The sequence below is a fragment of the Cellulosilyticum sp. WCF-2 genome (assembly GCF_003990395.1).
GTDB lineage: Bacteria > Bacillota > Clostridia > Lachnospirales > Cellulosilyticaceae > Cellulosilyticum > Cellulosilyticum lentocellum.
The window spans coordinates 1-115,343 of the sequence record NZ_CP034675.1 but is presented as its reverse complement, the minus strand read 5'-3'; the positions used below and the strand labels follow the sequence as shown (position 1 = coordinate 115,343).

Sequence of the window (115,343 nt, the reverse complement as noted above, 5' to 3'; positions counted from 1 at the left end):
TTTTGGTATTACACCAGTAGAAGCACAAGCATCAGGTACACCGGTCATTGCCTATGGTAGAGGTGGAGTAATGGATACTGTAAGGGATGGTGAGACGGGGATTTTATTCAGAGAACAAACAAGTGAAAGTTTGATAGCAGCTATTAAGCTATTTGAGGCTGTAGGTGTAAGATATGATTCGGCGCAGATTAAATTACATAGTGAGGCTTTTGCTGTAAGTAAGTTTAAAGAAAATCTATTACTTTATATTGAGCAGTGCATAGAAGAACAAACAAAAAGAAAATTACATCAACAACAATATGAGGCGCTTGAGAAGATAGCAAGGTGATGGGATTATCATTAAAACTACTATCAATGGAAAAATGAAATAATTAAGAATGCCATGAAAAGGTCCTCATCCAGTAATGTAACCATTACTGGATGAGGACCTTTTCAGCTTACTAAAGCAGTTATATATTTACTTAATTATGCAAGAGGCTAAATTTGTTATTATATTACTAAAAAATGAATGACATAAATACTTAAAAATCAAGTGATATATTTTATTATAAAATCAAGTAAAACAAAAACTTATGTAAATATATTGCAATTAACAACAAAAATATGTATAATTACTAAAAAAGATAAACAACTTAAAGCACTATATGAAGTTTGAGTTTATCTTTGTTGCAAGAAGCGTTTCAAAGATGGTTTGTTTAAGCTAATGACGAACGTATTTCTATGCAAATGATTTACATAATATTCAAGTTGGGGATACACTTGAACAAGAAAGTAGACATATTAAGAAGGAGAGGATTAAATATGAAAAAGAAATTGGCTTTAGTAATAGCCCCACTACTTGCAGTAACTATGCTAGTAGGTTGCGGCGGAAATTCATCTAGTCAAGCTGGTGATAAGCCAGCAGCTTCGGCTGAAGCAGGAACTGCTGCTGATGCTAATATTGCAGATACTTTAGTTTTTGCACAAGGAGCAGAACCACGTGGACTTGATCCTGCATTTGTTGATGATGGAGAATCATCAAAGGTTATCGTTAACGTATATGAAGGACTTTTAGCTTATGCTAAGGATTCAACAGAGCTTGAACCTTGCCTTGCAGAAAGCTGGGAAGTATCAGAAGATGGTTTAAGTTATACTTTTAAATTAAGACAAGGTGTTAAATTTCACGATGGTACAGACTTTAATGCAGATGCAGTTAAAGTAAACATTGATAGACAATTACCACCACAACGTCAAGAAGACATGCCATATGCAAGCTTCGTATATGCAGATGTTAAAGATGTAGTTGTAGTAGATGAGTACACAGTTCAAATTAACTTAACAAAGAAAAATACAGCATTCCTTGCTAACCTTGCAATGAGCCTTGCAGCTCCTATTGCAAGCCCTACAGCTCTTGAAGCTAATGGTGGTAACCTCAATGAGTCACCAGTAGGTACTGGCCCATACAAATTTGTAGAATGGAATCCTTCAGAAGATATCATTTTAACAAGAAACGATGAATACTGGAGAGAACCAGCTAAAACAAAAAATATTGTATTCAAATTCATTCCAGATAACTCAGCTCGTATCGTAGCTCTTAAGAGTGGTGAAGTAGATATGATTGATGGTATCGACTCTACAGGTGTTGATCAAATCAAAGCTGATGGTAATGAACTTTACAATGTTTCAGGTATGAACATTAACTACATGGCTTATAATACAACAAGAGCACCTTTTGATAATGTAGCTGTTAGAACAGCGCTTTCAAAAGCAGTTAATGTACCAGAGCTTGTTACAGCACTTTATGGTGATTATGCAGAATTAGCTACAACTATTCTTCCAACATTTATGCCAGGTTATAGTGCAGACGTTAAACAAGTAGAATACGATCCAGAAGCAGCTAAAGCAGAACTTGCAGCAGCAGGCTTCAATCAACCTATTAAAATGATCGTTTACAATAATCCAAGGCCATATAATGCAAGAAATAAAGCATTAGCAGAATCTATCCAATCTTACTGGAGCAAAGTTGGTGTTGAAGTAACAATTGAAGATTATGACTGGACTACATACAAAGATAAAGTTGTAGCAGGTGACTACGATGTATGTTTCTATGGTTGGATTGGTGATAATGGTGACCCAGATAACTTCCTCAACCTTTTATGTGACCAAAGTCCAGCGATGAACGTAGCAAAATTAAATGATGAAAAATTAAATGCTATGATTGCAGAAGGGACATCTACAGAAAAAGGTGACGCAAGAAATGCTATCTACACAGAAGCAGAAAAATATATTGCAGGCCTTGCAGTATGGCTTCCAATCAGCCATGCAAATAGTTTATCTGCATACTCACCAGCAGTACAGAACTATTCTTACCACCCAACAGGTAACATTTTCTTCAGAGAAATGTACAAAAACAAATAAGATTCTTAATTAAGAATAAATCCATAAGTACCATTCATTATCCTTATGAATGGTACTTATGCTATCCTCAACTTCTAAATGATATAAATTGTAGGTCTAGATTTAATATTGAAAGGAGTCAATACATGTTAAAGTATATTGCTAAACGCATCCTGCTATTAATTCCTGTACTTCTCGGCGTGTCCATCATCATCTTTGCGATGATGCGTGTATTCTCGCCAGATCCAGCTGGTATCGTACTTGGGCAACATGCCACAGAAGAAAAAATGGAAGAATGGCGTGAAGCCAACGGACTTAATGAGCCTATCGTTACTCAGTACATAGATTATATGAAAGGCATTTTTAAGGGGGATTTTGGTAACTCTTATTATACTAAAAAGCCAGTAGCTAAAGAGATTTTCTCACGTTTCCCAGCTACTATTGAGCTTGCCTTATGTGCCATCATTATTGCTTCACTATTAGGTATCACCTTAGGAGTTATATCAGCAGTCAAGAAAAATTCCATCATTGATAACCTAAGTATGATTTTATCTTTGGTGGGGGTATCTATGCCGATCTTCTGGCTAGGTATATTACTTATTATTCTTTTCTCAGGAATTTTAGGTTGGCTACCAGCACAAGGTAGAATCGAAACACTATTAAGACCGGAGAACGTAACAGGTCTTTATTTAATAGATAGTCTTATAGCAGGTAATATGGAATCTTTCGTTTCTTCCTTAAAGCATTTAGTCTTACCATCAGCAGCACTTGCCATGTATTCTATGGCGATTATTGCACGTATGACAAGAAGCACAATGCTAGAAACTTTATCACAAGACTATATTCGTACAGCTAGAGCAAAGGGTATTGCAGAAGGCAAAGTTATTCGTAAACATGCCCTTTCAAATGCCATGATTCCTATAGTAACCGTTATTGGTATCCAACTGGGGTATTTAATGGGTGGAGCTGTGCTGACTGAAACAGTATTTGCATGGCCAGGTATAGGCAAATATACCGTAGAAGCGATTATGAAATCAGATTTCCCTATTGTACAAGGTGTCGTTTTATTAGTAGCCTTCATCTTTGTTATGATGAACTTAATCGTTGATATTATCTATGCATTCCTAGATCCACGTATTAAATATTCTTAGAGAGGAGGAATAATAGTGGCAGCAGAGCAAATTGCAAATCAAAATAATGAAATAGCTAACGTTAAAATAGAAAAGCCAGAATCAGAATTTAAACAAATGTGGTATGCCCTTACAAGAAATAAAGCAGCTGTGGTGGGTATGGTTATCATTGGCTTCTTAATCTTCCTAGCCGTTTTTGGTAAGTTCCTTATGCCTTATGATCCGAATTATGGGGACATGTCCATTAATAAATTAACACCTTCCGCGGCCCACTGGTTTGGTACTGATGAACAAGGAAGAGACATTTTCTCTCGTGTTATTGATGGGACAAGAGTTTCTTTATCTGTAGGGGTGGCAGCCGTAAGCTTTGCCCTTGTTATAGGAACCTTATTTGGAGCTATTGCAGGTTATAAGGGTGGTAAAATCGATACGATTATCATGAGATTTATGGATATTATGATGTCCATTCCAGATATTCTCCTTGCCATTACGTTTATGGCTGCTTTAGGTAGAGGTATTGATAAAGCTGTTATTGCTATCGGACTCGTATCTATACCAGAATATGCACGTATCGTCAGAGGTAGCATTATGTCTATCAAGGATAGTGAATATGTTCAAGCAGCGAAAGTTATTGGTAATAAAGATGGTGCTATTATCTTTAGGCATATTCTTCCTAATGTTCTTTCACCTATTATTGTTCGTGCAACTTTAGGTATTTCTAGTGCCGTTTTAAATACAGCAGCACTTGGCTTCTTAGGACTTGGTGTACAACCTCCTTATGCAGAATGGGGAGATATGTTAGGACGTGCCCGTGTGTTTATCTTTGAAGCACCTTATATGCTTATTTTCCCTGGACTTGCCATTACTATTACGGTACTTGCATTTAATCTATTAGGGGACGGGCTAAGAGATGCCTTTGACCCTAAGGCACGTCATTAAGGAGAGAGGTGAAAATATGTTATTAGAAGTAAATAACCTAAGTACTGTATTCAAAATGAAAAGAGGCACCGTAAAAGCAGTTAACGATATTAGCTTTAACTGTAATGATGGTGAGATACTTGCAATCGTAGGAGAAAGTGGTTCAGGAAAAAGTGTTACCTCTCTATCTATTATGCAGCTTTTAGCTGAAAATGCAGAAATAGCAGAAGGTGAGATTCTTTATAAAGGAGAAAATCTCCTTAAAAAGTCGCCCGCAGAAATGAGAGCCATAAGAGGTAATCAAATCTCAATGATTTTCCAAGAACCTATGACTTCGCTAAATCCTGTTCTCCGCATTGGTGAGCAGCTTACAGAAAGTATTCGTTTACATATGAAGCTTGATAAAAAAGCAGCCCTGGCAAGAGCTGTAGAAATGCTTGAACTAGTAGGGATTCCTTCCCCAGAGCAAAGGGTAAAAGACTACCCTCACCAAATGTCTGGAGGTATGAGACAACGTGTCATGATAGCTATGGCGCTTGCTTGTAATCCTGAGCTCCTTATAGCAGATGAACCTACTACTGCGCTTGATGTAACTATTCAAGCACAAATCCTAGACCTTATCTATAAGCTTCGTCAGAAATTAGGCATGGCAGTGCTTCTTATCACTCATGACCTTGGCGTTGTAGCAGAAGCTGCTGACAGAGTTATCGTTATGTACTGTGGTAAAGTCGTTGAAGAAGCTAAAGTAGATGCCCTTTTTGAAAAGCCACTTCATCCTTATACAGAAGGACTTCTAGCGTCTATTCCTAGAGCAGATGAAGATAGAGAAAGACTTTACATGATAGAAGGTATGGTACCTAATCCAATGAATATGCCAAGTGGCTGTAGCTTTAGTGATCGTTGCAGCAAATGCATGGAGATTTGTAAAACAAAAGAACCAGAAATGATAGTAGATGGTGAACGTAAAGTGCGCTGTCACTTATATACCAAAGAGCAGGAGGTGGCAAAATAATGGAGAAGGAAAAAGAAGTTTTATTAGAGATTAATCACTTAACCAAAGAATTTGTCATTGAAAAAAGCTTTTTTGGAAAACCTACTAAAGTACTTAAAGCAGTTCAAGATATTTCCTTTAAAATTTATAAACAAGAAGCCTTTGGGTTAGTAGGTGAAAGTGGTTGTGGTAAAACAACCATTGGTAAAATGTTAGCTAATGTTTATGCCCCAACAAGTGGAGAAATCCTATACAACGGTGTGGATCTTGCTAAATTAAATGCGAAACAAAGAAGAGCTTATTGTAAAGATATTCAGTTGGTATTCCAGGACCCTTATGCTTCACTTAATCCTAGAATGACTATTGGTGATATCATCGCAGAACCTATTAGAATCAATAAATTAATGCCTAAAGAAGATATTGAAAAGCGAGTTCTTTACCTCCTTAACTGTGTAGGACTAGCAAGCCATCAAAGAAATCGTTACCCTCATGAATTTTCAGGTGGACAACGTCAAAGAGTGGGCATCGCTAGAGCATTAGCAGTAGAACCTAAGCTTATTGTTTGTGATGAACCAGTTTCAGCGCTAGACGTATCTATCCAAGCTCAAGTACTTAATTTACTTGCAGACTTAAAGGAAGAGTTTGGCCTCACCTATCTCTTTATCGCCCATGGGTTAAATGTAGTTAAACACATTAGTGACCGAGTAGGCGTTATGTACTTAGGTAAAATCCAGGAGTTAGCAGATAAACATGAACTTTATGATTCACCTATTCATCCCTATACAAAGGCATTACTTTCTTCAACCCCTGTTATTGACCCTAAGCTGAAGAAAAGCAAAGAACGCATTATCTTAAAAGGGGATGTACCAAGTCCTATAGCACCACCACCAGGTTGTCTTTTTAACACACGCTGCTATTTAGAGAAAACAGAAGCTTGTACTAAAGAATGTCCAAGTTTAGTGGATGCTACAGGAGAAGGTCACTTAGTAGCTTGTCATCTTTATAAAGAGCAACTTGAGAAGTTAAAGAAAACTGTGTAAATTATAAGAGTGTAGGATGTTTAGAAAAAATCTAAATAGCCTACACTTTTTATATGGCTAGTTTTAATTGTATTAAAATAACATACAATGTACAATATAAGAAAATAGGATATAGGAGGTGGAGAAGATGAAACGAAAAGCAGTTTTACTTTACAATCCCAAAGCAGGTCATAGGGCTATTATTACACATCTAGACTATATTGCTAAGAAAATGCAGCAGTTTGATTATGAGCTAAGCTTATATAGAAGTATGGCTCCAGGAGATATTAAAAGCTATATCAAAGAAAATATAACAGTAGATAATACCCAGCTTATACTTATTTCTGGTGGCGATGGTACAGTTAATGATTGTATTACAGGCATGCTAGAAAAAGGACTAGATATTCCGCTTCTCATCTTGCCTCTAGGCACTTCGAATGATTTTGCAAACTCAGCAGGAATTCCTATGGGGATTAAGGAGTGCTTGGCTTTAGTAGAAGAAGGAGAACTTTCTTATATAGATGTAGGGAAGACTAATGAAAAGTATTTCATTAATGTGTGTAACATGGGACTTTTTAGTGGCGTATCTCATACGGTAGACTTGGAAATGAAAAAGAAGTTTGGAAGGCTAGCTTACTATGTTAAGGGCTTTGAAGAAATACAAAACTATCAAGCTATGGATATGACCATCACGACTGATAAAGAAATTCTAAAAGGCAAATATATTTTAGTACTTGTTTTTAATGGCAAAGGAGCTGGAGGACTTTTGAAGTTGGCTCAGGAAGCTGAGATTACAGATGGGGTATTTAATATGGTTTGCATCAAAGACATTGGTTTCTTTGATGTACCAGGTCTCTTCCTTAAAGTATTACAAGGAGAGCATTTAAAGGATTCAAAGGTAGATTACATTACTACTGACAAGGTAACCATTGAATGTCATAATCAAGAACAAAAGCATTTTGTAACAGATGTGGATGGGGAGGAAGGGCCTAGTTTCCCAATGAAGATAGAGGTAATTTCTAATAAGCTAAGAATATTTTTGCCTAAAAAAGAAGAGGAGGCATAATGAGTTTAGCCATTGATCTAAACGATTATAAAAGATAAATACTAAATGGGAAAGTACATTATATGTCCTCTTCTGCTAAACGGAGCTCGTCATTAAGTTAGAAGATCTATTTTAAAGAAAGATTTTGAGTATTAAAGTGATGAATGACTAAGTTATAAGCATATAAAAAAGGGATGAAGTGAACCAAGGTCTAGAACGCTTGGTTTGCTTCATCCCTTTTGTTTGCTAAAAGGTAATTAACCTATGAGAATAGGTGGTTTTCAAAGACTAGAATGTAAATAATATTTGAATATCAAGCCTTTAACTGATTGTTTAATAAGAAAAAATATAAAAAAGTTTCAAACATTAACTTGATTTTTAAAAAGTCATAGGGTATAACAATAGTACAACCTTTGCAAATGGTAAAAAAATACAAAAATACAAGTAAACAACCAAAAGTAAAAGAACAGTACATAACAGAGAAATTGACTGTAAATAAATGAGGGATACAGAAATGGAGGAAAAGATATGTTAATGGAAATGCTATTTAGTATGGTATTCTTTCTGCTACCGGTAATAGGTATGTTTGGAGCTGTTATAGCTAGGGGACTACAACCAGGGGAGAAAGCAGAGGAAAGGACCATGACTCATATAGGAGGAAGAAGGGAGAGACCTCTATTGGTCTCTACCTTAGCTGATAACCCAGTAATGAGATATCAGCTTGTAGAAAATAAAGTACATATGCCCTTAAAATTCATTGGTCACAAACGGATATTCCACCAGAGGGCAGGTCCTTAAGTTACTTTTTCTTTCCACATGAATTCAAATTGTTTTTTGTAATCTACATAAGCATAGCCAAGGAGCTTGGCAGCATTTTGCTTTTTGAGAATGTAGGATTTGGGGGACAAGGTGGTTAGTATTTGATTATTGATTAAAGTGAGTTGGTTATCTTCTATGGCTACTATGAAACTACTGTTGACATAGCCAAAGCAGCCATCCTGCTTACCTACACCTTTTCGGAGTTTAACAGGTAAAAAGATCAGATTATTATCAATCACCACAGGAGTATTTAATTTACTTCCTATAACCTGGTGAGTCCAGTGACGAATAGCCTTAGGGTCAAGGTGAAGCGTATAAAGCATACGATAGATATAGGTTTTGATGGAACAAGAAGCATATTCTTTAGAACCATCTTTAAATAGAATGCAAGTAGAGTTTTGTCCATAGGTATCATAAAAAGGAATAAGAGCTGCAATATCTGAATAGAACATGGAAAATCATCTCCTTAGTAATCGGACATATGTTCGCTTTGTGTATGATAAATTATATAACTATAGTGAGAGGTTTTCAAGTATCTATTAGTGAAATGTAGAAAAAATAGGGAGTTTTTCAAACTATTACATAACTAATGAAAACTGTTCAATTCGTTTTGAATAAAGTTCATGTTACCTTTGTGTTGCGCAAATAAACAGCTGCAGCAGAAAAGGTGAATAATGACAGAGGAACAAAGTAGGTTATCTTATGTATGGTGGGAAAAGATGAATCCCCTTGTAAAAAAGTTCGTAAGAGAAACGGTGCTGTATGGTTTTGACGAGGACGATTTAAAGCAGGAATGTTATATGCAACTACAAAAAGCGTTAGAAAGATATGATGAGCGTTTAGGGGTTCCCTTTGAAAGCTATTATAAAATTACTTTATATGGATGGCGGTCCAACCAGAATAAGAAAAGTAAACGTAGACTTTTAGAAGGAAATGAGATACTGCTAGAAGCAGTGGATGAGCGGGTGGATGTAGAAAAAGAAGTAGAAAAGGAGCTTCTATGGGAAGTGGCTCTAGGGGAGCTAAAGAAGCTAAGCGAGGTGGAGCAATACATCATTAAAGCTTATTATTTGGAAGGTAAGAAGCTGATAGATATTGCGAAAGCTTTAGGCGTTAATTATAAGACGATTGAATTTAGGAAAGGAGCAGCTTTAAAAAAGTTAAGAGAGCGATTAAGCTAAATAGAAACGAGTAAAATCATAAGACCACTTCAAGAGCCTGGGTCACTTTTGAAGTGGTCTTTTCACGTATTTGTATTCTATTTGTAATGTAGGTTTGTATTGTTTTTTAAGCATTTTTGGCATAGAATATAACTAAAGTAGGAAAACTATGTAAAACTTTAAACAATATGAGGAGGTAGGGAATTAATGAAGTTTAGAAAGTTTAATAAGAGTTTATTAGCACTGGGCTTAGCCACTTTATATACAGTTAGTACCTTTGCAGCAGTAGCAACTGATGTGCCTGCAAATCACTGGGCATACACAGCAATTACAGATTTAGAAAACAAGGGGATTGTTACTTATAATAGTAAAGGACAATTTTTCCCTAATAACCAAATGACATACTTTGAGGTAGCAGATATCTTGGCAAAGGCTACAGGCTATGTCAATGTAGAGATTGCTACAAACATTGATGAAACCTTTAAAAATCAAATCATCAATAATTATAACAATCAAAAGTCAACACTTGCGTCCTATGCGACTAAATATAGTACATGGGATAAGCTCTATGATCAACAGGTAGCGTACATACTAGGTAGAGGTTTTATTAGCAAAACTGACTTAGACAAATTTATTACAAAAGCTAATAATAAAGAAACTAAAGCCATCATGACTAAACAAGACTTAGCAGTATACATCGTACGTATACTAGGTAAAGAAAAAACAGCTCAAGCTGATTATGTCGCTGGTGCTTTTAAGGATGAAAGCTTAATAAGTGCTACGAATAGACCTTATATGGCTTATTTAAAGAGTATAGGTATGATTACACCTGATGCAAAGGGTAATTCTAATCCTAATACGCCAGTTACCAAAGCATTATGTGCTAAGATGGTAAGTGATGCCTTAAAAATAAAAGAAGCGGGCACAGACAATAATTCTAATAGTGGCACTAATGGTGGTCAAACTAATACCACAGCTGGTGAAACTGTTACCTTCAAAAAGATGATGTCTAAGAACACCTCTGAACAATACATAGCAGTACAAAAAGAAGGAGACAGTAAAACAATTTATTATACTGTAAAAAATACTTTAAAAGCTAAAGATGAAGCAGGTAATGAGATTAGTTTATCTTCTCTTACAGCAGAACAAAAGATAACAGTAACCTATGAACTAACTAATAATATAGAGTATGTTACAAGTATAAAAGTAGTAGGAAATGGTAATAGTAATTCAAATAGCAATTCTAATAGTGGTTCAGATACCACCGTTAATGCAAGTACAGTAACAGGGACATTGTTAGAAAAGGTTAGTAATGGTATTGTCCGTATAAGTCTTTCAGATGGACAAACAAGAACGTATATTTTAGATAGCAACTGCACCATCACTTTAAATGGTGTAACAGCTGATAGTAGTGCCCTTAATGCAGGGGATACGGTTGTTGTTAGCGTAGCAAATGCAACGATTACTAAAGTACAAGCTACTAAAGGAACAGGCAGCATTGTAAGTACTTTAAGCAGTGGTGAAATCACAGCTAAACAAGTTGTTTTAGATGGCTATAATGTAACCCTTAAACAAGGAACTAGCGAAGCTACTATATTTATACCAGAAAAAGCAACAATTAAACGTAATAATAAAATTAAAAACCTAGAAGATCTAAGAATAGGTGATCAAATTAGCTTAACAAAAACAGGAACTACCATTAGTGCAGTTACAGCAACAGGGGAGCAAAGCAATGTAACAGGTATGATTAAAGAGATTCATCTGGCACAACCAGGCAGGGTAGTAGTTAACACCGGTAAGGAAACTGTAACCTATACCTTAGGTACAGAAACAGAGATTTATGATATTAATTCACGTAAATACATTAATTTACGCGATCTTCATTTAGGTCAAGAGATTGAACTCTTACTTGAAAGTAAAGAAGTGGTTTCTCTTGATGTAGTTAAGAGTACAAGTGCCGTGAACTATAAAGGTATCATTAAGAATGTTTCAAGAGGCAGTGATTACATTGATGTGCTTGTAGATTATGACCCTATATCAGGACAAACTCAGATTTATAAACGTATAGAAGTACCTAATTCGCTTTCTATTATCAATAATAACAAAGAAGTAAATCGTAACACTTTAGATATAGGTATGGAAGTTGTAATTACTTATAAATATTTAGACGATTCTTCACCAGAAAAAATTCTAATTATCGGATAGAGCAAGGTGCAATAATGAGAGGGGACATGAAGAAAAATGTCCCCTTTTATGATAAGGTAGGAAGGTATGCTTTTTAAACTGGACTTAAATGAAAGGAGTAAAAGTGTGGCAAGAAGTAGTGGAAAAAAAGTAATTAAGCTTAATAATGCTAGGAGAAGACGGAGCCTTAATTTAAAACCGGATAGAAAAATTATGGTGATTGCGATTGTTATAGCAACTATTTTGGGTATATGGCTTGCATTTAGACCAAATGCTTATGAGATTAGTATTAATGGAGAAGTCATAGGTGCCATTAAGGATATTAAGGTGATAGAAGCAGCGAAAGAAACTGTTATCGCACAGCTTAGGACAGAGTATCAAAGTGATGTTAAATTTGAAGATGACTTAGAATTAAGAAGATATCGCGCCAAAAAAAGAGACTATATTGATCCTACTTATTTAATATCCAGCATGAGAAGTAATATGCAGATTTTAGTAGGGTTTAAAGAAATTTATGTGGAAGGTGAACCTATAGGTATAGTAACTTCAGAAGCAGAGCTTGAAACACTTAAGACGGAGCTTAAAAAGAAGTATTATGGAGACAAAGCTGTTAAAGTAGAATTTGGCAAGAAGGTTGAATTAAAAGATATATTTGCCAAAGAAGCTGATTTAATTTCTATGGAAAAACTAGTACAAAAGTGTACGGTAACAACACCTAAAAGTATTAGCTATGAAGTACAAAGTGGTGATACACTTTCAGGAATTGCTAATAAGTACAATACAACCATTGATAGTATTATTTCAGCCAATCCAGAATTCACAGATAAAGTTGTATTAAGAATTGGGCAGGCTATTAAAGTGAATATAAATGAGCCATTATTGCCATTAAAGATAGTGAAAGAGGAAGTACCTGCCGAAGAAAATAAAGAAGCTTAAATATAAAAAGAGATCAAGTAGGGGGAGATTCAATGCAGCGTATTGGTATTATTGAAGATGAAAAAGCTATTTCGGACATTATTAAGTATAACCTAGAAAAGGACGGCTACGAGGTATATACAGCCTATGATGGTGAAGAAGGTCTAGATCTTATCAAAACAAAGGATTTAGACCTAGTCCTACTAGATATTATGCTGCCTAAGAAAGATGGCCTAGAAATTTGTAAGGAAATTAGACAAACCAAAGAAGTGCCTATTATCATTATTTCTGCAAAAGCAGATGAAATCGATAAAGTTTTAGCTTTAGAATTGGGTGCTGATGATTATGTCACAAAACCTTTTGGTATGAGAGAGGTTATGGCAAGAGTAAAAGCAAGACTTAGAAGAAAAATGACAGAGGGAAATAAAGCAGAAGCTAACGAGGATAACTTAGTAGAAGATAATTTGTGTATGGATCTTAAAAAGTATGAAGTAAGTAAAAATAATGAAGCTATTGATTTAACTCTTAGAGAATTTGAGCTTTTAAAATTCCTATGGCAAGCCAAAGGACAGGTGTTTTCTAGAGAAGAGTTATTAGAAAAGGTTTGGGGCTATGAGTATTATGGTGATGTAAGAACAGTAGATGTAACCATTAGAAGACTAAGAGAGAAAATAGAAGACGATGCCTCCAAAGCAGCTTATGTATTAACCAAAAGAGGTGTAGGCTATTATTTTAGAGGCTAAGTTATGAGAACAAGCATACAGCTTAAAATCGTATTGATTTATTTGTGCACTATTATCATCATTATGCTCATAAGCGGTACATACATTGTGTATAGTACAGAAGAAAGAAGTTATGAAAGCGTACAAAGCACCATCGAAAACATGGCTGAAAACATTGAAGAGAGAGGCAATTGGAATCTAGATGATTTGAGCAATCAGGTAGATGATCAATATGAAATTTATTGCTTAGATTCAGAAGGAAGAGTGGAAAGTACTACAGGTGGTAAATTAAGTATAGGTGAACGTGTAAAAGAGGAAGTAGTTGTTAGGGCTAAAAGAACCAAAAAGTCGGCTACAGCTGAAATTAGCCATTTTTCTGTTTTTACTGGCGGTGAATATACAGATCATGCAAGGGTTATCTTGAATAAACAGGGAGATATCGAACGTATTATTTATATTAAAGCCAATATAGTAGATGTACACAATAATATCTTTAGCATCATGAAAACGATTACCATAGGATTGGTGCTAGCTATGTTTATTACGGGTTTCTGTGGTATTGTATTTTCTAATATGATTACCTCACCTATAAAAGCACTTACTAATAACTCAAAGAAATTGGCTGCTGGTAATTCTATTAATAGAATACCTGTAGAAGCAGCAGATGAAATTGGAGAATTGACTCAGAGCTTTAACTACATGGCAAGTCAATTAAGTACTACTATGGAGGTCATTACTAGTGAAAAGAATAAACTAGAAAAAATCTTTGAACATATGGCTGATGGTGTTATGGCCTTTAATAGGCAAGGGGTTTTAATCCATGTTAATTCTGTATGTTATGAAATGATAGGTGCTACCAGTATGGCCCCTAATTTCGAAGAAGTTTTTGAAAATATAGGTCTTGAGGTTAACTTTGAAGAACTACTAGCAGGTAAGCCTTATGAAGGCGCAGATCAAACGTTAACTATAGGTGATAGATATTTAAAAATGCATTTTGATGTTTATCTAAATGCTAAAAAAGAAGCAGATGGCCTAGTAGTGGTTATCCAAGATGTTACGAAACAGCAAAAGTTAGATCAAATGCGTAAAGAATTCGTAGCAAATGTATCTCATGAACTTCGTACACCACTTACCACCGTAAAGAGTTATACAGAAACCTTATTAGATGGCGCTATTGATGAAAAAGAGACGGCTATGCATTTCCTTGGTGTTATGGAAAAGGAAGCAGATCGTATGACGGCCCTAGTGCAAGATTTATTGGAGCTTTCTCGTATTGATAACAAGCAAATTCAGCTAGAATTTATTAGACTTAACTTAAAGCCTCTTTTAGAGGAGGTGTTAGAAGCACAGTATATACATATTATTAAGCATGGTCACCAGCTGCAAGTAGGTTATGATAAAAAAGAAGAATATTTTATAGAGGGTGATCTTTCTCGTATAAGACAAATTCTACATAATATTTTATCTAATGCTATTAAATATAGCCCAGAGCCAGGTACCTTAGGTGTCTACATGAAGAAGGAAAATGCATATGTTATAGTAGAAATCACAGATACAGGAATGGGTATACCAGAAGAAGATTTAGAGCGCATTTTTGAACGTTTTTACAGGGTAGATAAAGCACGTTCTAGAAAGATGGGTGGTACTGGACTTGGTTTATCTATTGCCAAAGAACTCATGCTTCTTCATGGCGGTGACATAAAGATTGAAAGCCAGTTAGGACAAGGGACAAAGGTGATTTTAAGCTTTCCAGAAGCTGTTAAAAAAATGTTATAAGATGTAATCATATTGTAATATTGAAAACAGAAAATCTATATTATAATATAAGTAGATTAATAAATGACTATATGACAAATGGAAAGTTAATAATAGATGACTTTTAGGTTCGGAGAAAGGGGGATTGTAGTCATGAAAAGAAGAAAAGGTTTGGTTTTCTTATTTGTATTTGTAATGATGAGCTTATATGCTAGTGCCATTTATGCTAATGATACAAAAGAAGCAGTTAAAGGTGTTAATGTGAACGTGGTAACAGAGGAAAAAGATGATAAGTCCATCGATTATTTAGTAAGTGAGGATGGCTACGTTAAAATCGCCCGTAACAACTCAAGCTTAAAAGTAGCTAATACCACCTTTGAAGGTAAGCAGCTTTTAATAGGTAATGTGAATAAAGGAACAGAAATCACAATTGCTATTTATAATAAAACAGCTAATAAAGAAGAGTATAGTGAAGAAGCTAGTAACACCTATACTATAAAGGTTGATACCTCAGAAGGTTTTGAACAACTTATAGAACTTTTAGAAGGTGACAATAAGATTAAAATTACTTATGCAAATAAAGCAGATAAAAAAGAGGATGTAATGGTTTTTTATATCAAACGCGAAAGTGCAGAAAACAAAAAAGCAATTGAAAGTTTCGTGGTTAAAGCAAACTTATAATCAAAGCAAGATAAGGGTGAGCATATGAGAAATAATTTCATTAGATTTGGTATCCTAGGCACCCTCATTATATTATGCATATGGCAGACTACAATATTATGGCTTGGCGATACGTCAAGCCATAATTTTTTAGGTGAAACCTCCAGTGATGTAGTGACTCAGCCAAAGGAGATATGGGTTAACAAAAGCGGTCTGGCTTATAAAATTGATGGGGATAATGACCAAGGCAGATTAGGACTTTTAACAGAACTAGTTAGTGAGATGAAAAAAGGGCAATATAAAATTGCTTTAGAAGAACAATATACTTATGCCCAACTATTAGCAAGGCAGGGATTCGTATATGAATATGGACTAAGTTTAAGCATAGATGAAATTTTAGGTTTTACAGTCAATAAAGAAAATAGTAAAAAGGAAATGGATAAGATTTCTGAAATTTTTATAGATATTAGCGAGAGCGATAGTTATCGTAACTATATTTATCTTATCAATGAAAAGCAGAAGGTTACTGCAAAAATTACTTTAGAAGGCAGATTAGAGTTACATAATAAAACAATTAAACACTATAATGATGAAAATAAGATTGAAGGGATTAAAACCTATCAAGCGAGCTTATTAAATACTAATTACAGCTTATTTAATAATTATAGTAATGCGTTTTTAAAAAATGTATTTTATCCATTAGATAATCAAAATCTGCCAATTCCTTATAAAGAGCTGTATATAAAGCCGATTATTACAGGAAAAACAGAAGCCGAGCAGATTAATCAATTAGAAAGCTATATTAATGTTTTTTTTAAGAATCCATCATATAAGGATTACAGTATTACACCAGAGGGGATTATTTTTAGCGATTCTTTTAATTTGAATATTAGATATTCTAATGAGGGTGTTCTAGAGTTTAAAAAGTTAATAACAGGAGATACAATTAAGCTATCGGCAGTAGAAAAAATGAATAAGATTAATAATTTTATTGCTGAGTCAGAAGCTATTCCAGAGCAACTTAAAAAAGGACTTTATTTAAAAGAAATCGTTGAAGATGAGAAATCAGAAGAAACTATTTATCGCTTTGGTTATCGTTATGAAGACTTCGAAGTGTTACTTACAGACCATATAAAAACCGAGCTCAAGACCAATGAATTTTTAGAGTTAGCTATAAAAAGTAATCAAATTGTAAGAGGCAGTTGGCTTATGCTAGAATTAGAAATGATCAATAAGGATGTAGCAAGCTATAAGGAATTAACAAGAGAAGTTAAAGGTGCTATCAATGATACATTGCAGCTTTGTAATATAAGCGATTTAGAAGCAGAACCGTTAGATTATATAGAGTGTGCTTATATTATTCAAAGTGTAGAATCAAAGATAGATTTTGATTGGGCAACCTTATTTGAAGATGAGTGGTACTTTCCGTAGAAAAAATTGACAATGCGAAGTTACTTCACATTGTCAATTTTTTTTGTTATATTTATTTTATGGGAAATATAAAATCCTATATTTCCGGATATGGGGGATGGAAATGAATGGAAGAAAAATATTAGAGAGGCTTATTTTATTATTTATAGGCATTAATTTGATATTGTTTATTTTTATTAGCATTAGACGAGGGACACAATATCAGCTTTCACAAACCAGGATAAATAACATCGTAGGGTTATTAACAGAAAGTGGTATCACATTAGAAGCCGAATTACCTAAAGAATTTGCTCCTAAGATGTCAGCTACTTTAAGTTATACAGGCGATAATGTAGCAGTAAGAAGTAATTTAGTCAAAGTTTTTTGGGGGAATGATTTGTCTAAAGTAAGCCGTTCTACAGAGAATAGTAAGGAACACTTTGCGTCCAAAGTTTATTATTTTAATAAAGAAGATGAGCGTTTAGCATTTGATAAAGAAGAAATAACATATACGAATACGGGTGTCAATTTATTAGGTATTAAACCTAGTATTACAGAAGCAAAAGCAAAAGCAGAAGCATTTATCAAAAGGCTTGGGGTAGGCAAGCTTTATAAAAATGCTTACTTTGAAATAAAAGAAGAGGAGAATAGTGTAATCATAACCTATTATCCTATCTTTGAGTATATTCCTATATTTGATTTGCCTATTGAAATAAAGGTGTATGCAAATGGCATAGGAAGTGCAACAATTTACTTAGGAGAAGTGAATGCAGCAAATGGTAGAAAACAGAGAATTACGCCTATAGACTTAGTTCTTTTCGGTATTGAGGAATACATTCCCTTAGAAGGGAATATTGTTATAAAGGATATTACCTTAGGGTATAAAAGACTTGAGAAAAAGGGAAGCAATTTGTGGGGAGAAGAAATTGTACCAATGTATAAAATTGAGGTGGATGGTTTAGAAAAACCGTTATTTGTTAATGCTTATACCAATGAAATTGTCAAATAATGAAATTAAACTTTTTATTTACTAGTTTTAATGTTATAATCTAAGATGGCATAGAGTGCAATGCTTTGTTAAATAATAATTAAGAGGTGTTAAGGTTGAGCGAGTTGTATATAAGAGGTGGAAAGCGTCTGGTAGGCGATGTAGTAATTAATGGAGCAAAAAATGCAGCAGTTGCCATTTTACCTGCAGCTCTTTTAGTAGATGGAATTAGTGAAATTGAAAATTTACCATATATAGATGATGTTATTAAATTAAAAAGTGCTATGGAAGACTTAGGTGCTATAGCTCACTTAAAGGATGAACATACCTTAGAAGTAGATGGTTCTACCTTATATAGTTATAAGGCAACCAATGAAGCTGTTGGAAATATTAGAGCGTCCTATTATTTAATAGGGGCACTTTTAGGACGCTTCAAAAAGGCAGAGGTAGCCATGCCAGGAGGGTGTAACTTTGGTGTGAGGCCTATTGATCAGCATATTAAAGGCTTTGAAGCATTAGGAGCAACAGTAACCATTGAAGATGGTATTATTAAGGCTTATGCCGAAAAATTAGTTGGAACTAAAATTTACTTAGACGTAGTCAGTGTAGGGGCTACGATTAATGTCATGCTTGCAGCAACCTTAGCAGAAGGAACAACGATTATTGAAAATGCGGCAAAAGAGCCACATGTAGTAGACGTTGCTAACTTCCTTAATATAGCAGGTGCAAGCATTAAAGGTGCGGGGACAGATGTGATTCGTATCAAGGGGGTAGAGAGACTTACAGGTGGTAAGTATGCTGCTATTCCAGATCAAATTGAAGCTGGAACATACATGATTGCCGGTGCTATTACAGGTGGTGATGTATATGTTAGAAATATTATTCCAGAACACATGTATTCAGTGAGCTTAAAAATGATGGAAATGGGTATTAAGATTGAAGAAGGTGATGATTACATTAGAGTAACAGCGCCAGAGGTTCTTAAAGGCACTAATGTGAAGACACTACCACATCCAGGTTTCCCAACAGACCTTCAACCACAAATGGCAGTACTTTTAAGCATAGCTAATGGTAAAAGTACAATTATTGAAGGCGTATGGGACAATCGTTTCCAGTATATTGATGAGCTGAAGAAAACAGGGGCCCAAATCACAGTAGATGGACGTACAGCTACAGTTGAAGGCGTAAGTGAATTAACAGGGGCAGAAGTAGCTGCCACAGACCTTAGAGCAGGAGCAGCCTTGGTTTTAGCTGGGCTTCGTGCTAAGGGAGAAACACATATTAAAAATGTTAAATACATCGATAGAGGTTACGAAGCCATAGAGAAAAAGCTTAAGGTATTAGGCGCAGATATCGAACGTAGATAATATAAAGTATAAAAATATAATAAAAAATAAAAGGCGATACTAGAAAATTTTCTAAGTATTGCCTTTTATTTTTATTCTGAATAAATATCAATATTTATCCTATAAGTTGATGCTATAATACCTTACAAAATGGTGCTATGGGGAGATTATTACTATCAAATATCCTAGCCTCACAAGCGCTTTCAAGACAGTAGTGAACCTTTAGAGGCTTGGGAGTAGCTGTGCAATCTAAGAGGATTTTTCTATCCTCAACCTCTGCTAAGACGAGATGATTCTTTCCTAGGTCATCTACTACATTGATGTAAGTTGGCTCATTAGGTTTAGCAAGAGGTAAGCCGTCACCCTGGAAGAAAAGATGAATATAGGAGCCTATAAGCTTTGCATCTTGTAATCTAGGACTTTCAGCGGCACTATTTTCGTTGTAGAGATACTTTTGTACTAAATTTCCTAAACGAGTAGCTACAGGCCTTTTATCTTTAGGATGAATATCCTCCATTTCGCCAATATCAGTAGTTACCACCATGTAAGTATGAGGGACGGTTCTTGTTATTTGTTCCTGAGCTAAACGCTGTTTACCCCATAAATAAGGGTCATGAGGATCGGCTTGTGTATTAAAGTTAGGAAGCTGTACATAGAAGAAAGGTAAAATAGGATTTTCGAAGACCTCTCTCCAATTTTTAGTAAGGATTTTAAAAAGTTTAGCATAAAGATGAGAAATGAGTTCATCACTTTCTCCTTGGTACCATAGTACTGCCTTAAAATGAAAAGGAACAATGCGCTCTAGCATAGCATGATAAAGAACAGAAGGCGTATTGGTATCAAAGGGACCAAAAGGTTCTGTAGGCCAAATAGTAGTTTGTTTACTAATATAGTGACAGATATTAACGAGATACTCACCGAAGGCTTTCATGTAGGCAAGAGGGTCTACTTCCTTGAGTCTTTGTTCGAAGTCTTTATAGTAAGCAAGTAGCTCATCGTCTTCCTTAAAATAGTCCTCTCTAATCCAAGTGCAAATAGGGCGTCCACCAAAAGAACAATTGACTATACCAATAGGAATCTTGTAAGCGTTATATAAGTGACTCGCAAAATGGTAGCCTATAGAAGAAAAGTTATGAATATGTGGCCAGGTGCAAGGCTGCCACTTAAGATCAGAAGTTTTAATTTCCCAACCTATAGTATCATCAGGACTTATGTAAGCGGTGCTACCCTCATATGGCTTAACGACCATATCACAAATACGTATCTCAGGTAAGTTAATAGAATACAAATCTAAATCCCCATTATTTGTTTCTCTAAGTGGCATAGCCATATTAGACTGACCACTACAGAGGTAGACATCACCTACTAAAATATCAGCTATAATAATAGTCTCATCGCCACAAGTTACCTTCATCTCTAAACTGGGACCTAAACACAAAGGCTCTAAAGTAATACACCATTTATTATGACTAATCATTGTAGAATGTAACTGCTGGCTAATGGTGAGTATAACTCTACTCTTATTAGGCCCACTTCCCCATACCTTAATGGCAGCATCCCTTTGTAAAACCATATGACTATTAAAAATCTCTGCTAACTGAAAAACCTCACCCACGGCTTATCCTCCTTGTGATACGTAGTCTTTAGAAATATATTTTTATTATTAATGTGTATTTTCTTTTACTAAGCCCTATTTTATATCATAACCTCTCCTAATTGTTATTGACAAAAATGCTAAGGATAACTGGACAAAATTGTGGATTGTAATCTAAAAAAGTTCAAAAATGGGGATAAATATTCACCAATTTATCTGATAGGCATAAGGCAAGCCTTATGTTAGGATAAGTTTGATAGCAAAGGTGTAAAAAGAAAAGATAGATGACAATGGGAGGGAAAGTTATGATTAATGATGAGAAGGTAAAGAAAATTTTATTTGGTGGCGACTATAATCCAGAACAATGGCCAGAGGAAATACTAGAAGAAGATATGAAGCTTTTTAAAAAAGCTGGGGTAGATGTTGTAACGCTCAATGTATTTAACTGGGCTATGCTTCAGCCAAGTGAAGAAGAATATGATTTCTCAAGGTTAGATAAGGAAATGGACTACTTAAAAGCAAACAATATAAAGGTTTGTCTAGCCACTTCTACAGCAGCTCACCCAGCTTGGATGGCTAAAAAGTATCCGGAGATTCTTCGCACAGAGTTTAGTGGCATGAGGAGGAAGTTTGGTGGACGCCATAATTCTTGCCCTAATAGCTTAGTTTATAAAAAATATGCAGTGCGTTTAGCGGCTAAGCTAGCAGAACGTTATAAAGACTATGATAACATTGTAGCTTGGCATATTTCAAATGAGTTTGGTGGGAAATGCTATTGTGATACTTGTGAAAAAGCCTTTAGAGTATGGTTACAAAATAGATATAAGACTTTAGAAGCTTTAAATAAAGCATGGAATACAAGCTTCTGGGGACATACCTTTTATGCTTGGGATGAAATCGTTGTTCCTAATCTTCAAAGTGAGCACTTTGAATGGGAAAGAAGTATGTTCCAGGGTATTTCCCTAGATTATGCACGTTTTAGTTCAGATAGTATGCTAGAGTGCTACAAAGAAGAGTATGAAGCTATTAAACGTATAACACCAGAGATTCAAATTACGACTAATCTCATGGGCTTTTATAAAGAATTAGATTATCATAAATGGGCTAAATATATGGATTTTGTTTCTTGGGATAACTATCCTTCTACTGATGATCCTTATTATAAGATGGGGATGGATCATGATTTAATGAGAGGACTTAAAGATGGGTTACCTTTTGCTTTAATGGAGCAAACACCTAGTGTGACGAATTGGCAGCCTTATAATAACTTAAAAAGGCCTGGAGTAATGCGCCTCTGGAGCTATCAAGCTGTAGCACATGGTTCTGATACGATTATGTACTTCCAGATGAGAAGATCTATTGGGGCTTGTGAGAAATATCATGGTGCATTAATTGATCACGTGGGCACAGGGGAAACCAGAGTATTTAAAGAATGTGCAGCTCTAGGAGCAGAGCTTGAAAAGTTAGGTGATGAAATTATTGGCTCCGTAGTAAAGTCTAAGGTAGCTATTTTATTTGACTGGGATAACTGGTGGGCGCTAGAATATTCAGCAGGTCCAAGTAAAGAGCTGCGTTATATCAAAGAAGTCTCTAAGTATTATACAGCCCTAGCTAAACAAAATATCAATATAGATATTATCGGTGTAGATGCAGGCCTGTCCCCATACCAATTAGTTATAGCGCCAGTACTTTATATGATAAAAGGTGATTACCATAAGAAACTAGAAGAGTTCGTAAGAGCAGGTGGTCAGTTTATAACGACCTTCTTTAGTGGCATTGTTGATGAACATGATTTAGTGACTATAGGTGGCTATCCAGGAAAATTAAGAGAACTTATGGGCATATGGGTAGAGGAGATTGATGCCTTACCACCAGGAGAAGCAAATAAACTTGTTATGACAGATGGACGTACATATAGTGCTGAGCTGTTATGTGATTTGATCCACTTAGAAACAGCGGAAGTAGTAGCGGTCTATGGTGAAGATTTCTATGCAGGAACACCTGCTATTACCATCAATCATTTTGGGCAAGGTAAAGCTTGGTATGTTGGCAGTAGCTCTAGCCAAGAATTTTTCTTTGATTTCCTTAAAGAACGTCTAGAAGAAATAGAAATTAACCCTATTATGACTTTACCCGAAGGGATGGAAGTTACAAGACGTTATAAAGAAGGAGTAGAATACACCTTTATTCTTAATCATAATCAAGAAGCTAAAGAAATAACATTTGACCAAGCATATGTAGATTTACTAAAGGACAGTATTTACAAAAAAGGAGAAGTCTTAAATCTTAGTGCAAAAGATGTTTTGTTATTAAAAGCAAGTTTCTAATAGAAATAAGACAGAGGATAAACTGTATCGTATGGATAGAGTGTAGTGTTTATGGCAATGAGAAGGATAACTACTCATAAGATAGTTATCCTTCTCATTTTCTGTGTTCTTCTACTATTCTCTTTCTTAAACTTGGCTAAATAGTTACAAATTTCAGTTTATTAATATATAATAAACATAAACAAAATAACATGTTTAGGGGAGAAAACTGTGGAAGAAAAGAACTATCGTTATGATGCGTTTATTAGTTATAGACATGGTGAGCTAGACGACTTTGTAGCAGCTAAACTTCATAAAAAATTAGAAACTTACAGTTTACCAAGACATATAGCCAAACAAATTGGTAGGAAAAAGCTTAATCGTGTGTTTAGAGATAGGGAAGAATTAATGAGTTCCTCTAGCTTAAGTCAGGAGCTAGAGGAGGCATTATGTGATTCTAAGTACCTTATTTTAATAGGCTCTTCTAGAACATCACAGTCGCCATGGGTGATGAAAGAAATTACTACTTTTAAAGCTTTAAATGGGCCAGAACGTATATTACTACTGATTATTGAAGGAAAAGTAGAAGAAGTCATTCCGGATATTTTAAGAGTACATATAAGGACTTACGAGGAGAACGGGGAATTAGTTACAGTAGAAGAAAAGGTAGAACCGTTAGCGACAGACATTAGAGGAGCAAATAAAAAAGAAGTAGAAAGAAAGCTAGAGGAGGAAATACTTAGGCTGATTGCTCCGATTGCAGGATGCCGCTATGATGACTTAAAACAGCGTCATAAGGAAAGACGAAAGAAGAAGCTAATGGGATTAGCCTTAGGTTGTGCGCTGCTTTTAGGAGGCTTTGGGGCCTTCAATGCTTGGCGTGTATGGCAAATTGGTGTACAGATGAGAGAAAAGCTGGCGACTCAGTCTAGAGCTTTGGCGGATCAATCCCTTAGATTATTAGAAAAAGGCGATAGAATGAAGGCCATTTTAGTGGGTAAAGAAGCTTTGCCCAAGAGTTTAGCTACGCCAGAAAAGCCTATTATGGATGAAGCTCTTTATGCACTGAGTGAGGCGCTCTATGTCTACAAATATGATTTTAAATTAGTGCCAGAGAAGACTTTAGATTATTCAAGACCCTTATATTTTTCTAAACTTTCACCAAAGGGAAAATGGGCAGCTACATTAAGTGAGGAAGGCTATATAGAAATTTGGGACCTAGAAACAGGGGAGTTAAAAAGTGTTGTTAAAAAGGGAAACAGCTATCTTAGGATGGATAGTTTTGAATTTATAGATGATAAGCATTATATCCTTTCAGATGAAGAAGGCTTAAAGTTGACAGAAGTTGCTACGAATCAGCTCAGCTGGCAAATAGCAGGGGAATCCTACAATAAATTTTATTTGAGTCCTGATAAAAAGCAGATTTTAGTAGTAGGAGATACAGTTAGGCTTTATGATGCAGAAAAGCAGCAAGCAATAGGAGAGCTAGTAGGACTAGATATTGATAGTTATAGGGAGATGCAGGTGACTTGGAATCAAGATATGAGTGTGCTAGCTATAGGACAAGATGGTAAGGTACATATTTGGGATTTAATCAATAAAAGGTGGCTAACGACCTTTGAAAGCAAATATAAGATTTTATCTGGTTTAGTATTCATAGATGAGAGGTCATTAGCTGTTTCAAGTAATGATGAATATAAAGATGAGATGGAATATTTCTATGGCAATGGTCGAGGTAATCTAAGTTATATGCATATTGGAGTTAATGGAGCAGAAGAAGTATGGCAGCTAGATTCAAGTGAATCTATGATAGAAATGCTTAGAGTTAACCCAGAAAATCCACAACAATTAGTGATGACAAAAGGAAATGTACTAGAAACTGTAGATGTTACTGTAGGCAAAGTCCAATATAGTCTAGCCCAGTCCTCCACGATTATGAATTACTGTTTACTAGGTAATCATTTGGCACTTTGTGGGATGAGGGACGGTTCTGTAAGGGCGCTTATGCTAGATGTAGGTGGCTTATATGAAAGTGCTAGTTTTAATCATTCGGCTGGCATTACCGATTTAAACTATGCAGGTGGCAGAATCGTGATTACGACAGGTGAAGACAAGAAGGGTTATATTTATAAAGATATGTCTGGTTCACCTAAGGCTACCCTAGAAGGTTTTGAAGGGAGTATGGAGCAAGGGGCATATAGTAAAGATGGTAAGTGGGCATATACTATTTCAAATCAAGGTGACATGGCCTATATATGGCATATGGATAAGCAAGCACTAGTTACCAGTATTCCAATGGAAGAGTATGCAGGAAAGGCTGGCTTTCTAGAGGACAATCAAAGCATTTATATTTTTAGTGCTAGAAAAGGCATCGAGGTTTGGGGATTAGATGGTACTTTTAAAGAAGCTTTTAGTAATGAACTAGCTGAAGAAATATACTATAAAGCACCTTACTTTTACTTGGTTAGTGATACTGAGGTGCAGATTGTTAAAGAAGATAATCTAGAGCTTTATAAAACAATTGAAACAGTAGATGCAGTAAGCCTTAGTATAATAGATGAGGGACGGTTCTTAACTTTGGACAAAGCAGGACAGTTGAGCCTAGTAGATATACAAACTACCAAGGGACAGGTCTTAAAGGAAGAAGGTGTGCTAAACTGTATTGCCAATAAGGACACAATAGCTGTTTGCTTAGAGGATAATAGTGTAGAGCTAATTGATTTAAAAACAGGGAAGATAACAGATGTATTAAAAAACGATGGACTTGCCTTAAGCTATTTTGTTTTTGATGAAGAAAGTAAAACACTTTGGTTAGGGTATGAAGATACTACGGTATGGTATTATTCGTTAGAGACAAAGATGCGTGAGCAGTTAAAAGAAAATTCACCCTCTCCTATGACAGGTATTCATTTTTACAAGGAAGAAAATAGAATGGCAATTACTACTGAACAAAATGAACTACTAGTTTATAACTTACAAAATCAAAAAAGACTAGGGTATTTAAAAGCGATTATAGCTGTTAATGATAAGTGTGATGAATTTATAAGAGGAGATTATGAGAAGCTTTATGTAGTTCCTTTTTATACAGCAGAAATGTTAGTAGAAGAAGCTCAGAAGCAGTTAGTAGGTAGGACACTTACAGAACAAGAAAAGGAACAATATTTTATTCAAGAGTAAAAATAAGAGTAACTCATGCATAATTAACTGTATTAGGAAATGAGATAGATGGCTACCTACTAGGCGTTCATAGCGTATTTACATAGGCTCTAAATTTAAGGCCTAATGGAAATACTTAGAAGTCACTCCTTTAGGTAGTCATCTATTTTAATAGGTAATGAGATATTAAATCCTACCATAGGTTTTTAAGAAAATATCGCCTCTAATAATATAAATATCATGAGGATCATCACTACGTACGGCAATATAATCTCCTATGGCACCATACATATATTTGCTTTTATCCCAAGCGGTAAAGACTTTAGTGACTCTTGTAAGAGGCTTAGCATAGATTTGTACCTTTCCTCTAGCTAGGCAGGATTGTACGTGGTCTTTAAGGAGTAAGGTTTCTCCAGTTAATTTATTTTTAATAGAAGGGAAATACTGAGCGTCATCTAAAACAAAGCCACTAGATAACCTCTCATAGCTACGTTCAAATTTGTCTTTTTGAATAGGGTATACTTCGCCATCAATACCAATCATAATATATACATTTTCAGAGGCAGTAATGTCGATATCACCTTCTAAAGTTCTCACAATAGCTGGTGTATGAGGAGGTAAAAGCTTCATCGTTTCTACATAGCCAATAGGAATAGGAAGCTTTTGATAAAGTGGCATATCAAAGGTATCCATTACATAAGTACCAGCATCGACAATATCATAGCTCTTATGATAGCTGTCTAGTCGGTTTAAGAAATAAGCTTCTGAGGATAGACCAGGATAACTTTTCTCAAAAAGCTTTTGATTAATAAAGCCACCAGCTTTTTCAAGGTGTCCTCCGCCAGAACCAATTTCTTCAGTTAAATAAGCTGCCAGTTCACTAGCTTTAATTTCTTTCACGCAGCTTCTAACAGAAAGCTTAATGCCATTAGTAAGTTCACTATAGACCACACAGGTATTAACCGTATCTACTTGGAGCATCATATCACTAATAAGTCCTAAAATATTAGGGTCACAAGGACGTGCTTTGATAAGAGAGAAACGATAGACTTCATTATAGGTATAACGAATGAGTGCTAGGCCTGCAATCTCAATTTCGGCTAAAGAAAGGTTGGAATTTTTGAGGCGTTTAATAATGCTCTCATCAATATGTAAATGATCTCTCATATCTTTATCTAGTGGATGATAGAGTTCGGCGAATTGGCTAGTGTCTGTAAATAAACCATAGTATAGGGCAGTAGCAATAAGAGGAAATTCATTAACCTCAAAGCCGGCATCCAAAAACATTTGCCATACTAAAGTAGAGCAGCTGCCTAAAAAACTGCAGATTTCACTTTTTTCAACATTGGTTATCTCGATTTGATGATGGTCAATAATAGCAACATCATCAGCTTCTATGAGGGTTACATTGCCAGCGCCATATTGACAATCTATAGTGATGAGAAGCCCATTTACTTTGGTCATTTTGGTATATTCTATGGGAATATTTAAAAGGTCTATCATAGCCACAAGATTTGTTTTTTGGATTTGAAGATGCCCACTGTAGATGAGTCTAGTGTCACACCCCTTAAGCCTAAGATAGGTATATAAAGCATAGCCTGCACCTAAAGCATCTGCATCGGGATTATCATGGCATTGGATAGTAATGGGAGCAGTAGTTATTAAATCGGATAGTTTCATAAGCCCTCCTTATATATAGATTTATAACTATTATATAAATTTAGAATAAAATATACAATTATAATTGTAAAAGCTTTTAAATAAAGAAAGTATTTTAGAAGGAAATGTGTTGTATAATGGAAGAAGAATGAAAAGGGAAAGGGCCTAAAAAATGCGTATTAGTGAAGGACTAGTGAAAATCTCCGTTAGAGAGCTAGTAGAATTTGTACTCAGAGAAGGAAGTATCACCTCAGGGGTAACTAGTAGCAATAGGGCTGTTTTAGGAACCTTGGCTCATAAGAAGATTCAAGAAAGTATGGAGGCTAATTATGAGGCAGAGGTCAAAATGGTTCATGAGTGCGAAAAGGATGGCATCATCTTTGTGGTAGAGGGTAGAGCAGATGGGATTATTAGAGACCTAGTAGGGGTTACTATTGATGAAATCAAAACTACAACTAAAGACCTAAGCTTAATTGATGAGAATTACAATCCTCTTCACTGGGCTCAGGCTAAATGTTATGCTTATTTTTATGCTAAAGAAAATGCTCAGAAGGAAATGCAGGTACGCCTTACCTATTATCATATAGAAACAAAAGAAATCAAACATTTGCAAAGAGGCTTCTACTTTGAAGAATTAGAAGCTTTCTTTAATCAGGTTATTACGAAATACTCAAAATGGATTCGCTTTTACATGGAGTGGACTAAAAAGAGGGACGGTTCTTTAAAGGAACTAGCCTTTCCTTTTGAAAGCTACCGCAGGGGGCAAAGAGAGTTAGCTGTTAGTGTTTATAAAAGTATTCAGCAAACCAATAACCTTTATGTCAGTGCACCAACAGGCATAGGCAAGACCATGTCTACACTTTTTCCGGCTTTAAAGGCTATGGGAGAAGGACATGGCAGTAAGATTTTTTATCTTACTGCAAAAACCATTACTAGGACCATTGCAGAAGAAGCAGCTGTGCGCTTATACGAAAAAGGGGCTAAGATTAAAACGATTACTTTAACTGCTAAAGACAAGATTTGTTTTTGTGACAAAAGGCAGTGCCATCCTGATTATTGTGAATGGGCCAATGGCCATTATGACAGGGTAGATGACGCGGTTTATGAGATTATTAATGAGAAAGATTTAATTTCTAGAAGCATGGTAGAGGATTACGCTAGAAAACATCGGGTATGTCCCTTTGAATTAGCCCTTGATTTATCTATATGGGCAGATATTGTGATTTGTGATTATAACTATGTATTTGACCCTAGTGTAGGACTAAAGCGATTTGCAGATAACAGAGATTTTGTGCTTTTAGTAGACGAGGCACATAACCTAGTTGATCGTGCGAGAGAAATGTATTCTGCTAGTCTTTCGAAAAGACAGGTCTTAAGTGTGAAGAAAAACTTAGGGAAAGGCTACCCTACTATTTCTAAAGAACTTACAAAGCTTAATGAGTGGTTTTTAGATTTAAGAAGGGAATATATAGATGAATTAGGGGTTTATATTAGTAAGGAGGCCCCTAAAACACTTTATCAGATTAATAGAAGGCTCATAGCTGCATGTGATAAAAAGCTGCAGCAGGGGGGAGAAAATAATTTACCAGCTGATTTAATAGATTTGTATTTTGAGGCTTATAGTTTTAATCGTATCTATGAACTTTTTGATGAACATTATGTCGTTTATGGAGAAAGTAGTGGACAAGAAGTGAGATTAAAGCTGTTTTGTATAGATCCAAGTACTGCTATTAGTAGCATTACAAGTACTTGCAAAAGTGCTATCTTCTTCTCGGCTACCCTCTTGCCTATTGATTATTATAAATACATGCTAGGAGGTAAGGAGGATAAGGCCATAGCTTTTGATTCCCCTTTTATAGAAGAAAATGCTTTAAGGCTAATGACTACGGATGTATCCACTAGATATAGACATAGGGAAGGAAGTTACACAAAGATTTGCAACGCCATTTGTCAGTTAGTAGAACAAAAAATAGGACATTACATGGTGTTCTTTCCATCTTATAAATATATGTTAGAGGTATTTGAGCATCTAAGGGTCATGACTAGTCAAAAAAAAGAGGATTCTGACTTACAATCTGACTTACAAAATGAGAGTTACTTTTCAGTATATGATGATTTAGGAAGGTTAAAATATGAAGTCTATAAGCAAACCAGTGAAATGAGTGAAGAACAAAGAGAAGGCTTCTTAGAAAGGTTTGTCCCCAATCCAAATACCACCACCATCAACTTCTGCGTATTAGGAGGCATCTTTTCTGAGGGGATAGACTTAACAGGAGATAGGCTTATTGGGGTAGTGGTAGTAGGTGTAGGCTTACCACAGCTTGGCCTAGAAAGAGACCTTATTAAAAATCACTTTGATGAAGAAGAAAAAGACGGCTACCACTATGCCTATACTTACCCAGGCATTAACAAAGTACTACAAGCAGTAGGACGTCTTATTCGAACAGAAGAAGATAAAGGAAGTATCTTGCTAATAGATGACCGTTTCAATACCCCTCTTTACGAAAGTCTTCTAACACCAGAGTTTTACCAGGCTAAAAAAGTAAAAACACCAGAAATAGCATCCTATGTCAAACGCTTCTGGGAGCAAATAGAATGATCTCGGTTTTCTTTTATACCAACTTTACTTTGTAGCTCTCAAGCCATATATTAAGTTGAACAAGATAAGCAATAAGTTGTGGCCCTGTCATAAGCTGACCAAACCAAGGCCTTGTATAAGCTTCACCCTTGGTATCTACTAATTTCTGCGCAAACTCTTTATTAATAATAGTAAAGAGTGGCGCATTTTTATTTTGCAAAACTTCGCTAAGCATATCACTTACAAGCTGCGTATAAATAGGATTGTGTGTTTTAGGATAAGGACTCTTTTTGCGATAAATAATATCTTCAGGTAAAATGCCTTTAAGTGCCTTACGAAGGAGTCCTTTTTCTCTGCCTTGATAGAATAAATAGTCATCTGGCAAATTAAAAGCGTATTCGACTAAACGGTAATCGGCAAAAGGTACACGTACTTCTAAGCTATTAGCCATACTCATACGGTCTTTACGGTTTAAGAGGTTAACCATGAACCATTTCATATTTAAATAGAAAATTTCTCTGGTACGTTGTCTGTCAAGAGATTCATAACCTAATTGAGGGACAAGTTTTAGACTATCTAAATAATTTTCTTGGACCATTTCTTCAAGAGGAAGAGAGGCGTATTCAGGAGAAAGGAGCTGTTTGCGGCTTCGAACAAAATTGGACCAAGGGAAGGTCTCTAGGTTCCTAAGTTCAGGCCTAGTATACCAAGGATATCCACCGAAAACTTCGTCGGCACATTCACCAGATAAGGCAACTATAAAATCTTCTCGAATTTCTTTGCAGAATAAGAAGAGAGAAGAGTCGATATCTGCCATACCAGGTAAATCACGAGCTAAAACAGCAGACCTTAAAGCATAAGCTAGCTCATCGTGTTTGATCGTATAAGTACGATGGTTACTTTGGATAAACTCAGCCATTTGAAGTGCCCAATATTGATCAGAAGTAGGTTGATAGATAGAGGCTCTAAAGTATTTATCATTATCTTCGTAGTCAAGAGAATAGGTGGTAAGTACTTTATTACGCTTTTTATAAGAACGAGCAGCAATAGCAGAAATAGCAGAGGAATCTAAGCCACCTGACAGAAAAGTACATAAAGGTACATCACCGACTAATTGGCGTTCAATAGCATCGATAAGTAAATGTTGTAAATGTTCGGTAGCTTCCTCCAACGTTTCATGATTTTCAGTAGCCCTTAGCTGCCAGTATTCTTTAATGACGATATCTTTCTTATTAATAATAGCTAGGTGAGCAGGGGGAAGTTCACTTATTTCTTTAAACACAGCACTACCTGGTCTGACAGCAGGCCCTAAACCGAATATTTCTGTAAGTCCTTCTCTGTCCACGGTAGGAGAAATAGCGGGATGAGCTAAAACTGTTTTAATTTCTGAACCCAAAATAAGAGTGGTACCTTGAATGCTATAAAAGAAAGGTTTAACGCCTAGTTGATCACGTACTAATAAAACCTGCTCAAGTTTTTCATCATAAACTGCAAAAGCAAATATACCATTAAGCTTTTCGACGCAATTAACCCCCCAACACATGTAAGCTGTTAAAAGCACTTCAGTATCTGAGTAAGAATCAAATTGGTACCCATTATTAAGGAGTTCTTTTCTAATATCTTCTGTATTGTAAAGTTCGCCATTGTAAATAAGGGTGTACTGAAAGCCACCTTGTTCTTTAGTCATAGGTTGAAGACCACCTTTGGGATCTACAACAATGAGTCTTCTGTGCCCAAAGAGAACATGAGGATAAGATTTATAGCCATGTTGATCAGGGCCGCGCATTTTTAAGGTATCAGTCATGCTTTCTAGATGAACCTGTTCATTAGTAAGAATTTTTTTGAAATCTACAATGCCAGCAAAACCACACATAAGGGCTCACTCCTTTTTGAGTAATATAAACAGAGCTTTTTGAAATTAAGTTATCTCATAAACGCAGAAAAGAGGAAGCGAATAAATGCTTCCTCTTTAGTATATTTAGGATTTCTTAGCTTTATGAAACCATCTAGCGGCTTAAAGGGCTTTAACGCCTGTTTCGCCTGTACGAATTTTAACAACGTTTTGAACAGGATAAACGAAAATTTTACCATCACCAATTTTGCCTGTTCTAAGAATCTTAGTAGCTGTTTCAACAACTAAATCAACAGGTACTTCAGAGACACAAATCTCAACTTTTACCTTTGGAAGTAAATCCATAGTGCGAGAGCTCCCTCTGTAAAGTTCTGTTTTACCTTTTTGATTACCACAACCAAGTACTTGATAAACTGTCATACCAGTAATACCAATTTCATTAAGGGCATCTTTAAGCTCCTCGAATTTACTTTGTCTTGTGATAATATCAATTTTTGTAATTGCATCCATCATAGTTCCTCCTTTAAATAATTTAATTTCTGCATTGCTCTTTCCTATAGTTTATCGTCAGAAAAACTTAAGCTTTAACCTCAAAATCTGCATAAGAGCTAGAAAGGCCATGTTCGCAGATATCAAGGCCTTCAATTTCTTCTTCTGGTGAAACACGAAGACCGATTGTTTTCTTAATGATAGCAAATAAAATAGAGATGCAAAGAATAGTCCAAGCTGCTACGGAAACCACACCGATAATTTGTGAAAGAAGAAGGCTGGCACCACCACCGTAGAATAAACCACCTTCTACAGCAAATAAACCAACACAGAGTGTACCAACAACACCGCAACCACAGTGAACACCAACAGCACCTACAGGATCATCAATTTTTAATTTGTGATCAAGAAGTTCAATGACTATAACGACTACAATACCACAAATTAAACCAATAGCCATGGCACCCCATGCAGACACCATATCACAACCAGCTGTAATACCTACAAGTCCAGCAAGAGCACCATTAAGTGTCATAGAAACATCTGGTTTTTTGTATTTTACCCAAGTAACAATCATTGTTGTTGTAGCAGCAACAGCAGCGGCAATATTAGTAGTTACAAATACGCGGCCATTAAGTAGTACATTAGTACCATCTGCAGAAGAAGCAGGGTTAAAGCCAAACCAACCAAACCAAAGGATGAATACTCCAAGGGCACCAAGTGTTAAACTGTGTCCAGGAATAGGATTACTCTTGCCATCCTTACCATACTTACCAATACGAGGTCCAAGTACTTTAGCACCAACTAAAGCACACCAGCCACCAACAGAGTGAACTACTGTAGAACCAGCATAATCATGGAAAGGTGTAGAAAGATTAGCAAGCCATCCTCCCCCCCAAACCCAGTGACCAACAACTGGATAGATGAAAGCTGAGATACAGAAGCTATAAATAAGGTAAGCAGAGAATTTAGTTCTTTCTGCCATAGCCCCCGAAACGATAGTAGCTGCAGTGGCACAAAATACAGTTTGGAATATAATCCAAACGAAATCAGAATTTCCACTCCAACCATCAAGGAGATAAGGTGTTCCAATGAAACCACCGATGCTGTCACCAAACATTAAGGAAAATCCAAGAATCCAGTAGATAATAGAACCAACAGCGAAGTCCATTAAGTTTTTCATAATAATGTTTCCAGCATTTTTTGCTCTAGTAAAACCTGTTTCTACCATTGCAAAACCTGCTTGCATAAAAAATACTAAACATGTGCCAAGTAAAAGCCAAATGGCATTTACCCAAGAAGTAACATCTTCCATAATAAAACCCTCCCTAATAAAAATTGTGAAACAAACAAAAGGGGTCTATATATATGCAAAAGCATATATATAGACCCCTTTGTCTATGTCACGATATTTAATATGATTCATATAATAACCATGTGTATAGATTTTGTCAAGATATTTTGAAAAATATATTTTTTTAATCTGATTTAAAATTAACAAAATAAAACTCTTATATTAAATATTAATTAAATAATGACTTATATAGTGACATAATTTCTTTGAAATGATAAAATAATTAGTAGAATAATATAAGTTAATTTATAAAACTAAGTGGTAGATTCTAGAGTTGGAGGAATAGAGCATGGGAGAGTTAGCTAGAGAAAAAATTATTATTCCATTGTCAAAATGTCTTCCAGGGATGGTTTTGCTTCAACCTATTGTAGATGAAAAGACAGGGGCTATACTTTTACCTAGAGGTGGAAAACTAACCAAGGAAAGTATTAAGAAGGTCCATCATTTTCAACATACGCAAGTATGGGTAGATATCAATACTGAGGAAAAAATCTGGCAGACGGATGAAACTATTGTAGAATATTATAAAGATTATGCTACTACCTTAAAACGTATTATTGAAGGAGAGAATAAGGTAGGCGAAGCACTTAATATTGAAGATCTAAAGAATTTAGCACAGTATATGATTAAAAATTTTAAAGATGACTTCAACCTGTTAGCATGTGTTAATCTTGTTACGCAGCTACAAGAAGATTGCTATACTCATAGTATTAATGTGGCATTTCTTTCTCTTATGATGGGGAGATGGAGAGCGTATAGTGAACAAAGATTAGAGCAACTTGTTTTAGCGGGCTTATTACATGATGTAGGGAAGATAGATTTAACCATCGCATTAAAAGAAAATGATATGGATGGAAGCCTAATGGAACGTCTAGCTTATAAGAGGCATCCAATCTTTGGATATGAAAAATTAGCACAGTTTAACGAGTTAGATAATGAAGTACTCAAAGCAGTACTAACACATCATGAACGATGTGATGGCTCTGGATTTCCACTAAGTTTAAGGGAAGATAAGATTAGCGATATAGCTAAGATTATAGGTCTAGCAGATACTTATGATGAGTTAAGACAAAAAGAACATATTTTTAATGTGATTAAAGAATTAAGAAGCACACAGCTTAGAGCTTTTGAGGTGGATTTACTCCTTGAATTTTGTAATAATATCATGAATTACTATATAGGTAATCATGTTTTATTAAGTAGTGGAGAAATAGCAGAGATATATGCTATTCAACCGCAATCGGTATATAGACCTATTGTAAAGGTTAATGACAAATTAATTGACCTTTATGTACAAAGCCAAATAGATATAGTAAAGGTTTTTTAAAGATAGATAAAGGGAGTGTCGCGAAACTATAAAATAGTTTCGTGGCACTCTTTTTTATGTATATAACTGGAATTTTATATCTATGTACATGAATATTTCTTATTTTAGCGCATCTTAATAAACCTACAATTATTACTTCTAAAATTTAGGCTGTTTTTAATGGATATAGATGCTTTTCACATCGTTCATTTTGAATTTTCGAGTGAAGTTTTCTGATGTTATAGGCAAAACATAAGAGCATAAACTCAGTTTTGACGTTATTTTTACCACGTCTTAAAAATCTAGTGAAATTATGATCCCACTTGAGTACACCAAAGGCCCCTTCAACTTGAATAGAACGATTCATTCTTAGTGCAATACCCACATCTGATTTTATATTTTCATATGAAATAGCTCGTTTTTCCACAAACTTTTTAGATACTTGTAACCGTCTATTTCCTTTTGCTTTTGTGCATTTTTCTTTACATCTACAACCAGTGCAGTCTTTACACTCATAAGTTGTTATTTCTGATACATAGCCATTCGTCGAAGTTTTGTGAATAACACCTTGTGCTTTTAACTGTTTGTTTGCAGCACAAATATAATAATCTCCATCTTCAATGTATCTCATGTTTTCTCGTTTACTTATATCATTCTTAAAGCTTTTCTTTTTCCACTTTTCATACATCAAAGGTTTGATATAAGGCTCTTGATGATTTGCTTCAAGATAAAGATAGTTTTCTTCGCTTTCATAACCTGCATCTGCAATAATATTTTTGTAGCGAACATCTAAATGACTGTGGAGATTTTCTAGAAAAGTAATTAATGTTGCAACATCACTACGATCAGCATAAATATCCAGGCCGATAATATACTCACTTTCAACACCAATCTGAACGTTATAACCAGGTTTGAGTTGTGCATTTCTCATATGGTCATCTTTCATATGCATAAAAGTCGCATCTGTATCTGTTTTTGAATAGCTATTTCTGCCTTTAAACAGTGCGTTGCAGCTATCATACTTTTCTTGTCTCTCTAAAAATGATTGAGCTTGTTCGGTAAGTTTTTGTAAAAGGGTTTTTCTTTTGCCTATGCCGTGAACAAAGTTAATGCCTTCATCAGATTGTTTTGTTTTTAGAAATGATAATGCTTTAGATAAGGATGTCGCTACATTTTTAGGATCAAATGCTATATCTACCAAGTAATTAGCATTTATTTGATTAAAAAGGTCTACTATTTTAACATGCATTTTATCTTCGTTTTTGCGAATGACTTTTTTCCATACAAAAGTATATTTATTAGCATTAGCTTCAATCTTTGTGCCATCTATAAAAAGATGTTCAAAATTTATCTCATGAATATCGTGTAAAAGGAGAGTCATTTGATAAAAAAGATCTTCCAAACAATCACTTAAGTAATCTTTGATAAATCTAGCGATGTTAGAATGATCTAATGCAGGATAGCCTTGTAAAAGCCACTTAAAGTTAATATCTCTTTTACATGCTTTTTCAATTTCACGTGTGGAATAAATGCCTTCCATAAAGGCATAAACGATTACTTTAAAGAGAATTCTAGGTTCGACACCGGGTTTTCTCCCTTTGTGAGAGTAAGCCTGATATAGTTTTGTATAATTTAATTCCTCCAGTATGTGGCTAAGGAGTCGAACAGAATCATCTGGTGCAATCGCAGTTTCAAAATCTATAGGGAGGGGGAGTTGATAAGCTCCTCTAAGTTCAGTATACTGTTTGTGTTGTTTTACAATGTTACACATAAACTTAGTATAACAACAGAGGCAGGGGATTATCCCCTGCCTTATAATTTTATATAAAAGTAGGGACTGCCGTGCAACTAATCTAATTGATTAATTGCGCGACAGCCCCTTTATTTTTGTTTTAAGAACACTTCATTTTCGGAAGGAATAAGAAGTTCAGCAACTATCTGCTTTCTTTCTTCAGAAGCGCTATCTAGACTATAGGATATTGTTAAATGAGAAGAAAGAGAAGACAAGCTTCTAGAAGATATAAACTTGTACTCGAAAAAAGCAGATTCTTCTGGAGCAAGGTTGCCTAATTCTAAGCAGTTTTCAGTAGGAGAAAAGTTTAAGGAGCCACGTTGTCTAATAATAGCTTGTTCTAGAATAGAAAAATCATTGCCTTGGATCAGTATCTTAAGATTATTAATATATCCAGATGAAGTGTTAGTAATTTCAAGCTCATTATTAATAAGTGTTTCAGTAGATACTTCTATAGTTTTATTGATTTCTGAGACCTTAATTGGATTTAACATGATGATCACCTCCTACTTCATACTATGCAGGAAAGTAACTATTAAGTTATTAAGATGACAACAAAGCAATAAAAAAGCAGAGACATGATGTCTCTGCAAGCAATTAAGTTAGAGTGGGTAATTATCTGCCCCAACAACTGCAGCTATGACGATTTTTTCTGGCAATGATTTCAAGCTTTTCTCTACTATCAAAGAAGTTGTTGCAACCACAGTTACAATCATCATTATTTGAGCAACGGTGACGACGATGACGACGATGACGGCGACCACAATCATCATCACTAGAACAACGACGACAATCACGACGACAACCACAGCCGCAGTCATCATTATCTGAGCAACGGTGACGACGACAACTGCAGTTACAGTCATCATCATCTGAGCAACGATGACGACGATGATTGCAGCCACAGTCATCATTAGAATGACGGCAGTCACAGTCATCATCATCTAAGCAACGGCTACAGTCGCAGTCATCATCATCTAAGCAACGGTCACAGCCACAGTCATGTTTATCATCATCAAAGCAATGACTATCATCACAATCGTCTTTTTCATCGTCATCTAAATCGTATTTATCGATATAGTTAAAAAGAATACATGCAGCATCTAAAATAGCTTTATTTGCATCAGAGAGTTGCTTTTGACAGCTAGATTTATGACAGCTGTGTTCACAGTTTGAGCTTTCATTATTACATCCACATGACATATTAAAATCCCTCCACTTAATTCGTTATATTTGAGTAGCGCCCTCAATGTCATAATATGCAGCAAAACAGAAATTGACATTATTTTTCCTGTACATACTTATGACATAAATGAAAAAAAATGGAATATATATATTAAAAGGATAAGACAAGCAAGGGGGAGGGCAATGAAAAATATTGTTTTGATCATGCAAATTGCTATGATCTTTATTGGAAGTATAGTGGGGGCGGGAGTATGCTCAGGGAGAGAATTAAATCAATTTTTTGCTACTTATGGTATAGGAGGGTTTGCAGGCCTTATTTTATGCGGTCTCTTATATATTGTTTTTGGTAAGTTAATTATTTTAATTACGGATAAGTTTAAGGTGAATTCATATAATGAATTTGTGGATTTAGTGTGTCCAAAGCCTGTAGCTAAATTTACTAATATAGTGCTAACTTTATTTTTGTTAAGTAGTACCTCTATTATCTTGGCAGGTAGTGGTTCCATTATGAATCAATATTTCCACGTTCCTAAATGGCTAGGGGTCATTATTATGATTGGGTGTAGTAGTATTTTTCTGCTTAGAAATACAGAAGGTTTATTTGAAGTGAACAGTCTTGTGGTACCCACTTTAATCGTAGTGATGACTGCCATTTTTTTTGCATACATAAAAGACAACCCTATGACTTCTACCTATTCCTATTTGCGATTAATGCCTAGGCAAAAAACAAATCTTCTTGTATCAACCTTAGTTTATGTAAGTTTTAACATCCTAACGATTATAGGTGTTATTGTACCGTTAACAAATGAACTAAAGAAACCTAAACAAATTATAAAAGGCATCATATTAGGAAGTATAGTACTTACGATTATTGGCATTTATATTACCTTTTTAATGCTAGTTAACCCGTTTCATCCTCAATTATATGAAGTGCCTCTGCTTGGACTAGCAATGGAAATGAATAAACTATTGCAACTAGGTATGTTAGGTATTATGTGGTTAGAAATGTTTTCTTCACAAGTGTCCAATGTATACAGCTTGTCGTATTTTTTAAAGAATAAATACAAAGTACCCTACAATAAAGGCATTTTCTTAGTAGTATTAATAGCAACCCCCTTTTCCATGATAGGGTTTGCTAAATTAGTGGAATTTCTCTATCCTATGTATGGTGTGTTAAGTCTCGTATTTTTATTTTACTGTACCTTATTTTTTATAAAAAACAAATAACTTAGGTTGGGGAGCTTTGAAGAAATAAAAATCGGGAAAAGGTAATTGGCTATTACCTTTTCCCGATTTTTATATTAGCGATTGGCACTTATAAGCTGGTCTTCTTCAAAATAGCATTCGTATTGTGTACCAGAAGCTTCTTGATAAATACCATTACCGTGCTTATAACCATTTTTAAAGTCACCTATATATTTTTCACCATTTGCATAGGTGATTGTCCCCTTACCCGTCATTTGACCTTCTAGGAAATCACCATAATAAGAAGAATCATTGTTCCAAATGAAATGGCCTTTGCCGTGAGGAAGTCCATTCACAACTTCACCTTCATAAATACCTGTAGAGATAACAAGCTTACCATGTCCATTTTCAATAGTATCTATGAATTCACCTATGTATTGATCCCCGTTTGGATAAGTAACACGATTAGGAGAAGCTGGAGCACCTGCACCCTGTAAGTGATTTTTAAGAAAGTTACCCTCATAAATAGTACCATCTGGTTTAGTAAGCTTACCTTTTCCTTCCATGGCACCATCTACAAAGCGCCCCTCATAAACTGAGCCATCAGAAAACTGTTTAGTACCTATACCTGTACGCTCACCTTTATGTAACTCACCTTCGTAAATACTACCATCCTCTAAATAGCATTTGCCTTGACCATGAGGCAGGCCATTAGCAAAATGCCCTTCATAGCAAAGTCTACCAGTTTCGTCATAATATTTACCCAAACCGTGAAAGTTAGAGCCTTTAACACTACCCTCATACATGACCTTACCATTTTTATGATACATTATTTCATTTTCATAAACATCTGAAGAACTCTTCAATAGAGATTTAATTTTATTTAACATCTGCATTTCTCCTTAAAATCTCATTTGTACGAAACAAACCCTATAGTTATCATTATTATAACATTATTATAGCAAAAACAATATAATAGAAAGGTAAAAAGTAACAGAAAAATTATAGAAGAGTGCATAAAATGTAAAACTTAAAACTTAACAGCCGAAAAATCTAAGTGTAAGAAGATAGGCAGCTACGATACCTACTAAAGAAGCAATAAGTGCGCCAGCCAAAGTATAACGACTTTTCTTCACTTTAATGGTCATAAAGTAAACAGACATGGTATAAAAAATAGTTTCTGTACAGCCAAACATAATAGAAACTAATCTACCAATAAAGGAGTCCGGTCCGTAGGTTTTAAAGATGTCAATAATAAGCCCTGTAGCAGCAGAAGAAGAAAAGGTACGCATTAAAGCTATAGGAATAAGCTCAGGAGGAAAGTTCGACCAGCCAATAAGAGGAGTAAAGAGCTTAGCTAAGCCAGTTAAAGCACCAGAAGCACGTAACATGCCAACGGCTATCATAAGTCCTACTAAGGTAGGGAGAATATCTATAACAACTTTTAAACCATCAGTAGCACCTTCAATAAAAGCCTCATATGCATTAACCTCTTTTAAAAGACCATAAATGATAATACCGACCATTATACAAGGAATCATCCAGTCGGATATACCTAATAAGATTACCATAGATTAATCCTCCTTTTTATACATGAGTTTACCAAAAATGATTGCAACTAAGGTAGAAACAGCTGTAGCAATTATACAAGGAACTAAAATTTCTGTAGGATTATGAGAACCATAAGCAGTGCGATAAGAAATCATACTAATAGGGATAAGCTGGATTGAAGAAATATTGATAATTAAAAACATACACATAGCATGAGTAGCTTGGCCTTCTTCTTTATTAAGCTTTTGAAGTTCTATCATGGCTTTTAATCCGGGAGGAGTAGCAGCCCAACCTAGGCCTAGAAAGTTTGCAATAAGATTAGTAGCAATATACTTCCTGGCAGGGTGATTTTTAGGAACTGAAGGAAATAAAAAATTAAGTATAGGAGACATCTTCCTAGCAAGTGAATCGATTAGGCCTGATTTTTCAGCAATACGCATAATACCCATCCACATAGCTACAATGCCTAAGGTCTCTATACAAATAGTAACGGCTTCTCCAGAGGCTAAGAGGGCTGAGTTGGTAATAGTTTTCATACCACCTGTAAAGCCAGAGATAAGTACAGCAAATATAATCATAAAGCTCCAAATATAATTAAGCATAAGCTTCCTCCTTAAATATAAATACTGAAGCACTGAAGTGGCTTGTCTTTCTATATATATGCGTTAATAAAAAGAACATGTACATATTTTTATAATGATGATTACAAAACATTTGCTGTCGTTTTTTAGTATAGTAGTTACTGGTAAAATTGGAAAAGGAGAAAACTGTAAAAAATAATAATATATATGTAAATGTAAAATATTTGTTGTATTTTTGAAGGGCGTTTTAGTGATGATTCTACAGCAAATATCAATAAAATATGCACACTATTAAGTTTCGACAAATATTATATTGTATAATATAGATTTTTTATTTTAAAAAGTCTAAAAAAATACAAAAGTTAATTGACTTTAATTGTTAATTATGGTACTTTATAATCAGGACATGGAAAAATATGAGAAAAAAGTGTAAAGGGAGAGGATATTAGTGAAATCAACAGGTGTAGTAAGAAAAGTCGATGAATTAGGAAGAGTAGTATTACCTATCGAATTAAGAAGAAATTTAGACATTAATGAAAAAGATGCTTTAGAGATTTTTGTTGATGAAGACAGAATTATTCTTAAGAAATATGAACCAGCTGATATCTTTAATGGTAGCATGGATGACCTTATTGATTACAAAGGTAAAAAAGTTGCTAAAAAGACAATCTTAGAATTAGCAAGATTAGCAGGATTAACAATTACAGAATAAGAGTATAAAAAAAGCCAGAAGATGAAAGAATATTTTCTGGCTTTTTTTATGCGCTTTTTATGCTTTTTTTACAATTCGATGTAAAATTGATAAATTTTATATTACTTTAACTTGAGTATAGTATAATAAAAGAAATAGATTGGCTAGAATAGCACAAGGGTAAGGAGGCAAGAAAAGTAGATGGAATTAAAACTATTTGGATTTATTGAGAGTGTATTAGAACAGTTAGAAGAAATGAGACCTATGTTAGAGGAGGTAGGCAATGAAATAGAAGGGTTTTTCGAGAATTTATTGCTCACTACCAATAAGGGTTATCTCAATATAAATACAAGAGTAAAATCACAAAAAAGCTTAAAAGAGAAAATCATTCGTAATCAATATTATCAAAAGTATGATACAAAAGAAGCGCTTTTTGAACATGTACCTGATATTATTGGTATTCGATTAGAATGTAGGTTTATTCAAGATGAAACAGATTTATACAAATTTATCAAGCGTTCCTTTGGTGAAAAAAGTGAAATTTATGAAGACTTTTTCTATAGCAATACTAATGAAAAAATTTTACTTAGCTTAACATGCAAACAACCACAAGAACAAAAAAATGGAATGAAGATTTATAGAATAGATGGTAAATATGTAGATGATGGACAGGTTGTAAATTTTGAACTGCAAATCAAATCCTTGGTTAATATTTTCTGGGGAGAGATTGAACATAAAGTCATATATAAAAATTATAATTACGTTATTGCAGATAAGTTTTATAAGGACATTATGAAATCTATTAAGAATAGTTTGACCACTATTGATCAGCAGCTTTTATTAATATCTAATCAATTTGACCAAGGTGACGAGAAAAGTTATGAAAGACAAGAACAACAGTTAGAAGCTATACTATCTAAACTTATTTATGATATTTTCGCAAAACACATGAAGGAAACTCTAGGTGTATTAGTAGATTTTAAGAGTTCATGTGAAGCTATTGTACGTTATGTGTTTAGAGATGCATTAGAGAGTTCAATGAATGACTATGGTCAACATTTAATAAGTGGATTTGAAAAAGTGAGAGGAATTGAAGAAAAGCACATTGACTTTACACAGAAAATCTTCTTTGAAGGTAACATTAGATATGAAGACCAGCATACAAAGCTTATAGGTGAGCATATTAAAGAACGCATTAATGAGGAGTTCCAATGGAATTTATTTTTCCGTATTTTATTTGCAATCGAACCTGAAAATAACAGGGGCGACTTTGAAACCTTCATGCATTATTATACTAAAAAAATATATGATAAGCTTGCTACCAATAAACTCAGTACTAATTTTACAATAGAGGAAACAAAGGAAATTATAGAAACCTTATTGGCACAATTCTCTAACTGTTTTATTAAAATTAATTCTGTAGAATTACTTTATGACAATATGGCAGACCAGGCGGTTAAACATATTAATAGCGTAGTAGATGCACTTTATAAAAATGTATGGACTTATGAACAGTGGGAAAAGGAAAAAGATATATACAGTGATTTGTTAGAAGTAAAATTATTGATGATGTTTAATATAGATGTAGACTATAATAAAGCCTTATCTTTACTTGATCGCATTCGTGCAACAAAATCCAATATAGAAATACCAAAGGGTATGGTCAAGTATGTATATAGGTTGTAGGGAGGGAAAAGAAATGTTTAATGTACAAATAGTAGATGATGAACCTATTATACGTATGGGTATTGAAAAAATGTTAAATTGGAATGCGTTAGGATTTGAAATTGTCTGTATGGCCCAGAACGGCAAACAAGCTTTAGAGCAATTAGAGGTAGAGAAGATAGATGTTATTATTACTGATATTGAGATGCCTATCATGAATGGATTGGATTTTATTAAAGAAGTAAGACAGCAAGAAGCAAGTACAGGAGTAGCAAGCAGAGAAGTAGTTGTACTGACTGCATATGAAGACTTTGAGTATGCAAGAACAGCTATTAAGTATGGTATTGCTGAATATGTATTAAAGCCTGTAGATATAGAAGAAATGACTCAAATATTAAGTCGCCTTAAAGAACGCCTAGAAGAAAGAAAATCTATATAATGAGGAAAATACACATATAAGTTAGGAGAAGGGCCTTGAATAGGAGAGGAAAAGGAATAAGGGGAGTTCTGATTACAACTTATTTATTGACAATGGGAATAGCTTTAATTATAGGTTTTAGTATTTTTAATAAAATTAACGAACAGATACAGGGGAAAAAAGATTACGTTAACAAGGTAGAAGATACTAGAACCTTCATGAGTTTATTAGACTTGTTTTTAGATAAGAATGTATATATTTCTCAAAAAGTGGCTGTTGATAAAGAAATACAAAATGCATTAGCAAATAAACAAAAAATAGATGAGGTAGCTATTTCAAAAGTACTTAATGATTGTCTAACAAGTAATGAGGCTATTCAATCTATTCATATTGTAGATACTTATGGAACTGTTGTTTCAGAGTATTCTGTACTGCCTTATAAAAAACATACTGTACATTTCTTATCTCAGTTTAATATTCCTAAGATTAATGAAAGGCACGGCGGAGAATATATTGGAATTGGTAGGAACTATATAAGTGGAGAAGTAGAAAATACACTTTATATAGGAAGAAGTATCCGTTCGAAAGAAACCTTAGAACAATTAGGGTATCTTATCATTTTTTTAGATCCGAGCAGTATAAGAGAAGCAACCAAGGATTATATAGAACGTATGAACTTTGAAGCAATATTAGTTGACCAGGAATCTAAGGAGAGTTTTTGCTTTTTACCTACGGGGATATTAGAAGAAAGATACAAGGCCTATTTAGAAGGAAGTTTAAACCAGGTACAGCAAGATAAATGGACGGATCGTTATGATCATGCAGAGTTAGATTATAGTAGAGTAGAGATGAAATTAATTGGTACGTTACAAACAGCTTCCAAAGATGATAATTGGCTAAATATCATGATTGGCGTTACACTCATTAACTTTATTTTCTTATGTATTATGATTGTTATCTTAGGGAAAAAAGTTGTATATCCATTAGAAAATATTGCACTAAAAGCAAAAAGGGTTACTGAAGAAGGTGATCTTAGTATACGTTTCGAAACAGATGAAGCTTATATGGAAGCAGGGCTAATTGGAAAAGCGTTAAACGAAATGCTCAGTAAAGTGGCAGCACTTATATCAGAAGTGAAAGAGAAAGAAAGGATGCAGCGTATATTAGAGCTATCAGTTATTAACCATCAAGTTAATCCGCACTTTTTGTATAACACCTTAAATAGTGTAGCAGTATTAGTTGCTGTGGAAGATAAGGATAATGCCCAAAAACTCATCAAAAGCTTGTCTAAATATTATCGTGCTTGTTTAAACCAAGAGGACCTAAACACAGTAGAGCAAGAACTCACTATTCTCAAAGAATATATTAATATTATGCTTATTAAGAATCCCGCACTACTAGAGGTTACCTACAGTATAGATGAGGATCTAAAAGAAGAAAAACTACCACGTATGATATTACAAACCTTGATAGAGAATTCTATTAAGTATGGTATTAAAACTATGGATGAACCACTAGAAATAAGTGTAAAAATAGAGAAAGACCAAAGTCAGCCAAGGATGATTGTCATAGTCAGAGACAATGGGAAAGGAATGGAAGAAAAGATTAGAACAAGTATTTTAAAAGAAGAAAAGTTACATAATAAATCAGGTTTTGGGCTTCGTTCTATTATCAAACGTCTCAGCTTAATGTATCAACTAACTGATGTAAAGGATATTTTAGAAATTCATACAAGTCTTAATGAATACACTGAGATAGTCATTTATATACCCTTTACCAGTACATTAAGCAACAAGAAAGTACAACAATGCAAGCTATTTAAGGAGTCCTAGGGATGTGATATACTCGTGTGATAAATAAAAATATAAAGCACTTAAAAGGAGTAAGGCCCTTGGAAAATAATAAATGGTCAAATAAAATAATTATTTTGACATTATGCAGCTTATGCCTTGTTTTTATTGTGCTCCTTGTAGGAAAAAATCAATATATTTACCGTGAGGTTGAAGCTGTTAATAAAAAAGTTGAGATAGAGAGTAAAGAACAAACCTTTGAAATATGGACAATCAATGGAGGTCTAGAAAATATATTAAAGGAAGTCTTAGAAGATTGTAAGAAAGAATATCCAGATATAAAATTCGTTCTTAAATCTTTCAAAACAGAAGTGTATAATGAAGCACTCTTAAATGCAGCGGCTACGAATGCTTTACCAGATATGTTTTATACATGGGGAGACAGAGGACTGGAAGAACTAGTAAAATTAGACTTAGTTAAAGACCTAACACTTACGATTAAAGCAAATGATCTGGAAAGTAGAATGGTAGACAATGCGCTTAGAAGTTATACCTTTAAAGAGAAAAAATATGGGTTACCGGTCTTTGGATGGGATACAGTACTCTATTGTAACCAAGAATTATTCGAAAAAAGTCATTTGAATTATCCTACTAATTATGGGGACTTCTTAAAGACTGTTGAAATCTTTAAAAGTAAAGGGATTACCCCTCTAGCTATAAGTGGTAATGAAGCGTGGATGAGTTCTTTATATTACATGTCACTTACTTTGAGTGAAGGAAGTGTGGGTGTAAGTACAGAAATTGCAAAGAATAATATATTTTTTAAGAGAAGACCTTTTATAAGGGCCGCAGAGTTATTTAAAGAACTGATAGACCTAGAACCTTGGCAAGAAGGATATGAAAATATGAGTTCCGCTGAATGCGTTTATAATTTTACTAGAGGTGAAGCTGCTATGATGATAAATGGTAGTTGGGCTTCAACTACAATAGATGATGCTAGTCGATCTATTGTGAGTGGAAAGGTTAAAGTGATGCCATTTCCAATTACGAAAATAAAGTTAATAGATGAAGGCGTTGCAGGCTACTCTGATGGTTTTGTACTAAGCCGAAATAGCTCTTTAGGTGAAGCTGATGTGGAGAGTTTTTATGTGAAAGTCATGAAAGCTATTTCTGATAAAGCAGTACTAGAAAAGGGAATGGGCATTCCAGTTTATAAAACTCAAGATTTAAAAAAGACAAGTTTTAAGACTCTTAAAGCCTGTGATAATCTTTTCCCTAAAAACTATTACCATGGTGCTTATGACAAGCTTTTGTCTAGTGAAGCAGCAGAAAAATATAACGTGGCTATTCTTGATTTTTTAACAGGTAAAATAGATGAAGAGACCTTTAGCAATGAGATTACTAAAAGGTAAGCAATAAAGAATGTATTATATTTCTAAAAATTGTGTTATAATTTATAAAATAAAAGACTTTATTGGAAATAAAAACATATAGAAATAGGAGGAGAAAAGTGATTAAGTTATTTGATAATGGAGCTTACTTAATTAACGGCAAAGAGTTAATTGAAAGCCATACAGACGTAGAAAAAGAAATTAAACAAAAATATGGTATAGAAGCTATTTCTAAAGAAGAAGCAGCTAAAAATACGATAGCATATAGTATTTTAGAAGCACATAATACAAGTGGGAATATGGATCAGCTTAAAATCAAGTTTGATGCTATGGCTTCTCATGATATTACATATGTAGGAATTATTCAAACAGCAAGAGCTAGTGGCCTAACAGAGTTTCCACTGCCTTATGTGCTAACCAACTGCCATAACAGCCTTTGCGCTGTAGGTGGTACTATTAATGAAGATGACCATATGTTTGGTCTTTCAGCAGCTAAGAAATACGGTGGTATTTATGTACCAGCTCATCAAGCTGTTATTCATCAATATATGAGAGAAATGATGAGTGGCTGTGGTAGAATGCTACTTGGCTCAGATAGCCATACAAGATATGGTGCCCTTGGAACTATGGCTATTGGTGAAGGTGGCGGAGAGCTTGCAAAGCAGCTTCTTAATAAAACTTACGATATTAATAGACCAGGTGTAGTAGCTGTTTATTTAACAGGAAAACCACAGATAGGAATAGGACCACAAGACGTGGCACTTTCTATTATTGGTGAAGTGTTTAAAAATGGTTATGTTAAAAATAAAGTAATGGAATTCGTAGGAGATGGCATTAAGAACCTTAATGTAGAATACAGAAATGGTATTGATGTTATGACTACAGAAACAACCTGCTTATCTTCTATCTGGGCTACAGATGAAAAGGTTGAAGAGTACTTAGAGATGCATGGTAGAAAAGAGGCTTATAAGAAATTAGAGCCAGGTCAAGTGACCTATTATGATGGGGCCATTATAGTTGATTTATCTAAAGTAAAACCTATGATAGCCATGCCGTTCCATCCAAGTAACACTTATACTATTGAAGAACTTAATGCAAACCTTGAGGATATCCTTGCTAAAGTAGAAAAAGAAGCAGCAGCAAGCTTTGCTAGTAATAAAGTAACATTCACTTTAAGGGATAAAATTGAAAATGGTAAACTTCTAGTACAACAAGCCTTTATCGGTGGTTGTGCAGGTGGTACCTATGATAACATCTGTGACGCAGCGGACATTTTAAGAGGACATAGTATTGGTTCTGGTGAATTTGCTTTAAGCATTTATCCATCTAGCCAACCTACTTTTATGAGTTTAGTTAAAAATGGTGCAGTAGCAGACCTTATGGCAGCTGGTGCTACTATGAGAACTGCTTTCTGTGGCCCTTGCTTTGGCGCAGGAGATGTACCTTCTAACAACGGCCTTAGCATTCGTCATGCAACACGTAACTTCCCTAACCGTGAAGGTTCAAAACCTAGTGATGGTCAAATATCAGGAGTAGCATTAATGGATGCACGTAGTATTGCAGCTACTGCTCTTAATGGTGGTATACTTACAGCAGCGACAGAGATTGATTTAAACTTTACTAAGCCAAAATACTTCTTTGACAAAGCCATTTATGATACACGTTGCTATGACGGTGTTGGCAAGGCAGACAAAGATGTTGAACTTAAATTTGGACCTAACATTACAGATTGGCCAAAAATGTCACATTTAACAGATGACTTACTGATTAAGGTAGTAGCTGAAATTCATGATGAAGTAACAACGACAGATGAGCTTATTCCATCAGGAGAAACTTCAAGTTATCGCTCAAATCCACTTCGTCTTGCTGAATTTACACTTTCACGCCGTGTACCAGATTATGTGGGACATGCTAAAGAAGTTCAACAAGCTGAAGTAGCTAGACTTCAAGGTGAAGATCCAACTAAGGTATTAGATGAAGTTAAAGTAGCATTCGATCAGATTAAAGCTTTACCAGGCTATGCAAGCATTGATCCAAAAGCAACAGGTATTGGTAGCACCATTTATGCTAATAAACCAGGGGACGGTTCTGCTCGTGAGCAAGCAGCATCTTGTCAAAAAGTACTTGGTGGTTGGGCAAATATTGCTAGAGAATATGCGACCAAGAGATACCGCTCTAACCTTATTAACTGGGGTATGGTACCATTTACTTTAGATGGAGATTTACCATTTACCAATGGAGATTATATCTTTATTCCAGGAATTAGAGCTGCTGTAAAAGATAAAGTAAGTGAAATTAAAGCGTACGTATTAGGCAATCATATGAAAGAGTTTACTTTGATACTTAAAGATTTAACAGATGATGAGAGAGCAATTATTTTAGCAGGTTGCTTAATCAACTACTATAAAGCATAGACAAGGGATATAAGGACTAAAAGAAGTAGATAAAGTAGAAAGCCATTTGTGATACAAGGGGGGCTTATTCATGGAGGAACTAATAGATAGTGCGCTTGTGCCAAAGATTTTAAAGCTGAACTTACCTTTTAGACTTATATGTGATGGTACTAAAGCTTTTCCTATGATTATTAGAAATAAGAGGGGCGTAGATGGTTATGTTGTAGCCATAGAACTAGGTGATAGGGATATACGTCAATTCCACAAAACAGAGATTGAACTTAAAGGAAGAATTGATATTGAGTACTTAAAGTACAGAGGTGAAGTGGAGCTTAAACCACTACTCGATGAACCAGGCTACTATATTATGAAAAATATTAGGTTATATAAGTATAATCAACGTTTCTATAAGCGTGTACCTTATCGTCGTTTAATCAATATTATGGAGCCTATATCTGTAGAAGCTACACTGATTAACTTTTCGGCTTCTGGTGCGCTTATACATAGTAAAGAGGCTATAGAAGGAAGTGGCTTTAAGTTTTCTATTATCCTTAATAAGAAACCTATTATACTGGAAGCAAGAATCGTAGAGCAGACTTATAATGAAGCCTTAGGCCTTTTTGCCATTAGGTGCCATTTTGAAAATGTAGATGAAAAAACAAGGAAGCTTTTAGTATTAACAGTAAGAGAGATTATTTTACAAGCCAAAAGAAGATTGCAAGGAAGTTAGTTAGTTACCAAAAAGAGGATGCTATATATAGCATCCTCTTTTTGGTAACTAAGAGTAAAAAAGTAATACAGAAGGAACCGTTCGTAATGATTCATTCTGCATTACTTTTTATATTTATTCTTTTAATCAAATTTTACTGTAGTCCGGACTAATATACTTCATAGGTCTATTATCTTCTGTACTAAGACCCGTTAAGTAAGAAATATTAGGAAGATAGAGTCTAAAGTCATCAGCAGATATTTTAGAAATAGCAAAGTCATAAGCAGCTAATAAAAGTAAGGTGCTTTTCTTATTAGCATTTCTTAAAATATCATAGAAGCTAAAGGTATAAACATTACCTGTCACAGGATGAAGCCATACCTTTTTACTACGATTCATATAATCATATAAAGGATTAACACAGTTGTAATATGAAAAAGTTGCAAGGAATGGCGATAGTCCTTTTGGAGTTACAGGGGAAGCCATATTAACAAGAGCTTTCTTCGCTCCAATGCGATCATAGGTTAGTTTATAATAGGTACGAGTATCTTTATAAGCTTCTTTGAAAGTTTGCCCCCCATTATTAATGCCATATAATAAAAACAAAGTATCATCGAATAAACCTGTAATGCTGTCAGGTATGTGTAAGTCTTTTAAAATATGTTTATGCACCTTAAATTTAGAGCTTTTCATGTTGAACTTTTCTTCACATAAAATAGTGTCAATGGCAACTTCCAGTTTTTTATGAACACCTTTATACTTGCTAGTTTCGGGCATATCCTCGATATAGCGACCTCCTAGATAAAAAATATAAGGATGTGCCATGGAATCAAGAATATAATGGCAAATAAACCCACTTAAATAACTGAGACATTCATTGAACTCTTTCGAATCCACTTCGAATTTTTTCATATAACATAAGGCGGAAACTAAAAAATCACCTGTTTTTTCTGCATGCATCTTAGTAGCAATATAGGCTTTTGAGTCTTTTTGCTTTAATCGATGATAATAGATAGGATCAGGTCCTTGAAGTCCTATTAAAAATAAATCTTTATTTTCTTTTAATACTTTGTAAAGAGGGGATTGTTTAATATTATGGGCAGTATCAAGTCCAAAAATATAATGGGTAATAATATCTGGCATTACAAATACTCCTTTTTCTTCCTTTCATATAAATTAAGTATATCACCTAAATTTTACAGGCGATAGAGTGAGTTTTGAATAAAAAAAAACTCCTACTAGAAGGAGTTTTTGTTACTATTATGATTCGTTATCTTTATCATGAGTTGCCATGGTTTTTACTGTGAAATAAAGGAGGCAACCCATCATAACAAAGACAAGCAAGGCAAACTTTAGGTCTCTGTTGAAGAATGCAATAGCAGATACACCAAGAATGCCACTAATACCATAGAGGGTAACAACAGCTTGTTTTTGTGTATAGCCTCTATCTACAAGACGATGATGTAAATGCCCACGGTCTGGCGACATAATAGGTTTTCCAGCTAAAAATCTTCTAAGAATAGCAAAAGCTGTATCAAATATTGGAAGGCCAAGTACAAGCACAGCAATGAAAATAGTTGCTACTGTATAGCCCTTTAAAAGTCCCATAACAGAAGTAATACCTAAGGTAAAACCTAAGAAGGTAGAACCAGTATCCCCCATAAAAATAGAAGCAGGATTAAAGTTATAAGGCAAGAAGCCCATGCATGAACCAGCTAAGATGGCTGTGAGAAATGCTCCCGGTGGATTATCTGAATAAATAGATAATACCATTAAGCAAAGTGAAGCAATAGAAGAAACGCCTGCCGCTAAACCATCTAAACCGTCAATTAAGTTAACGGCATTGGTAATGGCTACAATCCAAATAACTGTAGCTGGGATAGCTAAGAAAGTCGTATAAAATTCCTTGTCTCCAATAAATGGAATAGTAAAGAAATCAATACGTACACCACATAAAGCAACTACTGTTGCAGCGAGGATTTGAATTAGAAATTTTGGTTTCGCAGGAAGCTCAAAAATATCATCAAAAAATCCAAGTAAGAAAATCATGGTGCATCCAATAAAGATTCCAATCGTTTGCTTTATATTAACCAGAGGTAATTTCCAAATAAGAGTTAAAAATGTAATCATAAAACCGGCAAAGATAGCAATTCCACCCATACGAGGAATAGGTACTTTATGCATATCACGTTTTCTGGGTTTTGCGATAGCTCCAACTTTAAATGCAATCTTTTTAGCTAAAGGCGTTGCAAAAAATGCAATTAAAAATGCTAAGACAAATGCAATGGCATATAAAATTGCATAATCTATGTTTCCCATAGGTTCATCTCCTTAAATATGTAGAACATATATGAGTACTAATAGTTTATACCTATCTATTAGTATATATTCATAAATTTCTAAAAGTGATATGTCAAATATTAGGCAAAAAAAGCTTACCACACGTTAAAAATAACAAACCTGACCATATCCTACTAATGTTTTATAATAAAAGCTCGCACTTGTCAACTAGGACTCGTGGAGCTTTTTGTATTTTTAAGATTTATTTTGTACCAAATAATCTATCACCAGCATCACCAAGTCCTGGCATAATATAAGCGTGGTCATTTAATTTCTCATCTAAAGAGGCTGCATAGATCTTAACATCTGGATGAGCGGCTTGAAGCGCTTTGATACCTTCTGGTGCAGCAATAAGGCAAAGGAAATTAATGCTAGTAGCACCACGGTCTTTGATGAATTGAATAGCTGCAATAGCTGAACCACCTGTAGCAAGCATTGGGTCAAGTACAAAGAAATCTCTTTCTTCTACATCTTTAGGAAGTTTGCAGTAATATTCAACTGGATGAAGTGTTTCAGGATCTCTGTAAAGACCGATATGACCTACTTTAGCAGTTGGAAGAAGGTCGAGCATACCATCTACCATACCAAGACCAGCACGTAAGATAGGTACAATACTTAAGTTTTTACCAGCAATACGTTTACAAGTTGTTTTTGTAAGTGGTGTTTCTACTTCATAGTCTTCAAGAGGTAAATTGCGTGTTGCTTCATAGCACATTAATTGTGCGATTTCACGTACAAGCTCACGAAATTCTTTTGAACCTGTGTCATGACTTCTTAAGCGACCTACTTTGTGCTGAATGAGTGGGTGATCCATAATAAATACGTTTTCCATGTTAATATTCCTCCTAAGTAATAAGTAAATTTATTTTTCTTCTATTTTAGAGATTCTCTTGATGTGTCTTTCTTCATTAGAAAATGGCGTTTTTAAGAAAGTATCAACAACTTTTATAGCTAGGCCTGGCCCTATAACGCGGCCTCCTAAAGCGACAATATTGGTATCATTATGAAGACGAGTAGCTTCAGCTGAGAAAACATCGTGGCAAAGAGCACAACGAATACCAGGAATTTTATTTGCTGCAATAGAGATACCAATTCCTGTTCCACAAATTAGAACACCTTTTTCACATTCGCCGCTAAGCACAGCTTTTGAAACAGCTTTTGCATAGTCAGGATAATCAACAGCTTCCTCACTCATACAACCAAAGTCTTTGAACTCTGTACCGTTTGCTTTAAAATATGCGATGATTTCTTGCTTAAGAGCAAAGCCACCATGGTCGCATCCAATTGCTATCATAATATTTCCTCCAGTTTTATTATAGTATAAATCCTATGTGTTGTAACTAAATAAATCACTTCTATATACTATAAGCTATTTTTGAAATTTGTAAACAAAAATTAAAGCTTTATAATATGATACCCGGCAGATTTTTCAAGTCTATTCATAATGGCATTGCCAATTCCCTTTTTAGGGAAAGCTAGGGAGTATACAATATCAATATCCGCATCATCAAATGTACGTAATGCTTCAAAAAGATGGGCAGCGATAGTTGTAAGGTTTTTAGTAGTACCAGCGCTGATAACTAAGTCAGCCTTAAAATGCTCTTTGGTTTCATCAGTAGCTAGAACGCCTACTTTTTTGCCTTGACTATGAGCAGATACAATAAGCTCATTCATTTTGCTTATTACAAGGGATTCTTCGCCATCAACAATAATAACCTCTGCATTAGGCGAATAGTGTATATATTTCATTCCAGGCGCCTTAGGAAGCTCACCTTCTTTGAGTGCATGGCTAATGGCAGGATCTATAGTAACACTGCCTAGGACTGCTTCTATCATTTCGGCAGTAATACCACCAGGTCTTAAGATGGTAGCTACTTCACCTGTTGTATCTACAACAGTAGATTCTACACCATACTTAGAAGAATCACCTACAATAATAGCATCTATTTTACCCTCTAAATCTTCTATAACACGAGAGGCATTAGTTGGGCTAGGTTTGCCAGAAGTATTAGCACTAGGTGCTGCTAGAGGCAATCCTGAGGCTTTAATCAGCTGCTGAATAATAGGATGAGAAGGAAAGCGAATAGCAACTGTATCTAGTCCACCAGTTACGACTTTAGGAACGAATGAACTTGCTTTAAAGATAAGTGTTAATGGACCAGGCCAAAAGTGCTCCATTAAGGTTCTAGCCATAGGAGGTACTTCTTCTACAAGAGGACTTAGCATTTCTAAATCAGCTATATGTACAATTAGCGGATTATCGCTAGGTCGCCCCTTAGCCTTATAAATATTTTTAACAGCATTTTCATTTAAAGCATTAGCGCAAAGTCCATAAACAGTTTCAGTAGGCGATGCCACAAGACCGCCTTGTTGAAGAATATTGGCTGCCTCTAAAAGTGCTGTTGTATCTGTAATAATACTTGTTTTCATGTAAAGGACTCCCATTACTCATTAAAGATATTAATCTGTCATATAGTATATCACAAATGAGGACAAAAGATAACAAGAAGACTAAAATTTCCCCATTACTTAATCAAGTATGAAGGATAATCATATGAAGGATACTCTAGTTAATTCAATTTAAGATAAATAAAACAATCTAAGATAAATAAAAATAAGAAAAAAATAAGTTTTATCAATTAAAAAATTATAATTAAACAAATGAGGTAATAAAACAGAACATCTTAAGCTTAGTTAATAGATAAGTTTGAATAAAAATAAGATAATTAAGAAAATAATTATGGAGGGATCAATATGAGCTTAGGATTAAGAAAAGATTTTAAACTGCGGAGAATATTAGCTAAGACACTAGCGTTATCAATGATAGGAATAGGAAGTTTAACGAGTATAACTATTCCTACGAGTGCTGCTACAGTAAGGCAAGTTGAGGCACTAGATAGAGGATTAGTGGCAGTAAAGGTAAATGAAGGCGTATTTTTATCTTGGAGATTATTAGGCACAGAAGGGTATGCTACTAGCTTTAATCTTTATAGAAATGGCGTAAAAATTGCAGGGCCCATTGTAAGTAGTACTAACTATGTAGATAGTAACGGAAAGGTTACAGACTCATATTATGTTCGAACTGTAGTTAATAGCATTGAACAAACAGAATCTGATAGTGTTGGCGTGTGGAACAATAATTATTTAGATGTGCCTATTAATAAGCCTGGTAGTATTTATTCTGCTAATGATGCTACTGTAGCAGATGTAGATGGAGATGGAGCATACGAAATTATTTTAAAGTGGGATCCTAGTGATTCACAGGATAATTCAAAATCAGGTTATACCTCTAATGTTTATATCGATTGCTATGAATTAAATGGTACACACAAATGGCGTATTGATTTAGGGAAAAATATTAGAGCAGGGGCACACTATACACAGTTTATTGCTTATGATTTTGATGGAGATGGTAAAGCTGAAATTGCAATGAAAACGGCTGATGGGACTAAGGATGGACGTGGAACTACTATAGGAGATGCTTCAAAAGACTATCGTAATAGTAGTGGCTATATATTAAGCGGACCTGAATATTTAACATTATTTGAAGGAGATACAGGTGAGATTATTAATACTGTAGATTTTACACCTCCACGTGGAACAGTGAGTAGCTGGGGAGATAATTATGGCAATCGTGTAGATCGATTTCTTGCAGGGGTTGCTTACTTGGATGGACAAAAGCCCTATTTAATCATGGCTAGAGGTTATTATACAAGAGCGGTTATTTCAGCATATGAAATAAGTAGTGGCAAGCTTAATAAAAAGTGGACTTTTGATAGTAGTACCTCAGGTAACAGTAGTTATGCAGGACAAGGTAATCATAATCTTTCTGTAGCAGATGTGGATGATGATGGGTATGATGAAATAGTTTATGGTTCAGCTATAATTGATCATAATGGAAAAGGTTTATATACAACAGGTATGGGACACGGGGATGCCTTACATGTAGGAGATTTTGATCCTACGCATAGTGGGCTAGAAATTTATCAAGTACATGAAGAGAAGGGAAGTAACATAGAAAGTGTACAATTAAGAGATGCTAAAACAGGAAAATCTCTTTGGTCAGTCAAAACAGGAACGGATGTGGGCCGAGGATTGATTGCCAATATAGGGCCTGACTATTATCCATATGTGGCATTATCTTCAGCAGGTAACTTTGATAAAAATGGTAATAAAATCAGCATTAATACAGGTAGCTTCGGAATCAACTTTGCTATATGGTGGGATGGGGACCTTTATAGAGAAGGATTAGACCGTACATATATTAATAAATGGAACTGGAATACAAAGTCAACTGATCGTTTATTAACCGGAAGTAATGTACACTCTAATAATAGTACAAAAGCAACACCGAGCTTATCCGGTGATATTTTAGGAGACTGGCGTGAGGAAGTTATATGGCCAACTTCAGATGATACTGCACTTAGAATCTATACAACAACGGCATTAACAGACACTAAGCTTTATACACTCATGCATGATACACAGTATAGAACAGCTATTGCATGGCAAAACGTAGCCTATAACCAACCACCACACCCAAGTTACTATATTGGGACAGATATGAAATCACCAAGTCAGCCAGCTATTTATGCAGTAGGTGATTATGTAGAAAAAGAAGTGAAGAGTAAGGAGCCAGTAATAGGTGCACAAATCAAAGAAGGGCAATACATGATTAAGAATGTAAAAAGCGGATTGTATTTAGATGTTGCAGGAGGAGTAGCAGCTAATGGAACAAATGTGCAACAATGGGGAGCTAATGGTGCTGCTGCTTATAACACATGGACTATAAAATCTGTAGGTAATGGCTATTATAAGTTGTATTCAGGAGTAGGGGATGGAAGCTATTTATTAGATGTAGATTATGGAAAGACTGCTGATGGAACTAATATACAGATTTATCAAGATACAGCTTCTGATGCGCAATTATTTAAGTTTGTCGCAAACAATGATGGTAGCTACGGTATTGTTACGAAGGTAAGTCAGGATTTATCTAGCTTAGATGTTTATGCTAATAGCACTAGTAATGGAGCTAATGTATGTGAGTGGACATATGCAGGAGGAGCTAATCAAAGGTGGATTTTAGAAGAGGTAGTTACAACGCCCACACCTACACCAACATCTACACCAATTCCAACACCTACACCAACACCAACTCCAGAGCCATCAAGCGAAATGGCAAAATTGGAGGCTAGCATAAATGACTGGGGAGGGGCTTTTGGGGTAGATATAAAAGTTACTAATCAGGGAACAGTTACATGTGAAAGTTGGAGACTAAAACTATTACAAGTAGATTTTAATGTGACAAGCTCTTGGAACGTAGATATGATATCACAAGGAGAAGAAATTGTTATTACACCAGCTTCATGGCAGGCTAAGCTTGCACCAAATAGTGCAGCAACGTTTGGAATGATTTGTAATGGCAAGCCTAATGCTAATTTTGAATATACATTAGAGTTGTTAGATGCTAGTGGAACTGTGATTGCATCTAGTAGCAGGAAGTAAGATAAACATATGAAAAGTGGCTACTATACATTATTCATGTATAATAGCCACTTCTTTATACTTAAGCCATTTTATCTTCAATTATTTCCCTAGGAAGTACAACGATCTCAATATCTCCAATCTGTGATTTCAGTTGTTCATATACACTAGAGCCTGGAGAAATAGAATTACCATTAGGTGTTTCACCAATGACTAGGTGAGTAATATCATTTTCCTTAATAAAACTCGTAATCGTTTCAGGAATGTTATTACTACATAGGAAGTGAACTTCACCACCTAATTCACCACCGTAGGCAAAGAGGTCGGAGAGGAGCTCACTACTTTCTGGCCTGTCAAAGATGGTTTCTCCTTTCCTAATGTGCAAAATATGAAGTGGTGCATCTATAGATTGAGAGAGGTTAAAACCTTCTGCGATTAAACGACGGCTATTTTCTTGGATAGTGATACCAACTAGGACTTTGTAATTCATGTTCATCACTCCTCTTCATTAAAAAATTCATATCTCAATTATAGCATGACCATAAGGAGTTAATGTGAATATATTTTTATTTTATTTTTAGTGGTTTTAGCCCCCAAATTTCATCAGCATATTGTTTAATCGTACGGTCAGAACTGAATTTACCAGAGCAAGCTGTATTGATGATAGCTTTTTGATTCCAAGTGACTTCATCTAAATAAGCATATTCTAGAGCTTTTTGAGCTGTATGGTAAGCACGAAGATCTTTTAAAATAAAATAAGGATCAGCTAAATTATCTCCAGCTCTATTTAATAGAGACTCATACAATTCTACAAAGAGGCCAGGATTCTTTGGTGAAAGTGCACCATTAATAAGTAGGTTCAATATACTATGAATTTCAGAATCGTTATGGTAAATATCCCATGGATTATATTGACCTGACTGATAGAGATTAAGAACTTCTTCACAGGTTAACCCAAAGATAAAGATATTATCTTTACCAACTTCTTCGAAAATTTCTATATTGGCACCATCTAGGGTACCGATAGTTAAAGCGCCATTAAGCATAAATTTCATATTACTTGTACCAGAAGCTTCTTTACTAGCGGTAGAAATTTGTTCACTAACATTAGCAGCTGGAATAATAATTTCTGCATTAGATACACAGTAATTTTCAATGAAAACAACTGTTAAGTAATCTTTTGTCATAGGGTCATTATTAACTAAGTCAGCTACAGAATTGATGAGCTTGATGATAAGCTTAGCTCTAGTATAACCAGGAGCAGCCTTAGCACCAAAAATAAAGGTACGAGGTACATAGTTGCCATTAGGTTTAGCTTTAATTTCATTATAAAGCATAAGAATATGAAGAACATTCATAAGCTGACGTTTATATTCGTGAAGACGTTTAACCTGAACGTCAAAGATAGAATCAGGATTAACAACAATACCATTATGTTCTTTAATATAATCAGCAAGACGAACCTTGTTGTTATATTTAATATCTCTAAATTTTTCTATAAAAGCTTTATCTTTACTATATGGTACCAATTTCTTTAAATGGGTAAGGTCTTTATACCATTTATCACCGATTGTATCTGTAATGAGGGCAGCTAATTCAGGATTAGCATGACCTAACCAACGTCTTTGAGTAATGCCATTTGTTTTATTGTTAAATTTATTGGGATAAATATTATAGAAGTTTTTAAGTACATTATTTTTTAGGATTTCTGTATGAATAGCAGCTACACCATTAACAGAGAAGCTTCCAACAATAGCAAGATAGGCCATTTTGATTTGGCCATCACAAATAATACTCATATTGTGGATGGTATGTTCTGGTTGATGATAAACATCTCTAAGCTCCATGCAGAAACGTCTATTAAGTTCTTCAATAATTTGATAAATACGAGGAAGTAATTTTTGGAACAAGTCAATAGGCCAAGTTTCTAGAGCTTCAATCATAATTGTATGATTTGTATAAGCACAAGTGCGGCTTGTAATGTCAAAAGCATCTTCCCAAGTGAGTCCTTCTTGGTCTAAGAGAATGCGCATAAGTTCAGCTACTGCAATAGCTGGATGAGTATCGTTCATTTGAAAAACTACTTTTTCAGGAAGCATATATATATTAGGATTAGTGCGTTTAAATTTAGCTACAGCTTGTTGAACAGTGGCTGATACAAAGAAGTATTGTTGTTTTAAACGAAGCTCTTTACCTTTGTAGTGATTATCATTAGGATAGAGGACTTCCACTAAAGTTTTAGCAAGGGTTTGCTGTTCTACGGCTTTTTCATAGGCGCCTTGATCAAAGAAGCGAAGTACAAACTTTTGAGGAGCTTCAGCATCCCATAGTCTAAGGGCATTGACAAAGCCATTTTTGTAACCAACAATTGGCATATCATAAGGAATTGCTAAAACAGAGTCATAATTTTCTTGAACAAAGTGTAGTCTGCCATTTTCGTCCATATAATTACGTACGGTGCCACCGAATTTGATTTCTTGTGCGTTATCATTACGTTTAACTTCCCAAGGATTACCGTTAGCTAACCAATCATCTGGGTATTCTACTTGGTAACCATCTTCAATTTGTTGTTTGAAAATACCATAGTTGTAACGAATACCACAACCATAAGCAGGATAAGAAAGTGTAGAAAGAGAGTCTAAAAAGCAAGCTGCAAGTCTACCAAGTCCACCATTTCCAAGACCAGCATCAGGTTCCTGGTCCTCTATTTTATTAATATCAATTTTAATGTTAAGTTCTTCTAGAGCTTCTTGTACACTTGACATAATGCCCATGTTTACAAGATTATTACCTAGAGCACGACCTACTAAGAATTCCATGGATAAATAGTAAAGTGTTTTAGGAGTTTTGGTATTATAAGCATGCTGTGTTTCAATCCATTCATCTGTTATGACATCACGCACAGCAAAAGCAACAGCTTGATAAAGCTCTTGGGGAGAAGCATCTTCTAGAGTTTTACGTGAGAAGTTTCTAATGTGGTCTAATATTTCGCCTTTAAATTTTTCTTTACTAAATCCATATGGCATAGGTGTACCTCCAATGATAAATAAGATAAAATCTTAGAATCCATCCTAAAGAAACATGTAGATATTAGAATAGTCAATACATATTATACAATAAAATATTGACTATAGGGAGGAAAGTGGAGATAGATTTTTTTGCTTAAAATATTGAGAAATTTATGGAAAGTATCTAAAAGTAAAAGATTATGTGTTAACGTTAAACAAACAGAAATTTGTCTAGGTGTTTATGGAGAATGACGTCTGGAGGAAAATGAGGGAGAGGACTACCTTCCAGAGTTCCGGTTCAAATTTTTTGAGGCACTAGGCTCACTTATTTGGATGAACGCATGAAAACTCCCGCTGGTCAGACACTCATGCTAAAACCCATCCAAAACGTTCGCCAAGTGCCTCTAAAAAATTCTCCCAAGTCACTCTTCCAGGCAGCCCTCTCCCTCATTTTCACAAACGTTATTGAACTCATAAACATCCACGACATTGAGGCAGCCTGGGAAGAAGGCGTAACGACAAATCATGTTAATAGCAATTAAAGAGCGCAAAAAAACACAAAAAAACACATCTCCAAGTACTATATATACTCGAAGATGTGTTTCCTTGGTCCAGACTCTGGAAATTAACTTTCATAACTAGCTAAATAGACCCTAATCAAGGCGCAAAATGGCTCCTCAGCACGTATGCGTTATTACCTAGTGCCTACTAAGACTAGTGATGAAAGTCAAACCAATGAGTGAGGAGCTCTTATTGTCTTAGCCGGTGCACCCTTATGATAGGAAACTAAGGCTTTAAGACTCTGGTTTAAAACTTTATTTGGTAATGCAAGGTATAAAAACATTTCAAACAACTTATAAGTGGCGCCTTCCTTGCAGCGCACAAGTGAACATTTTCCTTAAGTCCAGAGGTACCTATAACAATAGATTGAGACTTGGCTGACCCAGTCAGTTCCTCAGGTTGAAGCTGTGGTAATTTGCCGTGGGAAGTTATTTAATTTGTTTTTACACTTCTATATATGTGGTCAGAAATCCGAATCCCTAATAAAAAATGAAATAAATACCTAGAAATATAAGTAAGAACTTAAATATATAATTTTGTGTACATATAAATATACTATAGACTAACCGCATTTTCTCCCAGACGTCCTTTCTCATAAACCCTAAGACAAATTTTAATTTAGTCTTTTATTATTGATTGAATATTTGTATAATTTATTTAGGTAATAAAATTTAATAGTGGAGAAAATAGATGAAAAAAATCTACCTAGTGTGTTCGTTTATAATTATTTCAGTTATAGCTATAATCTTATTAGTAAATCTCAAAAATCAAAAGACAAAATATATCGATATACAGCGATATGAAGTGACAGCAATTCCTAATATTTTTGACAAATATGTAACTTGCCAAGTAGTAGAATTAGAGAATAATACATTAGGTACCTATATAAAAGTAATGCTGAAGGTAAATATTACTCAAGAGGATGAGTACCGAATTGGTGGAGATTTGATAAAAAAAGATGATTCTGGAAAGGAATGGTCTTTTTTTCAAGAAGGTTACATGAACCCTCCGAATATACCAATGGCTAGGATACATGTAGATCCATTAGTAGAATTAGAGCAAGGTATGCATGATATAAATATTTATTTTTGGACTGATAGATTAATATCAGGTAAAGTTAATGGACCTTATGATGTTAAGCTATTTATAGAAGGCAAAGAAACTGGCATACATGAAGAAATAGACTTTAAAACAAAAGCTTATAAATATACGGAATTTAAAAGAGTGCATTAAATGAAAATATACATAGGTATTTGGCTATTGACAGATATGTTCGACAAGTGTAGAGTGAGAAATAAGAGAATGTTCTACGTTTGTCGAAGGAGAAGAAAAAATGGAGCAGATAAAGAGATTACCAGATGCAGAATTAGAGATTATGAAAATTATATGGGAAGCTAATGAGGAAGTAACCTCAGCTTATATTATGGAGCAATTAAAAGGTGTGAAGACTTGGGGGAATACGACAGTACTCAATTTCTTGGCACGTTTAGTAGAGAGGGGATTTATACAAAGTGAGCGTGTAGGTAAATCTAATGTTTATACAGCCATTATAGATGAAAAGTGTTATTTACAAAATGAAAGCAAATCTTTTCTTGAAAGACTACATGGTAATTCTGTAAAAAGTCTTATAGCAGCTTTATACAATGGACATACTATTACAGAGCAAGATTTAAAGGAACTGAAAGATTTTATTGATGAAAATACAAGGGAGGGCTAAGCATGTTAGGGGAGGTTTGGCTTAGTACAATAGATTTATCGATTGTGATAGGCGGTATGATTATTGTTTTATTGATGTTAAGGCCCTTTTTGTATAAGAAAATTGCACTTAAATGGTGGTACGGTATATGGCTTGTTTTAGCCATAAGATTATTGATTCCTTTTAATTGGGGAGCACAAATGAATTTAATACAGATAGGTGAAAGTTTATTTAAAAATTATCAGCAAGAAGAAATACTGGCACAAAGTATAGATGCCTCTCAAGCTGATGCTTTAGTGGAATTAACCACAGAAAAGGATTCAACAAATGAAAAATTAAGTAGTAGTTTAACAAGTAATGATTCAATAAATAAAGGTAAATTAGAACATCAAATAGAAGATTTAAAGATGGGGGATAATAGCAAGTATGTAGAAAGTACTCTAAAGTTGCTCCTAAGTTATTTTTGGCTAATAGGCAGTACACTGTTTCTAAGTTATCACTTGGTGCTATACCTAAGTTTTCGTAAAGCATGTAAACGATGGACCAGACAAGTAGAGACCAGGTTATTAACCAGGTATTTAAAGAAATCTGCAGAGAACTCCATATTACAAAACCTATTGAAATTCAAGTGTGTAAAAAGATAGATTCACCTATGGTAATGGGCTATTGGCGCCCTAACATTTTAATACCTAGTAAGAAGTATGAGGAGCAAGAATTATATTTTATATTGAAGCATGAACTACTACATTATAAATATGGGGACCTATGGTATAAATTATTGTTAGTAAGTGTAAGGGGAATACATTGGTTTAACCCATTAGTACATATTATGGCTAAATATGCAGAAGAAGATTTAGAAGTTGTTTGTGACAGTCGGGTTTTAAAGGGAGAAGTACCTGAGACTAAGAAGAGTTATATGGAAGTTATTTTAAAGGTGGCAGATAGCTCTCATCAAAAAAGTATAAGCCTTTCTACACAGTTTAGAGGCAATAAGCAAACTTTAAAACAACGCTTTGAAGTTATAGTTAATGGGCATAAGAAGAAAAAAGGCTTGGTAACATTTATTATGGTTACTTGCATCGGCTTAGTAAGTGGATGTGTAGGAATTACAAGAGAAGTAGGAAAGCCCTTAGAAGAGACAATCATAGAAGATATAGGCAAAAAAGATTTAAAATCAGAGAGTCAACAACCTACTGGTGTAGTAAAAGAAGAAATAGAAGATACACAGGTATTAATGATAAATGGATATGAAATAAGGGTACCTGAGCAGTGGACGATACAAAATTTTAATCAGGGAGATAATCAGGGTCAAGATGTTTATTCTGGAATTAATTGGCTATATAAAGATAATCAAAGAGCAGGGGGAGTGCGATTAATAAACAATAAAATATCCATGGAGGACGCATTTAATGTATTTGGCTTGCTAGTAAAAGGGAGAGAGATAGAACAAACCAGTATACAAGGCTATAGCGTGCCATTAATAGAAACGCAGTATAAATTAAATGGTACAACTTCCTATATACAATATGCTTTTTATGATTTACCGAATCCACCTCCCTATGGTTATGCTCTTTTCTTTGATTTGGAGCAAGTGAATAAGGAAGAAATTAATCAAATTTTATCCAGTTTTAAAATACCAGATTTAGGGATGAATTTAGACAAGCTTCCCAAAAAAAATAGAAAGCCACTTACGTTAGGAGAGGCTAAAACTAGTGCTACTTATGGAGTAGGTTTAAAGGATGGCACTGAAGAGGCTTTTAATTTGGATAAACTAGACAACTTTATAGATAATCAGAAGAAAGGTATTCCAGATCAATTAGATGTACTTAGTTATATAGAAACAGAAAATGGTTTAGTCATTAAAGACTGGTATTATATTATTTTTGATGGGAAAGTAGCTAGAAGTTTTGGATATTACATGCTAGATGATGAGACTTATACATATGATAATATCCCAGTTACTTTTAGTAAAATTCTCAAAAAATATTACCCACAAAAAGATATTATTACCTATCGATTGGTTGGTGAAGATGGAAATGAAGAAAACACGATGCGTTTTTTAGAAGTACCAGCGCCCAAACAATCAAAAGTAAAATTTAAGCTAACTAGAGAGGAACAAGACATATATGAATTATTTAAGAAAAGTAAAAAGGAGGAACTACTTAGTAATCTAAGTCCTATTAGTATTGCAAAACTATATATTCAGTCAGAGCTTGACCAAGATTATGAAACCCAATATGCCCTTTACATAGATTATGATCCTTCCTCCAATATGATAGGCTGGACCAAAGAAGAACATTTACAAATACCAGATCAAGACAGAGGGACCAAGGAACAAACACTAGAGCAGTTAGGGAATGTGGAAACAGGTGAATTTATAATGCAAGAAGAGGATGAAGGATATATTCTCTATACTAATATAGATAGCGATAGTGGAAGAGAAATTAAAATGGGCTTTGGCATGACTAAAAATAAAGAAGGCATATGGAAGGTGAATTTTATGCCTATTCAGTAATTTGTAATATTACATTTTTTTAGCGTAGTTGTAAGTAATAAGTGTGATGAGTGTAAACCAAGGGTTGCTAAAAAGAACTTTAGGGTTGGTAGAGTTTCAGAATGGTTTTTGATACATTCATTACAGGAGGGATAAAATGAAATTATCAGAAAAAATTAAAGAGCTTCGTAAGCGAAAAGGGTATTCACAAGAGGAGCTAGCTGCAATTTGTAATGTAAGCCGTCAATCTATTTCTAAATGGGAAGCAGATATGGCACTACCAGAAACTGAAAAGCTATTGATACTAAGTAATGTTTTTGAGGTGACGATTGATGTTTTATTAAGAGACGAACTTGTAATTGAAGGGGTCAAGGAAGTCTTTAATTGTGGAAGTAATGCTATTAGAGATAAAAAAGCATCTATGTTTGAAGGAGCACTGATTAAAGAAAGCATTGAGGACGAAGCTATATTAGATTATCTAAGTGTGCATAAGGTAGAGTTATGGAACACAGGAGGCAATCCAAAGTATTGGACAGTTATCTTTTTTACATCTGCTGAGCCTAATCTCCCAGAATTGGTATCAAAAGTTATGATTGCAGATGAGGGACGTGGAGGCAATTGGTTTGTTGACTTTAAGAAGGATAACATGAAATATATCGTATTTAGAGATAAGATTTTAAAATATGAGATTGGAAATGATGCGCAAAAATTAGAGGTTTGTATGGCATGTCGCAAGCTAGGAATACCTGATGAACAAATGCATTGGGGGGAGTAATGAATGAGGGAAGAAGATCTTTTAGAAATGCAATAGGATAATAATAAGAAAGCCTCGGTAGAAGACTTAAATAGTCTCTAGCGAGGCTTTTATAATGCAATCTAATGCTAAGTTTAGATGCTAAAGAAAGCTTTCATAGCTTCACATGTATAAATAAAATCTTCAGCTGCCATAAGTTCTCTAGCTGAGTGCATAGCAAGCATTGGTGTTCCAATATCTACTGAGCGGATTCCTAAGTGAGAGGCTGCTACAGGACCAATAGTAGAGCCGCCTCTTTCATCAGAGCGATTAACAAAAGTCTGGAATGGAATATTATTAGCCTTACAAATACCAGCAAATACAGCAGCAGAATCGCTATCTGTACTATAACTAAAGTTGGCATTTACTTTAATAGCAGGCCCTTTACCAGGAAGTACTTTATTAGTAGGATCGCTTTTTTCCATATAGTTTGGATGAGAAAGGTGAGCTACATCTCCAGATAGTATAAAAGAGTTATCAAGAGCTATGAAAAGCTCTTCTCTCGTTTTACCAAAAGCTAAAAGAATACGTTCTAAGGTGCGAATTAAGTAAGGAGAATCTGCACCCTGTCTTGTGTGACTTCCTACTTCTTCATTATCAAAGCAAACAAACATAGAGATACCTTTTTGTGAGCTGTTATGAAGGATGGCATTTAAACCACTATAAGTCATAGAGAGGTCATCAAGTCTTGGTGCTGAGATAAATTCTTCCTTTAAACCTACACACATACTTTTTTCAAAAGGATAAAGGAAAAGATCAGCATCAAGAATATCTTCAGCTTTAACGTTAAGCGCTTCGGCTAATACTTCAAGGATATAAGATTCTTTAACTGCTTCGTGAGTATAGGTAAGGATTGGAAGTGTATCTTTTTGTTTATTAAAGTTAACTCCTGTATTTACCTCACGATTCATATGAATAGCTAAGTTTGGAATAATAACAATAGGTCTATTTAAGTCTACAAGGCGTGTTTCTGGATGAAGTAAATCATCAGATTTTAAAGCCACACGACCAGCAATAGAGAGGGGTCTATCAAACCAAGTACTTAAGATAGCACCACCATAGCCTTCTGTATTAAGCTTAACATAGCCATCTGTATTCATTTCAGCATTTGGTTTAATTCTAAAGCCAGGTACATCACCATGAGTACCAATGATTTTAAAGCCTTCATTAATAAAATCGTTAGAGTTAATAACAAAAGAAATAAGAGCAGAATCATTAAGCGTCGTATAGTATTTGCCACCTACTTGAAGGTTCCAAGGTTTATTAGGTTCTAAATAGCAAAAGGACTCTGTTTCTAAAATATTTTTACAAGATGCAATGGTATGGAACATAGTTGGACTTGCATCAATGAAATTCATTAGGTTAGTTGTTAAAGTATTAATCATTGTAAGCCTCCTTAAATGTAATCTTGCGTAAAAGCAAGTTCTGTAGTTATTATACATGGAAGCTAACCTTTTTCATACGGTTAAGTGTAATTAATGTACTTGAATTTCTAACACAAAAGTTTGTGGAGGAATAGAGAGTGTCATAGCAGGACTTACACGAAGTGTAACAAGTGAACCTACTTTAAGTGAATTAATATTAGATTTTTTTGAACTGTCATCAAAGCTGAGTTTAGTTTTTTGATCATACCTAATAATAGTTTGTACATTAATATCTTTTGCATCAGCACCTTGAGGTGTTACTGTAAAGTAATTTTCTTTATGGTTTACTTCTGCAACTACCATTTTGTCTAAAGTAATAGCTTCAGAAGTAATTTCAGTTGTTGACTCTTCTTCAAGGATGGTAATGGTAAAGGCCGCTGTTTGAGGAGGAATAGAACGTGTCATAGCAGGACTATGAGTAGTACTAATAGTCATTCCAGTCTTTAAATCATTGATTTTGTAGATTGCCTTGTTAAGATAATGTTTGATGTGGGTATCATCACCAATATTTAAAACTATGTAATTGTTTACTTCATCAGTTTTACCTTCAGGTAAGATAGTTACTTGTTTAGTTTCAAGAGAAATTTCTTTAATAGTAGCTTTGGCAATGGTTATACTTTCAGAAGCTGGTGTTTCTGGAGTTACAGGAGTAGTTGGTGTTACAAAGCTTACCACATTGTCCTTGTAGCTTACTTCAAGCCCGAGTGCATTTGCGAGCTCAGCTACAGAAACATAGTTCTTATTATTGTAGTTAAGTGTTTGTGTACCCTTTAAAATAGTATTGCCGTCTAAGGTATATTGAACTGTTGGATTAAGCATGGCTTTAACATGCTTTAAAGCTGGAGCGGCAATAAGAGATGTACAAAGTAAAAAAGATGTCCCTATAAGGGTAATAGTAAGTTTTTTAGATAACATATAAATACCTCCCAAAATTTAATTATATTGTTTAGACGTTTATATAAAGCTAAAAGTTTCATTTTATTTAGAAGATAAATAAAAAATATTTGTATTTAAGAGATAATGTTGACAAATGAATAAAGTAGGCATAATATATAAGTAAATATATGAGCAATCATTCATATAAGAAGAGGTGGAAGTATGAAGTATATATTCAGAATTGAGAATTTGGATTGTGCCAACTGTGGTAATAAAATAGAAGTAAGACTTAATAAAGAGCCTTATATTAAAGAAGCTATTTTGAACTTTATGTTAAAGAAACTCACTATTCATGTTAAAGAAGAGGAAGCGGAGCATTATCCAGAGGAAAAGCTTAGAAAAGAAATAGAGAAGCTAGCAGATGAGATAGAAAAAGGTATTAAGATCCTTAGCGTTGTAGATGAAGAAGAGGTATATATAGCACCACCTCATGAGGATTGTCATTGTGATGTTCATGACCATGAAGGAAGCTGTGAATGTCATACACATAATAGTGAAGGAGGACTGAGTAGAAATGGGCAAAAGCTTACTTCAGCTCCTAAGGCTAAAAGGGATAATGCTATCAAAAATTTTTTGGAGTCTGAGAAATTAGAGCCTACTTTATTAATAGTAAGTATTATTTTACTTGCTATAGGAGCTGTTTTAGACCAATCCATTCTTCTTATCATAGCATATATTTGTGTAGGCTATGATGTTGTCATTAATGCAGCTAAGAATTTTGTAAAAGGTAAAATGCTAGATGAAAACTTCCTTATGACTATAGCAACAATAGCTGCCTTCGCAATTGGTGAATATCCAGAAGCAGTAGCAGTTATGGTGTTTTATAAAATAGGTGAATACCTTCAAGGTAAAGCTGTTAATTACTCTAGAAAAGAAATCGAAAAGGCTATGGATATTCGTCCAAGTTTTGCTAGAGTCATTCGTAATGGAAAAGAACAGGTGGTATCACCAGAAGCAGTTTTAAAAGGTGAGATTATTGAAGTAAGAGCGGGAGAAAAATTACCACTAGATGGTGTTGTAATAGAAGGAACAAGTACTTTGGATACATCAATGCTTACAGGTGAAGCGCTACCTGTTGTGGCACAATTAGGAAGCAAGGTCTTAAGCGGTTCTATTAATAAAGAAGGTGTTATTAAAGTAGAAGTTACAACTAGCTTTAAAAATAGTACAGTTTCAAAGATTTTAGAACTTATTGAGAATGCTAGTAGTAAGAAGTCTAAGTCTGAGAATTTTATTACTAAATTTGCTAGATGGTACACACCTATTGTAGTAGGTTTAGCCATTTTAACAGCAATTGTACCTTCTTTAATCACAGGCAACTGGCAACACTGGGTTTACTCAAGTATTATTTTTCTAGTTATTTCTTGTCCATGTGCATTAGTTGTTTCTGTACCTCTTGGTTTCTTTGCTGGAATAGGTGCAGCAGCACAAGTTGGTGTTTTGGTTAAAGGAAGTAACTATTTAGAAGAGCTTAATACAATTGATACAGTTGTATTTGACAAGACAGGAACCATTACAAAGGGTGAATTTGGTGTAAGTCAAATCATTACTCAAGGAATGGCAAAGGAAGAACTTTTAGCACTAGCAGCACGTATTGAAGCAAAATCTAATCATCCCATTGCAAAATCTATTGTAAGTGCCTATGGCAAACTAAAAGATGAGGAGATCATAGGCGAGTATAAAGAAATAAGTGGTGAAGGGATTGTCGTTAATCAAGGTGACTCAGTATTGTTAGCAGGAAATGAAAAGCTAATGGCACATTATCAAATTGATTATAAACAAGAAGAGGAGATTGGCTCTCATGTTTATGTAGCAAGAGATGGGCAGTATCTTGGATGCATAGTTGTAGCTGACCAAATTAAAGCAGACAGTAAAGCTGCTATAGCCAAATTAAAAGCAGGTGGCATTAAAAAGGTGATTATGCTAACTGGAGATAAAAAAGAAAATGCATATAAGATTGGTAATGAAGTAGGTATTGATACAGTTCATGCAGAGCTTTTACCTCAAGATAAAGTAACAAAATTAGAAGAAGCTTTAAAAAATGGTAAAGTTGCTTTTGTGGGAGATGGTATTAATGATGCTCCTGTACTTGCTAGAGCAGATGTAGGTATTGCTATGGGTGGTGTAGGTTCAGATGCAGCTATTGAAGCTTCTGATATTGTATTAATGACAGATGAATTATCTTCCATTGCTGATGTGATGAGCATTGCTAAACGTACTAGAAAAATTGTAACGCAGAACATTGTATTTGCATTAGGGGTTAAAGTAATTGTACTTGTACTCGGCATTTTAGGAATTGCAAATATGTGGTTAGCTATTTTTGCAGACGTAGGCGTTTCACTTTTAGCAGTTATTAATTCTATTCGCGTTCTAGGAAAGAATGTGGGTTATGCTTTAAGAATGGTAAGAGGTAAGTAAAATGTATCGGGACTTTACTAGCTATTTGGAAAAGCTGAGTGAGGGTGACTATCCTGCGTGGCTCCGCTCCGCATTTTCATTAGGCACTAAGCTCACTTTTTTGGATGAACGCCCACAAACTCGCTACGCTCAAACACGTGGGCTAAGTACCATCCAAAACGTTCACTAAGTGTCTAATGAAAATACTCCGAAGTCACCCCGCCAGGACAGCCACCCTCACTCAGCTTTATCAACAATAACGCATAAAGCCACTCTCCTGAAGTGTTTTCAAGAAAAAAGATGAATTGCTATCGTTACGCCCTCTCCCTCATTTTCTCCCAGACGGATTTTTATTTTTAATAGAATAACACCTCTAAAAAACAAGAAGGAATGTTACCTAGTAACATTCCTTCTTGTTTTTTAGCCATGATTATTCATAAGCGATAAGGTCTAGATAGTATTTACGCAAATGTTCTGCTACTTGAAGTTTATTTGCTGGAATGGGGATTGAAATGATGCAAGTTGGCGTATCATCTATATCATATTGACCATAAACGAGTTGAAGAACAGCTTCTGGGCCTTGAGTGATAATGACGTTTTCGAGAAAATAAATAGATTTTTGTAAGCCGTAAAGTTGATTCATGAAGTAAATAGAGTCTTCTCCAAAAATGACTTCTGTAGGAATTTTCAAAGCTTTTTCGTAGTAAGTTAGTATGCATCGAATGCCTATAATGAATGCAAGAATAATTAAAATAGCAAGGGTATATCCTGTGTAAAGGATATGAGTACCGCCACTATAAGCAAACACAAGAGAAAAGATAATTCCAAGTATTAAGCTTAAGATAGCTGTAGAAATAGTGTTACTTTTCTGTTCAGATAAAGCTGCTTTAAGCGTGGAAGAACTACTAATATCATAAGTCCAGTGTGCAAGCACAGGAGCATGATGATCAATAAGGGTCTTGATTTTTACATATTTTCTATAATGAACAGCAGAGGCGATTAAACCAATGATAATAAAGCAAATAGAAAAAAGGAGTAATGCACTTTTGCTGGAATTAGGAAGAGTCTGTAGTAAAGCAGCAGAGATAGTAAAAGTAATGCCTAATAAAAAAATGGAAAACCATAAAATACAGTGAATAGATTCTTTTTTCATAGTATCCCTCCTTCGGACTTATGAAAGGAGTGTCTATAGTCATTATATGTAGTAGGAAGAAAAAAGGTTAATATAAAATGATAAAGATTATGGTGAATTAGCTTTCCACGCAGGAATAAATATGGATAGTAGTATACTTTCATACTAGGGAGATAGGTATTTACATAGAGAGTAGATTTTGATACAATAAAATCAAACGTATGTTCGATTGGAAGAGTGATGAAATGGCAGAGAAAGTTATTTTTCATGTAGATGTTAATTCAGCTTTTTTAAGTTGGGAAGCAAGTTATAGAAAGCAAATTTTAGGGGAAGAAATAGACTTAAGGGATATACCCTCTGCTATTGGAGGGGACATAGAAAAGCGTAAAGGGGTCATTTTAGCAAAATCTACTTCTGCTAAGAAGTATGGAATTGTCACCGGAGAGCCCATTGTGGCAGCATTAAGAAAATGTCCAGAACTTACTATTGTAAAGCCTAATTTTAGTGTATATGTAGAGTATTCTAATAAGTTAATGATGCTTTTAAGGGAGTATTCTCCAGTTGTTCAGCAATATTCTATAGATGAGGCATATATAGATATGACAGGGACGGAAGGATTATATGGAAACCCTTTGGATATAGCTTATAAGATTAAAGATAGAATTTATGAGGACCTAGGTTTTACAGTTAATATAGGGATTTCTTGTAATAAGCTACTAGCTAAAATGGCAGGAGAATTAGAAAAGCCTAATTTGGTGCATACTTTATTTCCAAGTGAAATTGAAAAGAAAATGTGGCCATTACCTGTAGGTGAACTCTTCTTCGTAGGTAAAGCAACGGAGAAAAGTTTAAAATTATTAGGAATTAGAACTATTGGCGAATTAGCAAAAGCTGATGTGAAATTATTAAAGCTTCATCTAAAAAAACAGGGGGAGATTATTCATCAATATGCTAATGGTGTAGATGCTTCAGCAGTAGAGGAAGAACAAGCACCTCATAAAGGCTATGGAAATTCTATGACGATTCCTTATGATGTGAATTCGGTAGAGAGTGCTTATCTCGTATTATTGTCCTTGTGCGAAACAGTAGGCACTAGATTAAGAGCAGCAGAGGTAGAAGCTAGTTGTTTGGCAGTAAGTATTGTAGATACTTTTTTTGAAAGAAAATCACATCAAATGGTATTACCAAGCTCAACAGCAGTGACTAAAGAACTATATAAGTATTCTTGTAAAATATTTGAAGAACTATGGGATCACAAAACACCTATTAGGCAATTAGGCGTGCATACAACGAAACTGGAGAAAGAAAGCCATCATCAATTTAATTTATTTGAAACACCTAAGAATAAGAAGAATGAGAAACTAGATAAAGCAATAGATACCATTAGAAATAAATATGGGGAAGATGCAGTCATGAGAGCGGCTTTTGTCGGATCAAAGTTAGACCATATGGCAGGTGGCATTTCAAAAGAAAAGAAAAGCAGCATAACAACAAGTAAGCTTTAAGCTATAAGAATAAATTGCTACTGAGTATCTCATACTAATGAAGAGATGCATAAAAAGGAGGCGAGCACATGGCTAAAGCTGGTATGAGAAGACCAGGAGTTAATGAACCTCATGGCACAGAAAGTAATAGTAAAGGGCATTATAACAAAAATGCTATGGAACCTGTTCCAGAGATTCAAGGCAAAGCAAAAACTGGTAATAAAAAAGCTGGGAGAATTTATTAAAATGTAGAAATAAATTACCACAAGGAACAAATCTTTGTGGTAATTTATTTTTTTTTGTTAGCATGGGTAGAATAAATACTTATGCAACTTATGTATGGATTACCTACACTATATTCAATATGAATTGATAATTAAATTTATGAAATTATAATGAAGACATGAAAAGTAAGAATATGTTTTATATTATCTAATACTAGAGAGATATAGGACTAAAGTGAATTTGGTTTGATTATAAGTATGGTAATAGATAATAAAGAAGGGAGTTGTCGCCTATAGGAGAAAAATGTTGTAAATACCCGTATTAAAAAGTAAATAAAAAAATTAGGAGGAATAGTATGAATAAGAGAAAAACGATGGGGCTTATGAGTGCTTTATTAGTTGGAGCACAATGTTTAACTCCACTTAGTGTTTTTGCAGCGGCAAATACACCTGTGGTTGTACCAGAATCGACGAATGTGTATGAACAGAGATTTTTAGACCTGTATGAGGATATTAAAGATAGTAGTAATGGCTATTTTAGTCCACAGGGCGTACCTTATCACTCTATTGAAACATTAATGGTTGAAGCACCTGACCATGGACATGAATCAACTAGTGAAACAGCTAGCTATTATGTTTGGTTAGAAGCTATGAATGGTAAATTCACAGGAGACTTTAGTGGTCTTAAAGAAGCTTGGAATGTTATTGAAAAATATTATATTCCAACAGATTTAGATCAACCAGGTCAAACAGATTACAATCCAAATAGCCCTGCTACATATGCATCAGAATATCCTTTACCAGATTATTATCCTAGCCAATTACAATTTGGTTTACCAGTAGGTACTGACCCTATTGCTAATGAACTTAAAAGTACCTATGGAACTTCTAAAATCTATGGTATGCACTGGCTTATAGATGGTGATAACTTCTACGGTTATGGTAGAAGAGGAGATGGTGTATCAGCTCCTTCTTATATTAATACATTCCAACGTGGAGAACAAGAATCTACGTGGGAAACTATTCCACAACCATCATGGGAAGATTTTAAATGGGGTGGAAAAAGTGGTTTCTTACCTTTCTTCACAGGTGATGCTAACTATTCAAAACAATGGAGATACACAAATGCACCAGATGCTGATGCACGTTTAGTACAAGCTATGTACTGGGCGAAAGACTGGGCAGAAGAGCAAGGCCAAAATATTGATACTTATGTAGCTAAAGCAAGTAAAATGGGTGACTACCTAAGATACGCTATGTTTGATAAGTATTTCATGAAGATTGGTGCACAAGGTAAAACACCAGGACAAGGTTATGAAGCAGCACACTACTTAATGTCATGGTATTATGCTTGGGGTGGTGGACTTGATGCTAACTGGAGCTGGAGAATTGGTAGTAGCCACAATCACTTTGGTTACCAAAGTCCAATGGCAGCTTGGGTTCTTTCAACAGATAGTGACATGATTCCAAAATCACCAAATGCTAAACGTGACTGGGCTAAGAGCTTAGATAGACAAATTGAATTCTATCAATGGTTACAATCTGCTGAAGGGGCTATTGCAGGTGGTGCAACTAACTCATATGGTGGATCTTATGAGAAGTATCCAGCAGGTACAAGTACTTTCTATGGTATGGCTTATGATGCTCATCCAGTATACGAAGATCCAGGCAGTAACCAATGGTTTGGTATGCAAGGTTGGTCAATGCAACGTATGGCTGAGTACTATTATGAATCAGGAGATTCAAGAGTTAAAGGCCTTCTTGACAGATGGGCTGCATGGGCTAAGTCAGAAATTCAATTATATGATGATGGTACTTTTGCTGTTCCTTCTACACTTCAATGGAGTGGACAACCAGATACATGGACAGGGTCTTACACAGGTAACAAGAACCTCCATGTAGATGTTATTAACTATGGTACAGACCTTGGTACAGTAGCTTCTATGGCTAATACACTTACTTTCTATGCAGCAGCAACTAAGAAATACTCTCCAGAACAAGATTATCAAAGTTATGTAGATATAACAAAAGAAGTATTAGATCGTATGTGGACACTTTACAGAGATGATAAAGGGGTAGCTGCACCTGAAGTTCGTGCTGACTACAAACGTTTCTTTGAACAAGAAGTTTATGTACCAAGTAATTACACTGGAAAGATGGCAAATGGAGATGAAATCGTACCAGGTGTAACATTTATTGAATTACGTTCTAAATATAAGAATGATCCAGACTTTGCAAGACTTGAACAAGCTTACAAAAATGGTGAAGACTTCGAAATTACATATCACAGATTCTGGGCACAAGCAGAAATCGCTATTGCAAATGGTACAATGGCTATGTTATTCCCAGGTGATGAAGTAGTTATGAACGTAGCAGTTACAACTCCACAAAATGGTGATGTAATTGAAGTGGCAAAAGATTCAACAGGCATTGCAGTAAAAGCTGATGCTTCTATTGATAAAGGTTCTATTTCTAAAGTAGAATTCTATGCTGATGGTGTTAAATTTGCAGAAGATACAGATGTTAATTATGAAGCAAACTATGTACCAACTAAAGATAATTTAACAGCAGCAGGAACAAAACAAGTAACATTTAAAGTAGTTGCATACTCAGATAAGAATGTTGCTAAAGAATCAGCACCAATCACAGTAACACTTAAGTTCCCAGGAATTGAGTTACCAGTAGTTAACATTGTAAAACCAGTAACAGGTGATGTTATTGATTATAAAACAACTCAAACTCCTATTACTGTAACTGCAGAAGCATCTGTTAAAGATAGTACAATTGCTAAGATTGAATTCTTTGCAGATGGAACCAAGATTGGTGAAACAACAGGTAATGGTAGTGTATCATTTGTACCAACTAAAGATGGTATGGATGCAGAAGGCATAAAAGAAATTACGCTTACGGCAGTAGCTACATCAGCTGAAGGTGCAAAAGCAACTTCTGAAGCTGTTAAAATTAAAGTTCAATTTAAAGTAGCTAATAAACCAGTTGTTGTTGTTACAGCTCCAGCTGCTAATACAGTAATTGATGCTACAAATGGAAAACAAACTGTAGCCGTTTCAGCTGAAGCAACAGTAAAAGATGGTACTATTAAAGAATTAATTATTTACGCTGATGGTAAAGAAATTGGCAAAGCTAATGGTGCTACATGTACAGCAACTTATACTACACCAGATGGATACGGTCCAAAACCAGATGGTATTGTTAATGTAGTATTTACAGCAAAAGCAACAACTACAGAAGATATGAGTGCGACATCTGATGCAGTTAAAGTACAAGTTAAATTACCAGTTGAACAAGTAGTTGAACCAAGTGTAAATGTTAATGTAGCACATAATAATAAAGGTGGTGCAACTACAAATACACTTGGAGGACAATATGTAGTAACATCAGATGGCCCAGTAGATTTATCTAAACTTGCTATCCGTCACTACTATACTTTAGAAGGTAACGCAGCACAAACAGCATACAAAGATAATGCTGGTATGAATCTTAATGCAGCACCTTGGTATGTAAATCTTACTCCTGATGTATCAGTAAATGTTGTTCAAGTTAGTGGCGATCAATACTACATGGAAATTACATTTACATCAAACCAAGTATTAAATGCAGGTGGAAAGATTGACATGGGTATTCGTCTTTCTAAGAATGATTGGTCAAACTATGATCAAACCAATGACTACTCATACACTTCAGGAACAGTTGTATTATACAATGGTGAAGTTGTAAGTGGTACTATGCCATACTAATCATAAATAAATCCCCTAAAAGTTTAATATACTAATTTCAATATAATCTCGGTAACTTAGGTTACCGAGATTATACTCTAAAAGGAGGAAAAGTAATGATAGGGTTTAAGAAAAAGTCAAGACAAATAGTCAGTTCTGCATTAGCTGTAGGGTTAACATTAGGCACTATGGCTTTTAATGGTATAGAAGTAAAAGCGGCTACAAACTTTAATTATGGAGATGCTTTTCAAAAAGCATTAATGTTTTATGAATTTCAAAAGTCTGGTAATTTACCTGATAATCAGAGAAATAACTGGAGAGGTGATTCTGGCTTAAAAGATGGAGCTGATGTAGGTTTAGATTTAACAGGTGGTTGGTATGATGCAGGTGACCATGTTAAATTTAATTTACCTATGGCTTATGCCTCCACAATGCTAGCGTGGTCTTATATAGAAGACACTGATGTTTATAAAGCTAGTGGACAAGATAAATACATGCTTGATGAAATCAAATGGGCGAATGATTATTTTATCAAATGTCACCCTTCTGCTAACGAATACTATTATCAAGTAGGTAATGGTGGAGCAGACCATGCTTTCTGGGGATCTGCAGAAATTATGCAGATGGAAAGACCTGCTTATAAGTTAGATCTTAATAATCCAGGATCAGCTGTAAGTGCAGGAACAGCTGCATCACTAGCAGCTTCTGCAATTGCATTTAAAGATATTGATCCTGCTTATGCAGCAACTTGTTTAAAACATGCAAAAGAACTTTTAAATTTTGCTGAAATCACAAAGAGTGATGCGGGTTATATGAAACAAGCAGCAGGCTTTTATTCTTCACATAGTGGATATAGTGATGAGATTTCATGGGGAAGCATGTGGATTTATTTAGCTACAGGTGATGAGAGCTATTTACAAAAAGCAAAAGACTATTCTTCTGGCTGGTCGAAAGTGGACCAAAGTGATGAGATTGCTTATAGTTGGGTACACTGCTGGGATGATGTACATTATGGTGCCAGTCTTTTATTAGCTCAGTATGGTGGTGATGAAAAGTTTAGAAAAGTAATTGAAAATCACTTAGACTATTGGACAACAGGCTTAAATGGTGACCGTGTAACTTACACACCTAAAGGTCTTGCATGGAGAGACTCATGGGGCTCATTAAGATATGCAACGACAACAGCATTCTTAGCTAGTATTTATGCAGATTGGGAGGACGCTGATGCAAAAAGAGCACAAACCTATCAAAACTTCGCTAAGTCTCAAGCAGATTATGCTCTTGGTAGCACAGGACGTAGTTTTGTAGTTGGTTTTGGAGTAAATCCACCTACTAAACCACATCATAGAACAGCTCATGGTGCATGGGAAAATAATTTATCAGGACAACCATATGAGCCAAGACATGTACTTATTGGCGCTTTAGTAGGAGGACCAGATAAAAATGATAAATATACAGATGTAATTTCAGACTATGTATCAAATGAAGTAGCAAATGATTACAATGCTGGTTTTGTAGGTCTAATGGCTAAAATGTATGAGGATTACGGCGGAATCATCGATCCTAACTTAAATGCTATAGAAGAAGTTGGAGAAGAAATATTTATTGAAGCAGGTATTAATGCACAAGATAAACAAAATGCGATTAATTTTATAGAGATTAAGTCAGTGGTTTATAATAGAAGTGCTTGGCCAGCAAGGGTAACAGATAAACTTGCTTATAGATATTTTGTAGATATTAGTGATGTATTAGCAGCAGGTTATAAAGCTAGTGATATGAAAGTTACATCTAGTTATAGTCAACATTCAGCAAAGGTATCTAGCTTACAACCTTGGGATGCACAAAATGGCATTTATTATGTAGAAATTGACTTAACTGGAGCTAAGATTTATCCAGGTGGTCAAAGTGAGCACAAGAGCGAAATGCAATTTAGAATTGCAGCTCCAGGGAAATGGGATTATACAAAGAGTCCATCATTTGCGGATATAGCATCTTCAAGCCCAAATAGCTTAGCAAAAGCAAATCATTTTGCATTATATGATAATGGTAAATTAATATTTGGTCAGGAACCTTCAGGGGCTACAAAGGTTTATGCACCAACGACAAGTATTGCATCACCAGTAGCAGGAGCTATCTTTAAAGATGTAACAGAAGCAAATCCAGTTGTTATTAAAGCAAATGCAGAGGTACAAGAAAGTACTATTTCAAAAGTAGAATTTTTTGTAGACGGTACTAAGATTGGAGAAAGCACAAAGGCGCCTTATGAAATGAATTTTGTACCAAGTGACTACAGTACAGTTGCAGGTACTACAAAGGATTATAGCTTGACTGTCAAAGCAACAGCAGCTAATGGCAAATCTACTACTTCTGAAGCTGTTAAAGTATCTGTTGTTTTACCAGTACTAGCAGCACCAACAGTAGCTGTTACTGCTCCTATTGATGGAACAAGCATAGATATGAGTAAGGGAATTACAGCCATTACTATGAATGCTACAGCTGAAATAGAGAAGTCTACTATTCAAAAAGTAGTATTTTATGTAAACGGTAAGGTAGTAGGTGAAAGTAAAGTGGCACCATATACAGCATCTTATTTACCAACTGGCTCAGCTAGTCAATTAGGTGAATTAAGTGAGTATATTATAACAGCTGAAGCAATTGCAGCGAATGGTACCAAAACAATATCTAAACCTGTTAATGTATCTGTACAACTTCCTGTCATAGCAGCACCAGAGGTAGAAATTGTTTCACCTGCTAATGAAGAAACTTTTGCAGAGGTAACAAAGCAAATAGAAGTAAGTGTTGCTGCAGATGTATTAGAAGACGATATTAAGTTGGTTGAATTCTATGCAGATGGCAAAAAATTCGCTGAAAGCACTGGCGCAGTGAATGGCGAATATACAGCTACTTATGTAACAGAAGGCACAGTTACAGAAATGGGTCAATTAACACCTATCAGCTTTACAGCTAAAGCAACATCTACAAAAGGAAAAACAACTACATCAGCGGCTGTTAAAGTATATGTACAGCTTGAAGTAGTAGAAGCACCAGTAGTTGACTTTGTATTAGAGGTTGGCAATACAGGCAATGGTCAAGCATCTACTAACACACTTACAAATAACTTTAAGTTAGTACATAAGAGTGGTAATGATATTGATTTATCTAAATTAGAAATCCGTTACTACTTTACTGCTGATGGTAGTGAAGAACAAACGGTGTGGTGTGATAATGCAGCAGCTCAAATGAATAAAGCACCATGGTATAGTCCTTATACAAGTAAAGTAAATGGAAAAGTTATCAAAATGGATGCTACTAAAGCAGGAGCAGACTGTTATATTCAAATAACGATCAATGCATCAGAAATGATTTCAGAAGGTACCACTTTAGAGATTGCTACTAGAACAGCAAAATCTAATTGGAGCAATTATGATCAAACTAATGACTATTCTTACGGAAATGCTGGCAAGGTTTGCGTTTACTATGATGGTAATTTAGTTGCTGGTGTAGAACCATAGATGTAGAAATACGAATAGGTTGTAATTAAAAGTAAAATAGAATAGAGCAAGTAGTTGCAAAAAAGCGATATATTATTCCATGGTATAATATATCGCTTTTTGGAGTTAGTAGTTTATGTTACAAACAGATTAAAAATAGGTGAATTTTTTGTAAAGTTTTAAAAAAATAATAAAAATAGTTAAAAAACTTAAACTAATATGATAATATCTAAGTGTAAAAAGAGTGATATTTGGGTAAGTATACCAATTATTTAGGGGGAGGATAGAATGTTCAGGATTTTTGTATGTGATGATGAAGAAATCTTCCGTAAACATTTAGAAGAGCTTTTAGAAGAATATTTAAAAAGCCGTATAAAACAATATGAAATACAATATTTCTCTTCAGCTGAAGAACTCTTAAAAGCTAACTATGACCAGTGTGATGTATTTTGCTTAGATGTTGAAATAGAAAATAGTATTAATGGCATAACATTAGCAAAGAAAATACGTCAGAAAAATTTAAAAGCAGACATAATCTTTACAACTAGCCATCCAGAAGAGGCTCATTGTGCTTTTGAAGTTAACACGCTTAGGTATTTATTAAAACCTATACAGAAGGAACAGCTCTTTAAAACATTCGATTTGATTTTAAAGAAAAGGAAAGAAAAGCTTTCAAAGTTAATTACACTTAATCAAGGGCAGAGATTCTTTCAAATTCCATTTGCGGATATTCTTTATTTTGAAACATTGGATAGAAAGTTACGTGCAGTTACAAGTCAGAAGGAATACATCATTGATAATAAAATTAATGAAGTAGACAAGTTCGTGGCTGATAAGGGATTTTTTAGAATTCATAAATCTTATCTAATTAATTTAGGGTATGTGAAGGAATATGATCAAGCAACTGTAACCATGCAAAATGGTGATGTGGTGTATATGAGTCGTCTAAGGATTAAAGCTTTTAAAGAAAGCTTTCGTCTCTATTTAAAGGAGGCACACCGACTTGGATAGATTAAATTTACTAGCAGGTGCATTAAGCTGTTTTGTGATGCAAGCGATGTGTTTAAGTGTCTTCTTAGATCAAGCTCAATTAACTAGAAAGCGAACTATAAGATATAGTATTTATGCTAGTATAATATTGGCATTTATGTTTATTAGTGTTGAAAATTCTAAATTTGGATTACTTTTTTTTGGTATTTGTTTTGCGAATTTTTTATTTGAAGGTAAACTCCTGCAAAAAGTTTGGGTCAATCTTTTAGGTCTTGCAGTGATATATGGTATAGGTACTTTGGATTGGATGGTTGTCGACTCAATTATAAAAGATTATGGAGTTCATTGGCTTGAGAATCAAATAGTAACAGAGATAAGAGGTACCTTAGAAGTTACCGTTTTATGGCTTTTAGCTAAACAAACTAGTGTCATTTATAAAGAAAACGGGCAGTATAAAAGAGTTACGAGAAGACAAGCATTTACCATTATATTACTCACCATTACCGCAGTATATACATTTTTTATATGTGATGCAGCTTATTTTGGTGATATTCAACTCTTGAAAAATATTAGTTTAGCACCGTATATCATGATATTATTTATTTGTATAATACTGTTAATTCTGGGAGTTAATCAAGAAATGAATAAACTCTATTATAAATGGAGTAATGAATGTATGAGTGAGCAACTAGAGAGGCAACTTAAATATTATCATAAATTAGAAGAAGTAAATAAAGAAACAAGAGCTATTAAGCATGATATGCACAATCATATGCTGATTATTAAGGGCTTGGCGCAGCAAGGACAATTACATAAGTTAGAGCAATATATAGGAGAAATGGAACAGACGACAGAGAGGCTGGGTTGTATGGTTCATACTGGAAATTCTATTGTGGATGCTATTTTAAATGATAAATTACAAATAGCTAAAGAAAGAAATATTCAGATGGAATATGAAGTAAGATTAAGTAACCAACTCACCTTAGATGATATGGATTTATGTGTTATATTTGCTAATAGTTTAGATAATGCTATAGAGGCTTGTGAAAGAGTAGAGGATGGTAGAGTGAAGAAAATTCAAATGAAAGCAGTCTGCGATAGAGGTTATTTTTTCTATAACATAAAAAATACTGCTAATGGTAGGGTGGAGGTGGATCAAAAGAAAGAATTTCCTACTAATAAAAAAGATAGTATTAATCATGGTTTTGGTTTGGCTAATATTAAAAAGAGTGTACAAAAGAATAATGGGAATATCAATATTCTAAGTAAAGAAGAAGAATTTTACTTAGAGATAGATATACCTGTTAACTATGGTATAACAGCTTAGGTATTAAAAATATACATCTTAAGCAACTACAATGTAAATGCAATAAAAATAGTTTATATTAAAGTTACTAGGGGTAATATTAATAATCTATGAGGAGGTAAGTATATGAAAAAGAATCATCAGGTAAAAAAGAATGGATGTTTTCAAGAGCTATCAACGAAAGAAAAGCAAAAAGTTACAGGTGGTGCAATGGGGTTTGCTGCTACTTTATTGAAACAATTAGTACCTTATATCATGCCATAACTAAGATATTACAGAATATAATGGTATAATACTAATGAATTAAAAAAATATTTAGTTAAATAATAGAAATACTGATTAAAATATTATAATATTTTATTAGTATTTCTTTTTTTTGTACACAAATATAGCCGGGGGTAGAAAAGAGGGACGGTATGGCAAAGTATTATTGTATTATGCAATACGATATGACAGACTGTGGAGCAGCATGCTTAGCAACAGTTTGTAAGCAATATGGACTTAGTACACCTATTACTAAAATTAGAGAAGCAGCAGGGACAGACACAGAAGGAACCAATGTAGCAGGTATGTTAGAAGCAGCTGAGAAGTTAGGCTTTAGTGCTAAGGGGGTTAAGGGTGAAGCAGAAGCATTATTAAGCGAGTTTCCTTTGCCAGCAATAGCTCATGTGATTAAGGAAGGAGGTTTAATGCATTATGTTGTTATACATAAAATCACTAAGGAGCAGGTCATCATAGCAGATTCAGCAGATGGTTTAGTGACTTACAAATTCGAGGATTTTACCCGTATATGGTCTGGGGTGCTTATTTTATTAGTGCCAACCAGTGAATTTAAGAAAGGAAAGGAAACAAAGGGCTTATTTGAACGTTTTCTTCATTTACTTAAGCCACAAAAAGGTATTGTGCTACAAGTATTTGCGGCATCACTTCTTTATACAGCATTAGGATTATTAGGAGCATTTTATATGCAATTTCTACTAGATGATATTTTGCCCTATAATATGTCCAAAACTTTAAATATCCTATCCATTGGGGTACTAGTACTTTATACTTTTCAGATGCTACTTAGTTTATTCAGGTCCCACTTATTACTTTTTTTGAGCCAGAAATTAGATATAGCTCTATTATTAGGTTATTATGAGCATATTCTAAAATTACCTATGAACTTTTTTGGGACAAGAAGAGTAGGTGAGATTATTTCTAGGTTTCAAGATGCAGGCCATGTAAGAGATGCTATATCAGGAGCAACGCTAACCATAATGATCGACACGATTATGGTAATAGTAGGAGGCATTATTTTATATATGCAAAATGCGCTGCTGTTTGGAATCACCTTAGTGGTCGCTCTGCTCTATGGCGTGGTAGTAGTGAGTTTTAATAAAACCTTGAAGAAAGGCAATAAAGCTACCATGGAAAATAACGCACAACTTACTTCGTACATGGTGGAGTCACTAAATGGTATTCAAACCGTTAAGGTCTTTAATGCAGAGAAAAAAGTAGGGATAGAAACAGAGACAAAATTCATTAAGCTACTAAGAAGTATCTTCAAACTAAGTTTTACGACGAACTTGCAAGGCTTTTTTAAAGGCTTAATAGAATTACTTGGAGGCGTTGTCATATTATGGATTGGTGCCAATCAAGTCCTTCAAGGAGATATGTCCGTAGGTAATTTAATTACATATAATTCATTACTTATTTATTTTTTAAATCCTATTAAAAATTTAATCAATTTACAACCTCAGCTTCAAACAGCTATGGTTGCAGCAGAGCGATTAGGTGAGATCTTAGATTTAGAGATAGAAAATGGAGAAGAAGAATCTAGAAAGATGGAGCCAAAGCATTTAGAGGGGGGAATTTCTTATAAGAATGTCACTTTTAAATATGGCCAAAGGCAAAATGTGTTAGAAGAGATTAATTTAGAGATTAAGCCAGGAGAAAGAATTGCATTAGTAGGGGAAAGTGGTTCAGGAAAAACGACTTTAGCCAAACTATTACTTAATTTGTACCCGTTAGAAGAAGGCGAAATATTAATAGACAACAATAATATCCTAGATATTAAAAAAGAGGTTCTTAGAACCAAGATTGCTTATGTACCACAAGAAACCTTTTTATTCAGTGGGACTATTATGGAAAATCTAGCCCTAGGCATAGAACGGATCAGTATGGAAGAGATAGTAGAAGCATCCAAGATGGCCAAAGCACATGATTTTATCAATGAACTTCCACTAAGATATGAAACACTTCTAGATGAGAATGGTGCCAACTTATCAGGTGGTCAGAGGCAGAGGCTAGCTATAGCAAGGGCTATATTAAAGAAGCCTAATATTTTAATTTTAGATGAAGCTACTAGTAATTTAGACTCAATTACTGAAGCAGCTATAGAGTCTACTATAAGGCAGTTAAGCCGGTCTATGAGTACTATTATTATTGCACATCGATTAAGTACTATTAAATTATGTGATCGCATCTACGTATTAGATAAAGGAAGAATCGTAGAAACAGGGGCACATAAGGAACTAGTAAGTATAGGTGGTAGATATGCATCCTTATGGAGAGAACAAATATCAGGATTAGAAGTAGGGGAGGTAAACTAATGAAAGCCATTATTAAAAATATAAATGAGTTATCAGATAGTAAAGAACTCTATGAGACCAAACCTAATCCCTTCTTTGCCATTTTTATAGGACTATTGATAGGAATAGTTGTGGCAGCTATTATATGGATGTACTATGGGGAGATTGATATTGTATCTAAGGGTAGGGGCATGATTAGACCCAATGAACAATTAAGTATTATAAGAAATAAATCAGGTGGAGTTGTTAATAGTAGCAATTTGCAAGAGGGAAAACGAGTAAAGGCTGGAGATGTCTTAGTAACAATTGACTGTGCAGAGCAGGAAGTAAAGAAATTACAGTTACAAGAAGTGATAAGCGAACAAGAGAAGATATTAGACAATCTAAGAACCTTGAAGAAAAGTATTGAAAGTAGCGTAAATAGCTTTAATAGTGAGCATGATGAAGCTTATGTACAAAAGTACATCCAGTATGAACAAGATTTTGAGACTCTAAAAAGGAGCCAGATAATCGATAGTCAAAACGAGGAGATAGACCTAAAACAGGTGAATTTGAATAAGGCAAGCTATACAGAAAAAATAAAAAAAGCAGAGAAAGATATAGCAGGCTTAGAAACGCTTAAACAATCTGTTAATGAGGAAAAGTCTATTTTTAAAGATATAGATAGTATCTATGCAATAGAGTTTGAGACATATCTGTATGATAGGGATGCTTTAAAGAGTAAATTAGAAGAGGCAAAAACACTTTATAACCTAAATGTAGAGTTAGATGAACAGAATTTGGTAGCCAAAGAAGAATTAAAAGCTTCTAAACAAAAAGTAGGGGAACTCAAAAATCAATTAGATACACAAAAGCTAACACTACTTAAAGAAGTGGAAGAAAAAATTGAAGCCAATCAAACTATAATAGACACATCTACTATAGAGAATAATAAACTAATTATTAGTGAGGAACTCCTGAAAAATAAAGTAGCCAAAAGAAAATTAGCACTTGAGCAGTTTAAGACAGGTGAACTAGTCAAGTTAGATAATCAAATCCAAGAACTAGAAGTTCAATATCAATCGGATAAGAGGAATCTAGAAGGTATACAGATAGCTATAGATGATTGTACTATACGTGCTTCCATAGATGGAACCTTAAATGTAGTACAAGAAATTAATAAAGGTGATTTATTAACGGAGGGAACAGAGCTTGGGAAAATAATTCCCGTTAGTGATAGTATTTATAAGGTTGAGATCTTTGTTCCCAATAATGATATAGCAGGTCTTAAGGTTGGACAGGAAATCGAATATCAATTTGATGCACTTTCCTACCGCGAGTATGGCAAGATCAAGGGTCATATTACTAATATTTCTACAGATGCTAGTCAAACAGAATTAGGAGGAATGAGTGGTTATTGGATAACTGGTAGTCTAGAAGATGTAAATCTTTACAGTTACAAAAATGAGCCCGCTGATTTAAAAATTGGTATGAGCTGTAATGCATACATTATCACAGAACAAAAGAAAATATTGTACTATGTTTTAGAAAAAATCAATTTAAAAGAATAATGATTCAGGTTTACTTGTAGGAACGAAGATTTTTTTGCTTCCTACAAGTAAATTTGCTTGACAGGTGATTTATAATAAAATAGTATAGAAGAGGCTTAAATTAAGAAAGTCTTTGTATGAAAAATAAAAAATGATAAATACTAAAGGGAGTGTGAGTATCCGTGGACGTCGGACCGAGTTATAGGCGTTTAAAAAATCAATTAAATAATGAGAATACTCACCTTGTTTTAATGCAAAGGTAGCTTTTTGTGCTGTCACAAAATCACCACTTGCACTAAAAAGGTGAGGGGTGGAGGATGTGAAAAGATGAAACAAATTTATAAAACATTTGATGCAGGGCTAAAAGCTATTGAATCCTTCGAAGAAGGCGCATGGATTAATTTAATTAATCCTACACCACAAGAGATTAACGAAATTTCTGAGGCTTTCAATATTGAAGTTAATCATATTTTATCCGCACTGGATGAAGAGGAAAGAGCTCGTATTGAAGTAGATGATAACTGTACAGTTATTATCGTAGACGTACCTATTAAAGAAACAGAAGAAGGTATGGGTGATTATGCTACCATTCCAATGACTATTATTTTAGGCGATAAGTTCATTATTACAACTTGCTTAAAAAATATTCAGTTACTAGAGGATTTTAGTTCTGGTAAAATTAGAGGTTTCTTTACCTATAAGAAAACAAGATTTATATTACAGCTTCTTTATAAAAATGCGTCTTACTACTTACAATACTTAAGACACATCGATCGTATGAGTCATAAGATTGAACAAGAGCTTCATAAATCTATGAAGAATAAAGAGCTTATTCAGCTTCTTGATTTGGAAAAGAGTTTAGTATACTTTACAACATCACTTCGTTCTAATGAAATTGTACTTGAGAAGATGATGAGAATGGAAAATGTAAAGCAATATCCAGAGGATGAAGATTTGCTAGAAGATGTTATTATTGAAAATAAACAGGCTATTGAGATGGCCAACATTTACAGTAACATTTTAAGTGGAACCATGGATGCATTTGCATCTGTTATTTCTAACAACTTAAATATTGTGATGAAGACTCTTACTTCGATTACTATTGTTATGTCTGTGCCAACAATGATTGCTAGTTTCTGGGGAATGAACGTTATAGTACCATTCCAAGATGGCAGCCCATATGCTTTTGTGGGAATAGTAGCTTTCTCAATTGCTTTGACAGTATTACTAGCATTATTTATGATTAGAAAAAAATTATTTTAAATAGATAAAATAGCTATACGCCTAATAAGTTTAGATTATTAGAAGTATAGCTATTTTTGCGTGTTCATAAAGATTTATGACTTTACTAGGCTATTTGGACGGAACTGAGAGAGGGTGGCTGTCCTGCGTGGTTCCGCTCCGCATTTTCAGTAGGCACTAAGCTCACTTTTTTGGATGAACGCCCACAAACTCGGTTCCCTCAAACACGTGGGCTAAGTGCCTACTGAAAATACTCCGAAGTCACCCCACTAGGACAGCCTCCCTCTCTCAGTTTTACCAACAATAACGCGTAAATTCACTCTCCTGAAGTATTTTCAAGAAAAAATAAAAAGAATAATTGCTATTATGTCTTTTTTGCACTTCTCGTTTAGGGGCTTGAACGTTTATGATGTCAATAACGTTTGTGAAAATGAGGGGGAGGGCTATCTGGAAGAGTGACTTGGGAAAATTTTTTAGAGGTACTTGGCGAAAGTTTTGGATGGGTTTTAGCACGAGTGTTTGACCAACGGGAGTTTTCGTGCATTCATCCAAATAAGCGAGCCTAGTGCATCAAAAAATTTGAACCGGAACTCTGGAAGATAGCCCTCCCCCTCATTTTCCTCCAGACGTGATTCTCATAAACGCCCCCGACAAATTTCTGTTTGTATAGCTGAATAGTTACAACTTTTTTATAAAAGGCATATTATGTATAAAAATAATGCATCTTGGGATAACCATATTGGACTACATAACGAGCGTAATATAATAGAGGCATAAATGAAATTAATAAAGAGGCTTTATAAAAGTGTTTTATTAATCGAGGAGGGGTATGATGAGTAAGAGAATATTGAGTAAGTTAAGACAAGCTATTAGCTGTTATGCAAGAAAATTTGTTTTACCTATTGGACTTGCAATGATGTGTATTGCGCCTAATTGTGTATATGCCTATAGTACTGAAACCAATGAGTGGAAGAATGTACAAATTTATGGTGGGGGAATGATTACAGGTATTACTTTTAGTGAAGCAGAAGAAAATCTTATCTATGCCAGAACGGATATGGGTGGTATTTACCGCTGGCAAGAAGATACCGGGAGCTGGAAACCTCTCACTGACTGGGTAGGACCAGAAACATGGAGTAATCTAGGTTGTGATGGTATTGCTACAGATCCAACAGACCCTAACCGTGTTTATGCACTGATGGGAGAATATGATAATGGTTGGACAGATGTACCCGGAGCAGTATTTTGTTCTAATGATAAAGGAGAGACTTGGGACGTAGTAGAATTACCATTTTTCTGTGGTAGTAATATGCAAGGAAGACTAATGGGAGATAGGTTGATAGTTGATCCTAATAAAAATTCCAACTTGTATCTTGCATCACGTAATAATGGTTTATGGAAGAGCGAAGATTATGGGCACACTTGGAAAGAAGTGACTTCATTTCCCACCAAGGGAACTTTTAAGTACGACAAAGGAACGCAGTATGAAGGTAATCTAGGTTTAACCTGGGTAATTTGTGATGAGAATTCAAATAAAGTAGGCTCAGGTTCTCAAACTATTTATGTAGGTGTAGGAGATCAGGCACATTCTATTTATAGAAGCAAAGATGGCGGGAAGACATGGGAAGCACTCCCTAATGAACCTAGAGGAAAAGTAACCAATGAAACAACAGGTGAATGGAAAATAGAGGAGGGGGTAACTTACTTACCTTATCAATCTTATCTTACTAAAGATGGCATTCTTTATGTAACTTACTCAACTACGGCAGGACCTTATGAAACAGGTTATGGTGATGTATGGAAATTTGATACGAATACAGATACGTGGACACTTATTAGTCCTAAATCAAGTAAAACAGCACCTGATGATCCTTACTATCCTTATAATGGTATTGCTGTAGACCCACAAAATGAAGATAATATTGTGGTTATTTGCCAATCCTGGTGGCCAGATATCTTCATGTATAGAAGTACAGATGGTGGAGAAACTTGGAAGAATGTTTGGGAATGGACAAGTTATCCAGATCGTAAGCTCTACTATAAGATGGATATTTCAGATGCACCATGGTTAGATTGGGGGAATAAAAGTCAAGCAGGTGGAAGTGCTGAAATTTTCCCTAAATTGGGTTGGTGTGTAGGGGCTATAGATATTGATCCATTTAACTCAGATCGTTTAATGTACGGTACAGGTGCTACTTTATATGGTACCAATAACTTAACCAACTGGGATCAAGGTGGACAGATGGATATTACCGTTATGGCAGATGGTATAGAAGAAGTTGTATCTAATGCTTTAGTAGTAGTACCAGGTGAAGATGATGGACTTATTAGTAGCTTATATGATGTTAATGGCTTCTATCATAGTGATATTACAAAAGTACCTAGTATTTTGGCCAATGTGAAGGCTGGAGATAAATATTCTAGTTTAAATAGTTCAGTAGATATGGATTATGCAGAGCTAAATCCTAATATGGTTGTACGTGTAGGAGAAAGAAAAGAAGTAGATGGCTATGGCAATTATTTAAATGGTATGATGTGGTCAAAAGATGGAGGAAAAACATTTTCTCCTATTAGTAGTAGAATAGGTAGTAGTGCAGGGGGAGGAAAAGTTGCACTTTCAGCTGATGGCAATACAGTTGTTTGGGCTACTCCGGATGAGCCTGTAAGCTGGTCTAATGGAGGCTATAACTGGACTGCTTCTAAGGGTATTCCTACAGGAGCTAGAATTGCTTCTGACCGTGTGAATCCAAAAGTATTTTATGGTTATAAAGATGGTAGTGCTTATGTGAGTACAGATGGTGCGAAGACTTTTACAGCTGTGACAGTTAATGGTTTACCTAGTTTAAAAGATATGAATATTAAAGCAGTTAGAGGTCATGAAGGTAATGTATGGATGGGAACAAGTAAAGCTTCAGATGAAAATGAAAATGGCTTTTGGTTCTCAGAAGATTATGGTACAACTTATACCAAGATTCCAGATGTTGATGCAGTAACTTCTTTTGGATTTGGTAAAGGCAAAGAAGGCGCTAATTATGAAGCCATTTATATTGTTGGAAAAGTAGAAGGTCAACATGGTTTCTTTAGGTCTGATGATAAAGGACAAAGTTGGGTAAGAGTTAATGATGATAATCACCAATATGGTTTAGTTGACCCAGGCTGTGATGTGACTGGAGATCCTGATGTATATGGTAGAGTCTATATAGGAACTAATGGACGTGGTATTGTTTATGCTGATACTGGTAATGACACGCCTATAGTAAGTAGTAGCATTACCCCTAAATCAGCCACCTTTGATAAAAAAGAGGAATTACAAGCTGATGTCAGTGTAGAGGTTGTAGATAATGGCAATAAACTAGTGGCTATTAAAAATGGAACCACAGTTTTAACAGCTGGAACAGATTATGTAGTAGAGGGTAACAAGGTTACCGTTCTAAAAAGTTATCTAGCTACATTAGTTAATGGCACAGCTCAACTAAGCTTTGATTTTGATAATGGTATAGACCCAGCATTAACTATTACCGTTAAGGAAACAGTTAATAGTGCAAGTTTAAGTACTAATGAAGCAGTTTTTGATAAAAAAGAAGGATTACAAGCTGATATTACTGTTGACTTTGAAGCAAATGGTAATACATTAGTTGCTATTAAAAATGGTGAAAAGACATTAGCTTTAGGTAGTGATTATGTAGTAGAAGGAAATAAAGTAATTATTTCAAAAGCATACTTATCAACATTAGCTGAAGGAGTAGCTATGTTGACCTTTGACTTCAATAAAGGAAATGATCCAGTACTAAATGTTACAATATCAAAAACAGTAAATAATGCCAGCTTAGAGACAACAAGAGCTGAGTTTGACAAAGCAGTTCCAAAGGATGTTCAAGTTGTTATGAATCTAAAGGGTAACGCACTAGAAAACATTAATGTAGATGGTAAAGTCTTAGCTAAAGGTACAGATTATGTAGTGGAAGGTGAAACTGTTACTTTAAATAAAGTATTTTTAACCACACTTGAAAAAGGTGAACATACCTTGAGTTTTGTATTTAATGAGGGTTCTTCAGCTGATTTTGTAGTAAAAGTAGTTAATACTGCAGAAAAAGATGCTGTTGTTACACCAACAGAAGTAAGTTTTGATAAAAAGGTAGAAGCTAGGGCAGATATTAACTTAGAGGTAGCCTTTAATGGAAATAGTTTAGTAACCATTAAAAATGGTGAGGTTGCTTTAGTAGAAGGTAAAGACTATATAGTAGATGGAGATCAAATAACTATTTTATCTAGTTATTTAGCAACTTGTCCTTTAGGAGAGAGTAATTTAATTTTTAACTTTAGTGCAGGAGCAGTACAAAAAGTGAAATTGAAGGTAGTGGATACAACAGAGGTTGTTGTACCTACAGGAGGGCTTAGCCTTGCTTTAACTTCAACAGGAGGAACAACAACTAACACGATTGGCAGCACATTTAAAGTTCAAGTAACAGATGGAAATACATATGATTTATCTAAAGTGACAATCCGTTACTACTTTACAGCAGAAGATAGTAGTGTAGGTCAAAGCACATGGATAGACAATGCAGCTATTCAATATAGTAAATCACCATGGTATGTTAATATCAATAGTAACAGTGCTTGGAAGATTGTTAAGATGAGTGAAACGACATCTACGGCATCACACTACTTAGAGTTAAGCTTTAGTGGAGATTATTCTTTAGATACAACAGCTAAAGTGGAAGTAGCTACAAGATTAGCCAATACTAATTGGTCAAACTTTAACCAAAGTAACGACTTTTCTTATAATGATGCAAATCATGTAGCTGTTTTCTATGATGGCGTATTAGTAAGTGGAGTAACGCCTCAGTAAGTAATAATGATTTTTAGAAGGAATCACTAGGTTTAGGCTTAGTGATTCCTTTTTCTATTTTTTTGGGGAAAGAAAGTTTTTGTATTCTTTCAGTAGGAAGAAAAGGTGGGAGTAATATAGAGGTTACTGGAAAGAAGTTTACTTTTATGAATAAAGAATATATGATTACACCTAGAGGATATGTGTTATGATTCTAATTTTAGGTGAAACTTCATATAGTCTGCATATAGCTACAGTTCCAGAAACAGCAGGATATGATTACTTGCTTTCTGTAGCGACAAACCATGGTAAAGCACTAGCGACTAAAAAGGTAAATCCATTAAGCGTAATAGGTAGGCAAAACCAAAGCTAGCAGATAGTAAAAAAAGAGGGATAAGGGATGAAAAGAGCGGTACTAGTAGTGAGTTTTGGATCAAGTTATAAAGAGACGAGAGAAAAGACGATTAAACCATGTGAGGAGCTTATTGCTTCAGCCTTTGAAGGATATGACTTCTATAGAGCTTTCACGTCTAACATAATTATTAGAAAAATTGCTAGGGTAGAAAATATAAAAATTAATAATCCTATAGAAGTACTAGATGAGTTAGTTGCAGCAGGCTATGAGGAAGTTGTTGTACAAACGCTTCTTGTGATTTGCGGTGAGGAATATTGCAAGCTTAAAGGGCAAGTAGAGTGCTATAAAAATCAGTTTAAGAAGATTGTATTAGGTAGCCCCTTACTTACACAAATTGAGGATTATAAAGCAACAGTTGAAGCTGTGAAAACAGAGCTTCCAACATTGAAAGAGGGAGAAGGAGTAGTTTTAATGGGCCATGGGACGGAATATGAAGCACATTCAGCTTATTGTGCACTGGATTACATGTTTGACCAGGAAGAATTACCAGTTTATATGGGAACAGTAGAAGGATATCCAGAAATTAGAGAGATTATTAATCGTCTTAGAAAAGCAGGAGTAAGAAAAGCTTATCTCATTCCGTTTATGTTAGTAGCAGGCGGTCATGCAATTAATGATATGGCAGGAGATGAAGAGGATTCGTGGAAATCAATATTAGAAGCAGAGGGATTTGAGGTAGAATGTATTCTAAGAGGTTTAGGAGAAAATCCTAATATTAGAAAATGCTTTTTAGCCCATGCACAAGCAGCAGAGAAGGCTATAACGATATATACAGGAGACGAAGAAAAAAATTCATATTTCTCCACCATACTTATTAATAAGGATAAAAATACGAAGTGAAAAAAGGAAGGGGGCACACTATGTGTTTTGCAGTTGTTGGGGTCAACCATAGAAATTGTCCCATAGAAATACGAGAGAAGGTAAGCTTTACCCGTGCTAAGCTAGTAGATTGCCTACATGAGCTTAGGGTAGAAAAGAACTTACAAGAAGTAGTCATTCTCTCGACTTGTAATAGAAGTGAGATTTATATCTATGAGGAGAACATAGAAAGTGCTATTTTAAAGGGCATAGCGTTTTATCAAAGCTATTTTGTAAAGGGAGACATCACTCCTTATTTATACATAAGGCAAGGTGAAGAGGCTGTTAGACATTTATTTGAAGTGGCAGCGGGGCTTGATTCTATTGTTGTTGGTGAAGACCAGATATTAGGGCAAGTAAAAAAAGCACATGAGGAAGCCATGAGTGAGCATACTAGTGGAAAGGTGCTTAATAAAATTTTCCGTGAAGCAATTTCTACAGCTAAGCTCATTAAAAGTGAAGTCAAGATATCTGAGCATTCCTTATCTATTAGTCATATTGCCGTCAAGTTTTTAAAAGAAAAACAAGAAACGCTTAGAGGAAAAAAAGTACTCGTTATTGGGACGGGCGAAATGAATGAACTGACCATTAAATATTTATTAGAGGAGAATATAGGAGAAATTTATGTGACTAATCGTACACATACTAAGGCAATAGAATTAACAGAAGTATATGAGGGACTGATTCCGGTAGCTTATGAGGAGCGTTATGAAGTGCTACCTCAAGTGGATATGGTGATTTCTGCTACGGCATCACCTCATATTATTTTACAAGCAAAGCAAATGCCAAGTTTAACAAAAAAGCTGGATATTATGGATATAGCCATGCCGAGAGATATTGACCCGGCTATTAATGAAATGGAACTTGTAAATGTCTATGACATTGATGCACTAAAAATGATTGCTGAGGCTAACAATGAACGTCGCTTGGAACTTGTTATAGCAGCCCAGAAGGAAATAGAAAAAGCAATTCAAAAGCTCATGAGATGGTTAGAAGCACTCAGTATAGAAGAGGTGATTCATGGCCTAGATGCTTATTGTGAAGACATTAAAGCGCATACAACAAGGCTCCTTGGTAAGAAAATAATAAGCGAGGAAATAGATGAAGAAGCTATGCATATGATTATGGAAGAGGTCTTAAAAAGATGCATACGTACGCCAATTGCGAAGCTGATGACTACTGAAAACCTAGAGCTAAGAGCACAGTATGCAAAGACGCTATCAGAGTTATTTGAACTAAACTAAGAAGGTGAGAGACAAGATGAAAGTAGTTATAGGAACAAGGGGAAGTAGACTAGCACTTACTCAAACAAAGTGGGTCATTGATGAATTAGAAAAGCATTACCCAGAGCTTGCTTGTGAAATGAAGATTATTAAAACAAAGGGTGACCTTATTCAAGATAAACCAATAGACAAAATAGGAGATAAAGGTATTTTTACTAAGGAAATCGAAGCTGAGCTACTAAAAGGGAATATTGATATGGCTGTGCATAGTATGAAAGATATGCCATCGGAACTACCTTTAGGATTAAGATTCACTAGAACACTAAAAAGAGAAGATGCAAGAGATGTACTCATCTTAAAAGAGGGATACGCTAGTATAGAAGATTTGCCTATAGGTGCAACCATTGCAACAGGCAGCAAAAGGAGAAAGTATCAACTACTTGCTTATAGATCAGATTTAAATATAGTACCAATTAGAGGAAATGTAGATACGCGTCTTTGTAAATTAGAGGAAGAGAAGTTAGACGGTATTGTTCTGGCAGCGGCTGGGCTTCACCGATTAGGTCTTGCCGATAAAATCACCTGCTATTTGCCTATGGAAATCATGCTTCCTGCACCTGCACAAGGCGCATTGGCTATAGAAATAAGACAAGAGGATACAAAGGCGTATGACTTAGTCAAGGTTTTAGAAGACCCTGTTAGTAGCATACAGGTTGAGGCAGAACGGGCTTTTATGGATGCTATTAATGGAGGATGTCATATGCCTATAGGTGCGTATTGTGAAGTTATAGGTACAAAACTTCGAATGAGAGGTTTGTTAGGGGATGAGTTGGGTAAGAAACTTGTGATTAAGGAACTCTGTGCGCCAATAGGAAGTGAAAAGCAGTTGGGAGAAGAGTTAGCGAGTGTATTAAGAAAGGAATTTGAGAAAAATGACTGGTAAAGTATATTTAATAGGTGCAGGTCCAGGTGATTACAAACTCCTAACACTAAAGGGAAAAGAATGTTTAGAAGAAGCGGATGTCATTATTTATGACCGCTTAGCAAATGAAGATTACTTGAAGATAAGCAGCTCTACGTGTGAATGTATTAATGTTGGAAAAGCCTCTAGTAACCACACCATGCCTCAAGATAAAATTAATGAGCTGCTTGCAGCAAAAGCTAAAGAAGGCAAAGTGGTAGTTAGACTTAAGGGAGGAGACCCTTATGTTTTTGGAAGAGGTGGTGAGGAAGGTGAATATCTCTTTGATAGAGGGATTCCTTTTGAAGTCATACCAGGTGTGACTTCTGCCATAGGTGGATTGTGCTATGCGGGCATTCCTATTACTCACAGAGAATGTGCATCTTCTTTTCACGTTATTACAGGTCACTTAAAAGATGGTTCGAAGGATGAAATAAATTGGGAAGCTTTAGCAAGTTTAAAGGGGACTTTAGTATTTTTAATGGGTATTAGTAATTTAAAGAAGATTACTGAAAATCTTTTAGGAGCAGGTAAGGTAAAAGAGACACCAGTAGGGCTAGTGAGCTGGGCCACGAGGTATAATCAGAGCGTTGTAATAGGAACTCTAGAGAATATTTATGAAAAGGCACTGGAGAAAGGTGTAAAGCCTCCTACGATGATTGTTATTGGTGAAGTCGTGAATCTAAGAGAAAAGTTAAATTTTTTCGAAGAAAAACCACTCTTTGGCAAGCAAATTGTAGTTACAAGAACGAGAAAACAAAGCAGTCAGCTGATGGAGATGATTAATGATTTAGGTGGAAGAGCTATAGAATTTCCTACTATAGAGATTACACCTATTAAAGAGAATACTAGGCTTAAAGTAGCTATTGAGCACCTTAAACAGTATACATATTTGGTATTTACAAGTCCTAATGCAGTAGAGGTTTTCTTCGAGGCATTAGAAGCAAGTGGTAAAGATGCAAGGGTACTTGCTCATTTGAAAATAGCTGTTATAGGTGAAGCAACGAAAAAAGCTTTAAAGCAAAAAGGAATAGTTGCTGATAGGATGTCAACTAAAGCAGTTGCAGAAAGTTTAGCAGATTGTTTAAAAAAAGAACTTACAAATAAGGATTATATACTGCTTCCTGACTCAGCTATTGCACGAGAAGGTTTAGTGAGTAGTTTGGAAGCAGTCTGCAAGGTAGATGAAATTCCACTCTATACCACAGTTCCAGTAAGGAATGTAGCAAAGGGTGAAATGAGTAGCAAAGAGCTAGTAGAAAAACTGATAGCAGATGAAATAGATTATATGACTTTTACTAGTTCGTCTACAGTACATCATTTGATTGGACGTATAGGGCAAGAGCATATAGCAGCCTTAGCGCATGCAAAGCTTATTTCTATAGGGGAAATAACCACTCATACACTTAAGACGTATGGCCTAGAGGTATACAAAGAAGCTAAGAAAGCGACCATGACGGATTTAGTAGATTGTATGAAGGAAAAGTAGAACGTAAAAATGAAATATAAAAATACAGCTGAGACAAGAGAACAATAGGAAAAGAAGGGAAAGGTAGTATGTTAGAAAGACCAAGAAGATTAAGAGTAAGTGATTCAATAAGAAGTTTAGTAAGAGAAACAAAGCTTCATGTGGAAGAACTCATTTATCCACTTTTTATAGTAGAAGGTGAAAATATAAAAAGTGAGATTGCCTCTATGCCAGAGGTTTATCATTTTTCTTTAGATAAGCTTAAAGACGAGATAGAGGAAATTAAAGCATTGGGTATTTGTGCTGTATTACTATTTGGTATTCCAAAGGAAAAGGATACATGTGGTAGTGAAGCCTTTGCCAAAGATGGTATTGTACAAAAAGCAGTTCGCCTTATTAAGTCTATAGCCCCAGAGATCATAGTGATTACAGATGTTTGTATGTGCGAATACACAAGCCATGGTCATTGTGGCATTTTAACAGAAAGTGGTTATGTAGATAATGACAAAACATTAGATTTTTTAACTAAGATTGCAATAAGTCATGCAGAGGCAGGAGCAGATATGGTAGCTCCCTCAGATATGATGGATGGACGTATTGTAGCCATTAGAGAGGGACTAGATGCAGCAGGCTATATAAATGTAAGTATTATGGCGTATAGTGCTAAGTATGCTTCTAGTTTTTATGGGCCTTTTAGAGAAGCAGCACATTCAGCCCCTAGCTTTGGGAACCGCAAAACTTATCAGATGGACCCTGCCAATACTAATGAAGCCTTACGTGAAGGTCAGCTAGATTGCCAAGAGGGAGCGGATATTATTATGGTCAAGCCAGCACTCTCTTATTTAGATATTATTTATCGCTTTAAAGCCAATCTTAACAAACCTATTGCGGCATATAACGTAAGTGGGGAGTATTCTATGCTTAAATTAGCTGTTAAAAATGGCTTACTTAGTGAGGAAGCAATATATGAAAGTGTTCTTTCTATTAAGCGTGCAGGTGCTGATATCATTATTACTTATTTTGCAAAAGACATAGCGCGCCAACTAAGAGTTAAATAATACAGGAGGAATAAACCATGAATCACAGTAAATCCAGTATCCTTTATGAAGAGGCGGTCAAATATATTCCAGGAGGCGTCAATAGTCCTGTTAGAGCATTTAAAGCAGTAGGACTTGAACCTATTTTTGCAGATTATGCAGAGGGAAGCAGACTAACGGATGTAGATGAGAATACGTATATTGACTATATTTGTTCATGGGGACCATTATTACTTGGGCATAGCCCTAAAGCAATTGTTGAAGGTATTGAAGAAGTAGTGGCTAAAGGAACCAGTTATGGGGTGGCAACAGCTATTGAGGTAGAAATGGCAAAGCTTTTGGTAGAAGCTTATCCAGCTATAGATAAGGTGCGTATGGTTAACTCTGGAACAGAAGCAACGATGAGTGCCTTAAGAGTAGCAAGAGGTTATACAGGTCGTAACAAGATCCTTAAATTTGAAGGATGTTATCATGGACATAGTGATGCACTTTTAGTTCAATCAGGCTCAGGTACATTAACCTATGGCGTACCTACAAGTCCAGGGGTACCAGAGGATGTTGTAAAACATACGTTAGTTGCACGTTATAACGATTTAGCAAGTGTACATGCATTATTTGAGGCCAATAAGGGTGAGATTGCTGCAGTAATTGTAGAACCCATAGCAGGCAATATGGGCGTAATCGAAGGGAAAAAAGCATTCCTCCAAGGACTGAGAGAACTTTGCAGTAAGGAGGGAACGGTTCTAATCTTTGATGAAGTGATCACAGGCTTTAGAATCGCCTATGGTGGAGCATCAGAATACTTCGGCGTTGCACCAGATATGGTTTGCTTTGGTAAAATCATTGGAGCTGGTTTGCCGGTGGGGGCATATGGTGGTAAGTCAGAGATTATGGACATGGTTTCACCTATTGGGCCCGTTTATCAAGCAGGAACCTTATCAGGTAATCCGCTTGCTATGTATATGGGGAAAAAGAATCTTGAACTTCTAAAAGCTAATCAAGAGGTATATAAGGTATTAGCTACAAAAGCAACAAAGTTAACTGAAGGATTTAAAGCGAATATTGAGAAGTTAGGTTTGGAATTCACAGTAAATTGTGTAGGTTCACTGGTTTGTTTATTTTTTGCAAACGGGCCAATTGAAAATTATGATGATGTCAAGCACTGTGACACGGAGCTTTTCACTATTTATTATAAAGAAATGATGGAAAAAGGTATTTTATTACCTCCTGCACAGTTTGAAGGAATGTTCTTATCCGCAGCTCATTCTGATGAAGATATAGAAGCAACCATTAAAGCAAATTACGAAGCTCTAGAAATGGTTAAAATTTATTTGGAAAGAATATGAGAAGCTATTAATCAATCGGCAATGTTGATTAAGCTGTTAATTTCATTTTGATTAAAGTAATGATTTTTTATAATAATGCTAATGCTATTACTATAGAGTACATTAAAATAACTTAATCTAAAAGGGACTAGTGGAGAAGCACTAGTCCCTTTTAAATTGAGTTATTTTGTATAATATTTAAAATAAAAAAATAATAATTAAATGCATAATTATAAACAAAAATGATAATTATTATACTTTTTTAAAAATAAATGTATTATTATAGAAGTAATTAAGAGAAAATTGGAGGAAAATTTGTGGGATATAGAATTGCATCGAACATAGGAATTGCATTAGGAAATATAAAGTTAGGTAATGATTATTATCTTAATCAATTAGATGAGGCTAATAGAGAACAAAGCAGACATTTTTTAAGAGATATTATGGGGAGAGATATAAGATATATAGCTGATGAAACACAAACAAGTTTGTCATTAGCTATTGAGGCATCTAAAAAAGTTATAGAAGAAAACAAGGTAGATATTGAAGAGATTGATATGGTTATTTGTATATCTCATACACCAGAATATGTATCTCCTACGATGGCAAGAATGATTCTTGATGCTTTAGGTGGCGGAAAGGATACCGTTAATTGTTTAGATATGAATGTGAATTGTACGGGAATGTTAGTAGCTCTTGACATGGCAGATAGATATTTTAAAACAGATGAAAATTTAAGTAAGATTTTAGTTGTACAGGGAGATAGCAATTCAAATTTTAATATAGAAAAGGGGTCACCATTCTTTGGGTGTCTAGGGGATATTGGTTGTGCGGTTATTCTAGAAAGAGATGATGAAAGTGGCATACAATCAAGATATTTTCTCATGGATAAAACCATGGGAATGAATATTGTTTATCCAAAAGATGGATATTCAAAGCCAAATCCAGTTTTGTATACAGATCCTAATTTGGATGCGAGAGTTGATATGGGTGCAAATTTAATTGCGGAGAAATATGATAAAGAAAAGATAGATCATATGAAGCTTATTTGCATGTCTCAATTTGCATATGTTAATTGCCAAAAATATATAGAGATGAGTCAGATTGATGCTGAAAAGGTACCTTATATAGGGGATCAGTATGGTTACACAGGAGCAAGTAGTCCAATACTTGCATTAAAAGCAGGTATTGAGCAAGGAAAGCTTAATAGAGGAGATACTTTTCTTTTATGGACTTATGGAGCTGGTACCCAACATGTTGTATTAGAAATGAAGTATTAAGTGATGAACTAACAGGCAATGAACTAAAATAGAACTAGATTAGAAGGGTGAGATTGATGTTAATAAAAGAAACTTGGGGCCATTATTTACAAGAAAGGCTTATTAAAAGTGAAGATAAGATAGCTGTTATAGATATAAGCGAGCATACTAGATATACCTATAGAGATTTACTGTATAAATCAAAGATGATAGAAAAAGCCTTAATAGGTAGTAATATCACAAGGGGAACTCATGTTGCTTTAGTGTTTCCAAATAGTGCTACTTGGATAGCTATATTTATGGCACTTATTAATATAGGAGCAGTTCCTGTTTGTTTAAATAACGAGAATATTGAGGAAGAAATTTTGTATGAAATAAAATATGCAGATGCAAGGGTTGTCATTACTGATGAAGCCACTTATACCAAGATAAGATGCAACGAAGTAGAAATGGGCTTAGATTTAGTGGTTTTAGTTGATAGACAAGGTAAGTGCTCACAAGGAATACATATGAGTTTCAAGACATTTATAAAAAATGGTAAGCTAATTAGTGAGAAAGAATTAGATGAGGCTAGGAAAAAAGTGAAATATGATGATATTCTAGCCATACAATATACTTCAGGGACAACAGGAAGGCCAAAAGCAGTCATGTCAGTACATTATAAGGTACTTAATAATATCAAAAAAGTAGGAGAACTATTTAATTATACAAGTGAGGACAAACTATTTTCATCTCTACCCATGTATCACGTAATGGGGTGCTTCTTTTCCTGCCTATTAACCTTCATGATAGGTGGGAGCCTAGTGATTATGAACAAATTTAGTACAGAGAACGCAATAACTGCATTAGAAGAGGAGAAATGTACATGTTTTCATGGGGTACCTACTATGTTTAAATTGATTTTAAATAAAATTGGGGATAGAAAATTTAAATATCTAGATAAGGGAATGATAGCAGGATCTTATTGTGATGAAGAAACAATGGAAGATATTATAACCAAGATGAATATGCGAAATATTATGCCTTTATATGGACAATCAGAAGCTTGTGGCTATACTCAAATAAGAATAGGAGACCCTATTGAAAAAGTTAAGACAACAGTAGGAAGATCAATAGAAGGAGTAGAAATAAAGATTGTTGATGATCAACTTCAAGAAGTACCGATACATACACAAGGAGAAATATTAATAAAGTCAAAATATTTTATGCATGGCTACTATAAAAATCAAGAAGCGACTAACCAAGTCATTATAGATGACTGGATGCATACAGGAGATTTAGGTTCATTAGACGAAGAAGGTTATTTAAAGATTACTGGAAGAAAGAAGGACATTATTATTAGGGGAGGAGAAAATATTTCTCCTGCTGATATAGAAAGGAGTCTTAGGCAATATTCAAGAATTAAAGATGCTGTAGTGGTGGGGATTCCTGATGATATTATGGGGCAAGAAATAGCTGCATTTATTGTTTTAGATGAAATAGGTCAAGCATTGAAGCAAGGAGAACTTATAGAAGAAATAGAGAAATTTATAGACGAACATATATCAAAAGGTAAAAGACCTAAATATATTAGGGTTGTAGAAGCATTTCCTGCTACAGGAAGTGGTAAGATACAAAAATTTAAGTTAGTACAAACAATTTAAAGTAATAGAAGAATGGGAGGAGAAGAATGAACAATCAATTTAATACTTTAGAATTTTATAAAAAGAAGGTAGCAAAAGAGATTTACTTTATATCAATTATAGCTATTTTTTCAGCTATGTTAGCATGTGCTATGTGTATGATGTTTGGACTATATCATTCAGTACCTAGATGGGCATTTGGAGCATTTATTATAGTTTGCATCTTTGAAATTATAGGGTTCATGTGGGTGTATAAAAAAGTATTTGTCACTGATGAAATTTTGATAAGGAAATATAATATTTTAAAATATTCTGTTTCTGCCATTTGTATTATTAATTATGCTTTTATTATTAATGTGATGCCTTGTCAGTTAATGTGGGTAATTTTTGTATTTTTCTTAATGGTTATTGGCGTATTTCAAGATTATAAACTTACTTTAAAGTGTACAATTTTATATGTAGTTATTATTCTAATATTCTTTTTTACTCATTCATTAGAAGCTCTACAAGCAGCATCAAGTGTGGATGAATGGATTGCCAGGATACTGGTATTAGCATTAGGCGCTTCAGGGGCTGTAATAAGTAATTATTTCTCAGGTCACATACTGGCTAATGTAGGACAAGAATTGATGAATCAGAATACAGAACGACTTACATTAATTATTAGTAAGGTGAATGTACTTATGACGAAGCTCCAAGATGCCTCTAATACTTTAATATGTATCGTACAGGAAGAAAATGCTTCTATGGAAGAAATGAGTAGTGTTAGTGAACATATTGTTGGTGATAATGGTCAAATGCTAGAAAAATCTAAGGGTAGTAACCAGAATCTCTCAATCTTAAAAGATAAGGTTGAAAATATTTCGGATAGGATGAAAGAGACTAGAAGCATATCAAAAGAAATTGTAGAGATTTCAGATAAAAATGGGAAAGCACTTAATCATGTACTTAATATTAGTGTAACTATAGAGAAAGCGACAACCCATACATTAGAGGTTATACAAATTTTAGATGATAAGGTGAAGAAAATAGATGAGCTTCTAAGGCTTATAGAAAATATAGCAGAAGAAACAAATCTTTTAGCACTAAATGCTTCGATAGAAGCGGCAAGGGCAGGAGAAGAGGGACGTGGCTTTGCAGTTGTAGCAGAGCAAGTCAAGAAATTATCTGAGAATACGGCACAATCACTTCAAAATGTGAATGAAGTAGTTAAGGAGATTAAAAAGGACACTACATTAGTAGAAAGTCTAATGGCAAAAAATGTAGAACAAATACAAGAACAAAACAAGCTAACTTGTGAAACAGCAGAGATGCTTAGTTCTATGGTATTAAAATTACAAGATTCAGACGAGAGGGTAGATCACATAGATGAACTTACCAAAGAGCAAGTTACTCATACAAATCAAGTAGTTGAATATAATAATGATGTTATTAGTAGCATTGAAGAGCAGGTGGGTAGAGTACAAAATATTGCAGACTTAATAGAGGAAAATAGAAAAGCTATTGAACAAATTGGTATTCAGATAGATGATCTTGATGAAGTGGTTAGGGAGATTAATAGCGTTTTAGAAGAATAGTGTAAAAAATAAAGGGATGCTACATCATTAATTTAATTAATGATGTAGCATCCCTTTATTTTTAGGTGAAAGTCCTTACTATTCTATTTTAGGAAAGTTTAAAGGAGTGAATCTGCTTTGAAAGTTGATGTGTCATTTGTTCTAGATCTTCTGCAGTTTGTTCTAATTCTTCAATGACCACATTAATTTCTTCTGTAGAAGAAGTAACTTCTTCACAAGCAGCAGAGATGTTTTGAGCAATACAAGAGGAATTGTTAATTTTACTACGGATAGTAGTATTTTGTTCATTAACGGTAGATGTATCTTCTTTCACTGCCTGAATCTGAGGAATGATATGATTAACAGCGGCTACAATATTTTGGAATACATCTATACTATGTTCAATATTTTGGGTTTGTTCATTAAGAGAAGCATTAATAGTTATAGTACCTTCCACTAATTTAGTCGTATCTTCTGATAAAGAGGCAATAATAGATGTAATGTTTTGCGCAGAAGTTTGGCTTTGCTCTGCTAGAGTGCGAATTTCTTCTGCAACTACAGAAAAACCTTTACCGGCTTCACCTGCACGAGCGGCTTCAATAGCAGCGTTTAGAGCTAAGAGATTAGTTTGTTTTGCAATGCTTTCAATAGCATCAGTAATTTGGTTGATTGTATTCACACGCTGCTTAAACCCTTGGATTTCTTGTGCATAAATTTTGAAATCCTCGTTAAAGTCGTGAATAGAAGCTGTTACTTCTTCCATTTCAGCTTTACTAGAATTAGAAATATGACCAATTTCTCTTGAACTATCATTAATATTAATCATAGAAGTAGTCATAGATTCTAAACTATTAGATAAAGTACCTACAGCTTGATCGATTTGGGCTAAGTCTTCAGCTTGAGTGGTAGTGCTAACAGTAATTTCTTGAGAGGAAGCTACAACCTTTTCAGAGTGAGTAGCCATATGATGTGAGTTGCTAGAAAGTACTCTTGAAGATTCACTAACTGTATGAGCCAAATGACTAACTTCTGTTAAGATGGCAATAATATTTTCTTGCATGGCCTTCATACCTTGAGAAAGCATACCAACCTCATCACCACGAGCTAGAAGCTTAGGATCAATAGAAAAGGAAAAGTCTTTTTCACTTAGACGGTAAAGTTGCTTTACAGTTTTATCAATAGCCTTACTAATAGAATTGATAACAATAGCAATGGCTATTAAGGCAATTATACATACCACTATACTGATGATGATGCACTTAATGCTGAGACTTGCTATTTCTTCAGTATAAGGTGTCATGTCCTGTCCTATAAAAAGCATACCAATATTTTGGCCGTTACTATCTTTAATAGGTTCATAGTAAGCTGCAAAAGGGCGTCCATTAATTGTGACATCAGAGTAGGTTATTTCTCCTTTATTAAGCACAGCTTCAATAATTTTATCTTCGGCTTTTGTACCCACTAAAGGTGTATCGCTTTGAATAGTTGTAATTAAGCGAGTATCACCCAAAAATAATGTGTACTCAAAATCTGTACTAGCTTTAAGTTTGTTTAAAAGAGAGGTTTCTTGTAAATTATCATCACCTTTATATAAGGTTTGCCCATCAGTATGATAATCCCCATCGTGTTGTAGGTTCATCATATCTGTGTAGTAGCTAATATTAGTAGTCATACTATGCTCCATTTTATCGTTGATATGATTAGTAGATACAATAATTACCATACCTGTTAAAATAAAAGCTAGCAAAATAAATGCAGGTAATACAACTCTATAAATTTTTCCACGTATCTTGAGTTTCATATGTAGATCCTTTCTAAATTCTAAATTTAAGTCACTAAAAATATACTACAATATAAATTAGGAAATATATAGATGAAAAAATCATAAAAATGTTAATTAAATATCAAAGTGAATAGTAAATTATATCCCGATTTTATAAAACTTAATAATAAAATAAGGATGATATTATAATTATTTATTTAAACTATCTATTTATAAGCTATGTTTAGGTAAATATATTACACTTATAATTATATGAGTACAGGCAAAAGAGATGAGACTATAGAAAAAGAGTGTTTCATTAATCGAATGAAACACTCTTTTTTATACTCAAAATAGTATTAATTATGCTTTCTTTACAGAGAAATTAACTTCTTCACCATTGATTTTCCAATCTTTAGTGTAGCCTTCTACTGAGCCTGCTATTACGCTGTTAGCAAGTACTTCAGAGGCAATGTAGTCAGCATTTTTAGCCATGATAGAAGCTACTTTGTCGTTACCTGTGTAAGCAACTTGGATGTGATCTTGAACTTCAAAGTCAGCTTCTTTTCTCATTGTTTGAATCTTAGAGATGATTTCACGTACGAAACCTTCTTCAAGGAGTTCTTCTGTGAGGTTTGTATCGATTACTACAGTATAACCTTTATCTGCAGCAGCTACATAACCTTCTTTTTGAGCTGTACTAATTAAGAGGTCTTCTTTAGTAAGTTCGATTTCAGAACCTTCAATTGTAAGTTTAAGAACGCCTGTTTCATTAAGCTCAGCCATAGCAGCTGTTCCATCAAGTTCTGCAAGAGCAGTTCTAATGCTATTTAGCATTTTACCGTATTTTGGCCCTAGCGTACGCATTTGTGGTTTGAAGCTATAAGAAATATATTCAGCAGCTTCTGTAGTGAATTCTACGTGTTTAACATTCAATTCTTCAGCTACGATATCGATGAACTCCTGAGGAAGTACTTCTGTAGCTCCTACATAAAGTGTACCAATTGGTTGACGGTTTTTGATACCACTTTCATTACGGCAGCTACGTCCAAGAACTACGATTTCAAGAACTTCATTCATATATTTTTCAAGTTCCTTGTTAATCATAGCTTCATTATATACTGGGAAGTCACATAAGTGAACACTAGCTGGAGTATTAGCATCTACTGATTTTACAAGGTTTTGATAAATTTGCTCTGCCATAAATGGTGTAAATGGTGCCGCAAGTTTTGCAAGTGTTACAAGTACAGTATGAAGTGTCTTGTAAGCGTTAATCTTGTCTTGTGGCATGTCACTTTGCCAGAATCTCTCACGAGAGCGACGTACATACCAGTTAGATACTTCATCAATGAAGTCTTGCATATCACGAGCAGCTTCAAAGATACGGTAGTTTTCAAGGTCTTCATCTACTGATTTTACAAGTGTATGAAGTTTAGAAAGTACCCATTTATCCATCATGTTTAATGTATCATATTTAAGTTCGTACTTAGTTGGATCAAACTCATCAATGTTTGCGTAAAGTACATAGAACGCATAAGTGTTCCAGAAAGTACCCATGAATTTACGTTGAGATTCACTTACGTTTTCACCAGCAAATCTGCTTGGAAGCCATGGAGCAGAAGCAGAGTAGAAGTACCAACGAACAGCATCAGCACCTTGCACATCAAGAACTGACCAAGGGTCTACTACATTACCTTTGTGCTTACTCATTTTAATCCCATCTTTATCACCTACGTGCCCAAGAACGATAACATTTTTGTATGGTGCTTTATCAAAGATAAGTGTAGAGATAGCCATTAGGGTATAGAACCATCCACGAGTTTGGTCAACAGCTTCTGAGATGAAGTCAGCTGGGAAGTTTTCTTCAAATACTTCTTTGTTTTCAAATGGATAGTGAAGTTGTGCAAATGGCATTGAACCACTATCATACCAGCAGTCGATAACATCAGATACTCTTGTCATAGTGCTGCCACACTCTGGACAGTTAAGGTGAACGTTGTCAATGTATGGTTTGTGAAGTTCGATATTGTCTGGGCAGTCAGAGCTCATTGATTTAAGTTCTTCGATGCTTCCGATTAAGTGTTTGTGACCACATTTACATTCCCAAATTGGAAGTGGAGTACCCCAGTATCTTGAACGAGAAAGACCCCAGTCAATAACACCTTCAAGGAAGTTGCCAAAACGACCTTCACCAATTGATTCAGGCATCCAGTTTACTGTTTTGTTGTTAGCTACTAAACGATCACGTACTTTAGTCATTTCAATGAACCATGTGTCACGTGCATAGTAAAGAAGTGGTGTATCACATCTCCAGCAGTGTGGGTAGCTATGTGTATGAGGCATGGCTTTAAATAAAGTGCCTTGTTCTTTTAAATATTTAAGAATTTCTGGATCTGCATTTTTAACGAATACATCTTTAAGCTGAGGGAACTGAGCTATGAATTCTTCTGTAAAGTAACCTTGTTCGTTAACAAGTTGTACAAATGGGAGGCCATTTGCACGTCCTACTCTAGCATCATCTTCACCGAATGCAGGTGCGATGTGTACGATACCTGTACCATCTGTAAGTGTTACGTAGTTATCAGCTACTACGAAGAATGCTTTTTTATCTATTTTAGTACATGTAAAGAGTGGTTCATATTCTGTGCCACATAATTCTTTACCTGCAAATTTTTCTGTGATTTCTACGCCTTCTGTGCCAAGAACTGCTTCCACTAAAGCTTCAGCTAAAATGTAAGTAGCACCTTCAAAGTTAGCTCTTACGTAAGTGTGTTCTGGGTTCACACAAAGAGCAACGTTTGATGGAAGTGTCCAAGGTGTTGTTGTCCAAGCTAAAAGGTAAGTGTTATCTTCACCTACCACTTTGAATTTACATGTAGCTGTTTGATCTTTAATATCTTTATAACCTTGTGCTACTTCGTGGGAAGAAAGAGATGTTCCACAACGTGGGCAGTAAGGTACGATTTTGTGACCTTTGTAAATAAGGTCTTTGTCCCAAATTTGACGAAGTGACCACCATACGGATTCGATGTAGTTGTTATCATAAGTCACATATGGATGCTCCATATCTACCCAATAGCCTACACGGTCAGACATCTTTTCCCATTCACTTTGATATTTCCAAACACTTTCTTTGCATTTAGAGATGAAAGGTTCAATACCATATTCTTCAATTTGTGGTTTACCACTAATACCAAGGAGTTTTTCTACTTCAAGCTCTACTGGAAGACCATGAGTATCCCAACCAGCTTTACGAAGTACTTTATAGCCTTTCATGGTTTTATAACGTGGCATAATATCTTTCATTGTACGAGTTAAGATATGTCCAATGTGAGGTTTACCATTAGCTGTAGGTGGTCCATCATAAAATGTGAATACAGGACCGCCTTCTCTGGATTTAATTGATTCTTCAAATACGTTATTTTTCTTCCAAAACTCTAAGACTTCAAGCTCTCTGTCTACAAAGTTAAGGGCAGTGTCGACTTTCTTATACATAGTCATCCTCCTAAATAAATTGTATAAAATAAAGGTTTTGGATTTTAGAGCATCAAAAAAGCTCCTTCATCCATCAACAGGACGAAAGAGCACTATAAGTCATCTTCCGCGGTACCACCTGATTTGCCTTCTATAAAGGCCGCTCGTTATACCTTTCCTTACGGTAACGGTAGGAAACCGTCAGAGCCTACTTCAATCAAAGATCTAGGTTCGGTCTGCCACTCCAAGGTGATTTTTCGTATTTTCTATCGTATGGGCTTTCACCAACCCCACTCGCTTTGACGCATCAAAAATAGTACTAGTCCTTTTCATTGTGTTTGGTAACATATAAAAATTAATAGTAATATTATAAATTTAAAAATAGAGTTTGTAAAGGCAAAACACAAAATTTGTAGTTAAGAAATAAGTTGAAAAAGAGCGTTAAATAAGTATATAGAAGCTTATAAAGTAAACATATTAGAAAAGTTAACATATAATATAAGGAGTAAATCTGAAAAGGAGAAGCTAACATGAGTTGTGAGAGTAGTGATTGCTCATCTGGTAGAAGGAGAAGCAGAAGTACAGATTGCAGAGAAAGTAGCCGATCTGTAAGGAGAGTAGAAGTTGTAAGAGGTTTTGGCACCGTGGATAGTATTGGTGTACCTAGTGTTGGATGTAATGTAACTGATACTGAACAAGTAGATTTTAAAATTCGTATATTTAGAAGAGAAGATAGATTTGAGGGAGAAGTTAACATAGTTAATTTTGATAGAAGGAGAAAATTTAATTCCAATGACTTGATGTTTTTTACAGGAGATGAAAATGGTTTTTTATGTGTCTTTTGCGTGACTTCAGATGATGGCTGCTGCCGTTTTGAAATGGTTGTAGAGGCAAGTCCTATCGTATGTGCAAGAGGCACAGCAGCAATGTTCTTTGCTTATTCAGCCCCTATTAATACAGCAGGCATTAATATAGGAGGAGAAGTAGTTAGAGGCGAAATTTTATTCTGTGAAAATGCATGTTGTTGCCGTTAATAAAATAGAAAAGCTACACTCAATCTAAACAGGGGTATAGCTTTTCTATTAAAAGCTACCATTTAAGTAATATTTTAACCGTTTAAGCAAGAATTATTGTAAAAGAAGTAGGGGAGTTTTACAATCTACGTTATATACAATAGAGATTATAAGGAATAAGGAGGAACTCATGATAAGAATTTTGTTATATGACGAAGAGATTGAGGAACGCAGACAACTTTGCAAGCAAATACTAAAATATTATGAAGCATATAAGTTAGTTGTTCAGATAAGTGAGTTTGAAGATTATGTATCAGTTTTAGATGCTTTGAAAAAAGAAAACTTTGAGCTTGTGGTGATAGCACAAGACGGAACCTTTAGCCTAGAAGTAGTAGATAGAGTACGTCGTATGAAGCCAGATATAAAGCTACTTTGGTGTAGTGATTTAGATTTTGCTATTCGTTCCTATGATGTACAAGCTAAATATTTTTTGAAAAAGCCTATTAGTGAAGAAACTCTGGCACAAGCACTGAAAAAGTGTGAGCTTACTTCATAAATGAAGTAATACTGATGCATGGAAAACACCTTCCTTGACATCAAAGGTGGCAATACCTTTATAACGCTGAGCAATATTTTTTACAGACAAAGAACCAGTTCCTATACCAGGATGCTTAGTAGAATAAATACCAATATCTTCTGCTATTGATAATTCTGTTTCACAGGAATTATCAATAGTAAGGACAAAGGTATTAACGTTTTGTAAACCGCCTTTAATGACAATAAAATTATGATTTCTTTCTTGTGTTTTACAAGCATCATAAGCATTTTCTAGAAGATTACCAAATACTACAATTAAATCAGGGTCAGCAATATTTATTTCGGAAGGAATGTTAAGTTGTGCTGAGAATTTAATTTGTTTTTCTTCTGCTAGCTGAGCATAGTAGGAAATAACTGAGTTTACAGCATAGTGAGAACAAAAAGATATAGGAGTATCAGATGGGAGTATACGCATATAGTCGCTTAAGTAATCTCGTAATTTATTCCAATTTTGTTCTTCGATGCATATACCTATAAAAGCAAGATGCTGACGTAAATCGTGTTTTGCTCTACGCGTTTCCTCCATACGGTCTTTAAGACTTTCATATTGTAAGCTTTGCATAGTAAGATGATGATTTTCTATTTTTAATCGTAAATTATCTTCAGTTTCATTAATAAGTAGGACTACCATATAGTAAACAAGTAAGGCACCTAAATTAATAAAAAGTAGAAATAGTACATTGTCTAAGCGCATTGCAAGTTGTACATTAGGAGTTGCTTGATCTGCCATATAAATACCATAATATCCTGTCATATAAAAGGTGGCAGGAATAAGCCATAAATACCACCAGATATTTCTAATGCTATGATGGTTAACTACTGGGCGAATTTTAGAATTAAAAAACCAACTTAGCCATGGTAAGGTAATCATCTGAACAAGAAGCATAGTTAAGGAAAACGACCAACGATAAGTTTGCATAGCTAAATTGGGGAAAAATAATCTTTCAAAATACTTAGAGCTAATAACTACAAAATGAGCGTAATTACAAATGATAAAAAGAACAAATGCCATTTTACCAAAAGAAGTTTTTACAGCAACTAAGAAAAAGGTAGCATAAATGATTACGCAGCTCATGGAAATGATTCCTATATTTGAAGGCCTAAACAGAGTAGCCCAAATTCCCATGCCTATTTGAATAAAAGATAGCAAGATAGCAAGTATAACCGTAATTATTGTAGAATAACGAAAACTATCTTTAAAGGGGAATAAAACTAGAAATAAATAAGGTAAAAAATTAATAAGAGAATAAACAATGATCTCCCAAGTACTGAAGTTAGTTATTATCATCTCATCACATCCTGTTCTCGAACCTTATAAAATAAGTAATTGAAGTAATAAGTTCTTAATTCAGCAAAATGACGACGACTAATAGGAATACGTGCACCCGTTTGCATAACAAAATCACAGTCCTCTAGCCTTGCAACTTCATCTAAATTCACAACAGAACCACGATTGCAGCATCTAAAGTTAGGATAGTTCAGGAGTTTAGGAAAGAATTCCTCTAAAGTGATGCGAAAGGTTAATACTTGTTGGTTTTTTAAATAAATATATAAATGTCGGTTGTGAAAGTCAGTATAAACAATATCTCTTAGTAAAATCGGTGTATCATTTAATTTGATATAGCGGTTAGCTAAGATTTGAGCTATCTTGCAGGTTGAAAGGGCTTTGGCTAACATTTCATAAGTATAGGGTTTTACAAGGTAATAGGAAGCACTAACCGTGTAACTATCAATAGCAAAATCACGACTTGTGGTGGTGAAAATAATATGACATTCCTCATCCGTCTCGCGAATTTTTTTAGCTACTTCAAGTCCAGTTATACCGTTCATATACATATCAATAAAGATAATATCAAAGGAGACTTGAGCAAAGTCAGCTAAAAAACTTTCGCCATTTTCATATTCTACAATAGGATTGTCTAGTAATATAGCTTGTTCTGTTAGATAACGGTTCAAAGCATTAGAAAGCTTTAAACGGTCAGCTTCTAAATCATCTATAATAGCAAAATGCAAAATAAATTCCC

80 protein-coding genes, 4 pseudogenes and 1 other annotated feature (1 of these 85 running past the window's edge) are annotated in these 115,343 nt (G+C 34.8%); of the genes and pseudogenes, 58 read left to right on the top strand and 26 right to left on the bottom strand.

Annotated features, from left to right (window positions below; all coding sequences use genetic code 11):
* The 8 genes from EKH84_RS00410 to EKH84_RS00375 form a co-directional block, all read left to right on the top strand.
* Positions 1–328: the final stretch of a glycosyltransferase gene (locus EKH84_RS00410; RefSeq protein WP_127064654.1), read on the top strand. It extends 818 nt beyond the left edge of the window; only the last 328 of its 1,146 coding nucleotides appear in the window; its start codon lies off the left edge, out of view; the stop codon is at positions 326–328.
* Positions 329–801: 473 nt separating this feature from the next.
* Complete coding sequence (locus tag EKH84_RS00405; RefSeq protein WP_127064653.1) at positions 802–2,397, top strand: ABC transporter substrate-binding protein; 1,596 nt, start codon at positions 802–804, stop codon at positions 2,395–2,397.
* 125 nt (positions 2,398–2,522) lie between these two features.
* On the top strand, positions 2,523–3,527 hold the full coding sequence (locus tag EKH84_RS00400) for an ABC transporter permease (RefSeq protein WP_013658740.1): 1,005 nt from the start codon (positions 2,523–2,525) through the stop codon (positions 3,525–3,527).
* A gap of 15 nt (positions 3,528–3,542) precedes the next feature.
* Positions 3,543–4,445 carry an ABC transporter permease gene (locus EKH84_RS00395; protein ID WP_127064652.1) on the top strand — a complete coding sequence of 301 codons (903 nt, stop codon included), beginning with the start codon at positions 3,543–3,545 and terminating at the stop codon, positions 4,443–4,445.
* Between the two features lie 16 nt (positions 4,446–4,461).
* Positions 4,462–5,436 carry an ABC transporter ATP-binding protein gene (locus EKH84_RS00390; RefSeq protein WP_127064651.1) on the top strand — a complete coding sequence of 325 codons (975 nt, stop codon included), beginning with the start codon at positions 4,462–4,464 and terminating at the stop codon, positions 5,434–5,436.
* A complete protein-coding gene (locus EKH84_RS00385) occupies positions 5,436–6,455 on the top strand; it encodes an ABC transporter ATP-binding protein (RefSeq protein ID WP_127064650.1) in 1,020 nt (339 codons plus the stop codon). The genes EKH84_RS00390 and EKH84_RS00385 overlap by 1 nt, the downstream gene beginning before the upstream one ends.
* A 127-nt stretch (positions 6,456–6,582) precedes the next feature.
* Positions 6,583–7,500 carry a YegS/Rv2252/BmrU family lipid kinase gene (locus EKH84_RS00380; protein ID WP_127064649.1) on the top strand — a complete coding sequence of 306 codons (918 nt, stop codon included), beginning with the start codon at positions 6,583–6,585 and terminating at the stop codon, positions 7,498–7,500.
* A gap of 507 nt (positions 7,501–8,007) precedes the next feature.
* Complete coding sequence (locus EKH84_RS00375; RefSeq protein WP_127064648.1) at positions 8,008–8,277, top strand: hypothetical protein; 270 nt, start codon at positions 8,008–8,010, stop codon at positions 8,275–8,277.
* Here EKH84_RS00375 and EKH84_RS00370 read toward each other — a convergent pair.
* Positions 8,274–8,750 carry a hypothetical protein gene (locus EKH84_RS00370; protein WP_127064647.1) on the bottom strand — a complete coding sequence of 159 codons (477 nt, stop codon included), beginning with the start codon at positions 8,748–8,750 and terminating at the stop codon, positions 8,274–8,276. The genes EKH84_RS00375 and EKH84_RS00370 overlap by 4 nt on opposite strands.
* Positions 8,751–8,972: 222 nt before the next feature.
* Between EKH84_RS00370 and EKH84_RS00365 the strand changes: the two genes are divergently transcribed.
* From EKH84_RS00365 to EKH84_RS00325, 9 genes are all read left to right on the top strand, one after another.
* A complete protein-coding gene (locus EKH84_RS00365) occupies positions 8,973–9,479 on the top strand; it encodes an RNA polymerase sigma factor (RefSeq protein WP_127064646.1) in 507 nt (168 codons plus the stop codon).
* 186 nt (positions 9,480–9,665) lie between these two features.
* Positions 9,666–11,663: an S-layer homology domain-containing protein gene (locus EKH84_RS00360; protein WP_127064645.1), complete on the top strand. Its 1,998-nt coding sequence runs from the start codon at positions 9,666–9,668 to the stop codon at positions 11,661–11,663.
* Positions 11,664–11,768: 105 nt separating this feature from the next.
* Positions 11,769–12,578 carry a LysM peptidoglycan-binding domain-containing protein gene (locus tag EKH84_RS00355; RefSeq protein WP_190283434.1) on the top strand — a complete coding sequence of 270 codons (810 nt, stop codon included), beginning with the start codon at positions 11,769–11,771 and terminating at the stop codon, positions 12,576–12,578.
* 32 nt (positions 12,579–12,610) lie between these two features.
* Positions 12,611–13,300: a response regulator gene (locus EKH84_RS00350; protein WP_127064643.1), complete on the top strand. Its 690-nt coding sequence runs from the start codon at positions 12,611–12,613 to the stop codon at positions 13,298–13,300.
* 3 nt (positions 13,301–13,303) lie between these two features.
* Positions 13,304–15,055, top strand: a complete 1,752-nt coding sequence (locus EKH84_RS00345) for an ATP-binding protein (RefSeq protein ID WP_127064642.1) — start codon at positions 13,304–13,306, stop codon at positions 15,053–15,055.
* Positions 15,056–15,187: 132 nt separating this feature from the next.
* Positions 15,188–15,715 carry a hypothetical protein gene (locus tag EKH84_RS00340; RefSeq protein ID WP_127064641.1) on the top strand — a complete coding sequence of 176 codons (528 nt, stop codon included), beginning with the start codon at positions 15,188–15,190 and terminating at the stop codon, positions 15,713–15,715.
* A gap of 24 nt (positions 15,716–15,739) precedes the next feature.
* Complete coding sequence (locus EKH84_RS00335) at positions 15,740–17,125, top strand: hypothetical protein (protein ID WP_127064640.1); 1,386 nt, start codon at positions 15,740–15,742, stop codon at positions 17,123–17,125.
* 103 nt (positions 17,126–17,228) lie between these two features.
* Positions 17,229–18,113 (top strand): two-component system regulatory protein YycI, encoded by an 885-nt coding sequence (gene yycI / locus EKH84_RS00330; RefSeq protein ID WP_127064639.1) that lies wholly within the window; start codon positions 17,229–17,231, stop codon positions 18,111–18,113.
* A 95-nt stretch (positions 18,114–18,208) separates the two neighbouring features.
* Complete coding sequence (locus tag EKH84_RS00325) at positions 18,209–19,459, top strand: UDP-N-acetylglucosamine 1-carboxyvinyltransferase (protein WP_127064638.1); 1,251 nt, start codon at positions 18,209–18,211, stop codon at positions 19,457–19,459.
* A 112-nt stretch (positions 19,460–19,571) separates the two neighbouring features.
* Here EKH84_RS00325 and EKH84_RS00320 read toward each other — a convergent pair whose 3' ends face one another.
* Positions 19,572–21,053 carry a sialate O-acetylesterase gene (locus tag EKH84_RS00320; protein WP_127064637.1) on the bottom strand — a complete coding sequence of 494 codons (1,482 nt, stop codon included), beginning with the start codon at positions 21,051–21,053 and terminating at the stop codon, positions 19,572–19,574.
* Positions 21,054–21,337: 284 nt separating this feature from the next.
* Here EKH84_RS00320 and EKH84_RS00315 point away from each other — a divergent pair, with 284 nt between their 5' ends.
* Both EKH84_RS00315 and EKH84_RS00310 read left to right on the top strand, forming a co-directional pair.
* Entirely contained in the window at positions 21,338–23,359 is a 2,022-nt protein-coding gene (locus tag EKH84_RS00315) for a beta-galactosidase (protein WP_127064636.1), read from the top strand.
* Between the two features lie 210 nt (positions 23,360–23,569).
* Positions 23,570–26,515 carry a TIR domain-containing protein gene (locus tag EKH84_RS00310; protein ID WP_190283433.1) on the top strand — a complete coding sequence of 982 codons (2,946 nt, stop codon included), beginning with the start codon at positions 23,570–23,572 and terminating at the stop codon, positions 26,513–26,515.
* Between the two features lie 165 nt (positions 26,516–26,680).
* Here EKH84_RS00310 and EKH84_RS00305 read toward each other — a convergent pair whose 3' ends face one another.
* Complete coding sequence (locus tag EKH84_RS00305; RefSeq protein WP_127064634.1) at positions 26,681–28,174, bottom strand: DHH family phosphoesterase; 1,494 nt, start codon at positions 28,172–28,174, stop codon at positions 26,681–26,683.
* Between the two features lie 151 nt (positions 28,175–28,325).
* Here EKH84_RS00305 and EKH84_RS00300 point away from each other — a divergent pair, with 151 nt between their 5' ends.
* Entirely contained in the window at positions 28,326–30,752 is a 2,427-nt protein-coding gene (locus EKH84_RS00300) for an ATP-dependent DNA helicase (RefSeq protein WP_127064633.1), read from the top strand.
* Positions 30,753–30,765: 13 nt separating this feature from the next.
* Here EKH84_RS00300 and asnB read toward each other — a convergent pair whose 3' ends face one another.
* Both asnB and EKH84_RS00285 read right to left on the bottom strand, forming a co-directional pair.
* Positions 30,766–32,604: an asparagine synthase (glutamine-hydrolyzing) gene (gene asnB / locus EKH84_RS00295; RefSeq protein ID WP_127064632.1), complete on the bottom strand. Its 1,839-nt coding sequence runs from the start codon at positions 32,602–32,604 to the stop codon at positions 30,766–30,768.
* Between the two features lie 141 nt (positions 32,605–32,745).
* Positions 32,746–34,387 (bottom strand): annotated as a pseudogene (locus tag EKH84_RS00285) (ammonium transporter).
* A 328-nt stretch (positions 34,388–34,715) separates the two neighbouring features.
* Between EKH84_RS00285 and EKH84_RS00280 the strand changes: the two are divergent.
* A complete protein-coding gene (locus tag EKH84_RS00280; protein WP_127064630.1) occupies positions 34,716–35,753 on the top strand; it encodes an HD-GYP domain-containing protein in 1,038 nt (345 codons plus the stop codon).
* Positions 35,754–35,898: 145 nt separating this feature from the next.
* On the opposite strand, the gene EKH84_RS00275 is transcribed toward EKH84_RS00280, so the two are convergent.
* The 3 genes from EKH84_RS00275 to EKH84_RS00265 all read right to left on the bottom strand — a co-directional run bounded on the left by EKH84_RS00275 (position 35,899) and on the right by EKH84_RS00265 (position 38,727).
* Entirely contained in the window at positions 35,899–37,503 is a 1,605-nt protein-coding gene (locus tag EKH84_RS00275) for an IS1182 family transposase (RefSeq protein ID WP_127064629.1), read from the bottom strand.
* Positions 37,504–37,613: 110 nt separating this feature from the next.
* Complete coding sequence (locus EKH84_RS00270) at positions 37,614–38,018, bottom strand: hypothetical protein (protein ID WP_013658658.1); 405 nt, start codon at positions 38,016–38,018, stop codon at positions 37,614–37,616.
* 121 nt (positions 38,019–38,139) lie between these two features.
* Complete coding sequence (locus EKH84_RS00265) at positions 38,140–38,727, bottom strand: hypothetical protein (protein WP_127064628.1); 588 nt, start codon at positions 38,725–38,727, stop codon at positions 38,140–38,142.
* A gap of 165 nt (positions 38,728–38,892) precedes the next feature.
* Between EKH84_RS00265 and EKH84_RS00260 the strand changes: the two genes are divergently transcribed.
* Positions 38,893–39,936 (top strand): YkvI family membrane protein, encoded by a 1,044-nt coding sequence (locus tag EKH84_RS00260; RefSeq protein WP_127064627.1) that lies wholly within the window; start codon positions 38,893–38,895, stop codon positions 39,934–39,936.
* A 74-nt stretch (positions 39,937–40,010) separates the two neighbouring features.
* On the opposite strand, the pseudogene EKH84_RS22885 reads toward EKH84_RS00260, so the two are convergent.
* The 4 genes and pseudogenes from EKH84_RS22885 to EKH84_RS00245 all read right to left on the bottom strand — a co-directional run.
* Positions 40,011–40,259: pseudogene (locus tag EKH84_RS22885) on the bottom strand (hypothetical protein); the annotation flags it as partial.
* Positions 40,260–40,427: 168 nt separating this feature from the next.
* A pseudogene (locus EKH84_RS22880) lies at positions 40,428–40,700 on the bottom strand (hypothetical protein); the annotation flags it as partial.
* Between the two features lie 231 nt (positions 40,701–40,931).
* On the bottom strand, positions 40,932–41,465 hold the full coding sequence (locus EKH84_RS00250) for a spore maturation protein (protein WP_127064625.1): 534 nt from the start codon (positions 41,463–41,465) through the stop codon (positions 40,932–40,934).
* 3 nt (positions 41,466–41,468) lie between these two features.
* Entirely contained in the window at positions 41,469–42,047 is a 579-nt protein-coding gene (locus EKH84_RS00245) for a nucleoside recognition domain-containing protein (RefSeq protein WP_127064624.1), read from the bottom strand.
* Between the two features lie 427 nt (positions 42,048–42,474).
* Here EKH84_RS00245 and EKH84_RS00240 point away from each other — a divergent pair, with 427 nt between their 5' ends.
* From EKH84_RS00240 to EKH84_RS00210, 7 genes are all read left to right on the top strand, one after another.
* Entirely contained in the window at positions 42,475–42,738 is a 264-nt protein-coding gene (locus EKH84_RS00240) for an AbrB/MazE/SpoVT family DNA-binding domain-containing protein (protein ID WP_013658652.1), read from the top strand.
* A 180-nt stretch (positions 42,739–42,918) separates the two neighbouring features.
* A complete protein-coding gene (locus EKH84_RS00235; protein ID WP_127064623.1) occupies positions 42,919–44,403 on the top strand; it encodes a GTP pyrophosphokinase in 1,485 nt (494 codons plus the stop codon).
* 13 nt (positions 44,404–44,416) lie between these two features.
* A complete protein-coding gene (locus EKH84_RS00230) occupies positions 44,417–44,821 on the top strand; it encodes a response regulator (RefSeq protein WP_013658650.1) in 405 nt (134 codons plus the stop codon).
* Positions 44,822–44,856: 35 nt separating this feature from the next.
* Positions 44,857–46,632, top strand: a complete 1,776-nt coding sequence (locus EKH84_RS00225) for a sensor histidine kinase (protein ID WP_127064621.1) — start codon at positions 44,857–44,859, stop codon at positions 46,630–46,632.
* 59 nt (positions 46,633–46,691) lie between these two features.
* Positions 46,692–48,002, top strand: a complete 1,311-nt coding sequence (locus EKH84_RS00220; protein WP_190283431.1) for an ABC transporter substrate-binding protein — start codon at positions 46,692–46,694, stop codon at positions 48,000–48,002.
* Positions 48,003–48,100: 98 nt separating this feature from the next.
* Entirely contained in the window at positions 48,101–50,395 is a 2,295-nt protein-coding gene (locus EKH84_RS00215; protein ID WP_127064619.1) for a hydratase, read from the top strand.
* Positions 50,396–50,465: 70 nt separating this feature from the next.
* Entirely contained in the window at positions 50,466–51,104 is a 639-nt protein-coding gene (locus EKH84_RS00210) for a PilZ domain-containing protein (protein ID WP_127064618.1), read from the top strand.
* Between the two features lie 126 nt (positions 51,105–51,230).
* Here the strand turns inward: EKH84_RS00210 and EKH84_RS00205 are convergent, their stop codons facing one another.
* From EKH84_RS00205 to EKH84_RS00185, 5 genes are all read right to left on the bottom strand, one after another.
* Positions 51,231–52,226 (bottom strand): zinc dependent phospholipase C family protein, encoded by a 996-nt coding sequence (locus tag EKH84_RS00205; RefSeq protein WP_127064617.1) that lies wholly within the window; start codon positions 52,224–52,226, stop codon positions 51,231–51,233.
* 117 nt (positions 52,227–52,343) lie between these two features.
* Complete coding sequence (locus tag EKH84_RS00200) at positions 52,344–53,402, bottom strand: glycosyltransferase family 4 protein (RefSeq protein WP_127064616.1); 1,059 nt, start codon at positions 53,400–53,402, stop codon at positions 52,344–52,346.
* Positions 53,403–53,625: 223 nt separating this feature from the next.
* On the bottom strand, positions 53,626–54,255 hold the full coding sequence (gene upp, locus EKH84_RS00195; protein ID WP_013658643.1) for a uracil phosphoribosyltransferase: 630 nt from the start codon (positions 54,253–54,255) through the stop codon (positions 53,626–53,628).
* 30 nt (positions 54,256–54,285) lie between these two features.
* Complete coding sequence (rpiB, locus tag EKH84_RS00190; RefSeq protein ID WP_127064615.1) at positions 54,286–54,717, bottom strand: ribose 5-phosphate isomerase B; 432 nt, start codon at positions 54,715–54,717, stop codon at positions 54,286–54,288.
* Positions 54,718–54,818: 101 nt separating this feature from the next.
* Positions 54,819–55,853: an L-threonylcarbamoyladenylate synthase gene (locus EKH84_RS00185; RefSeq protein ID WP_127064614.1), complete on the bottom strand. Its 1,035-nt coding sequence runs from the start codon at positions 55,851–55,853 to the stop codon at positions 54,819–54,821.
* A gap of 324 nt (positions 55,854–56,177) precedes the next feature.
* Between EKH84_RS00185 and EKH84_RS22685 the strand changes: the two genes are divergently transcribed.
* On the top strand, positions 56,178–58,928 hold the full coding sequence (locus EKH84_RS22685) for a rhamnogalacturonan lyase family protein (protein ID WP_127064613.1): 2,751 nt from the start codon (positions 56,178–56,180) through the stop codon (positions 58,926–58,928).
* A gap of 61 nt (positions 58,929–58,989) precedes the next feature.
* Here EKH84_RS22685 and EKH84_RS00175 read toward each other — a convergent pair whose 3' ends face one another.
* Entirely contained in the window at positions 58,990–59,397 is a 408-nt protein-coding gene (locus EKH84_RS00175; RefSeq protein ID WP_127064612.1) for a hypothetical protein, read from the bottom strand.
* Positions 59,398–59,473: 76 nt separating this feature from the next.
* Positions 59,474–61,933 carry a glycogen/starch/alpha-glucan phosphorylase gene (locus EKH84_RS00170; protein ID WP_127064611.1) on the bottom strand — a complete coding sequence of 820 codons (2,460 nt, stop codon included), beginning with the start codon at positions 61,931–61,933 and terminating at the stop codon, positions 59,474–59,476.
* Between the two features lie 1,233 nt (positions 61,934–63,166).
* Between EKH84_RS00170 and EKH84_RS00165 the strand changes: the two genes are divergently transcribed.
* The 4 genes and pseudogenes from EKH84_RS00165 (at position 63,167) to EKH84_RS00145 (ending at position 67,441) form a co-directional block, all read left to right on the top strand.
* Positions 63,167–63,709, top strand: a complete 543-nt coding sequence (locus EKH84_RS00165) for a hypothetical protein (protein WP_127064610.1) — start codon at positions 63,167–63,169, stop codon at positions 63,707–63,709.
* 100 nt (positions 63,710–63,809) lie between these two features.
* Positions 63,810–64,193, top strand: coding sequence for a BlaI/MecI/CopY family transcriptional regulator (locus EKH84_RS00160; protein WP_127064609.1), 384 nt, complete (start codon positions 63,810–63,812; stop codon positions 64,191–64,193).
* 2 nt (positions 64,194–64,195) lie between these two features.
* Positions 64,196–66,687, top strand: a pseudogene (locus EKH84_RS00150) (M56 family metallopeptidase).
* 136 nt (positions 66,688–66,823) lie between these two features.
* Complete coding sequence (locus EKH84_RS00145) at positions 66,824–67,441, top strand: helix-turn-helix domain-containing protein (protein ID WP_127064606.1); 618 nt, start codon at positions 66,824–66,826, stop codon at positions 67,439–67,441.
* Between the two features lie 113 nt (positions 67,442–67,554).
* Here the strand turns inward: EKH84_RS00145 and EKH84_RS00140 are convergent, their stop codons facing one another.
* Together EKH84_RS00140 and EKH84_RS00135 are read right to left on the bottom strand one after the other, a co-directional pair.
* Entirely contained in the window at positions 67,555–68,844 is a 1,290-nt protein-coding gene (locus EKH84_RS00140; protein WP_127064605.1) for a M18 family aminopeptidase, read from the bottom strand.
* Positions 68,845–68,934: 90 nt separating this feature from the next.
* On the bottom strand, positions 68,935–69,798 hold the full coding sequence (locus tag EKH84_RS00135) for a hypothetical protein (protein WP_127064604.1): 864 nt from the start codon (positions 69,796–69,798) through the stop codon (positions 68,935–68,937).
* A 183-nt stretch (positions 69,799–69,981) separates the two neighbouring features.
* Between EKH84_RS00135 and EKH84_RS00130 the strand changes: the two genes are divergently transcribed.
* Positions 69,982–72,237: a heavy metal translocating P-type ATPase gene (locus tag EKH84_RS00130; RefSeq protein WP_127064603.1), complete on the top strand. Its 2,256-nt coding sequence runs from the start codon at positions 69,982–69,984 to the stop codon at positions 72,235–72,237.
* A gap of 409 nt (positions 72,238–72,646) precedes the next feature.
* On the opposite strand, the gene EKH84_RS00125 is transcribed toward EKH84_RS00130, so the two are convergent.
* Complete coding sequence (locus EKH84_RS00125) at positions 72,647–73,369, bottom strand: hypothetical protein (RefSeq protein WP_127064602.1); 723 nt, start codon at positions 73,367–73,369, stop codon at positions 72,647–72,649.
* A gap of 224 nt (positions 73,370–73,593) precedes the next feature.
* Here EKH84_RS00125 and EKH84_RS00120 point away from each other — a divergent pair, with 224 nt between their 5' ends.
* From EKH84_RS00120 to EKH84_RS00035, 21 genes are all read left to right on the top strand, one after another.
* Positions 73,594–74,853: a DNA polymerase Y family protein gene (locus EKH84_RS00120; protein ID WP_127064601.1), complete on the top strand. Its 1,260-nt coding sequence runs from the start codon at positions 73,594–73,596 to the stop codon at positions 74,851–74,853.
* Positions 74,854–74,921: 68 nt separating this feature from the next.
* Complete coding sequence (locus EKH84_RS21775) at positions 74,922–75,077, top strand: hypothetical protein (RefSeq protein ID WP_013658628.1); 156 nt, start codon at positions 74,922–74,924, stop codon at positions 75,075–75,077.
* 335 nt (positions 75,078–75,412) lie between these two features.
* On the top strand, positions 75,413–78,811 hold the full coding sequence (locus tag EKH84_RS22395; protein ID WP_127064600.1) for a glycoside hydrolase family 48 protein: 3,399 nt from the start codon (positions 75,413–75,415) through the stop codon (positions 78,809–78,811).
* Positions 78,812–78,906: 95 nt separating this feature from the next.
* A complete protein-coding gene (locus tag EKH84_RS00110) occupies positions 78,907–82,302 on the top strand; it encodes a glycoside hydrolase family 9 protein (RefSeq protein WP_127064599.1) in 3,396 nt (1,131 codons plus the stop codon).
* Between the two features lie 267 nt (positions 82,303–82,569).
* Entirely contained in the window at positions 82,570–83,292 is a 723-nt protein-coding gene (locus EKH84_RS00105; RefSeq protein WP_127064598.1) for a LytR/AlgR family response regulator transcription factor, read from the top strand.
* On the top strand, positions 83,285–84,598 hold the full coding sequence (locus tag EKH84_RS00100; protein WP_127064597.1) for a sensor histidine kinase: 1,314 nt from the start codon (positions 83,285–83,287) through the stop codon (positions 84,596–84,598). The genes EKH84_RS00105 and EKH84_RS00100 overlap by 8 nt, the downstream gene beginning before the upstream one ends.
* Positions 84,599–84,703: 105 nt before the next feature.
* On the top strand, positions 84,704–84,841 hold the full coding sequence (locus EKH84_RS21770; protein WP_190283430.1) for a hypothetical protein: 138 nt from the start codon (positions 84,704–84,706) through the stop codon (positions 84,839–84,841).
* A 152-nt stretch (positions 84,842–84,993) separates the two neighbouring features.
* Positions 84,994–87,171, top strand: a complete 2,178-nt coding sequence (locus tag EKH84_RS00095) for a peptidase domain-containing ABC transporter (protein ID WP_127064596.1) — start codon at positions 84,994–84,996, stop codon at positions 87,169–87,171.
* Positions 87,171–88,700, top strand: coding sequence for an HlyD family efflux transporter periplasmic adaptor subunit (locus tag EKH84_RS00090; protein ID WP_190283429.1), 1,530 nt, complete (start codon positions 87,171–87,173; stop codon positions 88,698–88,700). The genes EKH84_RS00095 and EKH84_RS00090 overlap by 1 nt, the downstream gene beginning before the upstream one ends.
* 306 nt (positions 88,701–89,006) lie before the next feature.
* Positions 89,007–89,942 (top strand): magnesium transporter CorA family protein, encoded by a 936-nt coding sequence (locus EKH84_RS00085; RefSeq protein WP_013658620.1) that lies wholly within the window; start codon positions 89,007–89,009, stop codon positions 89,940–89,942.
* An 811-nt stretch (positions 89,943–90,753) separates the two neighbouring features.
* Positions 90,754–94,770: a X2-like carbohydrate binding domain-containing protein gene (locus tag EKH84_RS00080; protein ID WP_190283428.1), complete on the top strand. Its 4,017-nt coding sequence runs from the start codon at positions 90,754–90,756 to the stop codon at positions 94,768–94,770.
* Positions 94,771–94,957: 187 nt separating this feature from the next.
* Positions 94,958–95,122, top strand: a complete 165-nt coding sequence (locus tag EKH84_RS21755; protein ID WP_150132750.1) for a precorrin-6A/cobalt-precorrin-6A reductase — start codon at positions 94,958–94,960, stop codon at positions 95,120–95,122.
* Between the two features lie 27 nt (positions 95,123–95,149).
* A complete protein-coding gene (locus tag EKH84_RS00075) occupies positions 95,150–96,004 on the top strand; it encodes a sirohydrochlorin cobaltochelatase (protein ID WP_127064593.1) in 855 nt (284 codons plus the stop codon).
* 20 nt (positions 96,005–96,024) lie between these two features.
* On the top strand, positions 96,025–97,266 hold the full coding sequence (hemA, locus tag EKH84_RS00070) for a glutamyl-tRNA reductase (RefSeq protein ID WP_127064592.1): 1,242 nt from the start codon (positions 96,025–96,027) through the stop codon (positions 97,264–97,266).
* Positions 97,267–97,282: 16 nt separating this feature from the next.
* On the top strand, positions 97,283–98,188 hold the full coding sequence (gene hemC, locus EKH84_RS00065; protein WP_127064591.1) for a hydroxymethylbilane synthase: 906 nt from the start codon (positions 97,283–97,285) through the stop codon (positions 98,186–98,188).
* The gene (gene cobA / locus EKH84_RS00060) at positions 98,178–99,695 is read left to right on the top strand and encodes a uroporphyrinogen-III C-methyltransferase (RefSeq protein WP_127064590.1); all 1,518 of its coding nucleotides are present in this window, start codon (positions 98,178–98,180) and stop codon (positions 99,693–99,695) included. The genes hemC and cobA overlap by 11 nt, the downstream gene beginning before the upstream one ends.
* 68 nt (positions 99,696–99,763) lie before the next feature.
* On the top strand, positions 99,764–100,732 hold the full coding sequence (gene hemB / locus EKH84_RS00055) for a porphobilinogen synthase (RefSeq protein WP_127064589.1): 969 nt from the start codon (positions 99,764–99,766) through the stop codon (positions 100,730–100,732).
* Between the two features lie 17 nt (positions 100,733–100,749).
* Positions 100,750–102,057, top strand: a complete 1,308-nt coding sequence (gene hemL, locus EKH84_RS00050) for a glutamate-1-semialdehyde 2,1-aminomutase (RefSeq protein WP_127064588.1) — start codon at positions 100,750–100,752, stop codon at positions 102,055–102,057.
* Positions 102,058–102,353: 296 nt separating this feature from the next.
* Positions 102,354–103,316, top strand: coding sequence for a 3-oxoacyl-[acyl-carrier-protein] synthase III C-terminal domain-containing protein (locus EKH84_RS00045; RefSeq protein WP_127064587.1), 963 nt, complete (start codon positions 102,354–102,356; stop codon positions 103,314–103,316).
* 56 nt (positions 103,317–103,372) lie between these two features.
* Entirely contained in the window at positions 103,373–104,938 is a 1,566-nt protein-coding gene (locus EKH84_RS00040) for a class I adenylate-forming enzyme family protein (RefSeq protein WP_127064586.1), read from the top strand.
* Between the two features lie 26 nt (positions 104,939–104,964).
* Complete coding sequence (locus EKH84_RS00035) at positions 104,965–106,494, top strand: methyl-accepting chemotaxis protein (protein ID WP_127064585.1); 1,530 nt, start codon at positions 104,965–104,967, stop codon at positions 106,492–106,494.
* Between the two features lie 88 nt (positions 106,495–106,582).
* On the opposite strand, the gene EKH84_RS00030 is transcribed toward EKH84_RS00035, so the two are convergent.
* Positions 106,583–108,274, bottom strand: coding sequence for a methyl-accepting chemotaxis protein (locus EKH84_RS00030; RefSeq protein WP_127064584.1), 1,692 nt, complete (start codon positions 108,272–108,274; stop codon positions 106,583–106,585).
* Between the two features lie 324 nt (positions 108,275–108,598).
* Positions 108,599–111,730: an isoleucine--tRNA ligase gene (ileS, locus tag EKH84_RS00025; RefSeq protein ID WP_127064583.1), complete on the bottom strand. Its 3,132-nt coding sequence runs from the start codon at positions 111,728–111,730 to the stop codon at positions 108,599–108,601.
* 74 nt (positions 111,731–111,804) lie between these two features.
* Positions 111,805–112,051: a binding site (T-box leader), on the bottom strand.
* Between the two features lie 188 nt (positions 112,052–112,239).
* Here ileS and EKH84_RS00020 point away from each other — a divergent pair.
* Positions 112,240–112,743, top strand: coding sequence for a hypothetical protein (locus EKH84_RS00020; RefSeq protein WP_127064582.1), 504 nt, complete (start codon positions 112,240–112,242; stop codon positions 112,741–112,743).
* A gap of 169 nt (positions 112,744–112,912) precedes the next feature.
* Positions 112,913–113,278 (top strand): response regulator, encoded by a 366-nt coding sequence (locus EKH84_RS00015; protein ID WP_127064581.1) that lies wholly within the window; start codon positions 112,913–112,915, stop codon positions 113,276–113,278.
* Here the strand turns inward: EKH84_RS00015 and EKH84_RS00010 are convergent.
* Together EKH84_RS00010 and EKH84_RS00005 are read right to left on the bottom strand one after the other, a co-directional pair.
* Positions 113,273–114,394 (bottom strand): ATP-binding protein, encoded by a 1,122-nt coding sequence (locus tag EKH84_RS00010; protein ID WP_190283427.1) that lies wholly within the window; start codon positions 114,392–114,394, stop codon positions 113,273–113,275. The genes EKH84_RS00015 and EKH84_RS00010 overlap by 6 nt on opposite strands.
* A gap of 209 nt (positions 114,395–114,603) precedes the next feature.
* Positions 114,604–115,332 (bottom strand): LytR/AlgR family response regulator transcription factor, encoded by a 729-nt coding sequence (locus tag EKH84_RS00005; protein ID WP_127067930.1) that lies wholly within the window; start codon positions 115,330–115,332, stop codon positions 114,604–114,606.
* Between the last annotated feature and the right edge of the window lie 11 nt (positions 115,333–115,343).

Excerpts from the sequence above, each read along its gene's own strand:
- EKH84_RS00405 (WP_127064653.1), top strand. The coding sequence starts at position 802 with ATGAAAAAGAAATTGGCTTTAGTAATAGCCCCACTACTTGCAGTAACT.
- EKH84_RS00400 (WP_013658740.1), top strand. The coding sequence starts at position 2,523 with ATGTTAAAGTATATTGCTAAACGCATCCTGCTATTAATTCCTGTACTT.
- EKH84_RS00390 (WP_127064651.1), top strand. The coding sequence starts at position 4,462 with ATGTTATTAGAAGTAAATAACCTAAGTACTGTATTCAAAATGAAAAGA.
- EKH84_RS00385 (WP_127064650.1), top strand. The coding sequence starts at position 5,436 with ATGGAGAAGGAAAAAGAAGTTTTATTAGAGATTAATCACTTAACCAAA.
- EKH84_RS00380 (WP_127064649.1), top strand. The coding sequence starts at position 6,583 with ATGAAACGAAAAGCAGTTTTACTTTACAATCCCAAAGCAGGTCATAGG.
- EKH84_RS00375 (WP_127064648.1), top strand. The coding sequence starts at position 8,008 with ATGTTAATGGAAATGCTATTTAGTATGGTATTCTTTCTGCTACCGGTA.
- EKH84_RS00370 (WP_127064647.1), bottom strand. The coding sequence starts at position 8,750 with ATGTTCTATTCAGATATTGCAGCTCTTATTCCTTTTTATGATACCTAT.
- EKH84_RS00365 (WP_127064646.1), top strand. The coding sequence starts at position 8,973 with ATGACAGAGGAACAAAGTAGGTTATCTTATGTATGGTGGGAAAAGATG.
- EKH84_RS00360 (WP_127064645.1), top strand. The coding sequence starts at position 9,666 with ATGAAGTTTAGAAAGTTTAATAAGAGTTTATTAGCACTGGGCTTAGCC.
- EKH84_RS00350 (WP_127064643.1), top strand. The coding sequence starts at position 12,611 with ATGCAGCGTATTGGTATTATTGAAGATGAAAAAGCTATTTCGGACATT.
- EKH84_RS00345 (WP_127064642.1), top strand. The coding sequence starts at position 13,304 with ATGAGAACAAGCATACAGCTTAAAATCGTATTGATTTATTTGTGCACT.
- EKH84_RS00340 (WP_127064641.1), top strand. The coding sequence starts at position 15,188 with ATGAAAAGAAGAAAAGGTTTGGTTTTCTTATTTGTATTTGTAATGATG.
- EKH84_RS00335 (WP_127064640.1), top strand. The coding sequence starts at position 15,740 with ATGAGAAATAATTTCATTAGATTTGGTATCCTAGGCACCCTCATTATA.
- yycI (WP_127064639.1), top strand. The coding sequence starts at position 17,229 with ATGAATGGAAGAAAAATATTAGAGAGGCTTATTTTATTATTTATAGGC.
- EKH84_RS00315 (WP_127064636.1), top strand. The coding sequence starts at position 21,338 with ATGATTAATGATGAGAAGGTAAAGAAAATTTTATTTGGTGGCGACTAT.
- EKH84_RS00305 (WP_127064634.1), bottom strand. The coding sequence starts at position 28,174 with ATGAAACTATCCGATTTAATAACTACTGCTCCCATTACTATCCAATGC.
- EKH84_RS00300 (WP_127064633.1), top strand. The coding sequence starts at position 28,326 with ATGCGTATTAGTGAAGGACTAGTGAAAATCTCCGTTAGAGAGCTAGTA.
- asnB (WP_127064632.1), bottom strand. The coding sequence starts at position 32,604 with ATGTGTGGTTTTGCTGGCATTGTAGATTTCAAAAAAATTCTTACTAAT.
- EKH84_RS00280 (WP_127064630.1), top strand. The coding sequence starts at position 34,716 with ATGGGAGAGTTAGCTAGAGAAAAAATTATTATTCCATTGTCAAAATGT.
- EKH84_RS00275 (WP_127064629.1), bottom strand. The coding sequence starts at position 37,503 with ATGTGTAACATTGTAAAACAACACAAACAGTATACTGAACTTAGAGGA.
- EKH84_RS00270 (WP_013658658.1), bottom strand. The coding sequence starts at position 38,018 with ATGTTAAATCCAATTAAGGTCTCAGAAATCAATAAAACTATAGAAGTA.
- EKH84_RS00265 (WP_127064628.1), bottom strand. The coding sequence starts at position 38,727 with ATGTCATGTGGATGTAATAATGAAAGCTCAAACTGTGAACACAGCTGT.
- EKH84_RS00260 (WP_127064627.1), top strand. The coding sequence starts at position 38,893 with ATGAAAAATATTGTTTTGATCATGCAAATTGCTATGATCTTTATTGGA.
- EKH84_RS00250 (WP_127064625.1), bottom strand. The coding sequence starts at position 41,465 with ATGGTAATCTTATTAGGTATATCCGACTGGATGATTCCTTGTATAATG.
- EKH84_RS00245 (WP_127064624.1), bottom strand. The coding sequence starts at position 42,047 with ATGCTTAATTATATTTGGAGCTTTATGATTATATTTGCTGTACTTATC.
- EKH84_RS00235 (WP_127064623.1), top strand. The coding sequence starts at position 42,919 with ATGGAATTAAAACTATTTGGATTTATTGAGAGTGTATTAGAACAGTTA.
- EKH84_RS00230 (WP_013658650.1), top strand. The coding sequence starts at position 44,417 with ATGTTTAATGTACAAATAGTAGATGATGAACCTATTATACGTATGGGT.
- EKH84_RS00210 (WP_127064618.1), top strand. The coding sequence starts at position 50,466 with ATGGAGGAACTAATAGATAGTGCGCTTGTGCCAAAGATTTTAAAGCTG.
- EKH84_RS00205 (WP_127064617.1), bottom strand. The coding sequence starts at position 52,226 with ATGCCAGATATTATTACCCATTATATTTTTGGACTTGATACTGCCCAT.
- EKH84_RS00200 (WP_127064616.1), bottom strand. The coding sequence starts at position 53,402 with ATGGGAAACATAGATTATGCAATTTTATATGCCATTGCATTTGTCTTA.
- upp (WP_013658643.1), bottom strand. The coding sequence starts at position 54,255 with ATGGAAAACGTATTTATTATGGATCACCCACTCATTCAGCACAAAGTA.
- rpiB (WP_127064615.1), bottom strand. The coding sequence starts at position 54,717 with ATGATAGCAATTGGATGCGACCATGGTGGCTTTGCTCTTAAGCAAGAA.
- EKH84_RS00185 (WP_127064614.1), bottom strand. The coding sequence starts at position 55,853 with ATGAAAACAAGTATTATTACAGATACAACAGCACTTTTAGAGGCAGCC.
- EKH84_RS22685 (WP_127064613.1), top strand. The coding sequence starts at position 56,178 with ATGAGCTTAGGATTAAGAAAAGATTTTAAACTGCGGAGAATATTAGCT.
- EKH84_RS00175 (WP_127064612.1), bottom strand. The coding sequence starts at position 59,397 with ATGAATTACAAAGTCCTAGTTGGTATCACTATCCAAGAAAATAGCCGT.
- EKH84_RS00170 (WP_127064611.1), bottom strand. The coding sequence starts at position 61,933 with ATGCCATATGGATTTAGTAAAGAAAAATTTAAAGGCGAAATATTAGAC.
- EKH84_RS00165 (WP_127064610.1), top strand. The coding sequence starts at position 63,167 with ATGAAAAAAATCTACCTAGTGTGTTCGTTTATAATTATTTCAGTTATA.
- EKH84_RS00160 (WP_127064609.1), top strand. The coding sequence starts at position 63,810 with ATGGAGCAGATAAAGAGATTACCAGATGCAGAATTAGAGATTATGAAA.
- EKH84_RS00145 (WP_127064606.1), top strand. The coding sequence starts at position 66,824 with ATGAAATTATCAGAAAAAATTAAAGAGCTTCGTAAGCGAAAAGGGTAT.
- EKH84_RS00140 (WP_127064605.1), bottom strand. The coding sequence starts at position 68,844 with ATGATTAATACTTTAACAACTAACCTAATGAATTTCATTGATGCAAGT.
- EKH84_RS00135 (WP_127064604.1), bottom strand. The coding sequence starts at position 69,798 with ATGTTATCTAAAAAACTTACTATTACCCTTATAGGGACATCTTTTTTA.
- EKH84_RS00130 (WP_127064603.1), top strand. The coding sequence starts at position 69,982 with ATGAAGTATATATTCAGAATTGAGAATTTGGATTGTGCCAACTGTGGT.
- EKH84_RS00125 (WP_127064602.1), bottom strand. The coding sequence starts at position 73,369 with ATGAAAAAAGAATCTATTCACTGTATTTTATGGTTTTCCATTTTTTTA.
- EKH84_RS00120 (WP_127064601.1), top strand. The coding sequence starts at position 73,594 with ATGGCAGAGAAAGTTATTTTTCATGTAGATGTTAATTCAGCTTTTTTA.
- EKH84_RS21775 (WP_013658628.1), top strand. The coding sequence starts at position 74,922 with ATGGCTAAAGCTGGTATGAGAAGACCAGGAGTTAATGAACCTCATGGC.
- EKH84_RS22395 (WP_127064600.1), top strand. The coding sequence starts at position 75,413 with ATGAATAAGAGAAAAACGATGGGGCTTATGAGTGCTTTATTAGTTGGA.
- EKH84_RS00110 (WP_127064599.1), top strand. The coding sequence starts at position 78,907 with ATGATAGGGTTTAAGAAAAAGTCAAGACAAATAGTCAGTTCTGCATTA.
- EKH84_RS00105 (WP_127064598.1), top strand. The coding sequence starts at position 82,570 with ATGTTCAGGATTTTTGTATGTGATGATGAAGAAATCTTCCGTAAACAT.
- EKH84_RS21770 (WP_190283430.1), top strand. The coding sequence starts at position 84,704 with ATGAAAAAGAATCATCAGGTAAAAAAGAATGGATGTTTTCAAGAGCTA.
- EKH84_RS00095 (WP_127064596.1), top strand. The coding sequence starts at position 84,994 with ATGGCAAAGTATTATTGTATTATGCAATACGATATGACAGACTGTGGA.
- EKH84_RS00090 (WP_190283429.1), top strand. The coding sequence starts at position 87,171 with ATGAAAGCCATTATTAAAAATATAAATGAGTTATCAGATAGTAAAGAA.
- EKH84_RS00085 (WP_013658620.1), top strand. The coding sequence starts at position 89,007 with ATGAAACAAATTTATAAAACATTTGATGCAGGGCTAAAAGCTATTGAA.
- EKH84_RS00080 (WP_190283428.1), top strand. The coding sequence starts at position 90,754 with ATGAGTAAGAGAATATTGAGTAAGTTAAGACAAGCTATTAGCTGTTAT.
- EKH84_RS21755 (WP_150132750.1), top strand. The coding sequence starts at position 94,958 with ATGATTCTAATTTTAGGTGAAACTTCATATAGTCTGCATATAGCTACA.
- EKH84_RS00075 (WP_127064593.1), top strand. The coding sequence starts at position 95,150 with ATGAAAAGAGCGGTACTAGTAGTGAGTTTTGGATCAAGTTATAAAGAG.
- hemA (WP_127064592.1), top strand. The coding sequence starts at position 96,025 with ATGTGTTTTGCAGTTGTTGGGGTCAACCATAGAAATTGTCCCATAGAA.
- hemC (WP_127064591.1), top strand. The coding sequence starts at position 97,283 with ATGAAAGTAGTTATAGGAACAAGGGGAAGTAGACTAGCACTTACTCAA.
- cobA (WP_127064590.1), top strand. The coding sequence starts at position 98,178 with ATGACTGGTAAAGTATATTTAATAGGTGCAGGTCCAGGTGATTACAAA.
- hemB (WP_127064589.1), top strand. The coding sequence starts at position 99,764 with ATGTTAGAAAGACCAAGAAGATTAAGAGTAAGTGATTCAATAAGAAGT.
- hemL (WP_127064588.1), top strand. The coding sequence starts at position 100,750 with ATGAATCACAGTAAATCCAGTATCCTTTATGAAGAGGCGGTCAAATAT.
- EKH84_RS00040 (WP_127064586.1), top strand. The coding sequence starts at position 103,373 with ATGTTAATAAAAGAAACTTGGGGCCATTATTTACAAGAAAGGCTTATT.
- EKH84_RS00035 (WP_127064585.1), top strand. The coding sequence starts at position 104,965 with ATGAACAATCAATTTAATACTTTAGAATTTTATAAAAAGAAGGTAGCA.
- EKH84_RS00030 (WP_127064584.1), bottom strand. The coding sequence starts at position 108,274 with ATGAAACTCAAGATACGTGGAAAAATTTATAGAGTTGTATTACCTGCA.
- ileS (WP_127064583.1), bottom strand. The coding sequence starts at position 111,730 with ATGTATAAGAAAGTCGACACTGCCCTTAACTTTGTAGACAGAGAGCTT.
- EKH84_RS00020 (WP_127064582.1), top strand. The coding sequence starts at position 112,240 with ATGAGTTGTGAGAGTAGTGATTGCTCATCTGGTAGAAGGAGAAGCAGA.
- EKH84_RS00015 (WP_127064581.1), top strand. The coding sequence starts at position 112,913 with ATGATAAGAATTTTGTTATATGACGAAGAGATTGAGGAACGCAGACAA.
- EKH84_RS00010 (WP_190283427.1), bottom strand. The coding sequence starts at position 114,394 with ATGAGCTGCGTAATCATTTATGCTACCTTTTTCTTAGTTGCTGTAAAA.